The organism is Cellulomonas humilata (assembly GCF_013359775.1).
In the GTDB taxonomy this organism is placed as follows: Bacteria; Actinomycetota; Actinomycetes; order Actinomycetales; family Cellulomonadaceae; genus Cellulomonas; species Cellulomonas humilata.
In genome coordinates, this window is record NZ_JABMCI010000052.1 from 1 (window position 1) to 115,343 (window position 115,343).

General features: G+C 72.4%; 99 protein-coding genes, 1 tRNA gene and 1 pseudogene. 23 read left to right on the forward strand and 78 right to left on the reverse strand.

Features of this window, described 5'->3' with window-relative positions; translation table 11 throughout:
* Positions 1–546: 546 nt before the first annotated feature.
* Genes HP550_RS04355 through HP550_RS04365 form a run of 3 tightly spaced genes read right to left on the reverse strand, consistent with a single transcriptional unit; the run spans position 547 to position 4,201 of the window.
* Positions 547–1,488 (reverse strand): tetratricopeptide repeat protein, encoded by a 942-nt coding sequence (locus HP550_RS04355; protein ID WP_175346369.1) that lies wholly within the window; start codon positions 1,486–1,488, stop codon positions 547–549.
* Positions 1,489–1,523: 35 nt separating this feature from the next.
* Entirely contained in the window at positions 1,524–2,534 is a 1,011-nt protein-coding gene (locus tag HP550_RS04360) for a DUF8094 domain-containing protein (RefSeq protein WP_175346370.1), read from the reverse strand.
* Positions 2,531–4,201 carry a hypothetical protein gene (locus tag HP550_RS04365; protein WP_175346371.1) on the reverse strand — a complete coding sequence of 557 codons (1,671 nt, stop codon included), beginning with the start codon at positions 4,199–4,201 and terminating at the stop codon, positions 2,531–2,533. The genes HP550_RS04360 and HP550_RS04365 overlap by 4 nt, the downstream gene beginning before the upstream one ends.
* 219 nt (positions 4,202–4,420) lie before the next feature.
* On the opposite strand from HP550_RS04365, the gene HP550_RS04370 reads away from it, so the two are divergent.
* The 4 genes from HP550_RS04370 to HP550_RS04385 all read left to right on the forward strand — a co-directional run bounded on the left by HP550_RS04370 (position 4,421) and on the right by HP550_RS04385 (position 9,190).
* The gene (locus HP550_RS04370; RefSeq protein ID WP_175346372.1) at positions 4,421–6,721 is read left to right on the forward strand and encodes a coiled-coil domain-containing protein; all 2,301 of its coding nucleotides are present in this window, start codon (positions 4,421–4,423) and stop codon (positions 6,719–6,721) included.
* Positions 6,722–6,746: 25 nt separating this feature from the next.
* On the forward strand, positions 6,747–7,175 hold the full coding sequence (locus HP550_RS04375; protein WP_175346373.1) for a hypothetical protein: 429 nt from the start codon (positions 6,747–6,749) through the stop codon (positions 7,173–7,175).
* Between the two features lie 120 nt (positions 7,176–7,295).
* Positions 7,296–7,817: a gluconokinase gene (locus tag HP550_RS04380; protein WP_175346374.1), complete on the forward strand. Its 522-nt coding sequence runs from the start codon at positions 7,296–7,298 to the stop codon at positions 7,815–7,817.
* Positions 7,814–9,190, forward strand: a complete 1,377-nt coding sequence (locus HP550_RS04385) for a GntT/GntP/DsdX family permease (RefSeq protein ID WP_175346375.1) — start codon at positions 7,814–7,816, stop codon at positions 9,188–9,190. The genes HP550_RS04380 and HP550_RS04385 overlap by 4 nt, the downstream gene beginning before the upstream one ends.
* Here the strand turns inward: HP550_RS04385 and HP550_RS04390 are convergent.
* The 6 genes from HP550_RS04390 to yicI form a co-directional block, all read right to left on the reverse strand.
* Positions 9,187–9,960: an alpha/beta fold hydrolase gene (locus HP550_RS04390; RefSeq protein ID WP_175346376.1), complete on the reverse strand. Its 774-nt coding sequence runs from the start codon at positions 9,958–9,960 to the stop codon at positions 9,187–9,189. The two genes, HP550_RS04385 and HP550_RS04390, sit on opposite strands and share 4 nt — an antisense overlap.
* Positions 9,957–10,721, reverse strand: a complete 765-nt coding sequence (locus HP550_RS04395; protein WP_175346377.1) for an alpha/beta hydrolase — start codon at positions 10,719–10,721, stop codon at positions 9,957–9,959. The genes HP550_RS04390 and HP550_RS04395 overlap by 4 nt, the downstream gene beginning before the upstream one ends.
* Entirely contained in the window at positions 10,718–11,566 is an 849-nt protein-coding gene (locus HP550_RS04400; protein WP_175346378.1) for an HAD hydrolase family protein, read from the reverse strand. Before HP550_RS04400 ends, HP550_RS04395 begins: the two co-directional genes overlap by 4 nt.
* Positions 11,563–11,862 (reverse strand): hypothetical protein, encoded by a 300-nt coding sequence (locus HP550_RS04405; protein ID WP_175346379.1) that lies wholly within the window; start codon positions 11,860–11,862, stop codon positions 11,563–11,565. Before HP550_RS04405 ends, HP550_RS04400 begins: the two co-directional genes overlap by 4 nt.
* A gap of 189 nt (positions 11,863–12,051) precedes the next feature.
* Positions 12,052–13,494: a GH1 family beta-glucosidase gene (locus tag HP550_RS04410; protein WP_175346380.1), complete on the reverse strand. Its 1,443-nt coding sequence runs from the start codon at positions 13,492–13,494 to the stop codon at positions 12,052–12,054.
* 187 nt (positions 13,495–13,681) lie between these two features.
* Positions 13,682–15,958, reverse strand: a complete 2,277-nt coding sequence (gene yicI, locus HP550_RS04415; protein WP_175346381.1) for an alpha-xylosidase — start codon at positions 15,956–15,958, stop codon at positions 13,682–13,684.
* A gap of 203 nt (positions 15,959–16,161) precedes the next feature.
* Between yicI and HP550_RS04420 the strand changes: the two genes are divergently transcribed.
* Positions 16,162–17,139, forward strand: coding sequence for a LacI family DNA-binding transcriptional regulator (locus HP550_RS04420; RefSeq protein ID WP_210767670.1), 978 nt, complete (start codon positions 16,162–16,164; stop codon positions 17,137–17,139).
* A gap of 9 nt (positions 17,140–17,148) precedes the next feature.
* On the opposite strand, the pseudogene HP550_RS04425 reads toward HP550_RS04420, so the two are convergent.
* From HP550_RS04425 to HP550_RS04440, 4 genes and pseudogenes are all read right to left on the reverse strand, one after another.
* Positions 17,149–19,095 (reverse strand): annotated as a pseudogene (locus tag HP550_RS04425) (beta-galactosidase); the annotation flags it as partial.
* Position 19,096: 1 nt separating this feature from the next.
* Entirely contained in the window at positions 19,097–20,047 is a 951-nt protein-coding gene (locus HP550_RS04430) for a carbohydrate ABC transporter permease (RefSeq protein ID WP_175346382.1), read from the reverse strand.
* Positions 20,044–21,039: an ABC transporter permease gene (locus tag HP550_RS04435; protein WP_175346383.1), complete on the reverse strand. Its 996-nt coding sequence runs from the start codon at positions 21,037–21,039 to the stop codon at positions 20,044–20,046. Before HP550_RS04435 ends, HP550_RS04430 begins: the two co-directional genes overlap by 4 nt.
* The gene (locus HP550_RS04440; protein ID WP_175346384.1) at positions 21,039–22,697 is read right to left on the reverse strand and encodes a type 2 periplasmic-binding domain-containing protein; all 1,659 of its coding nucleotides are present in this window, start codon (positions 22,695–22,697) and stop codon (positions 21,039–21,041) included. The genes HP550_RS04435 and HP550_RS04440 overlap by 1 nt, the downstream gene beginning before the upstream one ends.
* 250 nt (positions 22,698–22,947) lie before the next feature.
* Between HP550_RS04440 and HP550_RS04445 the strand changes: the two genes are divergently transcribed.
* Positions 22,948–25,698, forward strand: a complete 2,751-nt coding sequence (locus HP550_RS04445; protein ID WP_175346385.1) for a glycoside hydrolase family 3 C-terminal domain-containing protein — start codon at positions 22,948–22,950, stop codon at positions 25,696–25,698.
* Here HP550_RS04445 and HP550_RS04450 read toward each other — a convergent pair.
* The 23 genes from HP550_RS04450 to HP550_RS04560 form a co-directional block, all read right to left on the reverse strand.
* A complete protein-coding gene (locus tag HP550_RS04450; protein ID WP_175346386.1) occupies positions 25,695–26,897 on the reverse strand; it encodes an N-acetylglucosamine-6-phosphate deacetylase in 1,203 nt (400 codons plus the stop codon). The two genes, HP550_RS04445 and HP550_RS04450, sit on opposite strands and share 4 nt — an antisense overlap.
* Positions 26,876–27,355: a hypothetical protein gene (locus tag HP550_RS04455; protein WP_175346387.1), complete on the reverse strand. Its 480-nt coding sequence runs from the start codon at positions 27,353–27,355 to the stop codon at positions 26,876–26,878. Before HP550_RS04455 ends, HP550_RS04450 begins: the two co-directional genes overlap by 22 nt.
* Positions 27,352–28,686: a YndJ family transporter gene (locus tag HP550_RS04460; RefSeq protein WP_175346388.1), complete on the reverse strand. Its 1,335-nt coding sequence runs from the start codon at positions 28,684–28,686 to the stop codon at positions 27,352–27,354. Before HP550_RS04460 ends, HP550_RS04455 begins: the two co-directional genes overlap by 4 nt.
* Positions 28,683–29,330, reverse strand: coding sequence for a TetR/AcrR family transcriptional regulator (locus tag HP550_RS04465; protein ID WP_175346389.1), 648 nt, complete (start codon positions 29,328–29,330; stop codon positions 28,683–28,685). Before HP550_RS04465 ends, HP550_RS04460 begins: the two co-directional genes overlap by 4 nt.
* 62 nt (positions 29,331–29,392) lie before the next feature.
* The gene (gene nucS / locus HP550_RS04470; RefSeq protein WP_175346390.1) at positions 29,393–30,088 is read right to left on the reverse strand and encodes an endonuclease NucS; all 696 of its coding nucleotides are present in this window, start codon (positions 30,086–30,088) and stop codon (positions 29,393–29,395) included.
* Between the two features lie 22 nt (positions 30,089–30,110).
* Positions 30,111–30,518: a DUF2550 family protein gene (locus tag HP550_RS04475; RefSeq protein WP_175346391.1), complete on the reverse strand. Its 408-nt coding sequence runs from the start codon at positions 30,516–30,518 to the stop codon at positions 30,111–30,113.
* Positions 30,519–30,531: 13 nt separating this feature from the next.
* The gene (locus HP550_RS04480; RefSeq protein ID WP_055918108.1) at positions 30,532–30,825 is read right to left on the reverse strand and encodes a F0F1 ATP synthase subunit epsilon; all 294 of its coding nucleotides are present in this window, start codon (positions 30,823–30,825) and stop codon (positions 30,532–30,534) included.
* An 81-nt stretch (positions 30,826–30,906) separates the two neighbouring features.
* Positions 30,907–32,394 carry a F0F1 ATP synthase subunit beta gene (atpD, locus tag HP550_RS04485; RefSeq protein ID WP_175346392.1) on the reverse strand — a complete coding sequence of 496 codons (1,488 nt, stop codon included), beginning with the start codon at positions 32,392–32,394 and terminating at the stop codon, positions 30,907–30,909.
* A 35-nt stretch (positions 32,395–32,429) separates the two neighbouring features.
* Positions 32,430–33,323, reverse strand: a complete 894-nt coding sequence (locus HP550_RS04490; protein ID WP_175346393.1) for a F0F1 ATP synthase subunit gamma — start codon at positions 33,321–33,323, stop codon at positions 32,430–32,432.
* Between the two features lies 1 nt (position 33,324).
* A complete protein-coding gene (gene atpA / locus HP550_RS04495) occupies positions 33,325–34,953 on the reverse strand; it encodes a F0F1 ATP synthase subunit alpha (RefSeq protein ID WP_175346394.1) in 1,629 nt (542 codons plus the stop codon).
* Positions 34,954–35,034: 81 nt separating this feature from the next.
* A complete protein-coding gene (locus HP550_RS04500; protein ID WP_175346395.1) occupies positions 35,035–35,847 on the reverse strand; it encodes a F0F1 ATP synthase subunit delta in 813 nt (270 codons plus the stop codon).
* Positions 35,847–36,437, reverse strand: a complete 591-nt coding sequence (locus HP550_RS04505; RefSeq protein ID WP_421732777.1) for a F0F1 ATP synthase subunit B — start codon at positions 36,435–36,437, stop codon at positions 35,847–35,849. The genes HP550_RS04500 and HP550_RS04505 overlap by 1 nt, the downstream gene beginning before the upstream one ends.
* Entirely contained in the window at positions 36,434–36,640 is a 207-nt protein-coding gene (gene atpE / locus HP550_RS04510; protein ID WP_055918092.1) for an ATP synthase F0 subunit C, read from the reverse strand. The genes HP550_RS04505 and atpE overlap by 4 nt, the downstream gene beginning before the upstream one ends.
* 88 nt (positions 36,641–36,728) lie before the next feature.
* The gene (gene atpB / locus HP550_RS04515; protein ID WP_343047980.1) at positions 36,729–37,493 is read right to left on the reverse strand and encodes a F0F1 ATP synthase subunit A; all 765 of its coding nucleotides are present in this window, start codon (positions 37,491–37,493) and stop codon (positions 36,729–36,731) included.
* A gap of 198 nt (positions 37,494–37,691) precedes the next feature.
* Positions 37,692–38,105 carry a Cg1360 family ATP-synthase-associated protein gene (locus tag HP550_RS04520; protein ID WP_175346396.1) on the reverse strand — a complete coding sequence of 138 codons (414 nt, stop codon included), beginning with the start codon at positions 38,103–38,105 and terminating at the stop codon, positions 37,692–37,694.
* Positions 38,102–39,229 carry an MraY family glycosyltransferase gene (locus HP550_RS04525; protein WP_175346397.1) on the reverse strand — a complete coding sequence of 376 codons (1,128 nt, stop codon included), beginning with the start codon at positions 39,227–39,229 and terminating at the stop codon, positions 38,102–38,104. Before HP550_RS04525 ends, HP550_RS04520 begins: the two co-directional genes overlap by 4 nt.
* Positions 39,226–39,876, reverse strand: a complete 651-nt coding sequence (locus tag HP550_RS04530; RefSeq protein ID WP_175346398.1) for an L-threonylcarbamoyladenylate synthase — start codon at positions 39,874–39,876, stop codon at positions 39,226–39,228. The genes HP550_RS04525 and HP550_RS04530 overlap by 4 nt, the downstream gene beginning before the upstream one ends.
* Positions 39,873–40,760, reverse strand: coding sequence for a peptide chain release factor N(5)-glutamine methyltransferase (prmC, locus tag HP550_RS04535; protein WP_175346399.1), 888 nt, complete (start codon positions 40,758–40,760; stop codon positions 39,873–39,875). Before prmC ends, HP550_RS04530 begins: the two co-directional genes overlap by 4 nt.
* Complete coding sequence (prfA, locus tag HP550_RS04540; RefSeq protein WP_175346400.1) at positions 40,757–41,845, reverse strand: peptide chain release factor 1; 1,089 nt, start codon at positions 41,843–41,845, stop codon at positions 40,757–40,759. The genes prmC and prfA overlap by 4 nt, the downstream gene beginning before the upstream one ends.
* Positions 41,846–41,982: 137 nt before the next feature.
* Positions 41,983–42,198, reverse strand: a complete 216-nt coding sequence (rpmE, locus tag HP550_RS04545; protein ID WP_056096298.1) for a 50S ribosomal protein L31 — start codon at positions 42,196–42,198, stop codon at positions 41,983–41,985.
* Between the two features lie 156 nt (positions 42,199–42,354).
* The gene (locus HP550_RS04550) at positions 42,355–43,209 is read right to left on the reverse strand and encodes a PPK2 family polyphosphate kinase (RefSeq protein ID WP_175346401.1); all 855 of its coding nucleotides are present in this window, start codon (positions 43,207–43,209) and stop codon (positions 42,355–42,357) included.
* Positions 43,210–43,308: 99 nt separating this feature from the next.
* Positions 43,309–43,956 carry a response regulator gene (locus HP550_RS04555; RefSeq protein ID WP_175346402.1) on the reverse strand — a complete coding sequence of 216 codons (648 nt, stop codon included), beginning with the start codon at positions 43,954–43,956 and terminating at the stop codon, positions 43,309–43,311.
* Positions 43,953–45,101, reverse strand: coding sequence for a sensor histidine kinase (locus HP550_RS04560; RefSeq protein ID WP_175346403.1), 1,149 nt, complete (start codon positions 45,099–45,101; stop codon positions 43,953–43,955). The genes HP550_RS04555 and HP550_RS04560 overlap by 4 nt, the downstream gene beginning before the upstream one ends.
* 162 nt (positions 45,102–45,263) lie before the next feature.
* On the opposite strand from HP550_RS04560, the gene HP550_RS04565 reads away from it, so the two are divergent.
* Complete coding sequence (locus HP550_RS04565; protein ID WP_175346404.1) at positions 45,264–45,758, forward strand: DUF6326 family protein; 495 nt, start codon at positions 45,264–45,266, stop codon at positions 45,756–45,758.
* 48 nt (positions 45,759–45,806) lie between these two features.
* Here the strand turns inward: HP550_RS04565 and rho are convergent, their stop codons facing one another.
* The 7 genes from rho to HP550_RS04600 form a co-directional block, all read right to left on the reverse strand.
* Positions 45,807–47,813, reverse strand: a complete 2,007-nt coding sequence (rho, locus tag HP550_RS04570) for a transcription termination factor Rho (protein ID WP_175346405.1) — start codon at positions 47,811–47,813, stop codon at positions 45,807–45,809.
* Positions 47,814–48,090: 277 nt separating this feature from the next.
* The gene (gene thrB, locus HP550_RS04575) at positions 48,091–49,041 is read right to left on the reverse strand and encodes a homoserine kinase (RefSeq protein WP_175346406.1); all 951 of its coding nucleotides are present in this window, start codon (positions 49,039–49,041) and stop codon (positions 48,091–48,093) included.
* A 9-nt stretch (positions 49,042–49,050) separates the two neighbouring features.
* The gene (thrC, locus tag HP550_RS04580) at positions 49,051–50,142 is read right to left on the reverse strand and encodes a threonine synthase (RefSeq protein ID WP_175346407.1); all 1,092 of its coding nucleotides are present in this window, start codon (positions 50,140–50,142) and stop codon (positions 49,051–49,053) included.
* Positions 50,142–51,464 carry a homoserine dehydrogenase gene (locus HP550_RS04585; RefSeq protein WP_343047981.1) on the reverse strand — a complete coding sequence of 441 codons (1,323 nt, stop codon included), beginning with the start codon at positions 51,462–51,464 and terminating at the stop codon, positions 50,142–50,144. The genes thrC and HP550_RS04585 overlap by 1 nt, the downstream gene beginning before the upstream one ends.
* Positions 51,465–51,555: 91 nt before the next feature.
* Positions 51,556–52,917, reverse strand: a complete 1,362-nt coding sequence (gene lysA / locus HP550_RS04590; RefSeq protein ID WP_175346408.1) for a diaminopimelate decarboxylase — start codon at positions 52,915–52,917, stop codon at positions 51,556–51,558.
* Positions 52,914–54,593 carry an arginine--tRNA ligase gene (argS, locus tag HP550_RS04595; protein WP_175346409.1) on the reverse strand — a complete coding sequence of 560 codons (1,680 nt, stop codon included), beginning with the start codon at positions 54,591–54,593 and terminating at the stop codon, positions 52,914–52,916. Before argS ends, lysA begins: the two co-directional genes overlap by 4 nt.
* Before the next feature lie 30 nt (positions 54,594–54,623).
* Complete coding sequence (locus HP550_RS04600) at positions 54,624–55,880, reverse strand: MFS transporter (RefSeq protein ID WP_175346410.1); 1,257 nt, start codon at positions 55,878–55,880, stop codon at positions 54,624–54,626.
* 114 nt (positions 55,881–55,994) lie between these two features.
* Here HP550_RS04600 and HP550_RS04605 point away from each other — a divergent pair, with 114 nt between their 5' ends.
* Positions 55,995–56,645 (forward strand): FadR/GntR family transcriptional regulator, encoded by a 651-nt coding sequence (locus HP550_RS04605; RefSeq protein ID WP_175346411.1) that lies wholly within the window; start codon positions 55,995–55,997, stop codon positions 56,643–56,645.
* A gap of 51 nt (positions 56,646–56,696) precedes the next feature.
* Positions 56,697–56,769 (forward strand) — tRNA-Arg (locus HP550_RS04610).
* A gap of 73 nt (positions 56,770–56,842) precedes the next feature.
* Here the strand turns inward: HP550_RS04610 and HP550_RS04615 are convergent.
* Positions 56,843–57,103, reverse strand: a complete 261-nt coding sequence (locus tag HP550_RS04615; RefSeq protein WP_343047985.1) for an excisionase family DNA-binding protein — start codon at positions 57,101–57,103, stop codon at positions 56,843–56,845.
* A gap of 8 nt (positions 57,104–57,111) precedes the next feature.
* Entirely contained in the window at positions 57,112–59,994 is a 2,883-nt protein-coding gene (gene mobF / locus HP550_RS04620; protein WP_175346476.1) for a MobF family relaxase, read from the reverse strand.
* Positions 59,995–60,293: 299 nt separating this feature from the next.
* Here mobF and HP550_RS04625 point away from each other — a divergent pair, with 299 nt between their 5' ends.
* Positions 60,294–60,713, forward strand: coding sequence for a barstar family protein (locus tag HP550_RS04625; RefSeq protein WP_175346413.1), 420 nt, complete (start codon positions 60,294–60,296; stop codon positions 60,711–60,713).
* Between the two features lie 120 nt (positions 60,714–60,833).
* Positions 60,834–61,514, forward strand: a complete 681-nt coding sequence (locus HP550_RS04630) for a leucine-rich repeat domain-containing protein (RefSeq protein ID WP_175346414.1) — start codon at positions 60,834–60,836, stop codon at positions 61,512–61,514.
* 33 nt (positions 61,515–61,547) lie between these two features.
* Here the strand turns inward: HP550_RS04630 and HP550_RS04635 are convergent, their stop codons facing one another.
* Entirely contained in the window at positions 61,548–61,769 is a 222-nt protein-coding gene (locus HP550_RS04635) for a hypothetical protein (protein ID WP_175346415.1), read from the reverse strand.
* 626 nt (positions 61,770–62,395) lie between these two features.
* On the opposite strand from HP550_RS04635, the gene HP550_RS04640 reads away from it, so the two are divergent.
* Positions 62,396–64,507 carry a DUF3238 domain-containing protein gene (locus HP550_RS04640; protein WP_175346416.1) on the forward strand — a complete coding sequence of 704 codons (2,112 nt, stop codon included), beginning with the start codon at positions 62,396–62,398 and terminating at the stop codon, positions 64,505–64,507.
* A gap of 65 nt (positions 64,508–64,572) precedes the next feature.
* Positions 64,573–65,049 carry a hypothetical protein gene (locus HP550_RS04645; RefSeq protein ID WP_175346417.1) on the forward strand — a complete coding sequence of 159 codons (477 nt, stop codon included), beginning with the start codon at positions 64,573–64,575 and terminating at the stop codon, positions 65,047–65,049.
* A 298-nt stretch (positions 65,050–65,347) separates the two neighbouring features.
* On the opposite strand, the gene HP550_RS04650 is transcribed toward HP550_RS04645, so the two are convergent.
* On the reverse strand, positions 65,348–66,469 hold the full coding sequence (locus tag HP550_RS04650; RefSeq protein ID WP_175346418.1) for a tyrosine-type recombinase/integrase: 1,122 nt from the start codon (positions 66,467–66,469) through the stop codon (positions 65,348–65,350).
* A gap of 228 nt (positions 66,470–66,697) precedes the next feature.
* Complete coding sequence (locus tag HP550_RS04655; RefSeq protein WP_175346419.1) at positions 66,698–67,684, reverse strand: aldo/keto reductase; 987 nt, start codon at positions 67,682–67,684, stop codon at positions 66,698–66,700.
* Between the two features lie 74 nt (positions 67,685–67,758).
* On the opposite strand from HP550_RS04655, the gene pdxR reads away from it, so the two are divergent.
* A complete protein-coding gene (pdxR, locus tag HP550_RS04660; RefSeq protein ID WP_175346420.1) occupies positions 67,759–69,183 on the forward strand; it encodes a MocR-like pyridoxine biosynthesis transcription factor PdxR in 1,425 nt (474 codons plus the stop codon).
* Here pdxR and HP550_RS04665 read toward each other — a convergent pair.
* The gene (locus tag HP550_RS04665; protein WP_175346421.1) at positions 69,161–69,574 is read right to left on the reverse strand and encodes a MerR family transcriptional regulator; all 414 of its coding nucleotides are present in this window, start codon (positions 69,572–69,574) and stop codon (positions 69,161–69,163) included. The two genes, pdxR and HP550_RS04665, sit on opposite strands and share 23 nt — an antisense overlap.
* 57 nt (positions 69,575–69,631) lie before the next feature.
* Here HP550_RS04665 and HP550_RS04670 point away from each other — a divergent pair, with 57 nt between their 5' ends.
* A complete protein-coding gene (locus HP550_RS04670; protein WP_175346422.1) occupies positions 69,632–70,891 on the forward strand; it encodes an MFS transporter in 1,260 nt (419 codons plus the stop codon).
* 67 nt (positions 70,892–70,958) lie between these two features.
* Here the strand turns inward: HP550_RS04670 and HP550_RS04675 are convergent, their stop codons facing one another.
* From HP550_RS04675 to HP550_RS04780, 22 genes are all read right to left on the reverse strand, one after another.
* The gene (locus HP550_RS04675) at positions 70,959–73,325 is read right to left on the reverse strand and encodes an arylsulfatase (RefSeq protein WP_175346423.1); all 2,367 of its coding nucleotides are present in this window, start codon (positions 73,323–73,325) and stop codon (positions 70,959–70,961) included.
* Positions 73,326–73,370: 45 nt separating this feature from the next.
* Complete coding sequence (locus tag HP550_RS04680) at positions 73,371–74,375, reverse strand: SUMF1/EgtB/PvdO family nonheme iron enzyme (protein ID WP_175346424.1); 1,005 nt, start codon at positions 74,373–74,375, stop codon at positions 73,371–73,373.
* Between the two features lie 49 nt (positions 74,376–74,424).
* Positions 74,425–75,111, reverse strand: a complete 687-nt coding sequence (locus HP550_RS04685) for a response regulator (RefSeq protein WP_175346425.1) — start codon at positions 75,109–75,111, stop codon at positions 74,425–74,427.
* Entirely contained in the window at positions 75,111–77,624 is a 2,514-nt protein-coding gene (locus HP550_RS04690) for a DUF4118 domain-containing protein (protein WP_175346426.1), read from the reverse strand. Before HP550_RS04690 ends, HP550_RS04685 begins: the two co-directional genes overlap by 1 nt.
* Positions 77,621–78,262 carry a potassium-transporting ATPase subunit KdpC gene (kdpC, locus tag HP550_RS04695; RefSeq protein WP_175346427.1) on the reverse strand — a complete coding sequence of 214 codons (642 nt, stop codon included), beginning with the start codon at positions 78,260–78,262 and terminating at the stop codon, positions 77,621–77,623. The genes HP550_RS04690 and kdpC overlap by 4 nt, the downstream gene beginning before the upstream one ends.
* Complete coding sequence (gene kdpB, locus HP550_RS04700) at positions 78,262–80,319, reverse strand: potassium-transporting ATPase subunit KdpB (RefSeq protein ID WP_175346428.1); 2,058 nt, start codon at positions 80,317–80,319, stop codon at positions 78,262–78,264. Before kdpB ends, kdpC begins: the two co-directional genes overlap by 1 nt.
* Complete coding sequence (gene kdpA, locus HP550_RS04705) at positions 80,316–81,980, reverse strand: potassium-transporting ATPase subunit KdpA (RefSeq protein WP_175346429.1); 1,665 nt, start codon at positions 81,978–81,980, stop codon at positions 80,316–80,318. The genes kdpB and kdpA overlap by 4 nt, the downstream gene beginning before the upstream one ends.
* Entirely contained in the window at positions 81,977–82,069 is a 93-nt protein-coding gene (locus HP550_RS22910; RefSeq protein ID WP_175346430.1) for a potassium-transporting ATPase subunit F, read from the reverse strand. Before HP550_RS22910 ends, kdpA begins: the two co-directional genes overlap by 4 nt.
* Before the next feature lie 302 nt (positions 82,070–82,371).
* Complete coding sequence (locus HP550_RS04715; protein WP_246280558.1) at positions 82,372–83,136, reverse strand: phosphate ABC transporter ATP-binding protein; 765 nt, start codon at positions 83,134–83,136, stop codon at positions 82,372–82,374.
* 131 nt (positions 83,137–83,267) lie between these two features.
* On the reverse strand, positions 83,268–84,803 hold the full coding sequence (locus tag HP550_RS04720) for a hypothetical protein (protein ID WP_175346432.1): 1,536 nt from the start codon (positions 84,801–84,803) through the stop codon (positions 83,268–83,270).
* Between the two features lie 56 nt (positions 84,804–84,859).
* Positions 84,860–86,227, reverse strand: coding sequence for an Ig-like domain repeat protein (locus HP550_RS04725; RefSeq protein ID WP_175346433.1), 1,368 nt, complete (start codon positions 86,225–86,227; stop codon positions 84,860–84,862).
* 127 nt (positions 86,228–86,354) lie between these two features.
* Positions 86,355–87,470, reverse strand: coding sequence for a COG1361 family protein (locus HP550_RS04730; RefSeq protein WP_175346434.1), 1,116 nt, complete (start codon positions 87,468–87,470; stop codon positions 86,355–86,357).
* Between the two features lie 51 nt (positions 87,471–87,521).
* Positions 87,522–89,150 (reverse strand): Ig-like domain-containing protein, encoded by a 1,629-nt coding sequence (locus tag HP550_RS04735; protein ID WP_175346435.1) that lies wholly within the window; start codon positions 89,148–89,150, stop codon positions 87,522–87,524.
* Between the two features lie 26 nt (positions 89,151–89,176).
* A complete protein-coding gene (locus HP550_RS04740) occupies positions 89,177–90,157 on the reverse strand; it encodes a substrate-binding domain-containing protein (RefSeq protein WP_175346436.1) in 981 nt (326 codons plus the stop codon).
* 142 nt (positions 90,158–90,299) lie between these two features.
* Positions 90,300–91,265, reverse strand: a complete 966-nt coding sequence (locus HP550_RS04745) for a sortase domain-containing protein (RefSeq protein ID WP_175346437.1) — start codon at positions 91,263–91,265, stop codon at positions 90,300–90,302.
* Positions 91,262–93,817, reverse strand: coding sequence for a hypothetical protein (locus tag HP550_RS04750; RefSeq protein ID WP_175346438.1), 2,556 nt, complete (start codon positions 93,815–93,817; stop codon positions 91,262–91,264). The genes HP550_RS04745 and HP550_RS04750 overlap by 4 nt, the downstream gene beginning before the upstream one ends.
* Positions 93,817–95,445 carry a phosphate ABC transporter substrate-binding protein PstS gene (locus HP550_RS04755; protein WP_210767666.1) on the reverse strand — a complete coding sequence of 543 codons (1,629 nt, stop codon included), beginning with the start codon at positions 95,443–95,445 and terminating at the stop codon, positions 93,817–93,819. The genes HP550_RS04750 and HP550_RS04755 overlap by 1 nt, the downstream gene beginning before the upstream one ends.
* A gap of 32 nt (positions 95,446–95,477) precedes the next feature.
* Positions 95,478–96,602, reverse strand: a complete 1,125-nt coding sequence (gene pstA, locus HP550_RS04760; protein WP_175346440.1) for a phosphate ABC transporter permease PstA — start codon at positions 96,600–96,602, stop codon at positions 95,478–95,480.
* Entirely contained in the window at positions 96,602–97,615 is a 1,014-nt protein-coding gene (gene pstC / locus HP550_RS04765; RefSeq protein WP_175346441.1) for a phosphate ABC transporter permease subunit PstC, read from the reverse strand. Before pstC ends, pstA begins: the two co-directional genes overlap by 1 nt.
* Positions 97,616–97,742: 127 nt before the next feature.
* Complete coding sequence (locus HP550_RS04770) at positions 97,743–99,308, reverse strand: protein kinase domain-containing protein (RefSeq protein WP_175346442.1); 1,566 nt, start codon at positions 99,306–99,308, stop codon at positions 97,743–97,745.
* On the reverse strand, positions 99,305–100,087 hold the full coding sequence (locus HP550_RS22915; protein WP_175346443.1) for a lytic murein transglycosylase: 783 nt from the start codon (positions 100,085–100,087) through the stop codon (positions 99,305–99,307). The genes HP550_RS04770 and HP550_RS22915 overlap by 4 nt, the downstream gene beginning before the upstream one ends.
* Positions 100,084–100,461, reverse strand: coding sequence for a hypothetical protein (locus HP550_RS04780; protein WP_175346444.1), 378 nt, complete (start codon positions 100,459–100,461; stop codon positions 100,084–100,086). Before HP550_RS04780 ends, HP550_RS22915 begins: the two co-directional genes overlap by 4 nt.
* 270 nt (positions 100,462–100,731) lie before the next feature.
* On the opposite strand from HP550_RS04780, the gene HP550_RS04785 reads away from it, so the two are divergent.
* Together HP550_RS04785 and HP550_RS04790 are read left to right on the forward strand one after the other, a co-directional pair.
* Positions 100,732–100,944 carry a three-helix bundle dimerization domain-containing protein gene (locus HP550_RS04785; RefSeq protein WP_175346445.1) on the forward strand — a complete coding sequence of 71 codons (213 nt, stop codon included), beginning with the start codon at positions 100,732–100,734 and terminating at the stop codon, positions 100,942–100,944.
* Positions 100,945–101,011: 67 nt separating this feature from the next.
* Entirely contained in the window at positions 101,012–101,416 is a 405-nt protein-coding gene (locus HP550_RS04790; RefSeq protein WP_175346446.1) for a hypothetical protein, read from the forward strand.
* A 28-nt stretch (positions 101,417–101,444) separates the two neighbouring features.
* On the opposite strand, the gene HP550_RS04795 is transcribed toward HP550_RS04790, so the two are convergent.
* From HP550_RS04795 to HP550_RS04805, 3 genes are read right to left on the reverse strand one after another with little or no spacing between them, the layout of a single operon-like run.
* Positions 101,445–101,837, reverse strand: a complete 393-nt coding sequence (locus HP550_RS04795) for an arsenate-mycothiol transferase ArsC (protein WP_175346447.1) — start codon at positions 101,835–101,837, stop codon at positions 101,445–101,447.
* Positions 101,834–103,225: an NAD(P)/FAD-dependent oxidoreductase gene (locus HP550_RS04800; protein WP_175346448.1), complete on the reverse strand. Its 1,392-nt coding sequence runs from the start codon at positions 103,223–103,225 to the stop codon at positions 101,834–101,836. Before HP550_RS04800 ends, HP550_RS04795 begins: the two co-directional genes overlap by 4 nt.
* Before the next feature lie 15 nt (positions 103,226–103,240).
* The gene (locus HP550_RS04805; protein WP_175346449.1) at positions 103,241–103,972 is read right to left on the reverse strand and encodes an aquaporin; all 732 of its coding nucleotides are present in this window, start codon (positions 103,970–103,972) and stop codon (positions 103,241–103,243) included.
* Between the two features lie 46 nt (positions 103,973–104,018).
* Here HP550_RS04805 and HP550_RS04810 point away from each other — a divergent pair, with 46 nt between their 5' ends.
* Positions 104,019–104,693 (forward strand): arsenate reductase/protein-tyrosine-phosphatase family protein, encoded by a 675-nt coding sequence (locus tag HP550_RS04810; RefSeq protein ID WP_175346450.1) that lies wholly within the window; start codon positions 104,019–104,021, stop codon positions 104,691–104,693.
* Positions 104,694–104,797: 104 nt separating this feature from the next.
* Here the strand turns inward: HP550_RS04810 and HP550_RS04815 are convergent, their stop codons facing one another.
* The 3 genes from HP550_RS04815 to HP550_RS04825 all read right to left on the reverse strand — a co-directional run bounded on the left by HP550_RS04815 (position 104,798) and on the right by HP550_RS04825 (position 107,230).
* A complete protein-coding gene (locus HP550_RS04815) occupies positions 104,798–105,331 on the reverse strand; it encodes a DUF3592 domain-containing protein (RefSeq protein ID WP_175346451.1) in 534 nt (177 codons plus the stop codon).
* Positions 105,332–105,428: 97 nt separating this feature from the next.
* Positions 105,429–106,310: an aldo/keto reductase gene (locus tag HP550_RS04820; RefSeq protein WP_175346452.1), complete on the reverse strand. Its 882-nt coding sequence runs from the start codon at positions 106,308–106,310 to the stop codon at positions 105,429–105,431.
* Positions 106,311–106,381: 71 nt separating this feature from the next.
* Positions 106,382–107,230: an SDR family oxidoreductase gene (locus tag HP550_RS04825; RefSeq protein WP_175346453.1), complete on the reverse strand. Its 849-nt coding sequence runs from the start codon at positions 107,228–107,230 to the stop codon at positions 106,382–106,384.
* 145 nt (positions 107,231–107,375) lie between these two features.
* Between HP550_RS04825 and HP550_RS04830 the strand changes: the two genes are divergently transcribed.
* From HP550_RS04830 to HP550_RS04840, 3 genes are read left to right on the forward strand one after another with little or no spacing between them, the layout of a single operon-like run.
* A complete protein-coding gene (locus HP550_RS04830; RefSeq protein ID WP_175346454.1) occupies positions 107,376–108,278 on the forward strand; it encodes an MmyB family transcriptional regulator in 903 nt (300 codons plus the stop codon).
* A 9-nt stretch (positions 108,279–108,287) separates the two neighbouring features.
* Positions 108,288–109,799: an outer membrane protein assembly factor BamB family protein gene (locus HP550_RS04835; RefSeq protein ID WP_175346455.1), complete on the forward strand. Its 1,512-nt coding sequence runs from the start codon at positions 108,288–108,290 to the stop codon at positions 109,797–109,799.
* A gap of 29 nt (positions 109,800–109,828) precedes the next feature.
* Positions 109,829–112,567, forward strand: coding sequence for a cation-translocating P-type ATPase (locus tag HP550_RS04840; RefSeq protein WP_175346456.1), 2,739 nt, complete (start codon positions 109,829–109,831; stop codon positions 112,565–112,567).
* Here the strand turns inward: HP550_RS04840 and HP550_RS04845 are convergent.
* On the reverse strand, positions 112,518–113,489 hold the full coding sequence (locus HP550_RS04845; RefSeq protein ID WP_175346457.1) for an aldo/keto reductase: 972 nt from the start codon (positions 113,487–113,489) through the stop codon (positions 112,518–112,520). The two genes, HP550_RS04840 and HP550_RS04845, sit on opposite strands and share 50 nt — an antisense overlap.
* A gap of 271 nt (positions 113,490–113,760) precedes the next feature.
* On the opposite strand from HP550_RS04845, the gene HP550_RS04850 reads away from it, so the two are divergent.
* Positions 113,761–113,958, forward strand: a complete 198-nt coding sequence (locus HP550_RS04850; RefSeq protein WP_175346477.1) for a helix-turn-helix domain-containing protein — start codon at positions 113,761–113,763, stop codon at positions 113,956–113,958.
* A gap of 421 nt (positions 113,959–114,379) precedes the next feature.
* Complete coding sequence (locus HP550_RS04855) at positions 114,380–115,336, forward strand: MetQ/NlpA family ABC transporter substrate-binding protein (protein WP_175346458.1); 957 nt, start codon at positions 114,380–114,382, stop codon at positions 115,334–115,336.
* Positions 115,337–115,343 lie beyond the last annotated feature (7 nt).

The window sequence follows — 115,343 nt, forward strand, 5'->3', positions numbered from 1 at the left end:
ACCGACACACGAAATGGTCCCGATAAGGACCGTTCAGATTCGGCTGAATTTTGGCACCGCCCCAACCACGGAGGTGGAAGAAAACGGCACCTATCTCAACCAAGACCCACCACCCTCGAACACCCCCACCCAAACGGGCACGAGCATCATCAGAAAGCGAGCCATATGGCATCGACTATTTGGCACACTGTTGAGTTCTCAAGGAACAGACGCGCATCCATCTCGGTTTCTCAACCTGTCCGGAGGCAACTGCTCTAACTTAGCGGAGCGGCCCTGCCCCGTCAAATCCCCTGGTCAGAGGAGATTCACTGGGGCGAGAACCGAGGTTCCGCGTCCGGACACTCGTGATGACCGACGATCTGGCCGCCGGTCGAAGAGTCCGAGGATGTCGCTCCGGGGGACCAGCCACTGCGGTTCGATCCGCGGTGTCCGTTCCTCCCTGCCGGGCGACGTCGAGAAGATTACGCAGGCGGAGCGCCAGAGAGCAAATCCGCGGCCGGTGACGCGGGTCACTCGGCTGCTGAGCCTGCGACCTGCGCAAACGCGCTAGTACAGCGCGCTGGTCATGGCCCGGCGGGCGGCGATCACCCGGGGGTCCTCGCCGCCGATGACCTCGAACAGGTCGACCAGGCGCACGCGCACGCGCTCGCGCTCCGGGCCGGCGGTGGTCCGCAGGACGTCGACGAGCCGCGCGAACGCGTCCTCGACCTTCCCGCCCAGGATGTCGAGGTCCGCCACGGCCAGCTGGGCGTCGATGTCCGACGGGTCGTCTGCCGCCGCGGCACGCGCTGCCTGGAGGTCGGCGTCGCGCGTCCGGTCGAGCAGTCCCACCTGGGCCAGGCCAGCACGCGCGAGGGAGTCGCGCGGGTTCTCCTTGAGCGCCTGCTCGTACGCGGCGGTGGCCGCGGCGAGGTCGTCGCGCTCGATCGCGTCGTAGGCCGCCTGGTGCAGGGGCGGGAGCTCGGGTTCCGGCTCCGGCTCGTCCTGGGCGGGGCCGCCCGTGCTCGGCGTCGCGCGGCCGGTGATCCCGTTGGCCTCGGCGGCGGCGAGCACCTGGTCGAGGACGGCGCGGACCTGGTCGCGCGGGTAGGCCCCCTGGAAGAGGGGAAGCGGCTGACCGGCGAGCACCGCGACGACGGTGGGCACGCTCTGCGCCTGGAAGGCCTGGGCGACCTGCGGGTTGGCCTCGGCGTCGATGCGCGCCAGCTGCCAGCGCCCGCCGTCCTCGTCGGCGAGGGAGGCGAGGTCCGCGGCGACCGTGGCGCTGGCCTCGCTCCGGGGCGACCAGAGGACGACGACCACCGGGTACCGGGTCGAGCTCTGCACCAGGTCCGGGAACGACTCCTGGTCGACGTCCACCACGTAGGTGCCCGCCGCCGGCAGACCGCCCGGGCTCCCGGGCGGGGGTGTGGCCGGGCGGTTGAGGGTGGACAGGTCCACCGCTCCGCGCACGTCGAGGGGAGGGCGGGGTCCGGTCGGCTGGGACATGCGGCGGTCTTCCTTCGGCTGCGTGCGGATCGGGTCTACTCGGCCGTCGCCGACGTCACGGCGTGCTCGGCGGCGAGCAGCTGCACGGGTACGCCGCTGTCTGCCGGGGGCACGTACATCACGAGCACGTCGGTGAACGTCCGGACGAAGTTGCTGGCGGCGCTCGTCTTGCCGGTGAGCGCTGCGTAGAAGGGGTCGGAGATGGGGATCGTCCCACCGGCCACGGTGAGCGTGACGGTGGAGACGGTGGTGAGCTGGCCGACGACGATCGCTCCGCCGTCCACCGTCTGGATGCTGACCACCGGCGTCGTCGGGTCGGGGGTGTAGGTCTCGACCGCGGAGCCGGCGGCAGATACACCGGCCGCCGTGGCCGCGCGGGCCGCCTCGATGCTCGAGCGGAAGGTGTCGGGCTGGAAGCTCGCGGCGAACGCCGAGGCGTCCCCGTTGGCCAGGACGTCGGCGTACTGCTGGAACGCCTCCGCCGGGGTCATCACGAGACCGGTGGCGTCCGAGGCCAGCACCGGGCTCCCGGTCTCCGGTGCCGCGGTGGCCGGCATCTGGATGCCCGCGCCCATGCGGCCCCAGCCCCAGAGCTTGTACTGCTCGCGGGGGGCCGCCTGCTGCATCACGAGGATCCGCGGGGCCTGGAGGTCGTCCGGCTGCTTGGTGACCACCAGCTGCGTCCGCGGCCAGACGTCGGTCTGCGGCACGATCAGTGCCTGCTCGTCCGTGGGCAGCGGCGTCGGCGGCTTGGCACCGGCGGTCGCTGCCGCGCGGACGTACTCGGCGGTCCGCACCGCCAGGGCGGGACCCGTGACGCGCGGCGCGAGCTGCGCGGGGTCCAGGGCCGTGTCCGACGCGGTGAGCACGGCGCCGAGGTCGGTCAGCACGTCCTGGGACTGGAGCACCGTGGTCACTGCGGGCGCGACGGCCGGTACCGGCTCGGGCTGGGCCTGCGGGAGCGGGGTGCTGCACGCGGCGAGTCCCAGCAGGAGGACGCCGCCGACGGCGGAGACGAGGCGGCGCGACCGCGCGGTGCGAGTCATCGGTCCTCCTCCTTCGTGTCGGTGGCGGGCTGGGCGCCCTCCGGGGTGGCCTCTGTGGGGGGCAGTCCCCACGCCCGGCGCCAGGCGTCGGCCCGCGAGCCCGCGGTGGCGGACTCGTCGGCACCGGGCGCCGGTGGTGTGGTGGTCCGCATCCACGTGGGCCGACCGGTGTGCACGGGCTCGGCGTCGGGCCCGGCCGGTGAACCGGGACGCAGACGGGCACCCGGCGGTGGCGGCACGGCTGACCACCCGGCGGGGTTGCTCGGACCGGACCCTGCGGTCGACGCGGGAGGCGCCGCAGCCGGCGGCGGCAGGGGGGACGTCGACGGCTGCGCCCAGGACGGGCGGCCGTGCGGGGCGGCCGCGCGCTCGCCGGGCGGACCGTTCGGGCTGGGCGGGGTCGCCGGCGACGAGGTGGTCGGCGCAGGCGGACCTGCCGGGCGGGAAGTCGCCGGAGCGGGCGGACCTGCCGGGCGGGAAGTCATCGGTGCCGACGGACCCTCCGGGCGGGACGTCGTCGGTGCCGGGGGTCCGGCCGTCCGGGCGGGCGTCGGCGCGGGCGCACCGGTCGGTCGGGACGTCGTCGGCGCCGGCTGTCCGCCGGACCGGAACGTCTCGGCCGTGCGAGGAGGTGGTGTGGGCGTCCAGCCCGCCACGGGGACCGCGCGCTCGGGCTCGGGGGCGGACGGCGCGACCGGGATCGGGCCGGTCGGCGTGCGGAGCGCCCGACGGCTCGAGCCGACCGGTGCCGAAGGCGCCGTCGACGGAGCCGAGGCCGGCCCGCTGGCCGACTCCGACACCGGTGCGGGCACGGCGGGGACGGACCCCGTGCGCGGTCGGGCCGCCCGGGCCTGCGTGGCTTCGCGCAGCTGCCGACGGGTGAGCACGGGGATCGCGTCGATGTCGGCCGAGCCGATCACCACGGCGGGCGTCGCGCCCGTGTGCACGGCGTGCCACTCCGGCTCGTCGTGTCCGGCGCGGTGCCGGCGCACGTCCCGCAGCAGCAGCCAGCCCGCGAGCAGCACGAGCAGCGTGCCGACGGCCACGCACGGCCACAGCCACGGGGTGGTGACCACCCGGGGCCACGCGAGGGACAGCGTCGGCGCGGACTCGCCGGTGCTGACCGCGAGCAGGCTCCAGCGGCCCTCCTGCGCGGGCCAGACGAGCTCCGCGGACCCGGTCCCGGTCTCCTGCGCGACCCACAGGTCGGAGCCCGTCGGGTCGGCGACCGTGACCGGAGCCGCCGCCTCGCCCTCGGTGGGCGCGGGGGTCGGCACGGCGGCGTCCGCGGGCGGGGCCGCGGCGGCGTCGGTCGGGGTGGGCGTGGGGGTGGGTTCGGGCGCGGCGACGTCGTCGACGGCCAGCGTGTGCCAGCCGGACAGGCCAGTCACCTGGGCGTGCGCGTCGGTCCCCACCCAGCCGGCCACGTCCGTGTCACGGCCGACCGCGAGCACGACCGCCCCGCCGTCCGGGACGCTGACCCGGACGGTCACGGGGTCGCCGCCGAGCTCCAGCACACCGGGGTCCGTGACGAGGGTGTGCGAGCCACCCGACGTGGTGGCCACGAGGACGTCGTCGGCCCGCCACACCGTCGCGGACGCGATGCCGAGACCGATGATGATCAGTCCGGCGACGCCGACGGCGGCGATGATCAGACGCTTGAGCACGCAGGATCCTCCAGGGAAGAGAAACCCCAGGATAGGCAGAGCGGCACGTCACGGCCGAACCGGGACCGAGTGGACGGATCGTCCCCGGTATGCGTACCAGGCCTGGTCCCGACCGCGGGACCGTGAACGCGCGTATCCTGACCGACGGGCTCCGGATGTCGACGAGCGCCTCGACCGAGGCTGCTCCGCGCGGAGCCACCGTGCCCAGGAGGACTGCTCGTGCCCGACGCCCGGACCCCCTTCCCCGTCGTGAACTTCCGCGGCTACGAACGCGAAGCCGTCGACGCCCGCATCACCGGGCTGGAGAAGGCCCTCGCCGACGCCCGCGCCCAGGTGGAGTCCCTGGACGGCCGCGCCATGCAGGTGGCGGGTGAGCTGTCCGAGGCGCACCGTCAGCTCCGCGAGGCGGAACGCCCCACGTACTCCGGGCTGGGCTCGCGCATCGAGCAGCTGCTGCGGTCCGCGGAGGAGCAGTCCTCGGACGTCGTCACGCAGGCCAACGCCCAGGCCGCCGACGCCCTGGCCCGCGCCAAGCTGTCGTCCGGCCAGCTGCGGGCACGCGCCGAGAACGAGGTCGCCGAGGTCGTCGCCACCGCCCGCCGTGAGGCCGACGAGGTCAAGACGACGGCCGCCGCGGAGGCCGAGAGCACGCTGCTGGCCGCGCAGCGCCGCGCCGAGGAGCTCGTCGGCTCCGCCGAGCGCGAGGCCGCCCGGATCCAGAGCGCGATCACGACGGAGGAGAGCGAGCGGCGCAGCTCCCTGGAGCGCGAGCTGGGCACGCTGCGCGCCAGCGTCGAGCACGAGGCCACGCAGCTGCGCATCGCCACCGAGCGCACCGCGAGCGAGCTCCGCGCCCGCTCCGAGGCCGAGACCACCGCACAGCGCGAGGAGGCCGACCGCTACGCGCAGGACCTGCGCCAGAGCGCCGACGCCGACACCACCGAGCTGCGCCAGCGGGTCGAGGGCGAGCTCGCCGCGGCACGGGTCGAGGTCGACCGGTACGTGGCCCAGCAGCGCAGCGACGTCGCCGCCGAGGTGGGCGCCGCACGCCAGCAGGCCGCCGACGAGGTGACCTCCCTGCGCGTGCAGACCCAGGAGTACGCGGACGGCCTGCGCGCCGCCGCCGAGCGCGACGCCGCCGCGCTCCAGCAGCGCGTCGCGGCCGAGGTGGCCGCGCTGCGGGTCGAGGCCGAGCAGTACGCGGCCTTCGTCCGCGCACAGGCCGAACGGGAGACCGGCGAGCTGCGCTCGAAGACGGCCGACGAGCTCGGTGCCCAGCGGGCCGACGCCGAGCAGACCGTCGTCGCCCTGCGCGGCGACGCCGAGCGGTACGCCACCGACCTGCGCACGCAGGCCGAGCGCGAGACCGGCGAGCTGCGCGAGCGGGCGACGCACGAGACCGCCCACCTGCGCGACGTCACGACACGCGAGGCCGCCGAGCTCCAGGAGGTCACGGCGCGCGAGACGGGCGAGCTGCGGTCAGCCGCGGACCGCGAGACCGCGGAGCTGCGCGAGCGCACGCGGCTCGAGGTCGAGCGGGCTCTGACCGAGGCGCGTCGCGCGGCCGCGGAGCTGACGACGTCCGCCAAGACGCACGCCGACGAGCTCGTCCGGTCCGCCGAGCAGCAGCTGGCGGACGCGGAGCTGTCCATCGCGTCGCGTCGTGAGGCTGCCGAGCGCGAGGACGCGGAGCGCCACGAGACCGCGCGCGCCGAGACCGAGCACCTGGTCCGCGACGCCGAGGCGCACGCCGCCGAGGCCGAGCAGCGGGTGGCGAAGGCGCTGGCGCAGGCCGACAAGGTGCGCACCGACGCCGAGCAGCACGCCAAGGAGCTCATCTCCAACGCGCGCAAGAACGCTGACCGGGTGGTCGCGGAGGCCCGCGAGCACGCCGAGAAGCAGATCTCCGACGCGATGATCGAGTCGGAGCGCGAGCGGACGTCGGCCACGCGGCAGGTCGAGGACCTCAACCGCCAGCGCGAGTCGATCACGTCCTACCTCGACGAGCTGCGCAACCTGCTCGGGCACAACCCCGACCGCGCCACGCTCGACCGGGCGACGCGCGCCGAGGCGGCGTTCGCGAAGGAGCAGAAGGCAGCGCCCGCGGCGAAGCAGTCGAACACGGCCGCGGACGACGCCCCGCCCGCGAAGCGGTCGAGCACGGGTGCCGACGACACCCCGCCCGCGAAGGCGTCGGCCACGGCATCCGACGACGCCCCCGCGGCGAGTGCGTCGCAGGCCGGCCCCGACGACGCCCCCGCGGCGCCGGCCGGAAAGCCGGCGCGCCCGGCGTCCCGCCCCACCAAGGCGCGCCCCGCACCCGTGTCCGCGGCCATCCCGGTCGTGCCGGAGGCCCCGGCGGAGACGTCGGACGACGCCCCGGCGGACGCAGCGACCGACGAGCCGGCCCCCGCCGAGGACTCGGCGCAGCAGGCGCCCGAGGTCAAGGACGCTCCCCCGGCTGCCGATGCCCACGACGAGCAGCCCGCCAAGGACGACGCAGCCGCGTCCGCCCACTGACGGGACGTCCCGCGGGGGGGTCGACGTGACCGACGAGAAGGCTGACGCGGCCGCGACCTGGCGCGAGGAGCGTCGCGCTGCCGCGGCCGCGCACGGCGAGCTGCTGGCCGACCGCCAGCGTGCCGAGTCGGCCCGGGCGCAGGAGCAGATCGACGCGTTCCTGCGGCGGGCCCTGGCGTCCGGTCCGGCACCGGTGGCGCTCTCGGCGCGCAGCTACGACGGTCGGGCGCGGTACCGGACCCCTCTGACGGGCTGGTACCTGCGCCGCGACGAGACCGTGGCCGTGGACACCGACGGGAAGTTCTACGTGCTGACCACCCCGTCGAGCCTGACGGCGCGGTTCCGGGGCGTCACCCCCGAGCCGTCCGCCCCGCCGCTCGTCATCGGGGCCGGCGGCAAGGACGGCGAGTCCCTGGACATGTCGGAGGCGCTCGCGCGGGTGCTGGGCCGCTGACCGTCGGTAGACCTCGTGTCCGCGCCGCACGCCGTCGAGCCGGCCCGACGCGCGCGCCCTGGCCACCCGTGCAAGGCTCCGACAGGCAGCGGAGCCGCGGCGGACAGGGGCGTTCGTAGGATGACCGAGATCGTGCACGTCGTCGTCATGGGAGTCGCCGGGTCGGGCAAGACCACCACCGCCCGCATCCTGGCCGAGCGGCTGGGGCTCCCCTACGCGGAGGCGGACGAGTTCCACCCGCCGGAGAACATCGCCAAGATGTCCGCCGGCCACCCCCTGACCGACGAGGACCGGTGGCCGTGGCTGCGCGCGATCCGGGACTGGCTGACCGCCCGGACGCACGCCGGCGAGAGTGCCGTCGTCACGTGCTCCGCGCTGAAGGTCGCGTACCGGGACCTGCTGCGCGAGGCCGAGGGTCGGGTGCGGTTCGTCCACCTCGTGGCGGCCGCCCCGTTGCTCGAGGACCGCATGGAGCACCGCGCCGGGCACTTCATGCCGCCGTCCCTGCTGGCCTCCCAGCTGGACACCCTGGAACCGCTGACGGACGCCGAGGACGGCGTGACGGTCTCCGTCGAGGCATCGCCCGACGTCGTGGCCGACCAGGCGATCGCCGCCCTGCATCTCACCGAGGAGTCCCGATGATCGCCCAGCAGCTCGTCACCGCGGCCGCGGAAGGGGTGGGCGAGACCCAGCTCATCATCGCCGCGATCATCGGCATCCTGGTGATCGTCGCGCTCATCGTCGGCCTCAAGATGCACCCGTTCCTGGCCCTGACGCTCGGCGCCGGCGTGCTCGCGGTCCTGGCCGGCATCGGCTACACGGACGCGTTCACCAGCTTCGTCGCCGGCGTCGGGACCACCGTCGCCGGCGTCGGGCTTCTCATCGCGCTCGGGGCCATCATCGGCAAGCTGCTGATCGACAGCGGCGGCGCCGACGAGATCGTGGACGCGATCCTGTCCAAGACGCCCGTGCAGCGACTGCCGTGGGCGATGGCGCTCATCGCGTTCGTCATCGGGATCCCGCTCTTCTTCGAGGTCGGCGTCGTTCTGCTGATCCCGGTCGTCATGCTCGCCGCCCGGCGGTCGAAGCTCTCGATGATCGTGCTCGGCATCCCCGCCCTGGCCGGCCTGTCCGCGCTGCACGGGCTGGTGCCGCCCCACCCCGGACCGCTCATCGCGATCGACGCGCTGGGCGCCGACCTGGGCACGACCCTCGGCCTCGGCCTCCTCGTCGCGATCCCCACCGTGATCATCTCCGGCCCGCTGCTGGCCAAGCCGCTGGCCCGGTGGGTCGTGCTGCCGCCCCCCGACGTGTTCCTGGGCGAGGCGCGCACGGACGAGGACGCTCGCCGGCCGAGGTTCGGTGTCGCGCTCATGGTCGTGCTGCTCCCCGTCGTGCTCATGCTGCTGCGGACGGTGGTCGAGGCGAGCGGGGCGGGCGAGAACCCGGTGGGTCAGGTGTTCGTGTTCCTGGGGACGCCCCTGGTCGCGCTGCTCATCACGACGTTGGTGGCCATGGTCGCCCTCGGGACGTCGCTCGGGAACACCCGGGCGCAGGTGAGCAAGCTGGTGGACTCGTCCTTCGCACCGATCGCGAGCATCCTGCTCATCGTCGCGGCGGGCGGTGGGTTCAAGCAGACGCTGGTGGACTCCGGCGTCGGCGACGTGATCGCCAGCGGGATCACCGACGCCGCGATCCCCCCGCTGTTCGCCGGGTGGATCGTCGCGGTGCTCATCCGGCTCGCGACGGGCTCGGCCACCGTGGCCACGATCACCGCGGCCGGCATCATGGCCCCGCTGGCGACGGACCTCTCGACCACGCACGTGGCCCTGCTGGTCCTCGCGATCGGTGCCGGGTCGGTGTTCCTCAGCCACGTGAACGACGCCGGGTTCTGGCTGGTCAAGGAGTACTTCAAGATGACCGTCGGCCAGACGTTCAAGACGTGGTCGCTCATGGAGACGGTGCTGTCGGTGACCGCGCTGATCTTCGTCCTGCTGCTCAGCCTCGTGATCTAGCCGGCCGCCTGGGCGAGCTCCGCGATCGCCGACGCGACGGCCGCGGGCTGCTCGACCGACGACAGATGCCCGGACTGCGGGACCACGACGAGCCGGGATCCCTCGGCCGTGGCCACCAGGTGCTCGGCGGCGGCGACCGGCGTCACGGTGTCCTCGTCGCCGACCACGACGACGACGTGGCCGGCGAACGCGCGCAGCACGTCGGACCGGTCCGGCCGGGCCGCCATCGCCCGCTGCGACCAGGCGATCCCCGCGGGCTCCTGCTGGTCGATCCAGGCGGCGACCCGCTCGGCCACCTCGGGCTGCGCGGCGCGGGTGGTCTCGCCCAGCAGCGACGTCGCCATCGGCCGGACCGGGTCGACCGACCCGGTCGACTCCGCCTCGTCCGCGATCCGCAGCCGGTTGGCGCGCGCGTCCGGGGCGTCGGCGGTGGACTTGGTGTCGACGAGCGCCAGCCCGGCGACGAGCCCCGGGTGCCGCTCGAGCAGCGCGAGCGCCACGTAGCCGCCCATGGACAGGCCGGCGATCACGGCGCTGTCCACGCCCGCGGCACCCAGCACCTCGGCCACCAGGTCCGCCGACGCCTCGAGCGACGGCTCGGGCAGGTCCGTGGCGTGGCCCGGCGTGCCGGGCAGGTCCACCGCGTGCACGGGGTGACCGGGCGGCAGCTGCGCGGCCACGTCGTCCCACATGCGGTGGTCGAGCGGGAAGCCGTGCAGCAGCACGATCGGGAGGCCGTCGCCCTCGGCGCGGTAGGTGTGCAGGCTCATGCGTCGTCCTCCGCCGTCGTGCTCGGGCCTGCCCAGTGGGTGGGCAGCGGGATCTCGTGGTCGGGCAGCACGTGCGCGACGATCTCGTCGAGCACGCGTCGGACGGCCGCCTCGCCGACCCACAGGTGCTTGGCGCCGTCCACGCCGATCACCTCGGCCTGCGGGACGCGCGCGAACCGGCGGCGCGCCTCGTCCGGGCGCAGGTAGTCGTCGAGCTCCGGGACCAGCACCACGAGCGGCTTGCCGAGCTCCGCCCACGCGTCGAGGTCCGCGTCCGTGGCGCGGTGCAGCGGCGGGGACAGCAGGATCGCGCCCTCGATCGACGGGTCGCGGCCGTGCATGAGGGCCAGCTCGGTGCCGAACGACCAGCCGACCAGCCACCGGTTCGGCAGGTCGTGGAACTCGGCGAACTCGATCGCGGCGTGCACGTCGAACCGCTCGCCGACCCCGCCGTCGAACGCTCCCCCGCTGCGCCCCCGTGGACTGACGGTTCCGCGCGTGTTGAACCGCAGCACCGCGAGGTCCGCCAGCGCGGGCAGCCGCCAGGCCGCCTTGCGCAGGACGTGCGAGTCCATGTATCCGCCGTGCGTCGGCAGCGGGTGCAGGGTCACCAGCGTCGCGGCCGGCGCCGCCTCGGCCGGGCGTGCCAGCTCCCCGACGAGCGTGAGCCCGTCGGCGGTGTGCAGCTCGACGTCCTGGCGCGCGGCGGGCAGGACCGTCAACGAGCGGATGAGGCCGGGGTCCTGCGTGTTCGTCGTCATCGCGACGAGCCTAGGGCGCCCTCGGCCAGCGCACCCGCGATCTCGAGCACGTCGGCCACCCCGTCGTCGGCGTTCGAAGCGCACCGCCGCGTCGCCGCATCGAGCACGGACGCGTGCGCGTTGGCCATCGCGAACGAGGTGCCGGCCCAGCCGAGCATGGACAGGTCGTTCGGGGCGTCGCCGACGGCCCAGACGTCCGCCGGGTCGATGCCGCGTGCGGCCGCCCAGTCGGCGAGCGTGGCCGCCTTGGTGATGCCCGGTCCGGAGATCTCCCCCAGTCCGACCGCCCCCGAGTCGGCGACGATCCCGAGCTCGCCGACGACGGCCGCCAGCTCGTCCGCGAACGTCGCGCCGACCGGTCGGGTGGAGCGCACCAGGAGCTTGAACGTGGACGGGCGCAGGACGTCCTCGATGCGGTCGGCCGTCGCGCTGCCCGGGGGTACCGGGTGGCTGGACAGGAACGGGGTCTCGTAGGCGAAGCCGTCGGCGCTCTCCGTGGCGAGGTGCACCGCCTCCGGGCCACCCCAGGCCCCACGGACGCGGTCGGCGATGCCGCCGACGAGCTCCGGGGACATCCCCCGCTCGACCAGCAGCCGCCCGGTGCCGACCTCGAGCACCGCGGCGCCGTTCGCGCAGATGGCGACCCCGTGACCGGCCACGTGCGACGCCAGCTCGCGCAGCCAGCGGGGCGGCCGGGCGGTGACGAACACGACCTCGACGCCGGCGTCGGCTGCCCGGACCAGCGCGGCGGCCGTGCGCGGGGAGACCGTGCCGTCGGGGCGCAGCAGGGTGCCGTCCAGGTCCGTGGCGACGAGGCGCGGCGCGCGGGTAGGTGTGCCGCTCATCGACGCGTCGGTCCGCGTCGGGCGCGCGCCTGCCAGCACGAGGTGTGCCAGTGCCGACGGTCGTCGAGAGCCTCGCCGAACAGCCCGTCGGACCGCCACGCGACCACGTGCGCGGTGCCCGCGCTCACCAGCTGGTCGCAGCCGGGGCACCGGTACTCACGGTCGGAGCCGCGGACGCGCTGGACCACCCACTCGCCGTCGGGCCCGGACTCCGCCTGCCGGCCGCCCGTGGCGCGATCGAGGTCGAGCTCGACGTGCTCCGCGCCGTACGGCCGCTTCGTCGCTCGTCGTCCCACGCCCTCATCCTCCCTCACACCCGCGTGACGTCCGCACTCGATCACGCTGGAACCCGCCGGAGTGCGGACGCTCGGGGGTAAGGCTCCGCAGCGTCCGCACTCGTGAGTGCTGGAGCCCATTGGAGTGCGGACGTTGCGGAGGATGGCGACGGCCGAGCTCCCCGGGGAGGGGAGCTCGGCCGGGGTGGGTCAGAGGGCTGCGGACTCCGCGGTCGGGATCGTGTTCGTGCGCAGGAGCTCGCGGTACCAGAGGCCCGAGTCCTTCACCGTGCGCTCGAGGGTGTCGTAGTCGACGCGGACCACGCCGAAGCGGCGGTCGTAGCCGTAGGACCACTCGAAGTTGTCCATCAGGGACCAGACGAAGTAGCCGCGCACGTCGGCGCCGCGCTCGATGGCCTCGCCGACGGCGTCGATGTGGTCGTGCAGGTACGCCACGCGGCCGGCGTCGTGCACGCGGCCGTCGGCGCTGACCTCGTCGTAGAACGCCGCGCCGTTCTCCGTGATCGCCATCGGGATGCCGGGGTAGCGGTCGTGGATCTCGAGCAGCAGGTCCACCAGGCCCTGCGGCTCGATGTTCCAGCCCATCGCCGTGTGCGGGCCGGGCTGCGGGAGGAACTCGACGTTGGTGGCGCCGACCCACGGGCTGTTCTCGGACGAGCGGTGGCCGTCCGGGCCGGGCGTGCCGTCACCGCCGGCGGGCGTGCCCTGCTGCACGCGACCGGTCGAGTAGTAGTTGATGCCCAGCAGCGCGAGCGGGACCTGGATGAGGTCGAGGTCACCCTCGAGCACGAAGGACCAGTCGGTGATGTGCTCGGTGTCGGCGAAGACCTCCTTGGGGTACTCGCCGTCGAGCATCGGGCCCAGGAACACCTCGTTGGCGATGGTGTCGATGCGGCGCTTGGCCTCGACGTCCTCCGGGGCGTCGGTCGCTGCGCGCGTCACGTGCAGGTTGAGCGTGACCGAGATCGGGGTGTCCTGGCCCAGCACGTCCTTGATGGCGCGGCCGGCGAGGCCGTGACCGAGGTTCAGGTGGTGCACGGCGGCCAGCGCCGTGGCGTCGTCGGTCACGCCGGGGGCGTGCACGCCGGAGGCGTAGCCGAGGAACGACGAGCACCACGGCTCGTTCAGGGTGGTCCACAGGTGGATGCGGTCGCCGAGCACCTCGGCCAGCTTGCGCGCGTACTTCTCGAACTGGAGGGCCGTCTGCCGGTTGGCCCAGCCGCCCTCGTCCTCGAGCGCCTGCGGCAGGTCCCAGTGGTAGAGCGTCGCGACGGGCTTGATGCCGGCGGCGATCAGGCGGTCCGCGAGGTCCACGTAGAAGTCGAGGCCGGCCTGGTTGAACTCGCCGGAGCCGGTGGGCTGGACGCGGGGCCACGCGATCGAGAACCGGTAGGCCGCCAGGCCCAGGTCCTGCATGATCGCGACGTCCTCGGGGACCCGGTGGTAGTGGTCCGCAGCGACGTCACCCGTGTCGCCGTCGAGCACCTTGCCGGGCGTGCGGGAGAAGGTGTCCCAGATGGACGGGCCGCGGCCGTCCTCGTCGAACGCGCCCTCGATCTGGTACGACGCGGTGGCCGAGCCCCAGAGGAAGTCGGTGGGGAACTGGCGTCCGGAGGGGCGCGAGGTCGTCATGTGCGGGTCCTTCGATCGAGCGGACGGGTCGGAGGTCTGGTGCCTGCTCCGCAGGCGGGCCGGGACGTCTGGTCCTGCGACTGCGCCGACCGGTCCATGGCCTCGTACGAGATTGTCGAATCGATACGATACACGCCGTGGGAACGCTCTCGCCACCCCCGTCCGGGGGGTGGCGAGAGCGGGCGCCTCAGAGGGTCAGCTCGACGATCGCGCCCTCCGCGGTCACCGCAGCACCGGCGAACCCGGTCTGCACGCTCCACGGCCCGACCGCACCTCGCGCCTCGACGCGGACGGCGTCGCCGTCGCGACGCACCACGAACCGCGTCGGCTCCCCGCCGTCGGGCGACGGCACGGTGGTCGTCGACCGGTGGCCGTCCGCCAGCTCCACCAGGTGCAGCGTCACGCCGTCGGCCCAGGTGTAGTCCGGCCGGTCGGAGCGTGCGCCCACGGGCAGCACCGAGTCCGGCCGCACGTACAGCGGGATCGACGAGTAGTCGTGCCGCTCGCGCACCCAGCGCGGACCGGCGACCTGCTCGCCCGACAGCAGCGAGGTCCAGGTGCCCTCGGGCACGTAGACGTCCACGGTCCCGTCCGCGGTGAACACCGGCGCCACCAGCAGGTTCTCGCCGAGCATGTACTGGGTGTCGACCGTCGCCGCGCCCGGGTCGTCCGGGAACTCCAGCACCATCGGCCGCATCATCGGCACCCCGGTGGCGTGCGCGTCCTGGCCGAGCCGGGCGAGGTACGGCATGAGAGAGAGCTTGAGCCGCGTGAACAGCCGCGTGACGTCCACCGCCTCCTCGTCGAACGCCCACGGCACCCGGTAGGAGTCCGAGCCGTGCAGGCGGCTGTGCGACGAGAGCAGCCCGAACGCCAGCCAGCGCTTGAACACCGCCGCGTCGGGGACCCCCTCGAAGCCGCCGATGTCGTGGCTCCAGAACCCGAAGCCCGACGACGCCAGCGACAGTCCGCCGCGCAGGGTCTCCGCCATGGACACGAAGGTCGACTCGCTGTCGCCACCCCAGTGCACCGGGAACTGCTGCCCGCCCGCGGTGGCCGACCGCGCGAACAGGACGGCTTCCCCCTCGCCGCGCTCGGCCTCGAGCACGTCGAACACCGCGCGGTTGTACAGGTGCGTGTAGTGGTTGTGCATACGCTCCGGGTCGGAGCCGTCGTGCCAGACCACGTCCGTGGGGATGCGCTCGCCGAAGTCGGTCTTGAAGGCGTCGACCCCCTGCACCAGCAGCCGGCGCAGGTAGCCCTGGTACCAGGCCACCGCGTCCGGGTTGGTGAAGTCGACGAGCCCCATGCCGGACTGCCACTGGTCCGTCTGCCAGACCGAGCCGTCCGCGCGCGTCACCAGGTAGCCCGCGGCGCGGCCCTCGTCGAACAGGGCGGACCGCTGCGCGATGTACGGGTTGATCCAGACGCAGACCTTGAGGCCCTTGGCGTGCAGGCGGGTGAGCAGGCCCTCCGGGTCCGGGAACGTCGCCGGGTCCCACGTGAAGTCGGTCCAGTGGTACGCCCGCATCCAGAAGCAGTCGAAGTGGAAGACGCTCAGCGGGAGCCCGCGCTCGGCCATGCCGTCGACGAAGGACATCACGGTCGCCTCGTCGTACTGCGTGGTGAACGAGGTGGACAGCCACAGGCCGTACGACCACGCCGGCACCTGCGCCGGGCGCCCCGTGAGCGCCGTGTAGCGCCGCAGGACGTCCTTGGGCGTCGGCCCGTGGATGACGTAGTACTCCAGCGACTCCCCCGGCACCGAGAACTGGGTGCGCGAGACCGCCTCGGACCCGACCTCGAACGACACCCGCCCGGGGTGGTCGACGAACACGCCGTAGCCCGCGTCGGACAGGTAGAACGGCACGTTCTTGTACGCCTGCTCGCTGGCCGTACCGCCGTCCTCGTTCCAGATGTCGACGGACTGGCCGTTCTTCACGAACGCGCCGAACCGCTCGCCCAGGCCGTAGACGTGCTCGCGGACGCCCAGGCTGAGCTGCTCGTGCACGTACGCGTCGCCGCGGGCGTCGGTGACGACGCCGACCGAGCGCGGGGTCGAGGACGTGAGGACCCGGCCGTCGGCCTCGAACTCGACGTTCCACGCGCCGCGGGTCGAGACCCGTGCCGTGAGGGCACCCGACCGGAAGGTCGCGACGCCGTCGGCGGAGTCGTCCGCCTCGACCACCTTGACGTCCGCCGCGGAGCGGGACAGTGCGAACGAGGGCCCGCGGTCGGCTCCCCCGCGGTGGTGCTCGATCCGCACGCCGATCACGTCGTCCATCGGGCTGTGGAACGAGACGGTGACCAGCGCCCGGTTGAGGGTGTCGCCGCGCGACGTCAGGGGCACCGTCGAGGCGTACACGGTGAGCGAGTCCTCGCCCACCACGACGTCCGCCACCTCGCGCGGTCGCAGGACCGTCACACCGGGGAGGTGCTGCCAGTAGCCGTCCGTGAACTTCATCGTGGCGCCTTCGCGTGGAGGGATCGGGTGTCGTCGGCATCGAAGCGTTTCGATGCCGAGATTACGTTAGGTGGCTGCGGGAACGGTGTCCAGAATGGGTCGGGACAGACCGCTGTTTCGACGGCGGTTCGACTCGCTAGGGTGGGCCCGGCAGGTGCCGACGAGGGGATGGCGTGGTGGCGACGATCGACGACGTGGCGCGGATGGCGGGGGTCTCCGTCTCCACCGTGTCCTACACGTTCTCCGGGAAGCGGCCCATCTCCGCCGAGACCCGCGCGCGGGTGGAGAGGGCCGTCCGCGAGCTCGACTACCGGCCGCACGCGGGAGCGCGCGCGCTCGCCTCCCAGCGCACTCAGGTGCTGGCGCTCATGGCGCCGCTGCGCGTCGACGTCAACGTCGGCGTGATCATGCAGTTCGTCACCGGCGTCGTCACGCGCGCCCAGTCCTACAAGCACGACGTCCTGCTGCTCACCCAGGACGACCACGAGGGCATCGAGCGGGTCGCGGCCGGCTCCATGGTCGACGCCGTGCTGATGATGGACGTCGAGGCCGAGGACCCCCGGCTGGCCATCCTGCGCCGACAGAAGCAGCCCGCGGTCCTGATCGGCCTGCCCCGCGACGCCACCGGGTTCTCCTGCGTCGACCTGGACTTCGAGGCCGTGGGCCGGGTGGCCGTCGACCACCTGGCCGGTCTCGGTCACCGGCAGATCGCGCTGATCGGCTCCCCGCGCGCGGTGCTCAGCCGGCGCACCACCTACGCGGCACGCCTGGTCCGCGGCTTCACGCAGGAGGCCACCCGGCTGGGCCTCGACGCCGTGTTCGAGACCTGCGAGTCGTCGCACGCCGGCGCCGTCGAGGCCGTCGACCAGGTGCTCGCCGCGCTGCCGGACGTGACCGCGGTCATCGTGCACAACGAGGTCGCGCTGCCCGCCGTGCTGGAGACCCTGCGGGCGCACGGCAAGGACGTCCCCGGAGACATCTCGGTCGTGGCCGTGTGCCCCGAGGACGTGGCCCTCGGCCAGACCCAGCCCCTGACCGCGGTCGACATCCCCGCGCACACCATCGGCGCCGTCGCGGTCGACATGGCGATCGGTCGGCTCACCGGGGAGCAGCCGGCCGAGACCCGCCTCCTCGCTCCCGTCCTGACCACCCGGACCAGCACCGCTCCCCCGCGCAGCTAGCACCGCGGCACCGCCGGCGGGGAGGTGCAGCTCTCCGACCACCGGTGCGCCGGTCAGCAGGTCCACGCCGTCCCCGGGCAGCACCGCCGCGGTGTCGCCGTGGTTGAGGACGAAGAGCAGCTCCCCGCGGCGGGCCACCTCGATGCCGTCGGGGACGGTCGCCAGGGGCGGCTCGACGCCCGCCGCGTCGAGGCAGTCGGCCACGATCGCGCGCAGGACGTCCGCGGTCGGCACGGTCGAGACGTACCAGGCGGTGCCGTTCCGCAGCACGGCCGGCCTCCCGGTCAGGCCCGACCCCGCGTAGGTGGCCAGCACCTCGGCGCCGTCGGCCGCCAGGTGCTCCGACCACACGGTCCCGGTGAACGTGCCGTAGCGCGCGGAACGCACCTCGACGCCCTCGGGAGGCAGCGGTCGGTGCTGCTCGCCCGAGACGCCGAGCACGTGCGCCCACGGCACGGGGAACCGGCCCGAGCGGACCCGCTGGTCCTCGTCGGAGATCCCACTGAACGGCCCGACGAGCAGGACGCCCCCGCGCTCCGCGACGCGGGCCAGGTTGGCCGCGTCGGCGTCGGACACCAGGTGCAGCAGCGGGACGACCACCAGGTCGTAGCGGTCCAGGTCGGCGCCGGGCGGGACGATGTCGGTGGCGATCCCCGCCCGCCAGAACGGCTCGTGATAGGCCGCGAGCTGGTCGGGCACGGTCAGCCGGGTGCTCGGCAACGAGTCGGACTCGGCCGCCCACAGCGAGGGCCAGTCGAAGACGAGCGCCACCCGGGCGTCGACCGTCGTGCCGACCACCGGGCGAAGGCGCGCGAGCAGCCGGCCCTGCTCGCGGACGTCCCGGTGCAGGTCCGTGTCCGCACCGGCGTGCGGGAGCATCGCCGAGTGGAAGCGCTCGGAGCCGGAGGTCGAGGCGCGCCACTGGAAGTAGCAGACCGCGTCGGCCCCGTGCGCCACCGCGCGCAGCGAGTCCCGGAGCATCCCGCCGGCGGGCTTCGGCAGGTTGTGCGGGCGCCAGCTCACCGCGCCCGCGGCCTGCTCGAGCAGTGCCCACGGCCGACCCCCGCCCACCCCGCGGGTGAGGTCGTGCGTGAGAGCGGCACGGGCCCGCGCCGACGGGTCGCCGGGATCGGTGTAGTGGTCGTCGGCGACGACGTCGAGGTCGTCGGCCCAGGAGAACTGGTCGACCAGCGGGAAGAAGCCCATCGCGTTCGTCGTCACGGGGGCGCCCGAGGACGAGCGGATCACCGAGGCCTGGAGGCGGTACACGTCCCGGAGCTGGTCGGACGTGAACCGCCGGAAGTCGAGCAGCTGCGCCGGGTTGTGCACGTACGGCACAGCCCGCGGCGGCACGACCTCCTGCCAGTCGTCGTACCGCTGGCTCCAGAACGCGGTCCCCCAGGCGCGGTTCAGCGCGTCGAGGTCACCGTGCCGGGCCTCCAGCCAGGTGCGGAACCGGTCCGCGCAGAGGTCGCAAAAGCACGCCTGCCCGAACTCGTTGCCCACGTGCCACAGGGCGACCGCCGGGTGCTCGGCGTACCGCGCGACCAAGGCGGTGACCACCGCCGCCACCCGCTCGCGGTACACCGCCGAGCCGGGACAGAAATGGTTGCGCGACCCGACGCTCATCCGCACGCCCGCCGCGTCGACCGCGGACGTGGTGGGGTCCAGCCGGGCCAGCCACGGCGGGGGTGACGCCGACGGGGTGGCCAGGTCGACGGCGATCCCGCCCGCGTGCAGCAGGTCGAGCACCTCGTCGAGCCAGTCCCACCGGAAGTCGCCCGGGCTCGGCTCGAGCGTCGCCCACGAGAACACGCCGACCGTCACCAGGTTCACGCCGGCCTCGCGCATGAGCGCCACGTCCTCGCGCCACACCTGCGGAGCCCACTGCTCCGGGTTGTAGTCGCCGCCGTAGAGGATCCCGCGCTCGCGCGTCAGCGCCTCGAAAGACGTCACGTCACCCCTTGATCGCGCCGAAGATCACGCCCTTGGTGAAGTGTCGCTGCACGAACGGGTACACGACGAGGATCGGCACGATCGCGAGGACCATCACCGCCATCTTGATCGGCAGGCCCGTGACCGCACCGGTCGCGACGTCCACCTGGCCCACGCCGCTGCCGGGGAGCGTGACGCCCTGGAGCACGTACGAGCGCAGGACCAGCTGGAGCGGCCACTTGGCGTTGTCGTTGATGTAGAGGATCGCGTTGAAGAACGCGTTCCAGTACCCGACGCCGTAGAACAGCGCCACCACCGCGACGACCGCCCGCGACATCGGCAGGACGATCCGGCCCAGGATGCGCCAGTCACCGGCCCCGTCGATGCGGGCCGCGTCGAGGATCGAGATGTCGATGCCCATGAAGAAGTTGCGCAGGATGAGCACGTTGAACGCCGAGACGGCCCCCGGCAGGATCAGCGCCCAGTAGCTGTCGATGAGCCCGAGCGAGCTCACCAGCAGGTACGTGGGGATGAGCCCCGCGCCGAAGAACATCGTGATGAGGAAGACGAACAGGATGGGGCGGTGGGCGAACGAGCCCGGCCGCGACAGCCCGTACGCGCCCATGACCGAGACGGTGGTGGACAGGATGGTGCCGACGATGGTGACGAACGTGCTCACCAGCGCGGCGCGCGTGACGATGCCGCCGTTGAGGATCTGCGTGTAGGCGTTGATCGTCAGCTCGCCCGGGACGGTGACCAGGCCACCGACGCGGATGGTCTCGGCCTGCGTCGACAGGCTGGTGAGGATGACGGTGTACAGCGGGAAGATGACCGCCAGGACGACGCACGCGAGCACGATGACCTTGAGGGTCTGGCCCCCGACCGAGGGCCGCCCCTCCCAGGCCGGGCGGTGCTTCGATCGGCGCTGACGCCGCAGCACCGGTACGGAGGTCTGTGTTGTCTGAGTACTCATGCGCGCTTGTACACCCCCGACTCGCCGAACACGTGCGCCAGCTTGTTCGCCCCCAGCACGAGGCCGAGGCTGACGACACCCTTGACCAGGCCCGCCGCTGCGGCGAAGCTCCAGTCCCCGTAGACGACACCCTGGTAGTAGACGTAGGTGTCGATGACCTCCGCGACGTCGGCGCCCACGGCCCCGCGCTGGAGGATCAGCTGCTCGAACCCGACGGTCAGCGCGTCGCCGAGCCGCAGGATGAGCAGCAGGATGATGACGGGCCGCAGCGCGGGCAACGAGATGTGCCACATGCGCCGCCACCGGTTGGCCCCGTCCACCGCAGCCGCCTCGTACTGCTCGGGCGGCACGGTGCTCAGGGCGGCCAGGAAGATGATGATCCCCCAGCCCGCGTCCTTCCACACCGACTGCATGGTGATCAGCACCAGGAACGTGTCGGGGTTGGTCATCATGTCGAACCCGGCGGCGAGGCCGTGGTCGCGCAGCGTCTGGTTGATCAGCCCGGCGCCGCCGAAGATCTGCTGGAACAAGGTCACCACGAGCACCCACGAGAAGAAGTGGGGCAGGTAGACGATCGACTGGATGGTCGTGCGCAGCCGCGGGGTGACGACGCTGTTGAGCAGGAGCGCCAGCAGGATCGGGATCGGGAAGAAGAACACCAGCTGGAACGCGGTGATGATCAGCGTGTTCTCGACCGCGGTCACGAACAGCGGGTTGGTGAACACGCGCTCGAAGTTGACCCAGCCGACGTACGGGCTGCGCAGGAACCCCGTGTACGGCGAGTAGCTCTGCCACGCGATGACGTTGCCCAGCATCGGGACGTACGCGAACACCGCGAGCAGCAGGATCGCCGGCGACACCATGAGCAGCAGCGACCGGTCGCGCTTGAGGCGCACCCGCCAGCCGATCTTGCGGGTGGGGACGGGCGCCGGCGGCGCCGCCTTCTTCGGAGAATCCGGAAGGCGGCGCCGGACCAGCTCGGGCAAGGACATCAGCTCTGGCTGTCCAGGATGTCCTGGTAGAACGCCCGCAGCTCCTCGCCACCGGAGCTCCGCCACGTCTCGATGGCCGCGTCGAGGTCGTCCATGCTCTTGCGGCCGCGGGAGATGTCCTTCTCCAGGTCGACGAACGGCTGCCCGATCGACGCGTACTGCTGCGGCTCGACGATCTGCTGGGCGTAGAACAGCGGGTCGGTCGCGTACTGCGCCGCGTTCGCCTTCCACTCCGAGGCCGCCTTGACGTAGCCCGGGTACTGCACGTGGGTCTCCGAGATGGGCGGGTCCACCAGGAAGATGTACGTCGGCTGGAGCTCGGTGGCCGCCAGCTCGGTGGGCACGGGCAGGCCGTCGTCGCCACGCGTGTAGTGCACGCCCTCGACGCCGTTGTTGATCGTGTCGTACTCGGTGGTGCCGTAGGGCGCCGCGAGCACGTTGGCCAGCGCGAGGAGCTCCGTGATCTTGGCCTCGTCGTCCGTCTTCTTCAGGAACGAGAAGATGTTCGCCGGGTTGCCCTTCCAGAGCACCGGGGTGCCGCCGTCGGCCGCGAACGGGTCGAACGGCTGCTGCCAGTAGGAGGGGTTGGCCGCCAGGTTGTCGCGCAGGGCCTCGTGCCAGCCGCCGACGCCGTCGTTCGCGATCAGCGACTTGCCGGACTGGAACCGTGACTTGGCCTCGCCGTTCTGGTCGGCGACCGCGTCGGGGTGGACGGCGCCGCTCTTGAACAGCGCGGCGTTCCACTCCAGGGCGGCCCGGTACTCGTCGGACTCCACGCGGTGCACGAGCTTGTCGCCGTCGAGCTTCCACTTCGGCGGGGCGGCGTGGATGATCGCCGCGGTGTTCCAGAGGTCCTCGGCGCCCCAGACGTTGCCGCCGGTGAGCTCCACGGCCAGGTCGATGAGGTCCTGGCCGTTCTTGACGTCGGGCGTGATGCCCAGGCTCTCGAGGACGTCCCGGCGGTAGAAGATCGCGTCCGTGATGACCTCGCCGGGGAACGGCAGGCCGTAGAGCTTGCCGTTGAACACGCAGAACTTCCACGCGTCCGAGGAGATGTTGGCCAGGTTCGGGTACGGCGTCACCTTGTCGCCCGCGAGGAACGGCGTGAGGTCCTGGAAGACGTTCTCGACGATCTCGGAACCGAAGCGGGGCGGCAGGTTCCAGGTGGGGACGCAGACCCAGTCCGGCACGTCCTTGGCCGACGCCAGCACCGTGGCCAGCTTGTCGCCGTAGACGTTGCCGTCGGTGATCTGGAACTCGATGTCCGACCCGAGCAGCCCGTTCACGGCCTCGTAGTACTTGTTGCCCTTGGTGGGCGGGATGGTGCCCCACAGCGGCGTCATCGCGGTGAGGGTCAGCCCGGTGCCCGGGGCGGTCTTCACGGACTGCACCAGCTCGGCGGGGATCGACTCGAAGCCGGGGACCGAGCCGTTGACGCTGGGGTAGTCCGGGTCGATGTAGGTGACCGGGATGTACTTGGGGATCACGTCGCCGGCGGCGGCGGCGTTCGCCGTGGACGACGGCGCCGGGGCGGTGGTGCAGGAGGTCAGCAACCCGGGGATCCCGACGACGGCCGCACCCGTCGCGATCAGGCCCAGGAACCGGCGGCGGTCGACCGCATGGTCGCCCAGCCGGCCGAAAGTAGGCGTGGCATTCATCTGCGTCCCTTCACTTCCTCGTGGAGATCGCGTCGAAGCGGTTCGACGGCGAGACTCTATGGCTATGTCCCGACAGTGGCAAGGCCCCTGGTCACGGACGCGGCACTTGCGGCAAACAGGCCCGTCAAGCACCATGAATGCCGCAGGATGCCCGCTCGGCGTCCGTCGAACCATCATCGAATCGGTTCGACATCTGCTTGCCTAAACGATTCGATCCGCAGACCCGCCCGCACTCGACGACGAGGATCCCGTGCCCGAGCCGACACCCCCCGCCCGGCCCTTCGCGGCGCGCGCCCAGCAGCTGCTCGACCAGCTCGCTCCCGCCGAGCGGCTGGCGCTCCTGCACCAGCACGCGGCCCCCGTGCCCGGCGTCGGTCTCGGCCCGTTCCGCACCGGGACGGAGGGCCTGCACGGGGTCGCCTGGCTCGGCACCGCGACGACGTTCCCGCAGCCTGTCGGCCTGGCGGCCACCTGGGACGCGGACCTGCTGGAGCGCATCGGAGCGGTCGTCGGCACCGAGGTCCGCGCCAAGCACGCGGCCGACCCGACCGTCTCGCTGAACGTCTGGGCGCCGGTGGTCAACCCGCTGCGGCACCCCCGCTGGGGACGCAACGAGGAGGGGTACTCCGAAGACCCGCACCTGACCGCGCACCTCGCCACCGCGTACTCCCGCGGGCTGCGCGGCGACCACCCGACGTACTGGCGCACCGTGCCGACCCTCAAGCACCTGGTGGCGTACGGGAACGAGACGGACCGCAGCGTCACCAGCGCGCAGCTGTCCCCGCGCGTGCTGCACGAGTACGAGCTGCCGGCCTTCCGCGGCCCCATCGAGGCCGGCGTCGTCGGCGCGGTGATGCCGTCGTACAACCTGGTCAACGGCCGCCCCAACCACGTCGCCCGCGAGCTCCTCGACGAGCTCCGCGGGTGGACGCCGGCCTCGCTTCTCGTCGTCTCCGACGCGGGCGCACCCACCAACCTCGTCACCGGCGAGCGCTACTACGACGATCACGTCGAGGCCGCCGCCGCCGCCGTCCGGGCCGGCGTGGACTCGTTCACCGACCACGACGCGGACCCCTCGCGCACCCTCGCGCACCTCACCGCCGCGCTCGAGCGCGGGCTGCTCCACCAGGCCGACGTCGACCGCGCCGCCCTGCGCCAGCTCGAGCTCCGGCTGGCCACGGGCGAGCTCGACCCCGACCTCGACCCGTGGGCGTCGACCACCGCGGACGACCTCGACCTGCCCGCGAGCCGCGTCCTCGCCCGGGAGGCCGCCACGCGTGCGGTCGTCGTCCTGGAGAACGACGGCGTGCTCCCGCTGCGACCGGGCGCCCGGGTGGCCGTGATCGGTCCGCACGCCGACCAGGTGCTCGTCGACTGGTACTCCGGCACCCCCCCGTACACGGTCTCGATCGCCGACGCCCTCGCGCCCGCCGCGGTGGTGACCGGCGCGGACACGGTCGCGCTGCGGTCCCGCACCACGGGTGCGTACGTCGACGCGGGCGCCGACGGCACCCTCACCGCCATCGCGCCGACGGCGGCCCACCACGACGTCACCGACTGGGGCGAGGGCGTCCTCACGCTCCGCGCCGCCGGCACCGGCCTGCTGTGGACGGGCGGCGGCTGGATCCTGCGCGCCGACGCCGCGAGCGTGCACGGCTGGGTGGCGCAGGAGAGCTTCCGTGCGCACCGGCACGACGACGGCTCGGTCTCGTTGCAGCACGCGGGTTCCGGCCGGTGGGTGGTCGTGCAGCACGACGGCGGCGTGCTCGTCGCCGACGCACCCTCGGCCGCGACCGCCGAGCGGTTCACGCTGCGCACGGTGCGGTCCGGGACGGCCGGCGCGGTCGCCGCCGCGCTCGACGCCGACGTCGTCGTGCTGGCCGTCGGCAACGACCCCCACCTGCTCGGGCGCGAGACCGAGGACCGTCCGCACCTGCGCCTGCCGGAGTCGCAGGCCGAGCTGGCGCGCGCGGTGATCGAGGCCAACCCGGCGACGGTCCTCGTCGTCGTCTCGTCCTACCCGTACGTGCTCGGCGCGCTCGGCGACGACGCCGCGGCGGTCGTGTGGACGGCCCACGGCGGTCAGGAGCTCGGTCACGGCGTGGCCGACGTGCTCACCGGCGTCGCGGAGCCGTACGGCCGGCTGGCGCAGGCGTGGCCCGAGGCCGAGGCCGATGCCGGCGACCTGCTCGACTACGACGTCATCGGCGGCGGCCTCACGCACTGGTACGCGTCGCGGCCGGCCCGGTGGGCGTTCGGGCACGGGCTCGGCTACTCGTCGGTGGCCTACGACGCGATCGACGCGGCCCCGGGCTCCGTCCGGGTGACCGTCCGGAACACCGGTGACCGGCCCGTCGACGAGCTCGTGCAGGTCTACGGCGCCGCGCCCGAGCACCGGCTGCGAGTGCCGCAGCGCCGGCTGGTCGCGCACCGCAGGGTCCGGTTGGAGCCCGGCCAGGCGACGGTCGTCGCGCTCGACGTGCCGGCCGACGCGTTCGCGGTGTGGGACGTCACGCGCGGGCGATTCGTCGTCGAACCCGGCCGGTACGAGCTGCACGCGGGTCCGTCGTCGGCCGACCTGCCGCTCGTGGCCGAGCTGGTCGTCGACGGTGAGCCCGTCCCGCCGCGCGCCCTGCTCGGCACCACGGTGCGGGCGATCGACCACGACGACCGCCAGGACATCACGTTCGCGGAGCGCACCCGGGAGCTCGGCGACGCGCTGGAGGTCACGCGCGCTCGGCGGTCCGGCTGGGTGGTGTTCCGGGACGCCGACCTGACGGGCGTGGGTCGTCTCGAGCTGAGCGTCGCGGTGGGCGGGTCCGTGCGCCTCGAGGTGCGCGACGGCCGGTCGTGGCGGACGGTCGGGTCGGCGACGGTTCCCGGCGGCGGGCGGTACGACTGGTCGACCGTCGCGGTTCCCGTCGAGCCGGTCGGCGTCGTCGACCTGCGCGTGGTCCTGGTCGGCCCGGTGCGGCTGGCCGAGGTGGTGGGCCGCACCTAGACCCAGGCGCCCCCGCGCATGACGCGGACAGGCGCGAGGTCATCGTCGGTCACGACGAGGTCGGCTCGACGGCCCGCGGCGAGCGCACCGAGGTCGCGGCGGCCCAGGACGTCGGCCGGCACCGTCGCCGCCGCGAGCACGGCGTCCTCCAGCGGGACCCCGGCGGCGACGACGTTCCGGACGATGTCGAGAAGATGCGCCACTCCCCCGGCGATCGCCGCCGTCTCGTCGGCGATCCGCGCCACCCCGTCGGCCACCCGGACGGCCATCGGCCCGAGCCGGTACTCCCCGTCAGGCATGCCCGCCGCAGCCATGGCGTCGGTGACCAGGGCGATCGAGCCCGCGCCCACCAGGTCGAACACCGATCGCACCGTGCCGTCGGCCAGGTGGGTGCCGTCGGCGATCAGCTCGACCACCAGCTCGCCGCGGGCGGCTGCCGCCAGGCACGCAGCGACCGGGCCCGGGTCGCGGTGGTGCAGCGGGCGCATGCCGTTGAAGAGGTGCGTGGCGGTCAGGCGGCGGTTGGAGCGTGCGGCGAGCAGGTCGAACGCGCGGTCGACGGCCTCGTCGACCTGCTCGGCGGAGGCGTCGGTGTGCCCGATCGACGGCACGGCGCCGGCGTCGACGAGAGCCTCCAGCACCGCGTCCGCGCCCGGCACCTCCGGCGCCACCGTCATCGTCACCAGGTGTCCCCGCGCGGCCTCCGCGATCCCTCGGACCAGCTCGGGGTCGCCGTCGAGCATGTCGTCGGGGTTCTGCGCACCGCACCGGTCGGCCGACAGGAACGGGCCCTCGAGGTGGATGCCGACGATCTCGCCGGCGTCCGCCAGGTCGGCGAGCAGCGCGGTCTGCGCCAGCAGGACCTGAGGGGTGGCCGTGACCAGCGACGCGACGAGGCTCGTGGTGCCGTGCCGCCGGTGCTCGTCGACCGCCCGCTGGGCGTCCGCGGCGTCGACCGCGTCGGGGAAGCTGGCGCCGCCGCCGCCGTGGCAGTGCACGTCCACCAGCCCGGGCAGGATCGTGGCGTCGCCCACCGCCGGCAGGACCCACCCGCGCGGCAGCCGCTCGGCCGGCCCGACCCAGACGATGGTCGCGCCGTCGACGACCACGACGCCGTCGTCGAGGACCCCCCGGGGCAGGACGAGCCGACCGCGCAGGACCAGGGGGGTCTCGATGCTCACGGGGTTATCTTTCCCCATGGGAGCGCCGCACCCTGCTCCTGCGTCCATGGCGTCTGCCGGGCGTGCACCCGACCGGTCCGCCACCGGGCGACACCCGCCCCGAGGGCGCCCTCGGCCGCGGCGATCAGCGTGTACCAGCCCTCGCCGCTCTGCAGGATGCCGAACATCGCGAACAAGGTGACCGACAGGACTGCCCCGCCGAGCGCGAAGGCCGCCACGTGCACCCACTCCCGGCGGCTCTTCTCGAGCAGTCGCGCGATCAGCACGCCCGCCGGGAAGCCGACCAGCCCGATCAGCACCGCGGCCACGACCAGGGCCACGACCAGGTAGTAGAGGGTCTGCGGCGCCTGACGTGCCCACGGCGAGTCTGCGTCGGTCAGGAGGAACACCGTGACCGCAGCCCCGTTCACCAGGGACAGGACGGCCAGGCAGCGCAGGCACAGCGCCGCGATCGCCTTCGGCCCACGGACGCTCACGCGGCGCTCCCGACCGCGCGCCCGTCCGCGGCGAGCACCCGGCGCGCGCCGCGGGCGAGCAGCCGCAGGTAGGCACGCTGGACGACGACGGTGAGCGGGCCGACCGCGCGCACCCACCAGAGGTCGGGGAACGAGTACGCGGTGACGACGAACCAGAGGTCGCCGGCCGCGTCGCGCTCGACCGTGAACGACTCCTCCCCGCGGAACACGTGCCCGGCCACCGTGCCGTAGCCGAACCCGATGCGGTCGGCCGTGCGCTCCACCCAGACCACCTCGCACGGCTCGTGCAGCCGGACCGGCCCGACGCCGACGCGGCTGGCCACCCGCACGCCCGGAGCGGCCTCGTCGGCGTCGTGCCGCAGCTCGATCCCCGCGGCCGCGTGGACCTGCCAGCGCAGCAGCGCGTCACCCACCACGGCCAGGTCGTCGGGTCGAGAGCCCGGACTCAGCAGGTGCCGGACGCGCAGGTGCCGGTACCCCGCCGGGAGCGGTGCGCCCTGCGTCGCGCCGACCTCGGTGTAGGTCAACCCGGTCGGCTCCGGGACCGGCCCCCGGAGCCGCAGACCGAGCACGGTGCACAGGACGAAGCCCAGCGCGTTGGCCACCCCGTGCGTCGCGGCCATCCACGACAGGCTCGGGTGCGCCAGCCCGGTCGCCTCGCCGACCGCCCACCAGAGCGCCAGCAGCATCGAGGCGCCGACCGTCAGTGCACCGACCCGCAGCAGCGCGCGGCCGGTGCCGGGCAGCCGGACGGCGGCGAGCGCCGCGCACCAGAGCCCGACGGTGAGCACCACCGCACCCACGAGCTCGGCCGCGTCCGACACGAAGTACCCGGCGAGCACCAGCAGGACGCCGACCGGTGCCGCCGTCGCCGCGGCCCGGGTCAGCGGGGTGACAGCGAGGTGCGCCAGCAGGCCGACCACCAGGCACGCACCGAACCCGGCGAAGAGCATGTGCGGCACGGTGAGCGCGAGGTAGTCGCCGGAGAACCCGAGCAGCCCCCAGCCGGCCCGCTCCGCGACGAGGGCCAGCGCGCCGACGAGCGGGGTCGCCAGCGCGACCGCGGTGGACAGGAGCCGCACCCGCAGCACGCAGGCGGCCAGGACCACGGATGCCGCGGCGAAGGGAACGGCGAGCGCGACGGCCACGGGACCCACCGGCAGCCAGACGCTCAGAGCCGCGAGCAGCCCCACCAGCGGCCAGATCAGCGACGCCGAGCGTGGGACCGCCCGGTCGCCCAGGAGACGCAGGCCGAGGGGCAGGACGACGACCGTGCCGAGCCCGACGACCACCCGGACGGCGTCCGCCGCGACCGGCGACAGCTCGCTCATGCCCGTACCGCCCGCACCAGCGCCAGCACGTCGTCGGCGGCACCGCGCAGCACGGGCAGCCGGGAGAGGCGCACCAACCGGCCGATCAGCGGCGCGATCCCCTCGATGAGCGTCCGCGTCCGCCGCTGGCCGGGTGAGCCGTCGTAGACCCAGAACAGGGTGACCCCCAGCTGGGCCAGCCACAGCAGCTCCGGGAGCTCGTCGCGCAGGACGCTGGGCACCGCGGGCGACGCACCCTCCACGAGCTCGCGGAAGATCGCCTGGCTCAGCTGGCGCGACTCGCTCGACTCCGGGGAGAACGGGCTCGCCGCCGAGCCGGGCCGGATGGCGACCGTGATGAACTCGCCACCGAACGCGTGGTACTCCGCGAAGGCATCGACGCCGGCCAGCAGCACCCCGCGCAGCCGGGTGGCCAGGTCACCGCCCTGCGCCAGCACCGTCCGCGCGGCCTGCGTCTGCTCGCGGTTGACGTCCAGGTACAGCTCCTGCACCAGGTGGTCCTTGGACGCGAAGTGGTAGTACGCGTTGCCGGTGGCCACCCCGGCCTCCTGCGCGATCGCTCGCATGGTGGTGGCCGCGTAGCCGCGCTCGCGGAACAGCCGCAGGGCCGTGGACCGCACGAGGGATCTGGTGTCGTCGCTCATGCGGCAAGTTGAACATGTTCAACTGAACATGTTCAAGATCGCGGTCGTGTGACGTTCTCGGTCTAGAAGAGGCGGGAGCCGCTGTCGTCGACGCCGCGCATGGCGTCGTAGTCGAGCACCAGGCAGCCGATGCCGCGGTCGGTGGCCAGCACGCGCGCCTGCGGCTTGATCTCCTGCGCGGCGAACACCCCCCGCACGGGGGCCAGGTGCGGGTCGCGGTTGAGGAGCTCGAGATACCGGGTCAGCTGCTCCACGCCGTCGATGTCGCCGCGGCGCTTGATCTCGACCGCGACCGTGCCGCCCGCCGGGTCCTTGGCCAGGATGTCGACCGGCCCGATCGCCGTCGGGTACTCGCGACGGACCAGGGTGTGGCCCGTGCCGAGCAGCAGGATCTGCGCCGCCAGGAGCTCCTGGAGGTGCGCCTCGACGCCGTCCTTGACCAGGCCGGGGTCCACCCCCAGCTCGTGCGCGGAGTCGTGCTGCACGGCGTACAGGTCGATCTCGAGGCGGTCGTCCGACTTCTGGTGCTGGACCGTCCACACCGCCGTGACCCCGGCGGCCCGGGCCTCGTCGGAGGGCTCCGACACCGCGAGCGTGCACGGTGGGCTCATCCAGTTCAGCGGCTTGTACGAGCCGCCGTCGGAGTGCAGCAGCACGCTGCCGTCGGCCTTCACGACCAGGAGGCGCGTGGCCAGGGGCAGGTGGGCGTTCAGGCGACCGCTGTACCGAGCGGAGCAGGACGCGACGACGAGGCGCATGAGCTCGTTTCCGGTGTCGGGGTCAGATGACCGAGCCCACGCGCGACGGCGTGGCCTCGATCCATGACGTGAGCCCGGCGTAGGCTCCGGCGCTCATCAGCAGGTGGACGGTGGGGCCACCGGGGCCCTGCCGGCAGGTCACGACGACCTGGCCGCCGCCCTGCTGGCTGCGCTCGACGACCGCGAGGCCGACCCGCTCCCAGCGTTCGCGGGGGCGCGCGGCGAGCGAGCGGTAGCGCCACCAGTACAGCCGGTCGGCGCCGTACTGCGCGACGCCCGAGGACCACGGCCCCTGCGCCGTGCGGCCGAGCGAGCAGGGGAACGACCCCACGCGCCGGTTGAGCGTGTGCACCCGGGAGAACCAGAGCGCGACGACGGCGAGCAGCAGGAGGACAGCGACACACGCGAGTGCGACGCCGTGTCCGCTCACCGTCCCGGCGCCCTCAGTGCGTGGCCGGCGAGGTCGCGGGGCGTGCGCCCTCCACGACGTTGTCGGCGACGATGGTCAGGTGGTTCGAGTCGAAGGAGAGGAACCCGCCCTCGACCTGCCAGCGCTTCGGCTCGCCGCCCCCCACGGGGAACACGCGGACCTCGCCGGGCTGCAGCACGGACAGGACCGGCTCGTGACCGGCCAGGATGCCGATCTCACCCTCCCCGGCCTTGGCCGAGACCATGCGGGCGGTGCCGGACCAGAGCTTTCCGGCGGTGGCGACGAGCTCGACCTCGATGTCTGCCACGGGACCTCCTTCGATGTGTGTGCGGGACTACGGGCCACGCAGGGGCACCCTGGCGGGCACCCCTGCGTGGGTCTGATCAGGTCAGACGCCGTAGTCCTTCTGGATGCGGGCCCAGTTGCGCTCGAGGTCCTCGAGGCCACCGATGTTGAAGAAGGCCTGCTCGGCGATGTGGTCGAACTCGCCGTCGGCGATCTTGCCGAAGGCCTCGACCGTCTCCGTGAGCGGGACCGTCGAGCCGACGACACCGGTGAACTTCTCGGCCATGTACGTGTTCTGCGAGAGGAACTGCTGGATGCGACGGGCACGTGCGACGACCGTCTTGTCCTCCTCCGACAGCTCGTCGACACCGAGGATCGCGATGATGTCCTGGAGCTCCTTGTTGCGCTGGAGGATCGACTTCACGCGCGTCGCGGCGTCGTAGTGCGCCTGGCCGACGTAGCGGGGGTCGAGGATCCGGCTGGTCGACGTCAGCGGGTCCACGGCCGGGTACAGACCGCGGGACGCGATCTCGCGCGACAGCGCCGTCGTCGCGTCGAGGTGCGCGAACGTCGTGGCGGGGGCCGGGTCGGTGTAGTCGTCGGCAGGCACGTAGATCGCCTGGAGCGACGTGATCGAGTGACCACGCGTCGAGGTGATGCGCTCCTGGAGCAGGCCCATCTCGTCGGCGAGGTTCGGCTGGTAGCCGACCGCGGACGGCATGCGGCCGAGCAGCGTCGACACCTCGGAACCGGCCTGCGTGAACCGGAAGATGTTGTCGATGAAGAGCAGCACGTCCTGCTTCTGCACGTCGCGGAAGTACTCCGCCATCGTCAGCGCCGACAGGGCCACGCGCAGGCGCGTGCCCGGCGGCTCGTCCATCTGGCCGAAGACGAGCGCCGTCTTGTCGAAGACGCCGGCCTCCTCCATCTCGACGATGAGGTCGTTGCCCTCACGGGTGCGCTCGCCGACCCCGGCGAACACCGACACACCGCCGTGGTTGAGCGCGACGCGCTGGATCATCTCCTGGATGAGGACCGTCTTGCCGACGCCCGCACCACCGAAGAGGCCGATCTTCCCGCCGAGCACGTACGGCGTCAGCAGGTCGATGACCTTGATGCCGGTCTCGAACATCTCGGTCTTGCTCTCGAGCTGGTCGAAGGCCGGGGGCCGACGGTGGATGGGCCAGCGCTCGGTGATCTCGAGCTTCTCGCCCTCCTTGAGGTTCAGCACCTCGCCGATGACGTTGAAGACGTGACCCTTGGTGATGTCGCCGACGGGCACGCTGATCGCCTCGCCGGTGTCCCGCACGAGCGCGCCGCGGACCAGGCCGTCGGTCGGCTTGAGCGCGATGGCGCGGATGAGCGAGTCTCCGAGGTGCTGGGCGACCTCGAGGGTCATCGTCGTGGCGCCCTCGGACTCGCCCTCGCCCTGCGCCGACAGGTCGATGTCGACCTTGAGCGCGTTGTAGATCTCGGGGATCTGGTCCGACGGGAACTCGATGTCGACGACGGGGCCGATGACCCGCGCGACCCGACCCACGCCAGGACCGGACGCGTGCTCGACGGCAGCTTCGGTAGTGGTAGCAGTCATGGTGTTTCTCCGGTTCGTCTGTGGGGACGTAGTCGTCAGGAGGCGAGTGCGTCGGCGCCCGACACGATCTCGCTGATCTCTTGGGTGATCTCGGCCTGGCGGGCCTGGTTGGCGAGCCGGGTGTACATGCGCACCAGGTCCTCCGCGTTCTCGGTGGCGGTGTGCATGGCCCGCTGACGGGCCGCGAGCTCGGACGCCGCCGCCTGCAGGAGGCAGGTGTAGATGCGGCTGCGCACGTACATCGGCAGCAGCGCGTCCAGCACGGCCTCCGGCGACGGCTCGAACTCGTACAGCGGCGGGATCTCGTTCTCGTCGCGCGCCTCGACGCCCTCGACGATCTCGAGCGGCAGCAGCCGGATGACCCGCGGAGTCTGCGACACCATGTTCCGGAAGTGCGTGAACACGACGTGCAGCTCCGCGACCCCACCCTGGTCCGCCGGGGCCTCGAACGCCGCGAGCAGCGTGTCGGCGATCTCGGCGGCGACCTCGACCGACGGCGCGTCCGAGTTGCCCGTCCACTGCCCCGCGAGCTCGCGTCCGCGGAACGAGTAGTAGGAGACGGCCCGGCGTCCGGTGGCGTACACGACCGGCGTCTTGCCCGCGTCGGTGAGCCGACCGATGAGGCGCTCGGCCTCCCGGATCGCGCTCGCCGAGTAGGCGCCGGCCATGCCGCGGTCGGACGTGACGACCAGGACCGCGACCCGGTCCGTGTCCGACCGCTCGGTGACGAGCGGGTGGGTCACGTTCGAGTGGGTGGCCACGGCCGACACCGCACGGGTCAGCGCGCGGGAGTACGGCGTCGCCGCCGTCACCCGGTCGCGCGCCTTGCCGATCCGCGACGCAGCGATGAGCTCCATCGCACGGAAGATCTTCTTCAGCGACTCTGTCGACCGGATCCGCTGCCGGTAGACGCGCTGCTGACCTGCCACGTCAGCCCTTCTTCTGCCGGACGATCTGCTCCTGCTCGATCTCGACCTCGGCGCCGTCGTCGGCAGAGCCGACCAGCGTCGTGCCGTCGCCCACCAGGAAGCCGTTGCGGAAGTCCTCGATCGCGTCCCCGAGAGCCTTCTCGGTGTCGTCGTCGAGCTTGCCCGACGACGCAATGGTCGACAGGACGTCCGTGTTGCGGCGCAGGTGGTCGAGCAGCTCGGCCTCGAACCGGCGCACGTCCGCGATCGGGACGTCGTCCAGCTTGCCCTTGGTGCCGGCCCAGATCGACGCGACCTGGTCCTCGACCGGGTACGGCGAGTACTGCGCCTGCTTGAGCAGCTCCATGAGGCGGGCGCCACGGGTCAGCTGGGCGCGCGAGGCGGCGTCGAGGTCGGACGCGAACATCGCGAACGCCTCGAGCGACCTGAACTGCGCGAGGTCCAGCTTCAGCGTGCCGGAGACCGACTTCATCGCCTTGACCTGCGCGGCACCACCCACGCGGGACACCGAGATGCCCACGTCGACGGCCGGGCGCTGGTCCGCGTTGAACAGGTCGGACTGGAGGAAGATCTGCCCGTCGGTGATGGAGATGACGTTGGTCGGGATGTACGCCGAGACGTCGTTGGCCTTGGTCTCGATGACCGGCAGGCCCGTCATCGAACCGCCGCCCAGCTCGTCCGACAGCTTGGCGCAACGCTCGAGCAGACGGGAGTGCAGGTAGAACACGTCACCGGGGTAGGCCTCGCGGCCCGGCGGGCGACGCAGCAGCAGCGACACGGCACGGTAGGCCTCGGCCTGCTTGGACAGGTCGTCGAAGACGATCAGGACGTGCTTGCCCTGGTACATCCAGTGCTGGCCGATGGCCGAGCCGGTGTACGGCGCCAGGTACTTGAAGCCGGCCGGGTCGGACGCGGGAGCGGCGACGATCGTCGTGTACTCGAGCGCGCCGGCCTCCTCCAGGGCACCGCGGACCGCGGCGATGGTGGAGCCCTTCTGGCCGATGGCGACGTAGATGCAGCGAACCTGCTGCTTCGGGTCGCCGGTCTCCCAGTTGGCCTTCTGGTTGATGATCGTGTCGATCGCGATCGCCGTCTTGCCCGTCTGGCGGTCACCGATGATCAGCTGGCGCTGGCCACGGCCGATCGGGATCATCGCGTCGATGGCCTTGAGGCCGGTCTGCAGCGGCTCGTGCACGCTCTTGCGGGCCATGACGCCGGGGGCCTGGAGCTCGAGGGCGCGGCGGCCCTCGGTCTTCAGCTCGCCCAGTCCGTCGATCGGCTGGCCCAGCGGGTCGACGACGCGACCGAGGTAGCCGTCACCGATCGGGACGGAGAGCACCTCGCCCGTGCGGCGGACCTCCTGGCCCTCCTCGATGCCGGTGAACTCGCCCAGCACCACGACGCCGATCTCACGGACGTCCAGGTTCAGCGCGAGGCCGAGCGTGCCGTCCTCGAACCGCAGGAGCTCGTTCGCCATCGCGCCCGGGAGGCCCTCGACCTGCGCGATGCCGTCGGCCGTCAGGGTCACGCGGCCGACCTCTTCGGAGACCACGCCGGACGGCTCGTAGGACTTCACGAAGCTGTCCAGCGCGGCCCGGATCTCGTCGGGCCGGATCGTCAGCTCAGCCATTGCTCTTCTCCTGTCGTGACCGCCGGTCGGGCGGTCGTACGTTCGTTCACGTCGTTCAATGGGCCGGCCTGGGGCCGATTCTCAGCTGGCAAGTCGTCGTCGTGCGTCGGCGAGCCTGGCGAGCACGGTCGAGTCGACCACGTCCGCGCCCACCTGGATGCGCAGTCCCCCGAGGATCTCGGGGTCCACCGTCACGTTGAGCTGGAGCTCCTGCCCGTAGGCCTGCTGGAGGATCCCGCCGAGGCGGTCCAGCTGCGCCTGCGAGAGCTCGCTGCCGGAGGTCACGGCCGCCACGAGGCGCTCGCGCCGTGCGGCGGCGAGATCGCCGACGAGGCCGAGCGTCGCGACGAAGCGCCGACCGCGGGGCGAGGATGCCGCACGCCGTGCCACCGCGAGGGTGGCGTCGGCGACCTTGCCGCGCAGCAGGTTCGCCGCGAGGTCCGCCCGCTTGTCGCCGGGGACCCGCGGGTCGAACAGCGCCTGCCGCACCTCGCGCTGCCCGACGAGCGACCGCGTGATGCGGAACAGCTCGTCCTCGACCCGCTCGAGCTCGTTGCCCGCCTGCGCGGACGCGAGCACGGCGTCGAAGCCCAGCTGCTCCACGGCCTCGATGAGGTCCTCGGCCGAGGACCAGCGCTGCTGCACGAGCCCGGACACCACCTCGACCACGCGAGGGTCGAGCCGGCCGAGCGCGCCCGAGACCAGCCCCGCCTTGGCGTCACCCCGGATCGCGGGGTCGGACAGCGTGCGTCGCAGCGAGCCCGAGGAGTCCATGGCGTCGACGACGGCGAACAGCTGCTCGCCGAGCGTGATCGCCTGCGCACCCGCCGCAGCCAGCACCGGCTCGAACCGGAGCTGGGTAGCGCCGAGCGACGCCAGGCTCGTGCCGCGCATCAGTTCTCCTTGCCGGCGCTCGTGGTTGCCGTCGCGTTCGCCTCGAGCTCCTCGAGGAACCGGTCGACCACCCGCGACTGCCGGGCGGAGTCCTCGAGGGACTCGCCGACGATCTTGGAGGCGAGCTCGGTGGCCAGTGCACCCACGTCGTTGCGCAGGGACACCGCGGCCTGCTGACGCTCGGCCTCGATCTGGCGCTGCGCCGTCTCGACCGTGCGCGCTGCCTCGGCCGCTGCCTTCGCCTTGAGCTCGGTGACGATGGCACCGCCCTCGGCGCGGGCCGCCTCCTTGATGCGGGCTGCCTCCGTGCGGGCGTCGGCGAGCTGCTGCTCGTACTCGGCACGCAGCTCGGCTGCCTCGGCCTGGGCGGCCTCGGCGTGCTGGAGCCCGCCCTCGATCTTCTCCGTGCGCTCGTCGAGGACGGCCTGGAACTTCGGCAGGGCGTACTTGATGAACACGACGGCGATGATCACCACGATCACCAACGACCAGACGATGTCGTAGGTGTGCGGGAGGAGGGGGTTGACCTCTTCCTCCTCAGCGGCCGCTGCCACGCTGTACGCGGCAGCGACGAGCGGCGCGGTGATCACAGGAAGAACGGGGTGGCGATGGCCAGGAGGGCGAGGATCTCGATGAACGCGAGACCCACGAACATGGTGGAGCGCAGCTGGCCGGCCATCTCGGGCTGACGCGCCATGCCCTCGATCGTCTTGCCGAACAGGATGCCGAGACCGATGCCGGGGCCGATGGCCGCGAGACCGTATCCGACGAGGGCGAGTCCGGTGATTTCCACGGGGTGGTTCCTTTCATCTGCGCGCCACGCGGCGCGTCCGGTCAGGGGCGACGGTCCGAGGATCAGCCCGCCACGATGGGTCTGTCGATCAGTGCTCTTCGGAGATCGACATCTGCAGGTAGACAGCGGTGAGGATCGAGAACACGTACGCCTGCAGGGCGGCCACGAAGACCTCGAGCAGGAAGAAGGCGAAGCCGGCCACGAACGTGACGGCACCGAACGCCTTCAGAGCGCCCGACGCCTCGAAGAACAGGAACGAGGTGGCCGCGAAGCACAGGGCGAGCAGCAGGTGGCCGGCCATCATGTTGGCCAGGAGCCGGATGACCAGCGTGGCGGGCCTCAGGAGGAACACCTGGAGGGCCTCGACCGGCGTCAGCAGGATGTAGATGGGCCACGGCACGCCGGGCGGGAACAGGCTGTGCTTGAGGTACCCACCGACGCCGAACTTCTTGACGCCCTGCCACAGGTACAGGAAGTAGACCCACAGGGCGAAGATGATCGGCAGGCCGATCACCGACGTCCCCGCAATGTTGAGGAACGGGATCACGCCCGTGATGTTGAAGAAGAAGACTGCGAAGAAGATCGTCGTGATGATCGGGACGTACTTCTTGCCGTCCTTCTCACCGAGGATCTCGTACGCGATCGAGTTGCGGCAGAAGTCCAGCCCCATCTCGAGGATGCTCTGGAACCGGCCGGGGACCAGCTTGGCGCGGCGGGCGCCGATGATGAAGATGAGCATGAGCGCGACGACCGCGATGAGCCGGACCAGGATGATCCGGTTGATCTCGAACGGTGTGCCCTCGAACCAGATGGCCGGCGGGAAGAAGTCGGCGAGCGAGGGGGGATGGAACACCGCGCCGCTGTCTTCTTCCGCGGCGAGCGGCAGGATCGTCGCAAGGCTGAACAGGGCGGTCTCCTGTGGTCGTGTGCGCCGAGTGCCGCATCAATGCGGGCACGAGCACGGCGCCGGGCCGTCATGGATGGCGAAAGCCTAACCTATGCAGGGCCTTGGTCCTGACCCGCGGCGGGCCTCCGGGAGGCTCCGCGGCCGCTACCCCTCGAAGTACCCCACGCGGCCACGCTGCACCGCGCGCGCGTCCAGGACGGCCGACCCGATGACGCCCGCGATGGACACCAGGAAGAGCACCTGCGGGTTGTAGAAGTCGTACTGCTTGAGGATCACCAGAACCACGATGACGACGATCAGCTTGCCCAGCCAGGCGCCCATGATCACCGCCATCATGGTCGTCGGGGCGGAGCGTGCGGTACGCAGGACCGAGATCACCGTGGTCCCCGAGAAGATCAGCGCGATGCCGACGCCGAGCAGCGCCCCCCAGACGCCTGCGGAGCCGTCGACGAGGTAGCCGACCACGACGCCGACGACGGTGAGGACCCCGAGCAGCACGAGCATGTCGCGCAGCGACTGGCGGAAGACGGCCTCCGCGGCCGTGGGCGGGGTGCTCATCGAACGGCCTCCAAGGGCGGTGGTGCGGCGGCCCGGCCGCGCAGCGGTCCGAGCGTCAGCAGGGTGGCGACCAGGACGGCGGCGCCGAAGGTGATCAGCACGGCGGTGGTCTCCCAGCGGACCAGTGCGGCGACCCCGAAGGCGAACACCGCCGTCCAGACGTACAGGATCGCGACCGCACGGCGGTGCGAGTGGCCGATCTGGAGCATCCGGTGGTGCAGGTGCATGCGGTCGGGGTGGAACGGCGACTTGCCGGCGCCCACCCGCCGGACGATCGCGAGGCCCATGTCCAGCAGCGGCAGCAGCAGCACCGCGAACGGCAGGAGCATCGGCAGGAACGCCGGGAACCGCTGGCGCACCAGCACCTGCTCCGGGTCGATCTGGCCGGTGATGATGATGGCCGCGGCGCTGAACACGAAGCCGAGCACCATGGCCCCCGAGTCGCCCATGAAGATGCGCGCCGGGTACACGTTGTGCGGCAGGAAGCCGATGCACGCGCCCACCAGCACCGCGAGCACCAGGGCCGCCAGGTTGGCGTTGGCGTAGGCGCCGGGGTTGGCGCCCGCGGTGAGCAGGTAGGCGTACAGGAAGAACGCGGTGCCGCCGATCGCCAGCACGCCCGCGGCGAGCCCGTCGAGCCCGTCGACGAAGTTCACCGCGTTCATGGCGATGACGACGGTGAGCACGGTGAAGAACGTGGCCATCCGGGTGGACCCGACGATCGGCATGCCTGCGGTGGGGAGCTGGTACAGCAGCACGCCCTGCCACGCGAGGAACCCGCCCGCCAGCACCTGGCCCATGAGCTTGGTGAGCCAGTCGAGGTCCCAGATGTCGTCGGCGATCCCGAGGGCGCACACGATCGCGGCCCCGCCCATGATGCCGACCAGGGGCCGGATGTTGTCGTACACCCCCGCGAGGAAGGGCAGCGAGCTGACCATGAGGATCGCCACGAGCATGCCCGCGAACATCGCCATGCCGCCCAGCCGGGGCGTCGGGATCGCGTGCACGTCCCGGTCCCGGACCGCGGTGATGGCGCCCCAGCGCAGCGCGCACCAGCGGGCCAGCGGGGTCATGAGATAGGCCACGGTGGCGGAGATGAGCAGGGCGAGCAGGTAGACCCTCACGCGGTGGGCCCCTCGACCGGCGTGACCTCGTTCAGCTGCTCCAGGCTCAGGGCGCCCGTGCGGACGAGCCGCAGGGTGTCCCCCGTGGCGTCGACGATGGTCGACGCCACCTGGCCGGGCGCGTCGCCCGCGTCGAGGTAGACGGCCACGGACTCGCCGAGCTGGTCGAACGCCGCCTGTGCGGTGACCGCGGCGGGCGAGCCTGTCGTGTTGGCGCTGGAGACCGCCAGCGGTCCCGTGCGGCGCAGCAGCGCCAGCGCGGTCTCGTGGTCGGGCACCCGGAGCGCGACCGTGCCCCTCGTCTCGCCCAGGTCCCAGGCCAGCGACGGCTGTGCGCGGACGATGAGCGTGAGGCCGCCGGGCCAGAACGCCTCGGCCAGCGCGCGGGCGCCGGCGGGCACGTCGGTGGCCAGGCCGTCGAGGGTGCGCACGTCGGGGATCAGCACGGGCGGCGGCATCTGCCGACCGCGGCCCTTGGCGTCCAGGAGCGCCTGGACGGCGGGCGGGGTGAACGCGTCGGCCGCGATCCCGTAGACCGTGTCGGTGGGCAGCACGACGAGGCCCCCACGGGACAGGACGTTGACCGCCTCGTCGAGCGCCGGTCCCCAGGTGGTGGGGTCGCTCGCGGGGGTGATCCGCTCGTTCACGGCGCCGAGTCTGTCACGTGCGGCTGAGCGGCTCGCCGGGCGACGAGCATCCGGGGCCGACCGGTCAGGTCGGGACGCGACTCCACGTCGACGAACGCGCCCGTGGCCGCGGCGGCCTCGCGCGCGGCAGCGTCCTGCACCTCGGCGTGCTCCATCACCAGCAGCCCGCCCGGGACGAGCAGGCGGGCGGCCGCGCGCAGGACCGCCCGGGGCACGTCCAGCCCGTCCAGGCCGCCGCCGTACAGGGCGAGGTCGGGGTCGTGGTCGCGCACCTCGGGGTCCACCGGCTCGGCGTCGGGCGGGATGTACGGCGGGTTGGCGACGAGCACGTCGACCGTGCCGTCGAGCTCGCTCAACAGGGTCGGGTCGGCGACGTCGCCGTGCTCGACGCGGACGTCCGCCCCGACCGCGACCGCGTTGCGCCGCGTCAGGTCCACGGCCTCGGGCGACAGGTCGACGGCCACCACGCGGGCGGCGCGGACCTCGGTCGCCACGGACAACGCGATCCCGCCGGCGCCGCAGCACAGGTCCACGACGAGTGGCTCCGGCAGTCGTGCCGCCTCGTCGATCGCCACCTGCGCCACCACCTCGGTCTCGGGCCGAGGGACGAACACGCCGGGCTCGACCAGGAGCGTCAGGTAGCGGAACCCCGTGCTGCCGACCAGGTGCTGCAGCGGCTCCCGGTTCCGCCGCCGCTCGACCAGCCCGGCGAACTGCTCCGCGAAGCCGTCCGGCACGGGCGGCGGGAGGACCAGCTCGAGCCGGTCCAGACCCAACACGTGGGCGGCCAGCGCGGTGGCGTCGTGCCGCGGCGACTGCACCCCGGCCTCGGCCAGGATCCGCGTGGCGCCCTCGACCAGGGCCCGCAGGTCGGGGACCGTCATGCGTCCCCCGCCGCCGCGAGCCGCGCGGCCTCGTCGGCGTCGATCGCGCTCTGCACGACCGGAGCCAGCTCACCGCCGAGCACGGCGTCGAGGTTGTACGCCTTGTAGCCGGTGCGGTGGTCCGCGATCCGGTTCTCGGGGTAGTTGTACGTACGGATGCGCTCCGAGCGGTCGACCGTGCGCACCTGCGACCGCCGCGCCACGCTCGCGGCCGCGGCGGCCTCCTCCTGCCGGGCAGCCAGGATCCGGGCGCGCAGCACGCGCATGCCGGCCTCGCGGTTCTGCAGCTGCGACTTCTCGTTCTGCATGGACACGACGATCCCCGTCGGCAGGTGCGTGATGCGGACGGCGGAGTCGGTGGTGTTGACCGACTGGCCGCCGGGGCCCGACGACCGGTACACGTCGATGCGCAGGTCGTTCGCGTCGATCGCCACCTCGGCCTCGTCCTCCGCCTCCGGGAACACCAGGACGCCGGCCGCCGACGTGTGGATGCGGCCCTGCGACTCCGTGACGGGCACCCGCTGCACGCGGTGCACACCGCCCTCGTACTTCAGGTGCGCCCAGACGCCGTCCTCCGGCGCGACCGTGCCGCGCGCCTTGATGGCGAGCTGCGCGTCCTTGTACCCGCCCAGGTCCGACTCGGTGGCGCCCAGCAGTTGCGTCGCCCAGCCCATCTTCTCGGCGTACCGGGTGTACATCCGCAGCAGGTCGGCGGCGAACAGCGCCGACTCCTCGCCGCCCTCCCCCGCCTTGACCTCGAGGATCACGTCGCGGGCGTCGTCGGGGTCGCGCGGGATGAGCACCTCGCGCAGCCGGGCGGAGGCGGCGTCTGCGGCCTGCTGGAGCGACGGCAGCTCGGCGGCGAAGCTCTCGTCCACCTCGGCCAGCTCGGCGGCGGCCTCGGCGTCGTCGGACGCGGCCCTCCAGGCGGTGTAGGCCTGCGCGACCCGCCCCAGCTCGGCGTACCGGCGGCCCAGCTTGCGGGCGTTCGCGGCGTCGGCGTGCACGGCGGGGTCGGCCAGCTGCGCCTCGATCTGCGCGTGCTCGGCGAGCAGCGGTTCGGCGGCGGCGAATGCCTCGCTCATGCGGGTGTCCCTCTGGGTGGCTGGGTCGGTCACGACAACGGGAGCCGTCGGCTCCGGCAACGACACAGCGCCGGTGCCCACGCGGACACCGCCATGGAGGGCGGTCGTCCGCGCCGGGCACCGGCGCTGCGGGGTTGCTAGTTGGCGGCCTTCTTGCCGTACCGCGCCTCGAACCGGGCCACGCGGCCGCCGGTGTCGAGGATCTTCTGCTTGCCCGTGTAGAACGGGTGGCAGGCGCTGCAGACGTCGGCGTGGATCTTGCCGCTGGTGACCGTCGAGCGCGTGACGAAGGTGCTGCCACAGGTGCAGGTGACCTCGGTCAGGACGTACTCGGGGTGGATGTCAGCCTTCACAGAACTATCTCCTTGGGTGGGTGTCTCCGGGTCCGGACGCGCGACTGGCGCCGGTGAACCGCAGACCAGCGAACCATTGTGCCAGAACAGCGACGCGGCCCGAAATCATCCCGCAGTCATCCCGAAGTCGTCCCGAAGTCGTCCCACAGGAGGCGCTCAGAGCGTCTGCGCGTCGAGCCGCGCCTTCTCCGCCTCGATGTCGAAGTCGGCGGCCGGCCACTCGAGCTGCAGGTCCTCCAGCGCACCCCGCAGCAACCGCCCGACCACCAGCTGCGCGTACCACTTGTTGTCCGCCGGCACCGCGTACCAGGGCGCGTGCTCCGTGCTGGTCCGGTCCAGGACCGCCTGGTACGCCTCCTGGTACAGCGGCCACTTGGCGCGCTCGTCGATGTCGCCGGGGTTGAACTTCCAGTACTTGTCCGGGCGCTCCAGCCGCTCGCGCAGCCGGGCCTTCTGCTCCTGCGGCGAGACGAGCAGGGCCACCTTGACGAGGGTGGTGCCGGCGTCGACGACCTCGCGCTCGAACGCGTTGATCTCGTCGTACCGCGGCTCCCAGACCTCCTGCGGCACCAGCTCGTTGACGCGGACCACCAGCACGTCCTCGTAGTGCGACCGGTCGAACACCCCGATGCGCCCGGGCGCCGGCAGCGCCTCACGGATCCGCTGCAGGTAGTGCTGCGAGCGCTCCTTCTCGGTGGGCACCCCGAACGACCGCAGCTGCACCCCCTGCGGGTCCACCATGCCGAGCACGTGCCGGACGATCCCCCCCTTGCCCGACGTGTCCATCCCCTGCAGGACCAGCAGGACCGAGCGCGTGCCGTCCGAGCGCCCGTCGGCGTACAGGCGCTCCTGCAGCTCGCTCAGGTGCTCCCCGTCCTTCTGGAGCCGCTTCTCGGCCGCCGTCTCGCCGTGCTCCCACCCGGGCGTCGCGGCCAGGTCGGCCTTCGCCAGGTCGAACCCGGCCCGGACCCGAAGGGCCTCCCGGGGTGGTGTGCTCCACGACTTCGCCATCGAACGTCTCCCGGGACTCGCACCAGTGCGGACGACTGCACGGTAGCGGGGCGGCGACGGCCCCGCCTCCGTGCGGACGGCGAGGAACGACGTCGAGCCCTAGACGCGGCGGGTCTCGTGAGCCCACATGGCGAGCTCCACGCGGTTGCGGGCGCCGAGCTTCCTCATGAGGCTGGCCAGGTGGGCCTTGACGGTGCTCGTGCTGATGAACAGCTCGGAGGCGATCTCGTCGTTGGTGCGGCCCTGCGCCACCGGGACGAGGACCTCCTCCTCACGGGCCGTGAGCGGCTCGAGGGGCTGCCGCGCCGGTACGGCCTGGGAGTGCGCGAACGCTGCGAGGAGGCGGACGGTCACGCTCGGTGCGATGAGCGCATCTCCGTCGGCCGCGGCGCGGATCGCCTGGGTCAGGAGCGCGGGTCCGGCGTCCTTGAGCAAGAACCCGCGGGCGCCGGCCTTGAGTGCCCCGTGGACGTACTCGTCGAGATCGAAGGTGGTGATCACCACGATCGGAAGGGGGTCGCCGACGTCGGGTCCGGCAAGGTGACGGGTGGCCTGGATGCCGTCCATCAGCGGCATCCGGATGTCGAACAGGCCGACGTCCGGGCGGAGCTGCAGCGCCAGGCGCACTGCCTCGCGGCCGTCTGCGGCCGCGCCGACCACCTCGATGTCGGGTTGGGCGTCGAGCAGCATCGTCAGACCGCTGCGGACGATGTGCTGGTCGTCGGCGATCAGTACCCGGATGCTCATCGTCCGGTCCGGGTCCGGGGCAGCGTCGCCTGGACCCGCCAGCCACGGTCGGCGGTCGGTCCCGCGTGGAACGTCCCGCCGAGCAGCGTGGTGCGTTCCTGCATACCCACGAGGCCGTATCCGCCCACGCCGCCGTCGGCCGTGCTGGGCGCACCGTCGTCGTCGACGGTCAGCCGTACGTCCTCGGCGTCACCGGCAACGACCACCGTGACCCGCGTCGCCTGGCGGGCGTGCCGGCGCGCGTTCGTGATCGACTCCTGGGCCAGGCGGTAGATCGCGGCCCCGACGGCCGGGCTGAGGTCCTCGAGCTCCCCGGAGAGCGTCACCTGGACGTGCGGACGCGCCTCGGTACCGCTGGTGAGCCGCTCGAGGTCGGCGACTCCGGGTTGCGGCGCGAGCTCCGCATCCTGCGAGGCGCGCAGGACGCCCACCATGGAACGCATCTCGAGGAGCGCCTGGGTGGCGGCGTTCTCGATGGTGACCAGGGCTTCGACGGCACGCTCGGGGTCCGAGGCTGCGACGGCACGTCCCGCCTGAGCCTGGATGGCGATGCCAGAGACGTGGTGGGCGACGGTGTCGTGGAGCTCGCGAGCGATCTGCTCGCGCTCGCGGGTCTTGGCTTCGTCGATGTCGCGGATGCGGGCTCTCGCGTGGAAGCGGATCGCAGCGCCGAGCGCCGCGGAGAACAGGAAGAAGGCGTAGGCGCCGACCGCGTCCGCCAGGCTGGTCGGGTCGGCCACGTTGGTGACGGCCAGCCAGACGAGGATGACTCCGAAGCCGATCACCGCCTCGCGACCGGCTCCCCACCGGAACAGGGAGTAGGCCAGGACCAGCGCTGCCGAGATGCTCGTCAGCAGCCCGCCCTCCGTGCCCGAGAGGATCCTGACGGCGTCGACCAGCGTCAACGTGCCGAAGCAGACCACGACCGCCCCGAGCGGGTGGGTGCGTCGCCAGAGCAGCGGCGCCACGACCGCGAGCACGGCGAGGAGCACCAGCGGGAGCGGCGCGAGGACGTCACGGAGCACCGCTTCGGCCACGGACCAGACCGTCAGCACGGCGACGAGCGCCCAGTCCCGGGAGCTCCGCGCGGGAGGGTTCGCCGGTCGAGGTTCGGCCCACAGCACGCGCAGGACGTTGGTGACCATCCGGCCAGCCTAGGGACGCGCCGTTGGCGGTGAATCAGCCGAAAGCACAAGAGGCCCACTGAGCGAACGGCCAGCTCAGGTCGGTCTCGGAGGCCGGTGTGCCCAGCACGGGGGTCCGCCAACGTGGAGGAGCCACACCTCACCGAGATGACGGAGCACCTGATGAGAACACTTCGAGACAACACCACCGCGCTGGACGACTCGCGACTGCCGGTGCGGGCCAAGCTCGTCGCGGCGTGGACGAGCTTCATGTTCCTGTACGTCTACGTGGACATCGTGGGCTTCTACGTGCCGGGCAAGATCGACGACATCCTGGTCGGCGTCGTCTTCGAGTTCGACATCACCCAGACGTTGTTGACCGCTCTCCTCGCGCTCATGGCCGTCCCGATCCTGATGGTGGTGCTGTCCGCCATGCTGCCGGCCCGCGCGAGCCGGATCACCAACCTCGTCGTGGCATCGGTCCAGGTCCCCTTCGCGATGTTCAACGCGGTGGGCGAGTCCTGGACGTACTACTACTGGGGCGCCGTCCTGCTGGAAGTGATCCTGCTCGCCGTCATCCTGCGGCTGGCCTGGACCTGGCCCCGCCGCGTCGCATCGCCTGCGACGACGGCAGCCAGCGCGTACGAGGAGCCTCGTCGGACGCAGCACACCGCGTGACACCCGTCCGCGTGCCGGGCCGTTTCTCGACCGGCCCGGCCGCGGCCTTCAGTCGTCGCGGTGGCCACCGGACGTGGGCGTCGTCTTCTGCACCTGGAGCAGGAACTCGACGTTCGACTTGGTCTCCTTGAGCTTGCCGATGAGCAGCTCGATGGCCTGAGTCTGGTCGAGCGCACCCATCACGCGGCGGAGCTTGTAGATGATCTTCAGCTCGTCGTGCGGCATGAGGATCTCCTCGCGGCGGGTGCCGGACGCGTTGACGTCGACCGCCGGGAAGATGCGCTTGTCCGCCAGGCCTCGGGAGAGCCGGAGCTCCATGTTCCCGGTGCCCTTGAACTCCTCGAAGATGACCTCGTCCATCTTGGAGCCGGTCTCCACCAGCGCCGAGGCGAGGATGGTCAGCGAGCCGCCGTGCTCGATGTTGCGGGCCGCGCCGAAGAACCGCTTGGGCGGGTACAGCGCGGAGGCGTCGACACCACCCGAGAGGATGCGCCCGGACGCCGGGGCGGCCAGGTTGTACGCGCGCGACAGACGCGTGAGCGAGTCGAGCAGCACGACGACGTCCTGGCCCAGCTCGACCAGCCGCTTGGCGCGCTCGATGGCGAGCTCGGCGACGATCGTGTGGTCGGAGGCGGGGCGGTCGAAGGTCGAGGCGATGACCTCACCCTTGACCGTCCGCTCCATGTCCGTGACCTCTTCGGGGCGCTCGTCGACGAGCACGACCATGAGGTGGACCTCGGGGTTGTTGGTCGTGATGGCGTTGGCGATCTGCTGCATGATGATCGTCTTGCCCGCCTTCGGGGGCGCGACGATGAGGCCGCGCTGGCCCTTGCCGATGGGCGCGACGATGTCGATCACCCGCGGCGACAGCTTGTTCTGGTCGCTCTCCAGGCGCAGGCGCTCCTGCGGGTAGAGCGGGGTCAGCTTGTTGAACTCGGGACGCACGCGGGCGCCGTCGGGCTCCAGGCCGTTGACCGAGTCGAGGCGGACCAGCGCGTTGAACTTGCTGGGCCGGTTGCCCTGCGCCTGCGGCTGCTCGCCCTCGCGCGGCTGGCGCACGGCACCCGTGACCGCGTCACCGCGGCGCAGGCCGTAGCGCTTGACCTGGTTGAGGGAGACGTACACGTCGTTGGCGCTGGGCAGGTAGCCGGTGGTGCGCACGAACGCGTAGCTGTCCATCAGGTCGAGGATGCCCGCGACGGGGAGCAGGACGTCGTCGTCGTTGACCTCGATGTCGTCGAGGCCGGCGAGCTCGCCCGGACCCGGACGCGTACGGGTGCCGCGGCCCTTGCGGTCTCGGTCGCGGTCCCGGTAGCGGTCGCGGGAGCGCCGACGGCGTCCGCCGCGCTCGTCCAGGCCGTCGTCGTCCTGCTGGCGCGGCTGGGTGCCCTGCTGCGGGTTGCCGCCCTGCTGACGGGGCTCCTGCTGACGCGGCTCCTGCTGGCGGGGCTCGCGCTGCTGACCGGCCTGCTGGCGGTCGCTCTGCGGCCGCTCACCCTGCTGCTGGCGGTCCTGCTGACCGTTGCTCGGCGCGTGGTCGACGTCGTCGCCCTGCGGCGCACCCGCGCCGCGGCCGGCCCGGCGCGAGCGCCGCTCACCAGTCACGACGCCGACGGCGTCGGCCGCACGGGCAGCGCGGTCGTCCCGCGCCTCGACGGGCGCGAGCTTGGCGTCCAGCGCGGCCTCGAGGCCGGCGAGCGCGTCCCCGCGCGGGGCCCTGCTCTCGCGGTCCTGCTGCGCCGGGGCGGAGTCGCCACCGAGGTCGAGCTGCGGCGCCTCCGCGCGGGGTGCACGTGCGCTGCGCGCCGGCGCCTCGGTCACGGCCGTGCTCTGCTCACGGCTGAGGTCACGACGCGGCTCGAGCGCCTGAGGGCGCGAGCCGCCACGAGCCTCCGAGATGGCCTGGACGAGGTCGCCCTTGCGCATCTTGGAGGTGCCCTTGACGCCCAGCTGGGACGCCATGGCCTGCAGCTCGGGCAGGCGGAGCGCCGAGATGCCGGCGCTGCGGGCGGACCCGCCGGAGCTGCTCACGGCGGGCTCGATGATGTCTGTCACGAAGGACCCTTCCCCTCGTCGGTGGCCGGGACCCGATGGTTCGGGGATCGGCCGACGTCCGGTCGAGGTGACCGAGACGGTGCTGGAGCCACACGCGCTGCGTACGACGACGTCTGCGCACGGTGGGCTGGATCGTTCCCGGGTCGTCTACTCATTCTGCGGCGGCCGGTCACGTGCGACGCGGGAAACCAGAGGGCGAGGTCCGGGGAACGCCTTGATGCTATCACTGTCGAACCCGCCGCCAGACCGGGTGAACCACCGGCGTGTACTTCACCCGTCAGGTCACCCGGTGGACGGTCGCGCCGGTGCGGTCCACCGGGAGCGGCAGGACCTGCCAGCCCCCCATGGCGCCGCCGAACGCGGCACGCACGGCATCGTCCGCGTCGGTCCCCACCACGCCGTCGGCGTCCGGCGCGCTCCCCGTGCGACGTGCGAGCACCAGCACGGTCGGACCTGCGCCGGAGACGACCGCGGCGACACCCCTGGCCCGCAGCACGTCGACGAGGGCCAGCGAGCCGGGCATGACGGCACGTCGGTACTCCTGGTGGAGCCGGTCCTGCGTCGCGGTGAGCAGGAGCTCCGGGCGCCGGGCGAGCGCCTCGACCAGCAGCGCCGCGCGACCGGCCTGGAACGCGGCGTCACCGTGCGGCACGGTCGCGGGCAGGACACCCCGGGCGGCCTTGGTGGACAGGTGGGTGGGCGGCACGATCGCGAGCACGGCGAGGTCGTCGTGCACCGCGAGGTCGATCGCGCGGAACCGGTCGTCGCGCCACGCGAGGGTCGCGCCGCCGAGCACCGCGGGAGCCGCGTTGTCGGGATGCCCCTCGATCTGGGCGGCGAGGTCGATCACCACGTCGTCGGAGAGCGCCTCCGGCTCGGCGATGAGCCCGCGGGCGGCGACGATCCCCGCGACGACGGCACCGGCCGACGAGCCGAGCCCGCGGCCGTGCGGGATGCGGTTGTGGCACACGAGGTCCAGCCCCGTCTGCGACGCCCCGACCAGGTCGAGCGCGGCGCGCAGCGAGCTGACGACCAGGTGCTGCTCGTCGTCGGGCACCTGCCCGGCGCCCTCCCCCGTGACCTGGACCTTGACGCCCGGCGAGCCGAGCGCACGCACCTCGAGCTCGTCGTACAGCCCGAGCGCGATGCCGAACGCGTCGAAGCCGGGGCCGAGGTTGGCGCTGGTGGCGGGGACGCGGACGCGGACGTGGTCCGCACCCAGGCGCATCCGGGGGCCTCAGTCCAGGCCGAGGGCGGTGGCGATGGACACCACGTCGGACGAGATGCGTACGGGGACGACGTCGCTGCCGTCCGGCGTGCGCAACGCCCACTGCGGGTCCTTGAGGCCGTGGCCGGTGACGGTGATGACGATGCGGGCGCCGGCGGGCACGCGCCCCTGGTCACTGAGCATCAGCAGACCCGCCACCCCGGACGCGGAGGCGGGCTCGACGAAGATCCCGACCTCCGCGGAGAGCACGCGGTGCGCGGCGAGGATCTGCTCGTCGGTGACGGCCTCGATGAGCCCGCCGGACACGTCCCGCGCCTCCTCGGCCTGGAGCCAGGACGCGGGATTGCCGATGCGGATGGCCGTGGCGATGGTCTCGGGGTGGTCGATCGGGTGGCCCTTGACGAGGGGCGCCGCACCGGCGGCCTGGAAGCCCCACATGACCGGGGTGTGCGTGGCGACCGCGGGGTGCGCGGCGCCGGCGTCGAGCCCCGCGTACTCGCGGTAGCCCTTCCAGTACGCGGTGATGTTGCCGGCGTTGCCGACGGGCAGCACGTGGATGTCGGGGGCGTCGCCGAGCGCGTCGACGATCTCGAACGCCCCCGTCTTCTGCCCCTCGATGCGGTCGGGGTTGACCGAGTTCACCAGCTCGACGGGGTACGCCTCGGCGAGCTTGCGGGCGGCGATCAGGCAGTCGTCGAAGTTGCCGTCGACCTGCAGCAGCGTGGCGCCGTGGGCGATCGCCTGGCTGAGCTTGCCCATCGCGATCTTGCCGTCCGGTACCAGCACCGCGCAGACCATGCCCGCGCGGGTGGCGTAGGCCGCCGCCGACGCCGACGTGTTGCCGGTCGACGCGCACACCACGGCCTTGGCCCCGCGGCCGGCGGCGGCGGACATCGCGGTCGTCATGCCGCGGTCCTTGAACGACCCGGTCGGGTTCATGCCCTCGACCTTGATGAACACCTCGGCACCCGTGCGCTGCGAGAGCGTCGGCGACGGGACGAGCGGCGTGCCGCCCTCCCCCAGCGTGATGATGCGCTCCTGGACGTGCGCGGGCAGACGGTCGGCGTACTCGGCGATCACGCCACGCCACTGGTGGGCCATCAGGCTCCCTCGACTCGCAGGACGGACACGACACGACGCACGACGTCGAGGCCGGCGATGGCGTCGACCGTGCTGCGCAGCGCGTGCTCGGGGGCCGCGTGCGTGGTGATCACCAGGCGCGCGAAGTCGGCGTCGGGCGTCTCCGAGACCGGCGACTGCCGGACGGCCTCGATCGACACGTCGTGCGACGCCAGGACGGTGGCCACCTGCGCCAGCACGCCCGGGCGGTCGGCCACCTCGAGGCGCACCTGGAAGCGGGTGCGGGCGGCGGTGGCGGGCAGCACGGGCAGCTCGGCGTAGCGGGACTCGATCGGCCCCTTGCCGCCGAGCACCCGGTGCCGGGCGACCGAGACCACGTCCCCGAGCACCGCCGACGCGGTGGGCTCGCCACCCGCGCCGCGGCCGTAGAACATCAGCTCGCCGGCGGCCTCCGCCTCGACGAACACCGCGTTGTACGCGCCGCGCACGCCGGCCAGCGGATGGCTGACGGGCACCAGCGCGGGATGCACCCGCACCTGCACTCCCTCGACACCGTCGGCGGTGCCGCGCTCGGCGATCGCCAGGAGCTTGAGCACGTAGCCCGTGCGCTCGGCCCACAGGACGTCGTCGGCGGTCAGGGACGTGATGCCCTCGCGGGACACGTCGTCGATCGAGACACGGGTGTGGAACGCGAGCGAGGCCAGGATGGCGGCCTTCGCGGCGGCGTCATAGCCCTCCACGTCGGCAGTCGGGTCGGCCTCCGCGTAGCCGAGCGCCTGGGCCTGCTTGACGGCCTGGTCCAGGTCGAGGCCCTCCGAGGCCATCTTGTCGAGCACGTAGTTGGTGGTGCCGTTGACGATGCCGAGCACGCGCGTCACGCGGTCCCCCGCGAGCGACTCGCGCACCGGGCGGACGATCGGGATGGCACCGGCGACGGCGGCCTCGTAGTACAGGTCCACGCCGGCCTCGTCGGCCGCTCCGTAGAGCGTGGGGCCATCCTGCGCCAGCAGGGCCTTGTTGGCGGTGACGACGGACGCGCCGCCGGCGATGGCCCGCAGCAGCAGGCTCCGGGCCGGCTCGATGCCGCCCATCACCTCGACCACCACGTCGGCGCGCTCGACCAGGGACTCCGCGTCGGCGGTCAGCAGGGCGCGGTCGACCACCGCGTCGCGCTCGGCGTCGACGTCGCGCACCGCGATCCCGACCAGCTCGAGGGGCGCGCCCGCGCGGGACGCCAGGTCCGACGCCTGCGTCGTGAGCAGCCGCACCACCTCCGTGCCGACGACACCGCACCCGAGGACGGCGACGCGCAGGGGCGGATGGGCGGGCACGGGCGAGGGCACGGGACGGCCTCCAGTGGGACGGGGCGAGAGCGCCCCCAGGATAGGGGTGCGTCCCGACGGGCAGGACGCGCGGTCCGAGCGGTGGTCGCGCTCAGCCGAGGTCGAGCGCCAGCAGGTCGTCCTCGGTCTCCCGGCGCACCAGCACACGGCTGGTCCCCTTCGCGACGCCGACCACCGGCGGGCGCGGGACGTGGTTGTAGTTGGACGCCATCGAGCGGCCGTACGCACCGGTCGCCGCGACGGCGAGCAGGTCGCCCGCGCGGATGTCGGCGGGCAGCTGCACCTCGTGCACGACGATGTCGCCGCTCTCGCAGTGCTTGCCGACCACCCGCGCCAGCACGGTCTGCATGCTCGCGCGCCGACCGACGACCTCCGCGTGGTACCGGGCGCCGTACAGGGCCGGCCGGAGGTTGTCGCTCATCCCGCCGTCGACGGAGACGTAGGTGCGGGTGCGCCCGTCGTCGAGCCGGACCGGCTTGACCGTGCCGACCGTGTACAGGGTGAGTCCCGCGGGGCCGACGATCGCGCGACCGGGCTCGATCGAGAACCGCGGCAGCGCGGTGCCCAGCTCGGCGTTGGACGCCTCCACCGAGCCCGCGATGTCCTTGGCGATCCGGTCCGGGTCGAGGGCGACCTCCCCGGGCAGGTACGCGATGCCGTAGCCGCCGCCGAGGTCGACCTCCTCGACCTGGACCCCGGTGCGCTCGGCCAGGCGGGCCCGCAGGGTGAGAACGGCACGCGCCGCCACCTCGAACCCCGACGGGTCCAGGATCTGCGAGCCGATGTGCGAGTGGATGCCGAGCAGACGCAGCTCCGGGCGCGCCAGGACCTTCAGGAGCCCCTGCATCGCCGGGCTGTCGCCGTCGGGCGACGCGATCGAGAGGCCGAACTTCTGGTCCTCGTGCGCGGTCGAGATGTACTCGTGGCCGCCGGCGTGCACCCCGGTGGTCACCCGCACCATCACGGGCGCCGGTGCTCCGCCGCGGGCCGCGACCGCGTCGGCCACCCGGTCGACCTCCACGAGCGAGTCGACGATGATCCGGCCGACGCCCGCGTCCAGCGCCCGAGCGATCTCCGCGTCCGACTTGTTGTTCCCGTGCAGCCCGAGGTGCGCGCCGGGGATCCCCGCACGCAGCGCGACGGCCAGCTCCCCGCCGGTCGCCGTGTCGACGCGCAGTCCCTCCTCGTGCACCCAGCGCGCGACCGCCACGGACAGGAACGCCTTGCCCGCGTAGTACACGTCGATCCCCGCGCCGATCTCCGCGAAGGCCGTCTCGAACGCGCGCCGGTAGCCGCGGGCACGGGCGCGCAGGTCGGCCTCGTCGAGCACGTAGGCCGGGGTGCCGTGCTGCGATGCGAGCGTGCGCACCCCGACCCCGCCGACCGTCACCGAGCCGTCGGCCGCCCGCGCGACCCCGGTGGACCAGGGCTCGCCGGGGATGAAGGTGGTCACATCCGCTCCGGGGCGGTGACCCCGAGCAGACCCAGCCCGTTGGCGAGCACCTGGCGGGTGGCGTCGTTGAGCCACAGGCGGGTGCGGTGCACGTCACCGACGACCTCGTCACCGAACGGGGCCACGCGGCGCTGGTCGTACCACTTGTGGTAGCTGCCCGCGAGCTCCTCGAGGTAGCGCGCGACGCGGTGCGGCTCGCGCAGCTCGGCGGCCTGGGCGACCACGCGGGGGAACTCGGCGATGCTGCCCAGCAGCACCGACTCGCTCTCGTGGTCGAGCAGCGCGGCGTCGAACCCGTCCTCCCGGCGTACCCCGGCCTCGGCGGCGTTGCGGCCGACGTTGACCGTGCGGGCGTGCGCGTACTGGACGTAGAACACGGGGTTCTCGTTGGTAGCCCGGGTCAGCAGGTCGAGGTCCAGGTCGATCATCGAGTCCGCCGACGAGCGCGCCAGCGCGTACCGGGCCGCATCCACGCCGACGGCGTCGACCAGGTCGTCGATGGTGACCACGGTGCCAGCGCGCTTGCTCATCCGCACGGGGGCGCCGTTCTGGACCAGGTTGACCAGCTGTCCGATGAGGATCTCCAGGTTGACGCCCGGGGTGTCCCCGAACGCCGCGCAGATCGCCATCATGCGGCCGATGTACCCGTGGTGGTCGGCGCCGAGCATGATGACGACCCGGTCGAAGCCGCGCTCCCGCTTGTCCAGGTAGTAGGCGATGTCTCCGGCGATGTACGCGGCCTCGCCGTTGGACCGGATGATCACGCGGTCGCGGTCGTCGCCGAACGTGGTGGTGCGCAGCCAGGTCGCGCCGTCGGCCTCGAACACGTGGCCCAGCTCGCGCAGGCGGGCGATCGCGTGGTCGACCGCGCCCGACTCGTGCAGCGAGTCCTCGTGGAAGTAGACGTCGAACTCGACTCCGAAGTCCTCGAGGGACTTGCGGATCTCGGCGAACATCAGCTCGACCCCGCGCGCCCGGAAGGCCTCATTGGCGTCGTCGAACGGCAGCGTCCGCGGGTCCGGCTCGCCGGCGGCGAGGGCGTCGGCCACCACCTGCTCGGCGATCTCCGTGATGTAGTCGCCGCCGTAGCCGTCCTCGGGCGCGTCCTGGCCGAGCGCTCGCGCCAGCAGCGAGCGGGAGAAGCGGTCGATCTGCGCGCCGTGGTCGTTGAAGTAGTACTCGCGCGTCACCACGGCGCCGGACGCCTGGAGCACCCTCGCCAGGCTGTCGCCGACGGCCGCCCAGCGCACGCCACCGATGTGCAGTGGGCCCGTGGGGTTGGCGGAGACGAACTCCAGGTTGAGCGCGACGCCCGCGAGCGCCTCGTTCTGCCCGTACTCGGCTCCCTGCTCGACCACGGAGTGCGCCAGCTCTCCGGCGGCGGCCGCGTCGAGCCGGATGTTGAGGAAGCCGGGGCCGGCCACCTCGACGGCAGAGACTCCCTCGGTGTCGGCGAGCCGGCGGGCCAGCTCCTCGGCGAACGCGCGCGGGTTGGTGCCGGCCTTCTTGGCCAGCTGCATCGCCACGTTGGTGGCCCAGTCGCCGTGCTCGCGCTGCCGCGGTCGCTCGAGGTGCACCGTCGCGGGGATCGCGGCGGGGTCGAGGGCGAACGTGCCGTCGTCGACGGCGTGCACGAGGGCGGCCCGGAGGGCCTCGGAGAGCTGGGCGGGAGTCACCGGAGAAGGGTACCGAGCCGGACCGAGCCCTTATGCAGCGGGCTCGGCGCCGAGCATCGTCGGCCGGCAGGCGAACCAGCCGGCGACCAGCAGCAGCCCGACCAGGCCGAGCAGGACGACGAACGCCTGGTCCCACGAGCCCGTGGCGTCGTGCAGGACCCCGATGCCCACGGGGCCGACGACCGCGAGCCCGTACCCGAGGCCCTGCACCATCCCGGACAGCGCGGTGGCGATCGCGGGGGTGCGGGAGCGCAGCCCGATGAGCGCGAGCATGATCGGGAACGCCCCCGGCCCGATGCCGAGCAGCACCATCCACAGCGCGGTCCCCTGCGCGGGCGCGAGCATCAGCCCCAGGAGCCCGACCACCCAGCACGCGACGAACCCGACGACCAGCGGGTAGGGGTTGCGCATCCGGGCGGTCAGGACGGGCGTGACGATCGACGCCGGCAGGCCGAGGATCGCGAACACGGCGAGCCAGCGGCCCCCGACGTCGTCGCCCAGGCCGGCGTCGGCCAGGATCTCCGGCAGCCACGCGAACAGCACGTAGGTGCAGGTGGTGTTGGCGAAGAACGTGAGCACCAGCGCCCAGGCCAGCCGCGAGCGCCACACGATCCGGCTCTCCTGCGCTCCGGCCCGGACCAGAGCCGCGGGTCGCTCGTGCCGGGGAGCCCGGCGCAGCAGGCCACGCAGGTGCGCGCGGGCCGACACCGACTGCGCGATCACCACCACCCACGGCACGACGGCCGCGAGCCCGAGCACCGCCCACATTCCGACCGACCAGCGCCAGCCCACGGCCTGGGCCACGGGCAGCGCGACCAGCGGGGGCACCGCCGCGCTCAGCGACATCGCCACCGAGTACGCCGCGGTCACCGCCCCGATCCGGTCGGGGAAGTACCGCTTGATCAGCGGCGGCAGGAGCACGTTGCCCATCCCCAGGCCACCGAGCGCGAGCACCGACCACACCAGGAACTCCGGCGCGCTCCCCGCGAGCGCGCGCGCCACCTCCCCACCGACGGAGAGCAGGAGCGCCAGGATCATCGTCGGCTCGAGCCCGAGCCGACGCGCCACCGGCGTGGCCAGCGAGCCGAACACCGCGAACGACGCGACCGGGATGGTGCCGAGCAGCCCGACCTGCGTAGCACTCAGAGCGAAGTCCTGGCGGACCACGTCGACGATCGGCGACACGGCCGCCACGGCGATGCGCAGGTTCAGCCCGACCAGGACGATGCCCGCCAGGACGACGAACCGACCGCGCCAGGGCGCGGGCGAGGGCGTCGACGGGTGCACGGGGAACTCTCCGGTAGGCGGAGGCGCGATCCGCAGATCATCCGCTGGAGGTATGGCGCCGGCCGAGCCCCCGGTGTTGACTGCACCGCATGCCTGGGAACGGAGCCTAACCGGATGGTGCGACGGACCGGACTCATCGACACCGCGGTGGACGAGCTCCGCGGACGGATCGAGTCGGAGCAGTGGCCGGTCGGGGCACGCATCCCGCCCGAGCCCGCCCTGGTGGACCTCCTCGGCGTCGGCCGCAACACCGTGCGCGAGGCGGTGCAGTCCCTGGTGCACGCCGGGCTCCTCGAGCGGCGCCAGGGCTCCGGCACCTTCGTCGTCTCCCGGTACGAGCTCGCGGCCAGCATGGGCCGGCAGATCGGCGACGCCCGGCAGCGCGACGTCGTCGAGGTCCGACGAGCCCTCGAGGTCGAGGCCGCCCGCCTCGCCGCCCGGCGGCGGACCCCCGCGGACGCTGACGGTTTGCGCCTGCGTCGCGACGAACGCGCGGCGGCCTACCACGCGGGCGATCTCGAGGCGATGGTCGCCACCGACCTCGACCTGCACCGCGCGATCGTGCGCGCCGCCGCCAACCCCGTGCTGGTGACCCTGTACGAGAACCTGCTGGACGCCATCGGCGAGAACATCCGGTTCAACTTCGTCACCGACACCCACGGGCACGACGCCCACGACGCCCTGGTCGAGGCCGTCGTGGCGGGCGACGACGGCAGGGCCGCCGACGAGACCACCCGGTACCTGTCCGCACTGCTGGGCGAGTGAGCCGCGGCTGGTAGTGTCGTGCTCCGCATGGACCCCCGGGTCCGGTGCCCGGCCCGCGTAGCTCAGTGGATAGAGCGTCTGCCTCCGGAGCAGAAGGTCGAAGGTTCGAGTCCTTTCGCGGGCACACATCAGTGCAGGTCAGAGCGTTAGACCCGGCCTCGTGCCAGATACGTGCCAGAAGAACTGGCACACAGGGGCTACCGAGTACGCGCCCGTGGGCCAGCAACGGGCCGCAGGATCGCCTCGAGGTCTCCGCGACGAACCCTCACGAGCCGGCGGCCAACCCGTACGGCCTGCAGCTCGCCGTCAGCGATGAGCTTGCGCACGAATCGGTCGGTGACCTGCAGTTCTGCCGCGATCTCGGCGACGGAGACGAACTCCGGTCGCTGATCTCCTCTTGTTGGTGCGGACATGGTTCCTCCTCCGTCGAGCGCCGGTCGGCGCGGTCGGTCAGGCATCTCGAGCGTCACCACCGGTCCAGCACCGGCCCTTGTGTGGTCGGGCTGGGCGGGGGCATCGAGGGACGCGGCGCCATCTGTGGGCGCAGCGCCGGGATGGCGGGTTGTCGGCTACTCGCAGGGACCGGCGGCTGCGGCGCCTCGGGGTGGTGTGTCGCCCAGGTCTCGGTGGCCGAGGTCTCGGCGTGGGTGGTGGCCAGGATCCGGTCGAGGACTTCGCGGGCGGTTGCGGTGTCGCCCGAGGGCAGGCAGTCGGCGTCGGGGCGGTCGGTGGCGACGTAGAGCCGGTTGAGGTGGCGGCCGCGGCTGAGGGCGACGTAGAGGTCTTCGCGGCCCATGCCGGCGGTGATGACCGTGTGGGTCTCGTCGACGGTCATCCCCTGGCTACGGGCCGTCGTGGTGGCGTACCCGAGCTCGACCGCCTCGGCCACGTACGTCGCCGGGAGCCGCACAGTCGCGCCAGCCGGCTCGTTGATGGGCTGGACGCGCAGGCCACCGTCCGGCAGAACTGCTGTGATCTGCCAGAGGTCGCCGTTGCGGACGAACCCGTCGCTGGTGCGTAGTCGCCGGTTGTTGCGGCGGGTGACGATTCGATCCCCGATGCCGCCGGTCAACCCGTCGCTCAGCGTGATGCCAGTGGTGCGGACCGTGCCGACGCGGATGCGTTCGGCGCGAGTGCGGGCGTTGAGCTCGCTGACCGTGCGCCGATCCGCAGCCGCCAGAAGAACGGTCCGCCCCAACGCCTCAGATTCGGCGGCTGCGGCCAGGGCGTCGTCGAGCATGTCGTCGTGCGCGCCGTCGCTGACTCGCTCGTGCTGGACGTAGGCGTCCAGCGCGGCGGTGTCACCGTGACGGAGGTCGAGAGTGGCGCGGGCCTCCCACGGGTGGCTGAACCGCCACAGGGTGCGCAGTTCGGCGGTGGGACCCCGGCGGGCGAGCATCCCGAAAGCCCCGCCGGCGTCGACCGCGCCGCGTTGCAGGTGGTCGCCGACCAGCAGCACCTTCGCGTCGACCGCGGCCGCCTGCTCGACGAGAGCGGCCAGGGTGCGGGTGTCGGCCATGGAAGCTTCGTCGACGATGACGAGAGCACCGCGACGGAATCGCCACTGGTCCTGGGTTGCTACGAGAGCGTTGCGCCGCTGGTTCGCGTCACTGTGGTCCCAGTAGGTCGCTTCGGTGTCGGTGAGGGCGACCATCGCCCGCTGGTAGGCGACGGCCCGTCGCGCGGCGCCGTCGCCGACGGACTCGTAGATCCACTTGGCGGCGGTCTCGCATCGCGCACCCAGCGCCTCGGACAGCGTCGCAGCCGCACTGGCGGATGGTGCCAGTCCGACGACGTCGCCGCGGATCTGCCGCCAGGCGTCGGCCAGCGCCGCCAGTGTTGTGGTCTTCCCCGAGCCGGCCGGCCCGACGAGCACGTCCAGGGATCGCGTCGACAGTAGCGCGGCTTTGGCAGCGTCGCGCTGGTCGTCGCTCAGCTCGGCGAGTTGTCGGTCCGCGATGCGCTCGGCGAGTGGGTGGATGCCGATCGGGATGTCGGTCTCGGCCGCGTCCAAGAGGGTGCGCTCGGCCTGGAGGAGCTCAAGCGAGGTGAACGACTCCTCCCCGACGCGGTGACGTGCCGACTCAGGGTCGTCGATGCGTAAGCACGCGGTTCCGGCCAGGGTCACGAGCTCGTTCGTCAATGCAAGCCGGTCCTCCGGAGACGCCAATCGCAACGTCATGGAGGAGCGCAACGCGGCGGCGCCGAGATTCCACGTCGACCACACCGAGCGGCGGGTGGAGACATCGTCGATGACCTGGGCGACGATGACCGCGCGAACCTCGGGTCCGACATCGGCAGCTCGCAACGGGCGGCCGTAGGTCCCGGTCAAGGCACGAGCCGCCAGGTCGACCGGCTCGACACCGGTGAGCGTGCGGGCACGGTTCGCCCAGTCCGCCAACAGCTCCCGCAGCGCCCGGACGAGCTTGGGCGGCCGGGTCTCGCGGGTCAGATGCTGCCGCGCCCGGGTCGTCTCGACACGCGACGGTGCGCGACCGCGCCGCTCGGCGAACTGCTGAACCCATCGGTGCTCCGCGCAGTCGATCTGCTCCGAGCGGGTCGAGAACTCCGTCAGCAGATCCTCACCGACACCGTCGAGCTCGTACGCCGGGTTGCGCCGCTCCCCCCGGTCCCGCGACGACCAGGTCGCACCCATCCGGCGGGCGACCTCGTCGGCGAGGAGGGCGTCGTACAACTGCGAGACGGTCACTGTGGCGGCATGCATCGTCCGACCATCCACGGACCGCCACGCGCCGTCGGGGCCCTGGACCTTGTTGGCGATGACGACGTGCGTGTGGAGATTCGGGTCGCCAGCGCGCGAGTCCCAGTGGTCGAACGCGGCCGCGATCATGCCGCGCGTTCGAACCTGCCGGCAGCCGGCCGCGCCAACCCGGGTCCGAATCACGGAGTGCTCCACGAAGCGCATCGCCGACGACAGCGCCGCCCGGTGCGCGTCGTAGAGCTTCCCCCGCGTCGACTCGTCCGCCAGACCCCACACGACTGACACCGACTTGGGCGCGGTGAAGGTCAGGTCGTAGCCCGCCACCGCGTGCCGACCGTCTCCAGGTCTGATCTGCCGATAGGGCTTGCCGAGGGGCGTGCGCCCGATCGGGTCGCAGCCATCACGAAACACGTGCGCCATGGCCGTCTCGGTCACGACGCTTCCGACCGGCAGGCCACTGGCACCCAGGGCGTCGAGGCCACGTCCCAGCCAGCGGCCAGCAGGGTTGCCGGTCTGCTCGTAGTACGCGGTGAGCGAGTCGGTGCCCGACAGGCCCGCGTCGCCGGCTGCAACGTTCCTGGTCAGGTACGTGTAGCCGTCGCCCACCGTCAACTTGTGCATCGACATCACCGCGCCACCACCCCCACCGGAGCGACTCGAGCGGCGAGTGCTCCTGCAAGCAGGTGCGCCAGAAGATGCGCAACACGCGTCCTTGCCGCTCGATGACTTCTGAACGGCCTGGGAATATGGCTGTTCACGCAGGCTCGACGTCATGCCGCCAGTGCTCACGCAACGCAGGCGTGAGCCCATGCCGTCAGGACTCGACCGCGACCGGCACGCCTCACGTTGGACCAGAAGGTGGAAGGCGCGCAGTTGCCGACCGGGATGGCGCTCCTCCATCGCGCACCCTCAACGATGATGGGCGGGTGACCGAAAACGCTGATGAGCGACCCGCGCTGGTGATCGACGGCAGCCGCTTCGACGACTTCGCGGGGTTCGCTCGAGAGTTCACGCGGTTGCTCGACAACTACTCGTGGGGCGGGAGCCTCGATGCCTTCAACGACATCCTGCGAGGCGGCTTCGGCACGCCGGAGGGTGACTGGACTCTGCGGTGGATCAACGCCGACCGCTCCCGAACCGCCCTGGGCTACGAGGCAACTGCGCTACGCCTCGAAGGGGTGCTGGCGACATGCCACATGACCAGCCGTGAACACGTTCGCGAACGCCTTGTGATGGCCAACCGACGAGAAGGACCGACGCTATTCGACGAGATCGTCGAGATCATTCGCGTGCACGGGCTCGGCGGCGCCGAGGCCGACGACGGCGTCTCATTGGATCTCCGCTAGCCGCCCCGGGATGGTCTTGACGGCTGGGTACCGGTCAGCGGCTAAGGCGCTAGCCGGGGAGCGCTGCAAAGCGCCGACGAGAGCGGCCGAGTTCTGTCACACGTAGACGTTGGGGCACAAGTGGATGACCGGGAGATCATCACCTCCGTCGACGAGTACACGGGTGAGACCCAGGTGCGGATCGCAGCGACCCAGCTCGGACCGGAGTTCTCCAGAACCCAGGCTCAACGGATCGTCGCTGGTTGGGTGGACTTCTTCTCGGCCGGGCCCTCGTCGATCGAAGACCTGCAGTTCGTCACCCGTACACCGAAGCGGCTCTTCGACGCTCTGGCCGGGCAGACGCAACTTCGCCGACTCACGCTGAAGTGGGGCGACTACGAGGATCTCCACGCACTCACGGGCATGGCGCACCTGCTCGAGCTGCACCTCCGGGGAGCATCGAGTGTCCGCTCGATCGACCCACTAGCAGAGTTGACCTCAGTCGAGACCTTGGAGATCGACTCCCTCCGCCACGCTCGTGTACTCGACGCAGTCGGGGCGATGGCGTCGGTACGGGACCTGGAGCTGGGCGGCGACTGGATGTCGATGCGGGTCGCCCACGTCGAGTCGATCGGATTTCTCGCCGCGATGCCGCAGCTGGAGCGCCTGCGGCTTCACACCATGGTTGTCGACGATCTTGACTACTCGCCGCTCCTGTCGATCCCGAAGCTGAAGTCGCTTCGAGTGATGAAGGCGAGAGGGATGAGCCCCACCTATGAGGCACTCGAGGCGTCGCCCGCTTGGGACGACCTCAACGCCTGACCCCCGGGCCGGCAGGTGACGCATTCTCGTCCTCTAGTCAGAGGTCGGGCTACGAAGGCGACCAATGGCCGACGCGACAGCCGCTTCCCAGTCGTGCCACTGAGCCGGGTCGAACGTTCCACCATCGGCTTGAAACTCGGTCCACGACAGAATCTGTTCGATGGTCTCGCGCCGCTCGGGAGGCTCGCGCTCGTTGAACTGGGCAAGGAAGCATCGCATCGCTTCAAACGCTTCGCGCGAGGTCAGGTCCGACACCCGCGCATCATCACATGGCGGCCGCCACCTAGTCGGAGGACTCCTGGTCGAGCGCGGAAGCGAAGTGATCGGCGACTCATCTTGCACTGCGTGGCACGGAGGACGGTGTCCTGGCGGCCAGCGACTCTCGGCCTGTCCGGCCCGCACCTCTGACGCCGACCTGCACGAAGGGCCGGGCGCCCTCCCCCTCTTGGTGGGGACCTCTGAGCGTCCTTTTCCTTCCGCCTGGGGTGCAGATGGGCGAAGACGTCGCCTTCACGCGCGCACTAGACCGAACGAGTGATATACACGCCTATTGCTCGGCTGGAGTCTTGAGTATAAATCACTCTTGTAACATCCCTCGTGACGCTCGAATGGTCGGGCAAGTGAAGGGTGGAAGCGTGAGCAATCGGACAAAGCGATGGCCCGCGATGATGCGGGCAGGCAGTAGCGCGGCGGGTGTCGCATTGCTTGTCAGCGCAGCTTCGGCGGCGACGGGAAGTGAGGCAACCAGTGCGGCTCCCCCGGGGCTGGTGCAAAGTGCGTCAATCTCGACGCCCGCGCTTGCGCGAGTGATTGGGGGACCGACGTTAAGCGCAGCCAGCGGCGCCACAGCCAGCGCGCTGCCCTCAGCTAGTACCGCGTCGGTGTTCCTGGCTGCATCGGCGGACGAGCTTGCCTACGCCGTGGCGGCCGCCAATGCCTCCCAGACCAACACGATCGCGATCGTGGCGAGCTCAGGCAGCGATGGAGGCGCTGTCTTGGCGCAGCTCGCGCCTTTTGCTCCGGACACGATCAGGCTCGTTGGCAGACCCGCTAGTTTCTCGCCTTCGTTGCTCCAGTCACTCGCGGGGGCATACACGGTCGACGACGACCTCGTCGCCTCGACCCCGACGGGTTGGACGCTCGCAGCTACCGAACCCTCGCGCCGCGAACGCGTAGTCGTCGGAAACACTACGATCGCGGGCTCTGTGGAGATCGCCACGACGCTGGCTGTCGCCACAGGCGCAGCCTTGCTCGTTCTCGATGGAACCGACGGTGGGACCGAGGTCTCTGCCATCCTCGACGACACCGCGAACACGCAGGTCACCATCGTGGGTGAGGGGGCGCTGACCGCAGCTGACGCGCTCGGCGAGTCAGCCGTGAACCGTGTGGTGAACATCCCCATCTCTGACCTGAACGGCGCCGAGCGCAACGTTGCCGCCCAGATCATCGGGGCGGGCGCTAGCGTCCGGAAGATTGTTGCCGCCCCGTCACGCAGCACTGCCTCGCTGGCATCAGCCGCGCGGATTGCCCGGGAGTTCGGCGCCGTCCCGATGAGCCAAGCCTCTGCCGTCACGTATGCCGGACTACTCGCACAACCGATCACTGACGTGAGCAGCACGGGTGTCGGCGCGACGGAGACTCTTGCGGCCGCCGTTGAAGACGCACAACGCGTGTTCCCTGCCTTGCCGGCATGGAGAGTGACCGACACCGCTACGGGCGCAGACGACTTCTCGATCAGTTACACCGCGGTTCCGGGCGCAGCTACCTACACCGCGTATGACGGCTACGGCGAGCCTGTGGCCTCTTCGAACACCACAACACTCGTCGTGCCTGGCGTTGCTAGCGCGGTGGCGATCGTCGCCGAATCAAGTTCGTTTGACTACCTCGGAACACTTCAGTACAAGGTGAACGAGTACCGCACAGAGGCCGACAGGCCGACTGCAGTCATCGCATCCACCTCGCAGGCGAGCAACAACTCCATAGTGTTCCTCGGCGCCGCGGGCCTCCCGCGACTTGTCACACGCACCGCCATCCCGATCACCGGCGAGATGCCCGATCCTGACAACACAACCACCGAAGTGGCGATCACATGTGCGCCTACGTTCACGGACGATGTCCTGGACCCGACTTTGCAACATCAATACAACCTCGTCACTCTCAGCCAGAGCCCGACGGCGTGCGGGCAGCCGGGGTCTGCAGGTGATGCAGTCGTGCGCGACGTCGGCGGCGTCACCTTCCCTGCCACGGAGTATCCGATGCTGGGTGCCGAGCGCGCTAACGGGATCGCGGCATCGACCCCAGATGTGGATCGTGCGGCGTCGCGCTCGCTCGTCCAGCAGGCCATCGCAGCCAGGGCGAACGACACGGCCATCGGAGACAGCGGTAGGGCCTTCGCGCCAGGCGACGATTGGGCACCCATCCGCTTCCGCTATCAGGCGTTTATTCCGGAGACCATCCTGTGGGCCCCCGGAAGCACGGGATCGCTCGGCCGACCCTGGCAGTACTTCGGGGGTGACGGTCGATCGCTCGACCCCAACGGGAGTTACAGATACCGGCAGGACGCGACTGTCTACTTCGGTTCAGCTCACAACATCTCCTACACCGAGTGGATGGGGACGTCGCACAAGTACGCCTGCCGCTGGCCGAACGGCACGGACTGTGTTCACCAACAGACGGCAACGGCGTCCACCTCCGAGCTCACGCTTCGCGCCCCGTCACACACCAACACGTCGGCCAAGTTCGCATTCACGAACGCTGCCAGCAATCCGCTCCATGCCGCGGCTCCAGCAATCAACGCGGACATCGGCTTCCACTTGAACCCTGGTGGGACCACTATCCGGGGTAGCCACGACTCGATGCCGCGACACGAGATCTGGTTCACGGTCGAGGGATGGAACGAGTGGTACCACGCCTACTCGAGCACGTTCTACACGGCCGCTTGCCTTCTGGACGTAGCGCCCGCGTGCACGACCCGGTTCAACGTCGGGATCTAGGTTCAGCTGGACGGTCCGGCGCAACGCCGGGCCGTCCAGCTCCGCTTCCAAACTAGAGTGGGACGATGGTCAGACTTCGCGATTGGCTCGTCGCCGGGGCCGTCGTGCCGGCTGCGATGGTCCTCCTACCCGGCATCGTCGTGATCTTCAGCATGGGAGTTGACGACGCGGTATCGACCATGGGTGTCATCTTGCTGTCGATGGTGCTCCTGGTGCCGCCCGGCGCGCTTCTCGGCGCAATTCTGGGCATGATCGTGTTAGTTCTCGCGCGGCGCCTGCCAGCGCCGGGTCATCCAGATCGGCGCCCAGCACTGGTCCGCGCAAGCGTCGGGACAGCACTCGTTTCAGTCTGCGCATGCGTGACATTGCTTCGCTTCACGGCTAGCGACGGGTTGGCTTGGTATGAGTTACTCGCCTATGGCGCGGCATTCGCAACCATTCCTACGGCGCTCGCAATCATCGCCTTTCGTCGCTGGCGACCGACGCCTGCACGCGCTGCTGGCGCGCCAAATCGCGAGGCACCAAGCGCTACCTCGCCATAGCGCGTCTTGGTGTGTACCGCGTAGGTCCACACCTCGTGCCGGCCGGACGAGAATCATCGGTCCACCAACGATCGACCTGTCAGTGCGGGTCACGCAGCCGACCAGCGCGACCCGTCGACAGGTTTACTGTTAGCAGGTTTGCGCTGTAGGGGCCAGATCGCCTGCTGCTGACTGCCCGACTGCTTGGCCGACCTGCATGCACGTACGTCAGCAGGTGCCGAGAAGTAGCCGCCCACAAGGGAAGGCATGTCGAGGAGGCTCGCGTCCGTCACACGAGACTCGCATCTGGGTGGGGGACTTAGGTTTCGGGCGCCATATCGTCGGACGAATCGGCGCTAGCCAAGCGGGACAATGCGTAAGCGATAACACGGTCGCGATCGGCCGCGGCGTGCTGGTAGCGCATTGCCATGGCTGGCGTCGTGTGCCCGAGCCTCGCCATCAGCTCTGCGACTGTGGCGCCGGAAGCTGCTGCGAGCACGGCACCCGTATGTCTGAGCGCATGGAACGACAGATCCGGACGCCCAGCAGCGAGTTTGGCTCTCGCAAATGGTCCGCGGAAGCGGTGCGGGGACAGCTGGAGGCTGACGCTCCGCGTATCCGGGAAGAGCAACGCGTCTGGCCGTACTCCGACGCGTTCACGGATGTGCTTCGCGAGAAGCGGCAGCAGATGGGGAGGGATGGCCACGTCGCGTGCACCGGCATCGGTCTTCGGGGTGTCCACCACAGGCACACCGGTCAGCCAGGTCACTCCCCTGCGGACACGGACCACCCCGGCATCGAGATCGAGGTCGGCGCGCCGCAGCTCCGTGACCTCCCCGAAGCGGAGCGCGCACCAGGCCCCGAGAAGGATCATCGGCTGGAACTGGGCGTCGACCGCCTTGGTGAGCGCCTCGAGCTCCGCCAGCGAGGCAGGTCGGATGTTCTTCGAACGCCGGCCGACTGATCCGGCACCCTCGACGCGGCACGGGCTCGACTCGATCAGCGTCTGACGCCAGGCGGTATTCAGCATGGTGCGGAACAGCGCGTAGACGTGAGCGCGTTCTGTGCGCCGATCGGGCAGGAGCGTCCCGTACCACTCGCTCACGGTCGCCGGCTTGATGTCGACCAACCGGACGTCACCCCACGTCGGCTCGAGTGCCTTGACGAACTGCCGGGTGTAGAGCGTTCGGGTCGACTCCTTGAGGTCGCGCTGCTCGAGCCAACGCCTGCCGAACTCGCCAAACGTCGTCACGACGGCGGTCGGGTTGACCTTGCCCTCGCCGATGAGGACGCGCTGCTTGGCGAGCCACGCCGTCGCTTGAGCCTTCGTTCCGAAGGTGTCCGGCGCGGTGATCGACTGCTCGGCTCCGGGCACCTGATAGCGGGCCTGGTAGCGGCCGCTGGGAAGCTTCCGGACCGACCCGAAGTCACGTCGAGACACCTTTTGAACCTTTCCGGCGTGCCAGATACGTGCCAGAAGTCGGCGAAATCTGGTTCAACGGGGTTCACGTTATCACCCGCAAAAGGTACGCAAAGGTGCAGGTCAGAGGCGCATTCGGTCCGCTCGGTTCATCTCCGTTCATAGGCCACTTCGAAGGTTCGAGTCCTTTCGCGGGCACCACACAGCAGCAGGACGGTCATCGGCGCGCAGACGGGCGCGCCGCGCTCGTCAGGCCTCGTCGAGCCGGGTGCGCAGCTCGTCGTCGAGCACGAGGTCGAGCGCGCCCAACGACTCGTCGAGCTGTGCGACAGAGTGGGCGCCGACGATCGGGATGACGGGCGTCGACCCACCGAGCAGCCACGCGAGCGCGACCTGGTTCGCCGTGGCGCCGACGTCGCGCGCGACCTCGTGCAGCACCTCGACCCGACGCCGGCTGCTCGGGTGGTCGGCGCCGCCGAACAGCGGCTTGTCGGCGCGCGTGAAGGCACCCTGGTGGAGCGGCGAGTACACGGTCACGGCGAGCGGCGGGCGGCCGTCGACCCCCGTGGACGCGGCGTAGTCGAGCAGGTCGCCCGATACCCAGTTGGACCGGAACGGCGTCGGGCTCGGGTAGACGTAGCCGCCCTGCTGCTGGACCAGGCCGTACGGCTCGACGCCCAGGCGGGCGGCGGTCTCGCGTGCCTCGACGACGCGCCACGTCGTGACGTTGGAGATGCCCGGCACGCCGACCACCCCGTCGGCCACGAGCTTGCCGAATGCTCCGACCGTCTCCTCCAGCGCGGTGTCGCGGTCGTCCACGTGCCCGTAGAGGACGTCGAGCCGGTCGACGCCCAGGTGGCGCAGGCTCGTGGCGGCCTCACGGTGGATGGTCTCGGCGCTCAGACCCTGGTAGTTCGTCGGAGGTGTGCCCGAGAGCGGCAGCGCCGGGTCCTTCTTGGCGGCGCCGCACTTCGTCGCGATGCGGACGCGGTCCCGCAGCCCCCGCGAGGCCAGCCAGGCGCCGATCACGTCCTCGCTCTCGTGCCCGTGGCCGCCCGCGTCCCAGGCGTTGTAGTTGTTCGCGGTGTCGAGGAACGTGCCGCCGGCATCCACGAAGCGGTCGAGGACGTCGAACGCCACCTCGCGCGGGGTGTGCGTGCCGAAGCGCATGGTGCCGAGGCACAGGACGCTGACGTCGGTGGAGGTGGGGCCGGAGCCGATGGTGCGCTGCTGCATGGTGATCTCCTCGTGCGTTCTGGTGACAGGTTCGACGCTAGGCCTGCAGCGGACCGGGACTATGGTCCATTCCTGTGGCAGGCGACCAGACCAATCGGTGGGTCGGCGACGCGCTCGTCACCATCGAGGGCGGCCAGCCGGTGCACGTCGCGCTCGAGCAGGCACTGCGCGCCGCGGTCCGCGAGGGACGACTCCGCCCGGGCGACCCGGTGCCGCCGAGCAGAGCACTGGCCCGCGACCTGGGCGTCTCGCGCTGGGTGGTGACGCAGGCGTACGGGAGCCTCGTGGCCGAGGGCGTGCTGGACGCCCGCACGGGCGCGGGCACCCGGGTCGCGTCCACGTCGTGGCCCACCCGCACGCCCACCCGAGCTCCTGATCGCGCGGTCCGTCCGCGGCCCGCGTTCGACCTCGGGCCGGGTGTGCCGGACCTGCGCCACCTGCCGCGCGCTGCCTGGGTCTCGGCGGTGCGCACGGCCGTGGCGTCCGCGACCGCCGGCGACCTCGTCGCGCCGGACCCTCGCGGCGTGCCCTCGCTGCGGCAGGCGCTGGCCGATCGGCTGGCCGTGACGCGTGCGGTGCTCGTCGATGCGGACGCCGTCGTCGTGACGCACGGCGCTGCGGACGGCATGACGCGCCTGGCGCGGTCGCTGCGTGCCGCGGGCCACGACTCCGTGCTCGTCGAGGACCCGAGCTGGCCGCGGCTGCGCGACGTCGCCGCGGCTGCCGGCCTGCATCCGGTGCCGGTACCGGTCGACGAGAGCGGCGTGGACTCCCGTGCGCTCGTGGAGGCGGCCGAACGCACCGGAGCTCGTACCGCGCTGGTGACGCCCTCGCACCAGTTCCCGGTCGGCGCCGCGCTCGTCCCGGCGCGGCGCGAGGCGCTCGTCCGATGGGCCCGCTCCGTCGACGGAGTGATCATCGAGGACGACTACGACGCCGAGTTCCGCTACGACCGCCGCCCCGTGGCGGCCCTGCGCGCGCTCGCGCCCGACCGCGTCGCACTGGTGGGCTCGTGGAGCAAGACGCTCGCCCCGGGGCTCGGCATCGGGTGGCTGGTCCCTCCTGACGACGTCCCCGCCGCGCGCGCGGGGCTCGACGTCGACGCGAGCGCTCCCCCGTCGCTGCACCAGCTCGCCTGCGCGGCACTGCTCACCGACGGGGGTTACGACCGGCACCTGCGTTCGGCCCGCGCTCGGTACCGGCGCCGACGGGCGGCTCTGCTCGCCGCGCTCGAGCGATGGCTGCCGGGCCTGCCCGTGACGGGGCTCGCCGCGGGACTGCACGTCGTGCTGGGGCTGCCGCCCGGAGTCGACGAGGACCGCGTGGCCCGGCTGGCTGCGCGACGCGACGTGCGCGTGGTTCCGGCAGGTCGCTATCGCGTCGGGACCTCGGCCCGCCCCCCGGCGCTCGTCGTCGGGTACGGCAACCTGGTCGACGCGCGGCTGGACGAGGCGGTGGCCCGCCTGGCCGCAGCCGTCAGTGAGGCGGCGCCGAACTGAGCGCGGGAGCGTGGGCGCCCTCCAGAACGGCGGTCGCGTGCTCGGTCCGCTGGAGGTACTCGCACAGGGTGCGGCGGCTCCTGGTCAGGCAGGCGATCCGCTCGTCGAGCCCAGTGAGCTCCTCGGCGAGCATCTGGGCAACCTGTCGGGTGCACGACGCGGCGAGCCCGTCGGCCCGGGTGTCCTCGAGGTCGAGCAGCACCCTGGCCAGCCGGGTCGGCACGCCGGCGCGGACCAGGCCGACGACCTGCTCGACGCGGGCGACGTCCCGATCGTCATAGGTGCGGTACGTGTTCGTGGTGCGGGCCGGCGAGATGAGGCCCTGCTCCTCGTAGTACCGCAGCAGTCGGGTGGAGACCCCGGTGCGGCGGGAGAGCTCACCGATCTTCACGACGGTCCTCCGGTCCGCTTGACCTTCACACTGATGTCAAAGTCTAGCGTCGCTCACATGGACCTCGAACCGACGTCGCCACCTCCGACCACCACCTCGACGACGCTGCCGTGGCCCAGCCTCGTCGTCCTCGGCGGTGCGACGTTCGTCATGGTCACCGGCGAGATGCTCCCCACGGCCGTCCTGCCGCAGATGAGCGCCGACCTCGGCGTCACGCAGGCCCGCACGGGCCTGCTCGTCTCGCTGTGGGCCCTGACCGTCGTCGTCGCGACGTTCCCCCTGGTCCGGCTCACCCGCCGGTGGGACAGACGCGCGGTCGTCGCTGGGGCGCTCGCGGTCTTCGCCGCCGCGTCCGCGCTCACCGCCGTCGCGCCCACCTACGAGGTGGCGGTCGCCAGCCGGCTGCTCGGTGCCGCCGTGTGCGGGCTGCTCTGGGCGACCGTCAACGCGCACGTCGCCGATCTCGTGCCCTCGCACTCCCTCGCCACAGGTGTCTCTGTGGTGCTCGGCGGGGCGACCCTCGGCACCGTCATCGGGGTCCCGCTCGCGAGCTTCGTCGCCCAGGGTTGGGACTGGCGCGTGGCGTTCGGGACGCTCGCCGTGCTCGGCGGCGTGGCGGCGGCGCTGGTGCGGGCGGTCGTGGCGCGCAAAGTCGTGCCCGGGTCCGCCGACGAGCGCGTCGCGGCCCCTGGCGGGCAGTTGCGACCGGTGCTCGTGGTCGCCGGTCTGGTGGGTCTCGTGCTCGTCGGGCACTTCGCGGCGTTCACCTTCGTCACGCGGCTCGCGGCCGACGCCGCCGCTGGGCTGCCCGGTGGCGTGAGCGGGGCGCTCCTGGTGTTCGGGGCGTCGTCGGCCGTCGGACTCGCCCTCGTCGGCCGGGTGCGGGACGGCTGGACCGCGACGGCGCTCGTCGCGGCGACGATCCTCGTGGCGGTGTCGCTGCTCGCCCTGACCGTCGTCGACGGCCACCCGGTGACCGGCCTCGTGGTGCTCGTGGCGTGGGGTCTCACGTCGGGCACGCTCCCGCCGCTGGCCCAGACGCTCATCATGCGGGTCGCCGGACCGGAGCACCGGGGCACGGCCGGCGGCGTCATCCCGGTGGTCTTCAACCTCGGGATCGCCGTGGGGGCCGCGGTCGGCAGTCTCGTCGTCGAGCGGTCCACGCCGGCCGCACTGCCGGTGCCCGCCGCGCTGGTCGTGGCGGTCGCGGCGGTCGGGCTGGTCGTCTCGACGCGGTCGCGTGCCAGCGAGCCGGCGGACGTCCGGGCCTCGCGGGCGGTCGTCGAGTCCGCGACCCCCGCGTCGTGCCCGGCGTGACGCCCGCCCCGCGCGGGGTGGTCGGCGGCGGACGACGCCGCGCAGCACGCTCGTAGCCCGGAGAGCGCTACTGCCGAGCCATCGCGATGCGCAGCCGTTCCTGGGGGTCGATGAAGTGGTCGTGGTCGTCGGTGCCGACATCCAGCTGGACCCAGCGGATCTTGCCCGTGAAGCGGCTGGTCCGGGCGTCGTAGCCCGAGCTCACGGAGGTGCCGGACTCGTACCCGATGTCGGTCGTCTCGTCGGCGGAGAAGACCATCGGCTGCGTCGCCCCCACCCGCCCCGAACCGACGGCCCTCCCGTCGTGGTAGAGCGTCACGTCGCCGCCCTTGGCCAGTCCGCCGCCGTCGTACGCGAACTCCATGCGCAGCTGGTGCGTGCCGGCGGGCACCGGTTCGTCAGCGGTGACGGTGAACTCCTGGATCCCCAGGACGTTGTACGTGTAGGTCAGGCGACCCCGGTCGACCCACACGCTCCAGCCGCCGAACCGCCCACCCTGCGCGATGAGCACCCCGTGCACGCCGGACTCGGGGAGGTCGACCTCGGCCGTGATCGAGTAGGAGCGGTTCTTCATGCTCACGACGCTGTTCTCCGAGAGCCGGCCCATGCCGGCGAAGAAGAGCTGGGACGTGCCGCGCAGGAGCGTCGGCCGCCCGGCCATCGACGGTTCCAGCCGCTCGGACGTGCGGTCGTCGATGGGCAGCACGTTGTACTTCGTCGCCTCGATCAGCCAGAGGCGCTGGAGCTTCGCGAGCAGATCGGGGCGGTCGGCGGCCAGGTCGTGGGCCTGGCTGAAGTCGACCGAGCCGTCGTAGAGCTCCCACACGTCGTCGTCGAACGCCGGAATCGTGCCGCCGACCATGATCCAGGGCGTGCGGTGCTTGGTGACCGCGCTCCACCCGCGGTGGTAGATCCCACGGTTGCCGAACATCTCGAAGTACTGCAGGTCGTGGCGCTCCGGGCTGTCGGGCTGGTCGAACGTGTACAGCATGCTCGTGCCCTCCATGGGCGACTGCTGCACGCCGTTGACCATCGCCGGCTCGGGCAGCCCGGCGGCCTCCAGGACCGTCGGGGCCACGTCGATGACGTGCGTGAACTGGGAGCGCAGCCCGCCCTTCTCGGCGATGCCGCCGGGCCAGTGCACGATCGTCCCGTTGCGGGTGCCGCCCCAGTGCGACGCGATCTGCTTGGTCCACTGCAGGGGCGAGCTCATCGCCCAGGCCCACCCCACCGCGTAGTGGTTGTACGAGGACGGCGACCCCAGCTCGTCGAGCTTTCCGGCCAGGAACTCGGGCGTCTCCAGGGCAGCCATGCCGTTGAAGTTCGCCATCTCGTTGAACGCGCCGTTGAGCGTCCCCTCCGCCGATGCGCCGTTGTCGCCGACGATGTAGTAGACGAGCGTGTCGTCGAGGATCCCGAGGTCGTCCAGGGTGTCGACGATCCGGCCGACGTGGTGGTCGACGTGCTCGAGGAACCCGGCGTAGACCTCCATCTGGCGGGCCAGCACGGGCTTGAGCTCGTCGGGCATGTCGTCCCAGGACGGGATCTCGTCGTGCCGGGCTGTGAGCTCCGCGTCCGGCGGGATCACCCCGAGCTCCTTCTGCCGGGCGAACGTCCGCTCACGCTGCGCGTCCCACCCGTCGTCGAAGGCACCCGCGTACTTGTCCGCCCACTCCTTGGGCACGTGGTGCGGGGCGTGCGTGGCACCCGGTGCGAAGTAGACGAAGAACGGCTTGTCGGGCATGAGGGCCTTCTGCTGCCGGATCCAGCCCACCGCCCGGTCGGCCAGGTCCTCGGTGAGGTGGTAGCCCTCCTCGGCCGTCGCGGGCGGATCGACCGGCGTCGTGCCCTCGTACAGCGCCGGGTCCCACTGGTTGTTCTCGCCACCGATGAAGCCGTAGAAGGTCTCGAACCCCCCGCCGCCCGAGGGCCAGGCGTCGAACGGCCCCATGGGCGACGACTGCCAGACGGGCACCTCGTGGCACTTGCCGAACTGCGCGGTCGAGTACCCGTTGAGCTTGAGGGTCATCGCGAGCGGCGCCTTCGTGTTCGGGCGCACGGAGCTGTTCCCGGGCGCCGAGGTCGCCGTCTCGGTGATGCTGCCCATGCCCACCGAGTGGTGGTTGCGGCCGGTGAGCAGCGCCTGCCGCGTCGGAGCACACAGGGCCGTCGTGTGGAAGCGGTTGAAGCGCAGGCCACCGCTCGCCAGGCGTTCCGCCGTCGGCGTGCTGCACGGGCCGCCGAACGCGCTCGACGCGCCGAAGCCCACGTCGTCGAGCAGGACGACGACGACGTTCGGAGCGCCCGGCGGAGGGAGGAGGGGCTCGATCGGCGGGAACGCCGTGTCCGGGTCCTTCGCGTCGTACGTCGTCAGCGTCGGCGCCGGTCGGTCCGGGATCGGCAGCATGGTGCGTGCGTGGCTGTCGGGGCGCATCGGGTCCTCCGTCCGGATCCGGGCAGACTGCCCGTCCCCTCGACGCTAGGGACGGGCCGGAGGTGCGACATCACCAACATCGCATGAAGCCGCGGCGGCGGCGCACCGGAACCCGATGTTGCCGGCCGAGGAGTCGGGCGTGCTCGAGCTGCGCGAGTCCACCCGGTAGCGGAAGCAGTACGACTCGTGGCAGAGGTACGACCCGCCTCGCATGACCCGCGCCGAGCCCTGGGCCGGACCCGTCGGGTCGACGTCGGCCGACGACGCGTAGGCGTCCGGGGCGAACCAGTCCTGGCACCACTCCCACACGTTGCCCGTGGTGTTGTGCAGGCCGAGGTCGTTGGGCGCGAACGCGTCCGCCGGTGCCGTGCCCAGGTAGCCGTCCTCGAGGGTGTTCCGCGTCGGGAACTCCCCCTGCCACACGTTCATCCGGTGCTCGCCACCGGGCTCCCGCTCGTGGCCCCACGGGTAGTGCGCACCGGCACGACCGCCCCGCGCCGCGCGCTCCCACTCGCCCTCGGTCGGCAGCCGGAGCCCTGCCCACGAGGCGAAGGCAGAGGCGTCCGACCAGCTCACGTGGACGACGGGATGGTCGGCCCGGTCGACGACGTCGGAGTGCGGCCCCTCGGGACGCCGCCAGTGCGCACCCTCGACCTGACGCCACCACGGCGTCCCGACCGCAGCACGGGTCGGCGGGAAGTCGTCGGGCAGCAGGCCTGCGAAGACGAACGACCACCCGAAGACCTCGGCCTCGGTGCGGTACCCCGTCGCCTCGACGAAGCCGGCGAACTGGGCGTTCGTCACCGCCGTCCGCATCATCCGGAACGGTCGGAGCGTGACGACGTGCGCCGGACCCTCGCCGTCGGACGGATAGCCGTCAGGCCCGTCGTGACCCATGACGAACTCGCCGCCGGGGACGTCGACCAGGTCGGCGACGACGGAAGCGCGGAGGGACGCCGCCGCGTCCCGCGCGAGCGTGGGAGCTCCGAGCGTCAGGGGTGCCGGGTCGTGGGCGGCCCCGGGAGCGCAGCACGCGTGATCGGTGGTCACGCCGCCATCCTCCTCGTCGCTCGAGGCCTCGAGGGCCCGGCCCGGCCGGTCACGGCTCGAAGATGTACCCCATGCCCGGCTGCGTGATGATGTGCCGCGGGTGGGCCGGGTCCTCCTCGAGCTTGCGGCGGAGCAGGGCCGAGTACACGCGCAGGTAGTGGGTCTCGTCGGAGTACCCCGGGCCCCAGACCTCCTGGAGCAGCTGGACCCGGCCGACGAGCCGGCCGCGGTTGCGGACCAGGACCTCGAGCATCGACCACTCCGTCGGGCTCAGCCGCACCTCGACCCCGTCCCGGAGGACGCGCCGGCGGGCCAGGTCGACGGTCAGCGCTCCCGCGGTGACGACCGCGTCCTCGGTGTCGGACGGGATCGACGACCGCCGGACCGCGGCACGCAGCCGGGCGAGAAGCTCGTTCATGGCGAAGGGCTTGGTCACGTAGTCGTCGGCCCCCGCGTCGAGGGCGTCGACCTTGTCCTCCCCGTGCTGCCGGGCGGACAGGACCACGATCGGCACATGGCTCCACCCGCGGATCGCGGTGATGACGTCGAGCCCGCTCATGTCCGGCAGGCCGAGGTCGAGCAGGACGACGTCGGGGGTGTGCGACGCCGCCGCCGAGATCGCCGACGCCCCGTCCGCCGCTGTCGTCACGTCCCAGCCGGTGGCGCGCAGCGTGATCGACAGAGCGTGTGCGAGGCCGGGCTCGTCGTCGACCACGAGGATCTTGTTGCCGGCCATCAGGCTGCCGTCTCCGCGAGCGGGACGGTCACCAGCATCGTGAGACCGCCGCCGGGGGTGTCCTCGACGCTGAGCTCGGCGCCGACGGCGGTCGCGAGCCCGTCCGCGACCGCCAGCCCGAGGCCGAGACCCGTGCCGCTGGTGTCGCCCAGCCGCTGGAACGCGGCGAACATGTGCTCCTTGACGTGGTCCGGGACGCCGGGTCCGTCGTCGACCACCCGGACGACGACGTCGTTGCCGACGACCGCCGATGCGACCAGGACGGGGCTCCCGGGCCTCGCGTGCCGCACGGCGTTGGACACCAGGTTGGCGATGACGCGCTCGAGGAGGCCCGGGTCGGTGTGCACGAGAGGCAGGTCGTCCGGCACCTCCAGCACCACCGCGCCCGGTGGGTAGCCCTCGATCGCGAAGGGCACGATCTCGTCGAGACTCGTCGCCCGCAGCACGGGTCGGACGCTACCGGTCTGCAGCCGGGACAGGTCGAGCAGGTTGTCGATGAGCCGCTCCAGGCGCGCGGTGGACTCCTCCAGCGTCCCGACGAGGGCCGCCCGGTCGGCGTCGTCGAGGTCGAGGTCCGTGGACGTCAGCCCGTCGACCGAGGCCCGGATGGTCGCCAGCGGGGTGCGGAGATCGTGCGAGACGGCGGCCAGCAGAGCGGTGCGGGTGGCGTCAGCCTCGCCGAGGACCCGCGCCTGCTCGGCCTGGGCACGCAGCCGCTCCTGCTCCAGCACGATCCCGACCTGCGACGCGAACGCCTCCAGCACGCGGCGGTCGCTCGCGGGGAGCACCCGACCCGTGAGCGCGAGCACCCGCTCGTCGTCGACCACGAGCACGACCTGGGCGGCTTCTGGGCTCAGCGCGGGGTCGGTGCCGTCCGTCGCCAGGACGTCCCACCCGCTCCCGCGCCTCGCCAGCAGCGAGACCGCCTCGAGCGTGAACGTCTCCCGCAGCCGGGCGACCAGCGCGGCGGCGGTGTCCTCGCCCGACAGGACCGACCGGGAGATGGCGGCCAGAGCCGAGGCCTCGGCTCGCGCCCGGAACGCCTCGGTCGTCCGCCGGGCGGCCAGGTCCACCACGGAGGCGACCCCCGCCGCCACCAGCAGGAACACCCCGAGCGCGAGCGCGTTCTCGGGTTCGGCGACGGTGAGCTGTCCGGTGGGGAGCGTGAAGAACCAGTTGAGCAGCAGGAAGCCGACGAGCGCGCTGACGATGGCGGGCCAGAGACCGCCGACGAGCGCGACCAGGACGGTGAGCGCGAGGAAGAGCATGAGGTCGGTGGGCAGGCTGACGAGGTCGCCCATCACCGAGAGCAGAAGGGTGAGCAGGATGGGCCCGAGCAGGGCGACCACCCAGCCGGCGGTCCGCCGAGGTCCGGACAACGCGGAGCCGCGGCCGGTCCGACGACGTCCGGCCCGGGCGCGCTCGTGGGTCACCAGGTGGACGTCGATCATGCCGGCGAGGCGGGCGATCTCGGTCCCGTTGCTCTCGCGGACCGCCTCCTGCCAGCGACTGCGGCGGGACACCCCGACGACGATCATCGTGGCGTTCACCCCGCGCGCGAAGTCCACGACGGCGCTCGGGACGTTTTCTCCCACGACCGTGTGGAACGTGCCCCCGAGCGACTCGACCAGCGCGCGCTGTTCCGCGATCCGCGCGGGCGGGGCACTCGGCAGCCCGTCCGTGGCAAGCACGTGCACGGCCTGGAGCTCCGACCCCGCGGCACGCTGGGCGATCCGCGCTCCACGCCGGAGCAGCGTGTCCCCCTCCGGCCCGCCGGTGACCGCGACGACCACGCGCTCGCGCGCGGGCCACGGCGACTCGATCCGGTGGTCGCGCCGGTAGGTGGTGAGCGCGTCGTCGACCCGGTCCGCCAGCCACAACAAGGCGAGCTCGCGCAGGGCGGTCAGGTTCCCGACCCGGAAGTACTGCGCCAGGGAGGCGTCGATCTGCTCGGACCGGTACACGTTGCCGTGCGCGAGCCGACGTCGGAGGGCCTCCGGCGCGAGGTCGACGAGCTGGATCTGGTCCGCGTCGCGCACCACGTGGTCCGGCACCGTCTCGCGCTGCTTGACGCCCGTGATCGCCTCGACGTCGTCGTTCAGCGACTCCAGGTGCTGCACGTTCACGGTCGTCACCACGTCGATGCCCGCCGCGAGGAGGTCGTGCACGTCCTGCCAGCGCTTGGCGTGCACGCTGCCGGGCACGTTGGTGTGCGCGAGCTCGTCGATCATCGCCACCTGCGGTGCCCGGGCGAGCACGGCGGGCACGTCCAGCTCCGTGAACTCGCTGCCGCGGTGCTCGATCGCCCGTCGCGGCAGGACCTCGAGCCCCTCGAGCAGCGCCGCCGTCGCGAGCCGGCCGTGGTCCTCGACGAGACCCACCACCACGTCCGTCCCACGGGACAGGCGGCGGTGGGCCTCGTCGAGCATCGCGTACGTCTTCCCGACGCCGGGGGCGGCGCCGAGGTAGACGGTGAGCCGACCGCGCCTGGGGAGCTCGTCGGCTGGGTTCATGAGTCCATTGTCTGCAGTGCGAGGTTCAGGCGGAGCACGTTCACCCGCGGCTCACCGAGGACGCCGAGGTCGCGACCGACAGTGACATCGTCGACGAGCGCCTGGACCTCGTCCTGCGACAGACCTCGCTCCCGTGCGACGCGGGCGACCTGGAGCCGCGCGTACTCCGGCGAGATGTCGGGGTCCAGGCCGGACGCCGACGCGGTCAGTGCGTCCACCGGCACGACGGCGGGTTCGACGCCCTCCGCGTCGGCCACGGCGGTACGTCGTTCCTCGACGGCAGCGAGGAGGTCGGCGTTGACGGGGCCCAGGTTGGACCCGGCGGACGCGAGGGTGTCGTACCCGTCGCCGGCAGCCGACGGGCGGGGGTGGAACCACTCCGGGCCGTCGACCGCCTGGCCGATCAGCAGCGAGCCCACGGCGTCGTCACGCGTCGTCACGCGCTCCCCCGTCGACGCGACGAGCGACCCGTTCGCCTGCCACGGGAACGCGACCTGCGCGATGCCCGTGACCGCGAGGGGGTAGACGAACCCGAGCAGGACCGTGAGCACGAGCAGCACGCGCAGCCCAGCCCAGGTCTGGCGCGCGAAGGCGACGGTGTCGGATCCGGACGGGTAGTGCTGGCGTGCGGTCGTCATCAGGACATCCCCAGGGCAGTGACGAGCAGGTCGATGAGCTTGATCCCGAGGAACGGGGCGATCACGCCGCCGAGCCCGTAGACCAGGAGGTTGCGGCGCAGGAGGGCGCTGGCCGACGACGGTGTGTACCGGACTCCGCGGAGGGCGAGCGGAAGGAGCGCCACGATGACCAGCGCGTTGAAGACGACGGCCGAGAGGATGGCCGACTGCGGGCTGGTCAGGTGCATGACGTTCAGGACGCCCAGCTGCGGGAACGCGACGACGAACATCGCCGGCAGGATCGCGAAGTACTTGGCGACGTCGTTCGCCACCGAGAACGTCGTCAGGGCCCCGCGCGTGATGAGCAGCTGCTTGCCGATCTCGACGATCTCCAGCAGCTTGGTCGGGTTCGAGTCGAGGTCGACCATGTTGCCGGCCTCCTTCGCGGCGGTCGTCCCGGTGTTCATCGCGACGCCGACGTCGGCCTGGGCGAGTGCCGGGGCGTCGTTGGTGCCGTCGCCGGCCATCGCGACGAGACGTCCGCCCTCCTGCTCGCGCCGGATGAGGGCGAGCTTGTCCTCAGGGGTCGCCTCGGCGAGCACGTCGTCCACACCCGCCTCGAGCCCGATCGCCCGGGCCGTCAGCGGGTTGTCGCCGGTGACCATGACGGTCCGGATGCCCATCGCGCGCAGCGCGTCGAACCGCTCGCGCATGCCCTCCTTCACGACGTCCTTCAGGTGGATGACCCCGAGGACGCGCGCCGGACCGGCGTCGAGCTGCTCGGCGACGACGAGCGGGGTGCCGCCCGACGCGGAGATCGCGTCGACCGTCGCCGCGACGTCGTCACCCGCGTGACCGCCCGTGGACCGGACCCAGCGGATGACCGCCGCTGCGGCCCCCTTGCGCACCGACCGTCCGGGCAGGTCGACGCCGCTCATCCGGGTCCGCGCGGCGAACGGCACGAGCTCCGCACCGGCCAGGTCGTGCCGCTCGCGCAGCCCGAACCGCTCCTTGACCAGCACCAGGACCGAACGACCCTCGGGGGTCTCGTCGGCCATCGAGGACAGCTGCGCAGCGTCCGCGAGGAGCGCAGGGTCCACCCCCGCAGCCGGGAGCAGGTCCGCCGCCTGGCGATTGCCGAGCGTGATGGTGCCGGTCTTGTCGAGCAGCAGCACGTCCACGTCGCCCGCGGCCTCGACCGCACGGCCGGACATCGCGAGCACGTTGCGGCGTACCAGTCGGTCCATGCCCGCGATGCCGATCGCGGACAGCAGGGCGCCGATGGTGGTCGGGATCAGACAGACCAGGAGTGCGACCAGCACGATGAGTGGCTGTCGGGCGCCCGAGTAGACGGCGAACGGCTGCAGGGTGACCACGGCGAGCAGGAAGATGATCGTGAGCGTGGTGAGCAGGACGTTGAGCGCGACCTCGTTCGGTGTCTTCTGCCGCTCCGAACCCTCGACCAGCGCGATCATGCGGTCGACGAAGGTGTGGCCGGCCGGTGCCGTGATCCGCACGACGATCCGGTCCGACAGGACGACCGTTCCCCCGGTGACCGCCGACCGATCCCCTCCGGACTCGCGGATGACCGGCGCGGACTCCCCCGTGATCGCGGACTCGTCGACGCTCGCGACACCCTCGATCACGTCACCGTCGCCGGGGATGGTCTCCCCCGCGACGACGACCACGACGTCACCGACCCGCAGCGACGACGAGGCCACCTCGACGGTGTCGGGGCCGACGACCTTGCGGGCCGTCGTCTCCCGCTGCGTCGCACGCAGGCTCGCGGCCTGCGCCTTCCCCCGGCCCTCCGCCACCGACTCCGCGAGCGTGGCGAACAGGACCGTGAGCCACAGCCAGACGGTGATCGACCAGGCGAACGCGCTCGGCTCGACCACCGCGAGCACCGTGGTGAACGCCGCGCCGACCTCCACGACGAACATGACCGGCGAGTCCCAGAGCCGTCGGGGATCCAGCCCCCGCAGGGCGCCGGGCAGGGCTGTGGCGAGCTGCCCCGGGGACAAGGTCGTCGGGGCCGCGGCGACGGTGCGCGGCTTCTCGAGAAGGGTGGTGCTCATGACAGGGACTCCACGACGGGACCGAGGGACAGGACGGGGACGAACGTGAGGCCGACGACCACGAGGGTCACGGTCACCAGGAGGCCGACGAACAGCGGCGTGTGGGTGGGCAGGGTGCCGGCGCCCTCGGGCACCTTCCGCTGACTGGCGAGCCGGCCGGCCAGCGCCAGCACGAGCGCGATCGGCACGAACCGGCCGACGAGCATCGCGAGGCCCAGCAGGGTGTTGTAGAACGGCGTGCCCGTGGTCAGCCCGCCGAACGCGGAGCCGTTGTTGTTCCCGGCGGACGCGAAGGCGTAGACGATCTCCGAGAGGCCGTGGGGGCCACCCTGAAGCTGACCGGCCAGGCCTGCGGGCACCGAGATGGCGATCGCGGAGCCGATGAGGACGACCGCGGGCATGGTCAGCACGTAGAGCGCGACGAGCGTGATCTCCTGCCGACCGATCTTCTTGCCCAGGTACTCCGGCGTCCGTCCGACCATGAGTCCGGCGAGGAACACCGCCACGATGATCAGCACGACCATCCCGTAGAGCCCGCTGCCTACGCCGCCCGGCGACACCTCGCCGAGCAGCATCCCCACGAGCGCGACCCCGCCGCCCGGTGCCGTGAGCGAGTCGTGCATGGAGTTGACTGCCCCGGTCGACGTCATGGTCGTGGAGGCGGCGAACAGCGCGGACGCGGCCTCGCCGAAGCGGACCTCCTTGCCCTCCATCGCGCCCCCGGCGGCGGCGGGGACCAGTCCGGGTCCGGCCAGCTCGGCCCAGGTGAGCAGGCCGACGGCGGCGACCCACAGGGTCGACATCGCGGCGAGGATCGCCCAGCCTTGCCGACGGTCCCCGACCATCCGGCCGAACGTGCGGGGCAGGCTGAACGGGATGAGCAGCAGCAGGACGACCTCGAGGGCGTTGGTCCACGGGGTCGGGTTCTCGAACGGGTGCGCGGAGTTGGCGTTGAAGAAGCCGCCGCCGTTGGTGCCGAGCTCCTTGATGGCCTCCTGCGAGGCGACCGGCCCTCCGAGCACCGACTGCGTGCCGCCGGCGAGCGTGCCGATCTCGGCGTGGGCGCTCAGGTTCTGGATCACGCCGCCCGCGACGAGCACGAGAGCCGCGACGAACGCGAGCGGCAGCAGCACCCGGACGGTCACCCGGACGAGGTCCGCCCAGAAGTTGCCGACGCGCGAGTCCGTCCCGTGCCGCGCGAACCCGCGGGCGAGCGCCGCGACGACGGCGATGCCGACCGCGGCGGACACGAAGTTCTGCACCGCGAGCCCGGCCATCTGGAACAGGTGCCCGGCGGCCGCCTCACCCGAGTACCACTGCCAGTTGGTGTTGGTGACGAACGAGACCGCGGTGTTCCACGCGCCGGCCGGGTCGAGCGGTGCCATCCCGATGTCGAGCGGCAGCCTGTCCTGCAGCCGGCCGAGGCCGAAGAGGACCAGGACGGAGGCCAGCGAGAAGCCGAGCACGGACAGCAGGTAGGTGCTCCAGCGCTGCTCGGCGTCCGGGTCGACCCGCATCACCCGGTACCCGACCCGCTCCACGGCGAGGTGCCTCGGCGAGGTCAGGACCCGGAACATGTGGTCACCGAGGGGCCGGTGCACGACGGCGAGGACCAGGACGACGATCCCGATCTGGCCGATCGCGGTCCACGTGGCGCTCATCGGACCTTGTCCGAGCGCAGCAGCTGGACCACCAGGTACACCAGGAGCGCGCCGGCCACGACCAGGCCGGTGATGTCGAGGCCGCTCATGATCGGTCCGCCCGGCGGGCGAGCAGCGCGACGGTGGCGAAGAAGGCCACGGTCAGCGCGAGGAAGGCCAGATCGGCCATGGGTCTCACAGCGCTTTCGACGACGGGCGGGGGCCGCGATCGAGGGCCACCCGGCGGTCCTCGAGGGGACCGCAACCGCAGGTCTACGCCGCCGCAGACGACCTCACGCCCGTCTTGACGGAACCTTGACGGCCACGCCCGCACTCTTGGCGCAACCTTGTCGGTCCTCCCTCCTGTGGCGCCGTCGTCGACAGGCCCGAGCCCCGGTCTGCCGGCCTGCACTCACCCGAACCGGCCACCCACGTACGCGGCGGTGCGCTCGTCCTGCGGCGACTGGAACATGGCCTGCGTGTCGCCGTGCTCGACGATGACTCCGGGAGTGCCCTGCGAGGCGAGGAAGAACGCGCACTGCTGCGACACGCGGGCGGCCTGCTGCATGTTGTGCGTGACGATCACGATCGTCACCTCCCGCGCGAGCTCCGTCATCGTCTCCTCGATGACGCGGGTCGACGTCGGGTCGAGCGCCGAGCACGGCTCGTCCATCAGCAGGACCCGCGGCCGGACGGCGAGGGATCGTGCGATGCAGAGCCGCTGCTGCTGGCCGCCCGACAGCCCACCACCCGGTGCCCCGAGACGGTCACGGACCTCGCGCCAGAGACCCGCCTTGGTCAGCGACTCCTCGACGAGCTGGTCCTTGTCCGAGCTCGACGCGCGCACGCCCGTGAGCTTGAGGCCGGCGAGGACGTTCTCCTTGATGCTCATCGCCGGGAACGGGTTCGGCTTCTGGAACACCATGCCGATGTCCCGACGCGCCTGGGTCAGCCGTCGCGACGGGTCGTAGATGTCCTGTCCGTCGAGCAGAACCTCACCGGCGAGGGCGGCCGAGGGCACCAGCTCGTGCATGCGGTTGAGGATCCGCAGGAAGGTGGACTTGCCGCAGCCCGACGGGCCGATGAGCGCGGTGACGATGCCCGCGGGCATGGTCAGGGACACCCGGTCGAGCACCTGGTGCTTGCCGAACCACGCCGAGATCGACTGGGCGCGCAGCTCCGCGAGGCGGCTCGGCGCCAGGGACGGGGGCAGCTCGTGCACCGGCGGCGCGGCGAGCAGTCCGATCGAGCTGGGACGTCCGGCCGGCACGGGCGAGAGGACGACCGTCGAGTCGGACTGGTGGTTGCTCACGAGACTCCTCCCGCGCCGTTGGCGCGTGCGATGGCGCGGGCGGCGAGCGCCAGCGCAGCGAGGGCCCCGGCAGCGCCGAGGCCGAGCAGGGTCCACTGCACCGGGGTCCAGCGACGCGCGCCGGCGGTCCACACGAGGTCCGGCGCCGGCCCAGGGTCGGCGCCGACGTCCGCGGCCGGGATCACCTCCGCGCCCCCGGCCGGACCGGGCGCGGCGAGGTCGGGAGCCGCGGACGGAGACACCGCCGCCCGACGGGGACCCGAGGACGGCTTCTGCGTCGTCCCCGGGGGCACGGTCGGCGTCGTCCCGGGGGGCACGGTCAGCGTGAGCGAGCCGTCGTCGGTCCCCGCCGCGACGGCCGGCGGGGCGATGGTGATCGCGGCCGCGGCCGTCAGTGCGAGGACGGCCAGCACGACCAGTCCTGCACCGAGGGCACGGGTGCCCTGCGCGGACGCGGTCTCGATCTCGCGGCGCGTCTCGGCGACCATCCGCTCCCAGTGCTCGGCACCCCCCCGGCGCCGGCGGCGTGTCCGGCGCACGAGGTACCAGACGGTCGCCGCGACGAGCACCACGAGGGCCAGCCCCGTCCACGAGACGCTCAGCACGGTGGTCCGCGCGGTGCTGGAGACGAGCGGGATCTCGGTGTCGGGCCCCGGCGCTGCGGCCATGTCGACGTCGACGACCGCGGTGGACACCCCGAGCGGCTCGACGCCCTCGAGGACCGAGACGACGGTAAAGGAGTCGCCCGGCAGGACCTCGCGGGTCTGCTCGGCGTCGAGCGACGCCAGCGTCCGGCCGAACGGTCCGGTCACCCGCACGCGCGGGACGCCGACCACCTTGACGTTGCCGGTGTTGACCACCTCGTAGGTGACAGTCATGGGCGCCGAGGCGAACGGCACGAGGGAGGCGTCGAACGTGCCGCTGACCTCCCGCACCTCGAGCGCGGGGGCCAGCTCTCCGGCCACCCGGAGGTTGAGCCGGACCGCCACGCGCGTGTCGATCAGCACTCCCGCGCTGGTGACCTGCGTCTGGACGGGTGAGACGACGATCCCGCCGGGGTGGTCGCCGGGCGAGGCCTCGGCGGGGACCGCGACCGTGAAGGCGAGGGACGCGGTCGCCAGCGGCGGGATCGTGACCGTCGGGCTCGCGACGGTCACCCACGCGCCCAGGTCGGTCGGCAGCTGGGCCGCCGGTGAGAGGTCGTAGCCGCCGGACGGCGTGTTGAACCCGTCGGCCCCGTACACCGCGAACTCACGCTCGACCGTCGAGGAGTTCGTGATGAGCACGTGCTCCTCGACGGTCTCGCCCGCCGCCGCCGCGAGCTCGAACCGGGTCCGTCCGTCAGCGGCGCCGGCCGAGTCCGCGGGCGTGACCGCCCACGCCGCCGCGGTGTCGTCTGCGAGGGCGGCCGGGGCGGCGCCGAGCGTGAGGAACGCCGTCAGCGCGAGGACGGCGGCGGCGAGCAGGGGGCGGTGGGCCGCCATGGGTTCTCCGATCGGGGTGGTGAGGAGTGCACTGGTCGGACGTGCCACGGCCGGGGCTCCTCGACGCGTCGCGCGTCGAGGAGCCCCGGTCCGTGGCGCCTCGGTCAGCCGCCGACGAGCGTGACGGTGACCGTCGACGTGTACGAGCCCGCCGAGGTCGCGCCCGGGATGGCCAGCGCCAGGCCCGCGGCGAGGGTCGAGACCCCGCGACCGGGGGTCTGCGCCCGGCCCAGGAGCGAGCTGGTGGACAGGCCGGCGCTGGAGGCGTCGTCCAGGAACGAGGCGACGGGCGGACCGGCCTGCGCGACGAGCGGGCTGCCGGCGTCCGGCGTCATGCTCGGCGTACCGGGCGTCCAGCCCAGGTACTTGGCGCCGACCGTGGCGGAGGTGCCGGTGAAGTCGGACGCCTGCGCGTTGACCTCCCAGCCGGTCAGGAGCGCGTCCCGACGGGTGTCCGTGACGGTCACGGTCGGGAAGACGCCTGCCGCGGTGACCCGCGAGTTGTCCACCGAGCGCGAGCCGGTCAGGGCGACGGGCGTGTCGAACGGGACGCTGAAGATGAGCGACCCGTCGACCACCGGCGCCTCGGGCACCGTGAGCACCAGCTGCCCCGTCGCCGAGTCGATCCCGAGCGAGAGCGAGAGGCTCCCGCTCGAGGCGAGGTACGCGGCGGTGTCGGTCGGGGCGAAGTCCGCGGTGTACGCGTGGGTCCCGGCGCTGGGCGCCGACACCGTGTAGGCGGCCGAGCCGGCGGCGACCGGCGTGGTGCCGAGGACCGTCGTGCCCTCCTTGAACGTGACCTGACCGGCCGCGCCGGCCGGGGCGACCGCGGCCGTGAGGACCAGGTCGGCGCCCGAGGCAGCGGCGGTGAGCGTGGTCGTCGTCGCGACGGCCTGGGTGCCCCCGCCGGACGGGTAGGTGTGCGACGGCACGGACCAGGTGAGGTTGGCCGTCGTGGTGCCCGTCAGGGTCAGGCCGGTCTCGAAGTACGCGATGGAGTTCCCGTCGACGTCGCGGCACGCGACCAGGAACGGCAGCGTGGCGGTGTTCCCCGGCTGCGAGGCCAGGTAGGTCAGCGCCTGCGGCTTGCCCATGAAGTCGCCGCGACCCGTGTACGGCCGTCCGGACGAGTCGACCAGCACCGAGACCGGGCCGAACGGCACCTGCTCCCAGTCGATGACCGGCACACCGGCCTGCGGGATCCGGATCAGCGGCTGGATGACACCGGAGCCCGCCGGGCAGGTGGCGTCCACGGCCAGCGACTGCCACGGACGCGTGGCCGTCGTGCCGCTCGTGAGGACGTCGGCCGCGGTGTTCGCCTCGAACCCGCCGGCGTTCGCGAGGAAGTAGATGTTGCCGGGGATCAGCGGACCTTCGTCGTTGGCGGCTGCGGGGCCCGCCACGGCGACGAGCGCCGCGCCCGTCGCGCACGTCCCGGCCACCAGCGCGGCCACAACTCTCCTGAGCTTCATCGAGCAGTCCTTTCGAGGACGATCTGGCGTGGGTTCACGTCACGTGCTGTCGCACCGCGACGAGGATGGAGTCCGGAGGTGAACGCCGGGCCCCCGCAGGGCGTCCGCGGGACGGCGTGCGGGGCAGTCATCGCACCGCCTGCAGCCGGGGCGCCTCGACCGCCGGTCCAGTCGTCGGGGCCGACCTGCGGCGGACCCTCCGGACGACCAGCCCGAGGGCGACGAGCACCAGCAGCGCGAGGAGCGGCCACGGGACGGCCCAGACCCGCACGGCACCCGAGACGGTCCCCACGCCCGGGTCGTCGCCCGCCGCCGGGGCCACCGCGGTCGCGTCGACCGTGACGGTCTCGAGCACGAGCGGCCAGACGCCTGGCACGGTCGTCGACCCGCGCACCTCACCGCCGGGCAGCAGCTCGTCGACCCGGTCGCCGTCCACGCGTTCGCGGAGCAGACCGAACGCACCGCCGACCGCGACCTCGGGCTCGACGGCCATCCGGACGTTGCCGGTGTTCCGGAGCGTGTAGTCCACGGTGACCTCGCCCGCACCGACCAGGGACGCCGCGTGCCAGGTGGCGGAGACGTCCGTGACCTGGAGACCCGGGTCCAGCGGACCGTCCACACGGATGTAGACGCGCGCGGCGACCCGCTGCTCGAGCTCGATGCTCGGTGCGTTCTCGGCTCCCTGTCCCACGCTCTCCAGCGACGCGACCAGCGCACCCAGGTGGTCTCCGGGCTCGGCGTTCGCCGGGATCGAGACGGTGAACGGGACGACGGTGTAGCCGAACCCGGCGTCCGCGGTCTGGGCAGCCACGTCGACGGTGGACGCCCCGGGGACCGCGATCCAGGCGCCCGCGTCGGTGCTGGCGTCGTCGCGTGCGCGGACCGCCAGACCCCCGCCGTCGGCCATCACGACGTCTCCGCCGTAGACCTGCAGCTGGACCGCGGTGTCGTCCTGGTTGAGCAGCGCGGCGTGCTCGTAGACCACGGCCCCCGGGGGTGCGGTCACGCTGAGGAACGGCCGGTCGTCCGGACGCTCCGGACCGGCGGGGCTGATGCCGAACGAGACGAGGTCGGCGGCGGCGGGCGGCAGCGGGTCGGGTGCGGCCGCAGCGGGGCTCGCGCAGAGCGCGGCGGCGCCGAGCACCGCGACCACCGCGAGGAGGGGACGGAGGCGGTCGAGCATCAGGTCGGGCCTTCCAGAGGTGTGAGGGACGGGGAACGCCTGCGGGGAGGTGAGGCGCATGGCGCCCCACCTCCCCTGGTCACCGCCCGGCGACGGCCGGGTGGACCGCCGTCAGACGGCGGTGAAGGTGACCGTCGCGGTGTAGAGACCGGGTGCCACCGACGTCGGCACCTGGTCCACGCCGAAGACACCCTCGATGTGCGCGGTGCCGAGGGGCTGGCCGGCGCCGTAGGTCGCGAAGACCTTCGGGACGTCCAGGCCGTCGCTGGCCGGCGCGTGGTTGGTGAGGGTGACGTTTCCGGCCTGGAGCGCGTTGCCCGCCACCTGGTCGGCCACGAGGCCGGTCAGTCCGGCGTGCAGGCCCGAGAACGAGCCCGCCGCCGAGGTGAACGGCCCGGAGACGACCGACGCCGTGAAGCCGAGGTTGCCGGCCCGGGTGTCGGTGATGACGATGTCCTCGAAGGCGGCCGACGCGGAGTACGTCGAGTCCGCGGGGTCGAGCACGGCGGTGCCGAGCGCGAGCGGGTTCGACGGCGTGTACGGCGTGGTGATCGAGATGGCACCGACGGGGATGTCGACGGTGACCGTCTGCTCGTCCACCGCGCCGGACAGCTCGTACGTCGCGGCGACGGGCGCCGAGACCGAGCCGCTGTACGGGGCGGTCCCCACGAAGTCGGCGGTCAGCGAGTGCGCGCCGGCGCCGAGCACGTTGGTGGTGAAGTCGGCGACGACGCCACCGACGACCGGGAGCGAGCCGAGCACCGTGGTGCCGTCCTTGAAGCTGACGGTGCCGTTGGCCGCGCCGGACGAGGCCACGACCGTGGTGCTGAAGGTGACGGCCGAGTAGGCCGCGCCGGAGACCGGGGTGACGCCCAGCGTGGTGACCGTGGTGCGCGCAGCCACAGCGGTGACCACGACCGAGACGGACGCGGACGTGGAGGTTGCGTGCGAGCCGCCGAGGTACCGGGCGGTCACCGCGTTGGTGCCGACGGGCAGCCCCGCGGTCGACAGCGTCGCGACGCCGCCGGTGACGGTCGCCGTGCCGAGAGACGTGGTGCCGGCGAAGAACTCGACGTCACCGGTCGCAGCGGCGGGGTCGACGGTCGCCGTGAGGTCCACGGACGTGCCGGCCTCGACGGTCGTCGCGGACACCCCGAGCACCGTGGTGCTGGGCTCGGAGGGGAACGCGGCGGCCGGGATCGACCAGGTGAGGTTCGCGGTCGAGGTGCCGGTCATGGTCAGACCGGTCTCGAAGTACGCGATCGAGTTGCCGTCCACGTCGCGGCACGCCACCAGGAACGGCAGCACCGCGGTGTTGCCGGGCTGCGACGCCAGGTAGGTCAGCGCCTGCGGCTTGCCCATGAAGTCGCCGCGACCCGTGTACGGGCGGCCGTCGGAGTCGACCAGAGTGGAGACAGGCCCGAAGGGCACCTGCTCCCAGTCGATGACCGGCACGCCGGCCTGCGGGATGCGGATCAGGGGCTGGATGACGCCGGTGCCCGCGGGGCACGTCGCGTCGACGGTGAGGGACTGCCACGGCCGCACCGCGGTGGTGCCGCTCGTGATCTGGTCGGCGGGGGTGTTCCCGTCGAAGCCCCCGGTGTTCGCGAAGAAGAAGATGCTGCCGGGGATCAGCGGGCCCTCGTCGTTGGCCGAGGCGGGACCTGCGACGGCCACGAGCACCGCGCCTGTCGCGACGGTCGCGGCCAGCGCGCCGGCCACCAGTCGGTTGAGTCTCATCGATCTGCTCCTGAGCTGTCGGTGGATCAGTTGACGGTGAAGTTGGTGACCGCGGCCTGGGTCGGGACGCCGCAGGCGCCACCGTCCGCGGCCACGGAGAGCTGCTGGAAGCCGGCCGCCTCGATGAGCGGCTGCGCCGAACCGCTGCAGATGAAGCCGTCAGCGGCGAACAGCGACGTGAAGTACGGCTTGGTCAGGTCGGCGGTGCGCACGACGTTGTAGAGCGCGCGCTGGAACGTCCAGCCGCCGGTGAGCTTGATGCCGGTCGCGGTGAGGAACCGACCCGTCGAGAACGGGGAGACCGCGTTCGGGTTGGCCGCGATCGGCGCCGCGTCGTGCTCCTGGACCTCGACCACCGAGCCCGCGAGGGTCACGGGCGTGCCACCGTTCGCGGCCTGGAGCTGGGCGAGGAAGACCGTCCGGGTGCCCGACCCCGTCTGCGGGATCTGCGGGACGATGACGCCGTTCGCGCCACCCAGCTGGCTCCAGTTGGTGAAGGTGCCGTTGTAGATGCTCACCATCTGGGCCGCGCTGATGCTGGCGGGCGCGTTCGACGTGGACGCGACGGCGAGCTTGAGCCCGTCGACCGCGAAGGGCACCTGCCAGAGCCCGGCTGCGACCTCCGCCGAGCTGAGCGAGGACGACGACCGCGCGAAGTTCACGTTCGTGTTGTTGCCCGCGCCGTACAGCAGCGCCTTGCCCGCACCGGAGCCGTTCGGCCGCGTGATGGCCGTGGTCCCCGCCTTGAGCACGACGGTGGAGCTGCCGGTCGCGTCGAACGACACCAGACGCGCGCTGGCGCTCGCGTTGTAGCCCGGGGAGAACACCCCGGCGCGACGGCCGTCGGCGATGTAGTTGAGCGCGAACTCCGTCGTGTCGGAGCCGACGCCGACGATGTCCTTGACCTGCGGGGTGGGGTCCGCGTAGGCCGGCGTGGCGGCGATGGACGCGGCGACGACGCCGGTCAGGACGGAGGCAAGAATGATCGAGACCCTCGATCGCTTCATGGGAGGGAGCCCTTCGTGACTGTGGTCGGTGGGCCGGTGTCCCGGCCCACCACAGACGCTCCCCACCGAGGAAGAACCCCCGCCCGTCATCAGGTGAACGAGGGACAGCGCAGGCTCGACCGCAGGACGTCCCGGGCCGGGGTCAGAGCAGGTTGGGCAGCAGCTGGGCGGCCGCGTCGGTCGAGGCCCAGGCCAGCGCCACGACGATCCCCGCGGCGACTGGCCAGACGGCGCGGCCGGGGAGGCGACGCAGCGCGACCGCCGTGGCCGCGACCGCGAGGAGCAGGCCCTGGAGGCAGAGGGCGAGCTGCGGCAGCACGCTGCGATCGGCTGCCAGTGCCTTCTCGGCGTCCGGCACTCCCGCGGGGCGCCCACCGGGGCCCGTCGCGGCCTCGCCGACGAGCATCGCGTCGACGTACACGGTCCGGACGGGCGTGATCGACGCGAGCGGACCGTCGCCCTCGGACGTGACGAGGGTGATCCGGGCGGCGCCCGCGTCGAGCGCGGCGGGGAGCGGGTCGCCCGCGCGGCGGACCCCGTCCACGCGGTAGACGAACTCGCCCTGACCGGTGGTGACCTGCAGGCCGTCGCCCGCCCTGAGCAGTGCCACCGACCGGAACGGCGCGCCGTACGCGGCGGAGCGGCCGTAGACGAGGGACACGCCGGCCTGGCCGGGAAGGGCGGTGTCGCGGCGGTGCCCCGGCCCGGCCGTGAGGTCTCCGGATGCTGTCCCCTCGACGACGACCTGCCGCACGCCGAGCGTCGGGATCACGAGGAGTGCCACGGGGTCGCCCGGCGTGATGCTCCCCCCCGTCGGCGCCGTCTCCGCAGCGAGCTGCTGACGGAGCTCGGCGTGCAGCACCTGCTGCGCACGCGTCTGAGACAGGCCGCCGAGGACGAAGAGCTGGAGCAGGGCCCACCCCGCGAGCGCCGCGACCAGGAGCATCGCCGTGTAGGCCACCGAGGCGGCCTCGGGCATCGTGGGGCGGGGAAGCCGGGGCGGCACCGGGCGGGGCGGGCGCCGGGGGGCACGCACGCGGCGCTCGGGCGGAGGCAGGACGCGGCCAGGCTCGGGCGGCGCGAACGGGTTCGCCTCGACGACGCTCACGAGGCGCGCCGCCTGGTGGCCAGGCTGCGCAGCAGCGGTGCCCCGAGCACGCCCGCGAGTGCCAGGCCGAGGGTCGCCTTGACCGCCGTGCCGCCGGCCCCCGACTCCTGCGCCACCGTGGTCCCCGAGGGGCCTGCCGCCTCGACGTCCGCCGACGCCGGTGCAGGCAACCCGTCGACGGTCTGCGGTGTCCCGCCGACCGGCACGCCACCTGAGCGGGGCGCCGGTGGCCGGACCGCCAGGGAGCCGGTCGCCGCGCCGAGCGGAACGGTGGCCGGCGTGGTGGGTGGAGCGACGGCAGGACCCTTCTGCGCCTCGATGGTGCTCGCGGCCTGCTGCGCGGCGGCGTAGAGCGCGGCGGTCGGCCCGGTCGACGCGATCGGCACGAAGCCGTCCGGCAGCTGCCCGTTGCCGGGTCCGCTGATCTGGCCTTCGGTGGTCGCGGTGCGGATGAACTGCGCGACGTGCCCGGCGTCGGCCGCGTCCAGGCCGGAGACGCGGGCCGCGGTGCTGACCACCATCGTCCCCGGGTAGCCGGTCGGGTCGAGCGAGGTCCGGTCGAACGTGAAGGGCTTGCCCGGGGCCGTCTGGGTCGCCTGCGCAACTGCGGTCGACATCGTCGCCACGCTCGGTGCGACGAAGGTCGCCCCGGGGCCCGTCCCGGCGGTCCTCAGCTCGGCGGTGCGCAGGCCGTACCGCTCCGCGTCGCCGAGCGAGACGAGCCCGAGCATGAACCGCACCCCGTAGTTCTGCCGAGCGATGCGGCCGAACTTCCACGGGTCGGTGGTCGTCGAGCGGGTGCACTGCGTCTGCACGTTGGGCCACGCGTCGAGGACCGCCTCGGAGATCTTGCGCAGGCTGTTCACCGGTGCGGCGACGAGCCCCAGGTACGGCGACCGGATGAGCTGCTCGCACTCGCGGGTGCTCTCGCGCACGTACGTGTCCAGCATCGGCCAGTCCTCGCGCGGCACGTCGATGTCCTGGTAGCTCGGGTTGACCCGCATCCCCCACGGGTCCGGCTCCCCGCCGAGGAACGCCATCGCCTCGGGGTCCGCCGCGAGGTAGCCGGTCACCGCGGTCATCACGTCCGAGGCCTCGGACAGCGACAGGATCGTCGCCTTCGCCTCCGCCGCCACCGTGGACAGCCCCGGGTTGAGCTCGAGGAACTCGGGGTCGGTGTTGAGCGCCAGCGGGTTGTTCTCGAGGCCCTCATGCGCGCGGACGTCGTTGGTGGCCGGGTACGACTGGGTGAGCAGCTTGGCGAGCAGGCGTGGAGTCATCCGCAGCTGCGTCAGCTCCCCGGCGTTGTCGGGCAGGTCGGCGACGAAGGCGACCCCGAAACCGGTCACCGCCGTCGGCGCGTAGGCCAGGTCGACCGTCGAGCTGCGCGCCGCGTCGGACACGAACGCGGCGACCGCGTCCCCGGTGCCCAGGAGCCGTAGCGCGGAGGACTCCGGCATCCGGTTGTGCTGGAACTTGAACCGGTCGGCACGCAGGCAGTACGCGGGCGCCCACTGCAGCGACGCCTGGTTCAGCAGCTCCGATCCGTACATCCCCACGGGCGCCCGCGAGTCGAGGACGTCGCAGGCGTCCGGCGGGAGCGCGAAGTCGAGGGGCACGCTGAACCGGTTGCGCCAGTTCGACTCCGACCACCAGAACCGCGGCGACACGGCGTCGTCGACCCCGACGTCGGACAGGTTGGACGAGCCGGGTGCGAAGTCCCCCGTCTGGAGGCAGGCGGGATCGGCATCCAGGCAGCTCAGGCCCATGATCGGGATGACGACGAGTGTGCACGGGACCTCCGAGGAGCAGCCGAGCGACTCGTTCTCCGTCGAGGTGCGCATCTCGAACTGCACGTCGCCGGTGCCGTCCAGGTTGGTGAACGCGGCGATGTCGGCGGGCGGGAGCGCCGCGTCGATCGCGGACTCGGGGGCGATCGTGGTGTTGCTGCACGACGGGTAGACCGTGCCGCTCGCGGCCTCGAAGGGCAGCAGGTGCTGCGCGAAGACCGAACCCGGCAGCAGCCCGCACTCGGCGGGCCAGCCGGGAAGCGTCTCCTGGTCCGCGCGGTCCTCGTCGGACGCGTAGCGGTCGTGCCGCCAGACCCCCGCCGAGACGACGCCGGCGGCGTAGCGCTGCAGGTACGTGGAGGTCCAGCACGTCTCCGGGCGCACCTGCTCGGCCTCGGGCGCGCTCGCGTCGTCGACGCCGCGGCACTGCAGGATGACCACCGGGTACTCCTGGTTCATGCCGTTGAACCCGTACGGGTCGGCGGACCGACCGGCGCTCGGGCGGGCACCTGACCAGCTCACGTGGATCCGCTCGCGGCCGCGCAGGCTCTGCGTGCGGTCCACCTGCACGGTCACCTCGCGCGAGTCGACCGTCGTCGTGGTCCCGTCGGTGGCGACGTGCTCGCGCGTGAGGGTCTTGGTCTGCCGGTAGTCGACCGGGTCGGCCGCTCCGGCAGGCGCGGCGGTGACGACACCGGTGAGCAGGACGGTGCCGACGGCCACGACGAGCGCGGCCAGCCGACGCGGCGAGAACGCGGTCATCACAGGGCCGCCGCTCGGCGGGCACGCACGGCGAGGAGGCCGGGCACGAGGACGATCGCGAGCAGCTCGGCGGCCGCGAGCGCACCGAACGCCACGCTGCCACCCGCGGGGCGGGCTATCTGCGTGGACACGGAGCCGCTGGCGACGTCGGACCCGCCCGACCCACCGCCCCCGACGGGAAGTCCGGTCTCCGGGTCGATCGTCACGGCATCGTCGACCCCCGCCACCACCTCGCCCCCGGCACCTGCGGCGTCCGCGCCCCCGGCCGCACCGCCGCCCCCGCCGGCGGCCGCGCCACCACCGGACGCAGCGCCTCCCGCGGTCCCGGCGCCCCCGGCGGTCTGGCCGGCGCCGAGGCACGGCCCGGCACCCTGCTTGTCGCACTCGGCCGGCGCCGGGGCGATCTCCGCCAGCTTGTTGCGCGCCAGGTCACCCGCGACGAACGTCGGGTTGTTGCACTTGGTGGCGTCGCGGTTGCTGACGTCGACCGCCGGGTCCGCCGCGCCCAGCTTGGCCACCTGCTCGAAGCCCGCCTGGACGAGGTTCAGCGGCAGCGGTGAGTACCCGTAGGCGCCGGCTTTCCCCTGGCCCTCGCAGAGCGAGTAGAACATGAAGTCCACCAGGCTCTGCCGCTTGTTGGTGGTCATCCGGGGGTCGCTCGAGCCGGTCGGCAGCAGCATGTAGCTGTACGACGACAGCGGGTAGGACCGCGGGTCGGGGTTGGCGTAGACGTCGTCGAGGATCTGCGTGAGGTAGTTCTGCGACGCGGGGTCGGAGTTGATCCGCGCCTTGGTCAGGGCCACCGCGACGGCGTACTGCGTGGGCTCCACGTAGACGCCGGCGGCGTTGAGCACCTTCACCACCGGGTACCCCTTGTTGATGGGGTAGGAGTACTCGACGTACGCGATCGTGCCGTTCCCGGCGTCCGACGCGACCGTGTTCATCACCTGGTCCGAGCTCGAGGCGCCGATCATCCGGCTGCCGCTGGGCTTCGGGTAGTAGGACGTCAGCCCCGACCGCCCGAAGTACGCCCGCCAGATCGACGGCTGCGCGGTGTCCAGCCACGTGGTGAACTGCGCGGTCGTCCCGGAGCCGTCCGAGCGGACCACCGGGATGATCGGCTGGTCCGGGAACGTCCGGCCGTTGTTGTCGGCCTTGATCGCGGGGTCGGCCCAGCTGGTGATCTGGCTGGTGAAGATCTTGGCGATCGTCTCGCCGGACAGCCGGATGTCACGCACCAGCTGCCCGCCGGACTCCAGGTGGTACGTGAACGCCGTGCCGCCCGCGACGATCGGCAGGTAGGCGAACTGGCGACCGTTGGCGTTGTCCGCGTTCCCGTACTCGTCGGTCTGCTGGTACGGGATCTCGGAGATGCCGAAGTCCGTGGTGCCGGACGCGAAGTCCTTGCGGCCCTTGGACGACCCTCCGCCGGTGTAGACGACCTTGATGCCGTTGGCGTCCACGTCGGCGATCCACTGGTCGACGATCACCTGGCTCCACGTCGAGCCGGTGCCCTCGATCTGCCCGTAGGCGGCGAACGCGGGCGTCTGACCGGTCAGCAGCACGAGCAGCACCGCCCCGAGGGCCGCGAGGGCGCGCCGCGCTCGGCGACGGCTCGGATCAGGCACGTGTCCTCCAGGGCTGGGGCGCGGGAGCCGGGTCATCGCCGGCCCGTCCGCGGTCGGGCGATCCGTCGCGCCAGCACGAAGAGCGCCAGCACGAGGAGCAGCAGGATCGACGCGGCGGCGAAGCCGCGCTGGACGTAGAGCGGCTCACCGCTGCGGATGGCCGAGAAGATGAACAGCGGCAGCGAGTTCATGGCGCCGACCGTCGGGTTGAGGACGACGAACGACGCGGCCCCCGAGGTGAGCAGCACCGGGGAGGTCTCCCCCACGCCGCGCGCGACGCCGAGGATGAGGGCCGTGGCCAGCCCCGCCCGGGCAGTCGGGAGCACCACGTGCCACACGGTCCGCCAGCGCGACGACCCCAGCGCCAGGCTGGCCTCGCGCAGCCCACCCGGCACCACGCGCAGCACCACGTCGGCGGCGCGCGCGATGATCGGCAGCATCATCACGGACAGGGCCGCCGCGGCGGCGACGCCCGAGCGCGGGACGCCGAGCGTGAGGATCAGCACGGCGTAGATGAACAGCCCCGCGACGATCGACGGCAGGGCCGTCATCGCCTCGACGACCGTCCGGACGACGCGGGAGAAGCGACCGCCGACCTCGGTCATGAAGACGGCGGTTCCGATGCCCAGCGGCACGGTCACGACGACCGCGATCGAGATCTGGATGAGCGACCCGAGGATCGCGTGCAGGACTCCACCGTTGGTCAGCGGGTCGCGCGGGCCCACGCCCGCCATGTCGTCGAGGAACATGTTCGAGTGCGTCAGGGCACCGGCTCCGCGGACGAACGTGAACGCCACGGTGCTGACCAGGGCGATCGCGACGACCGCTGCCCCACCGCTGATCACCGCGGCCGCGAGCCGGTCGGTGACCATCGGCCCGTCGGACGTCGCGGCCGTGGCGACGGTGACCACCGCGAGGAAGACCGCGAAGGCCGTGAGCACGAACGCCAGAGGGTTGCCCCAGGGCAGCAGCCGGAAGCAGACCACCCAGCTCAGCGCGACGCCGGCGAGCACGGACCCGACGAGGATCGCGCGGTCCTCCGCCTTCGTCCCGCCGGTGCGGCGGCGTCGTGGGGGCGCGGTGGGTGCCTGGTCGTCGGCGGGGCGCACCCAGGTGCGGGGAGCCGCATGCGGCGTCCGTGCCTCGAGCACCGTCATCAGATGTCCGTCCCGACGCCCGAGCGGCTGCGCGCGACGACCATCGCCGCGACGGTGTTCACCACGAGCGTGCCGAGGAAGAGGACCAGTCCCGCGGTGAGCAGCGCGGAGAGCTGCGCGTCGTCGGCCTCCCCGAAGCGCAGCGCGATGAGCGCCGAGACGGTGTTGGTGCCGATCTCCAGCGGCTGGAACTTCAGGTCGAAGGCCGGGGAGATGATCAGCGCGACCGCGATGGTCTCCCCGAGGGCCCGGCCGAGGCCGAGCATCGTGCCGCCGATGATGCCGCCGCGGCCGAACGGGAGCACCACGGAGCGGATCACGCCCCACCGGGTCGATCCCAGCGCGAGGGCGGCCTCGCGCTCGCCGAGCGGAGCCTGCGAGAACACCTCGCGCATCACCGCGGAGGCCATCGGGAGCACCATCATCGCCACGGCCAGCCCGGCGACGAACGCGGACGCGGTGTACCGGGTCTGCTCCCAGAGCGCCGCGTCCGGGTCGGTGTCCACCTGGAAGAAGGGGAGGAAGCCGAGGTAGGAGTGCAGCCAGCGGGCGATCCCCTTGGCATAGGGCTGCAGCAGCAGGAACCCCCAGAGCCCGTAGATGATGCTGGGCACCGCGGCCATGAGGTCGACCACCGAGACGAGGGCGCCGCGGATCCGCGCCGGCGCGTACTCGCTGATGTACAGCGCGGTGGCCAGGCCGAGCGGGAAGGCGAACACGAGCGCGACGAGCGCGACCGTCACCGTGCCGACGAGCACGGCGGCGATGCCGACGCGGTCCGCCTCGGGCTGCCAGTCCGTCTCGGTGAAGAACGACCAGCCGTAGTGCCGCAGCGTGGGGAAGGCCTGGACGGCCAGGAACACCCCGATGCCGCCGGTGATGAGCAGCACCGTCGCACCGACGCCCCGGGCCGCGACCACGAAGGCGCGGTCGGAGCCGCTCAGGCGGCTGGAGAGTCGCCGGGGCAGCGCCGAGCCGACCTGCGGGTCGTCCACCCGCACCTGCGTGCTCATCGCTGCCGCCACGCTCCTCGCTGCTCGTCCCCTGCTGCCTCCGCAGATCGAAACCTGGACCGATGACCGAGTGACGCCGCGCCGGTGAACAGGGGACGAACGCGCGCAGCCCGGCAGACGCGTCGGCTCACGGCTCGGTCGAGGGCGAGGGGGTCGGCAGGGTCGCAGGGGTCGGCGTCGGCGTCGGCGAGGCTGACGGTGCGACGCCGACGAGCACGACGACCGTCCCGCCCGCGGGCACCCGCGCCCCGGCCTCCGGCTCGCTCCCCTGCACGACCCCCGCCGTCGACGCGGGCACCGCGCGCTCCACGACCGCGAACCCGGCAGCCACCAGGGTGGAGCGAGCGTCCGCGAGCTCCCGCCCGCTCACGTCCGGCACGCCGACCAGCCCGGTGGACACGATGAGCGCCACCGGATCACTCGGACGTGCCGGAGCACCGCCGGCCGGGGCGCTGCTGAGCACGGTCTCGGCGGGCGCAGCCGCGTCTGCCTGCACCAGCTCGCCGAGCGTGAGCCCGGCCGCCACCAGCGCGGCCCGTGCGTCGCCCAGCGTGAGACCGACGAGTGCCGGCACCGCCACCTCGGTCGGCACGGGCGGCGGAGTCGTCGGCTCTACCCGTGCGGTGGGGGTTCCCCGGGTCGGCGTTGCTCGGGTGACGGGTGGAGTCGTCGCGACCGCCTGCGACGGCGGCTCGGCCGTCGAGGGCTGAGCCAGGGCGAGCCAGAGGACGAACGCCGTGCCGAGGATCGCGATGCCCACCGTCACCCAGGCTCCCCCGCTGGTCGGTCGCCCGCCGAGCACGGGCCCGACCGGGCGGACCGGCAGGAGCTCCCTGGTGGTCCGGACGTACCCGGCGCCCCGGGGCGGGTCCGGCTGCGCCGCACGCGTGCCGGCGAGCAGCAGAGCGACCCGGACCTCCGCGCGCAGGTCTGCCGCACCGCCGTGTCGACGGTCCGGATCCTTGGCCAGCGCGCGCCGCACGATCCGGTCGATGTCGCTCGGCAGGCCCGGGCGGACCGCGCTGGGCAGCGGCGCGACCTCGGACACCTGGGCGGCGAGCACCGTCTGCGGATCGCCGTGGTCGAAGGGCGGCCGGCCGGTGACCAGGTGGAACAGGAGAGCGCCCGCCGAGTAGACGTCCGAGCGGGCGTCGCCCCGCGCGCCGGTCGCCACCTCCGGCGCGGCGTAGTGCGGGCTCACCGTCACCCGAGGGTCGGCCGGGTCCGGCTCGGGCGTCGCGCCGACGTCGAGCAGCACCGCGCTGGGCCCGCCCAGACTGGTCACCATCACGTTCGACGGCGACAGGTCGAGGTGGAGCACTCCCCGTTCGTGCGCGTGCTCCAGGCCCGCGAGCAGGCCGTCCAGCACGGTCAGCGCGTCGCGGGGCTGCATCGGTCCGCGTGCGAGGAGGTCGGTGAGCGTCCGTCCCACCACTAGGTCCAGCACCAGGTACGCCCGGCCACGGGTGTCCGTGCCGGCGTCGAGCACGTGCACGACGTTCGGGTGGTCGAGGCGCGCACCCCCACGCAGCTGCGCCCACGGATCGGCTCCGGTCGGCACGGGGACGCGCACGACCTTGACGGCCACGTCCCGACCGAGGCGGACGTCGACGGCGGCGAAGACATCGGCCGATCCGCCGGAGCCGAGGAGGCCGCCGAGCGCGTACCTCCCGCCGAGCAGCTGCCCGGTCATCGTCCGGCTGCGGTGGCGAAGCCGTTCGCCGTCGCGAGGACGAGCGCCACGTAGGCGTCGTCGTGGTTGTAGGACAGCACGGCCGCCTGCCATCCCTCGGGTGTCGCGAGGTCCCGCCCGGACGCGCAGAGGTACCGCGCGGCTGCGAGCGCGGCGTCGTCGATGTCGTTCGGGTCCTGCGCACCGTCGCCGTCGCCGTCGGAGGCCCAGCGGCTCCACGTCGACGGCAGGAACTGCATCGGGCCGACCGCGTGCGACCACACGGCATCGCCGTGCCAGGCGGTGTCCTCGGCCCGCGCCGGGATCGCCGCGGTCCCGCCGGACCCGTCGAGCGCTGGTCCGACGATCGGGACGCTCGGTCGGCCGTCGGGCAGCAGGTGCGCACCGCCGTGGGTGCCGTTGCCCGACTCGACGGTCCCGATCGCGGCGAGCGTGGTCCACCCGAGGTGGCACCCGGGACCGAGACGCGCCACGGCGAGGGTGGAGTCGGCGTACGCCTGGAGCGCCACGGTCTCGACGCCGGTCGCCGCCGAGACTGTCGACACCCAGGCGCCGGACGCGCGATCGACCGGCGCCACGACCTCGTGCGACGTCAGCTCGACCGTGCCCAGGGGAGCTCCGGGACTCTCAGCCTGCGCGGTGCCGACCGGAACCGGGAGCACGGCCGCTCCGCTCGCCACAGCAGCCTCCTGCACGGCCGCGAGGCCCGTCAGCACGACCACCGCGGTCGCCCCGACCCCCGCAGCAGCCCAGCCCAGCCGGGTTCGCGCCGAGGTCACAGCGCCGGGCGTCGCGCGACCCGGGGAGACGAGACCCGGCGGTAGGTGACGACGGCGGGGTCGATCTGCGCCACCGGCGCGAGCAGGACGAAGTCTCGGCACGCGTGCGCGCACCGCACGCGCCGGTCCTTGTCACCGATCCCCTGCACCACCGGGGCGTCGTCAGCGGTGAGGAACCACTGCCAGCGGTACGTCTCGGTGAGCCGGAGGAGCGGCACGAGCGACCCGATCGACGCGCGCACGGCCTCGACGGACTCGCGTGCGGCAGCGCTGGTCGGCAGCGCCACGGTGCTGCGGGCGAACCCGCGTCCGTTCGGGCTCACCAGCCGCCACCACACGGCGTCGTCGTCGGAGAACCGGTAGAGCTGGAACACGGGCGGCACCGTCCGCATCCCGTCCTTTCATCGTGGCGCCTGTCTCGGCGCACCCGGTGCAGTCCAGCCGATCGGCTGCATCTGTGAGCAACCTGTGCGGGACCGCAGGACGAACACCAGGCGACCGACGGTCGACGATCAGACACCACGGACGTATCGCACAGCCGTCACCCGGACGAACGTCCAGGTCGCAGGCCCCACCCGTTCCGGCGTGATGACGCGCTGTGCTCCCGGTTGACGCCGGGTGCCCGGCCAGCGACCCTGTCGGACATGCCCCTCCAGGACGAAGGCCGCGCGATCGACGAGGTCGTCGAACGCCTCGCCGCCCGGTTCCCCGACATTCCCGCAGCCACCGTGCGCGAGGTCGTCGAGGCCCAGCTGGCGCAGTTCGACGGGTCGAGCGTCCGCGACTTCGTGCCGGTCCTCGTCGAGCACGAGGCGCTCGAGCTCCTTCGGGGCGGCGAGAGGGAGACTCAGGCGTGAGAACGGTCCTCTCCGGCACGTCGTTCGTCCTCGACATCGATGCTCCGCGTGGTCGCATGATGGACGCATGGGAGTGCCGAAGCAGACTGCCGCGAGCATCGAGATCCCGGCCGATCCACGTCTCGCCTGGAGGGCGTTGACGACGGTCGCCCGCGCGACGGATCAGGCGCCCGCCGTATGGCACCTCGAGCACGCCGACGTCACCCTCGACTCCACCTCCCCGGGAGAGGCCGCGCGCGGGACCGGGAGCTGGCACGGCATCGACTACCGAGTCTCCGCACACCTCGTGCCCCGCGGTGCACGAGCAACCCTGGTGGTGCTGACCGCCGACCCGGAGTCCGAGCCGCTCGGCATCCGGGGCACCACACGGGTCTGGGCCTCACACCGCCAGGCCCGCCGCGACCTGGAGGCTTTGGCCGCGGCGCTGGGGATCCAGGTCGCCGAGTGGACCTCGACGCCGGGTTCGGCCTGACGACACCTCACGACCGCGCGACCGCCCGCTACCGGGTACGGCTCGTCACGGCGAGGAGGTCGGCCACCAGGCTGTCGATGTGGTCGCGGAGGGGACGGATGCCCTCGACGTCCCACGAGGCCGGGTCGGGCAGCGGCCAGACGTCGACACGGTCGTGGGCCGGCAGGTCGAGTCCCGGCTTGAGTGCCACGATCACGTCGGCCCGGGCGGCGAGCTCGTCGGTCAGGAGCTGGGGGACCTGGTCGCTGCGGTCGATGCCGATCTCGGCCAGGGAGGCGAGGACCGTCTGGCTGACGGCGGCGTCGGGCTCGGTGCCGGCCGAGACGATGGTGACGTCGGAGCCTGCCCGGGCTGCGGCCAGCCCGGCGGCGAGCTGGGACCGGCCGGCGTTGTGCACGCAGACGAACAGGATGGTGGTCATGCAGGTGCTCCCGTGGTGAGGGTGGATCGGTGGTGGCGGACCCAGTCCTGGGTGGCCAGCTGGACGGCGTCCCACGGTGAGCCGAGGGGCGGGGTGTAGGACAGGTCGAGCTCGCTGACGGCCTCGACGGTCATCTCGTGGAAGAGCGCGGTGGCCAGGGTGTCGACGCGCTTGGCGGTCTGGGTGGTCAGTCCCCCGACCAGCTGGGCGCCGAGGAGCCGCCCGGTGCTGGTGTCGCCGGTGATGCGGATGGAGATCGGCTGGGCGCCCGGGTAGTACCGCTTGTGGTCGTCGGGGCTCGAGTGCGTCGTGGCGGCCGGGTAGGCCGCGGTGGCGTCGAGGTCGCGCAGCCCCGTGCGGGCAGCCACGAGGTCGAACACCTTGACCACCTGAGTGCCGACGCTGCCGGCGTAGCGGGCGTTCCCGCCGAGGGCGTTCTCGCCGGCGACGCGGCCCTGCTTGTGGGCGGTGGTGCCGAGCGGGAGGTAGCTGCGGCCGAGCAGGCGGTGGTGGGTGATCACGCAGTCGCCCGCCGCCCACACGTGGTCGAGGCTCGTGCGCATGTCCGAGCCGACGTCGACGGCCCCCGCCGGTCCGGTGGTAGCGCCGGCGGCGACGAGCAGCTCGGTGTCGGGCCGCACCCCCGTCACGACCAGGACCAGGTCGACGTCCCACGCGATCGGGTCGCCATCGGTGGCCTGCGCGTCGACGCGGAGCCCGCCGTCGCGCCGGGCGATCCGGGTGACGGAGGTGCCCGTGTGCACGTCGACGCCGTGGCGCAGCAGCTCGGCACGCACGAGGGCGCCGAGCTCCGGATCCACGGTCGGCAGGACCTCGGGGAGTCGCTCGACCTGCGTCACGTGGATCCCGCGCGCGGTGAGCCCCTCGGCCATCTCCAGGCCGACGTAGCCGGCGCCGACGATCAGTGCGCGACGGGGTGCGGCACGATCCAGCGTCGCCATGAGGTCGAACGTGTCCCCCATCGTGTGCAGCAGGTGGACGCCGTCCCGCGGACCGAGCTCGTCGAGCCCGTCGATCGGCGGCCGCACCGGTACCGCTCCGGTGCCGACGACCAGGGCGTCGTACCCGATCCACGCCTCGCCGTCTCGGTCGCGGACGCGCAGGCGCCGGCCGGGGACGTCGATCGTGGTGGCGAGCGTCTCCAGGCGCAGTCGCATACCGGTGGCCTCGAGGTCCTCGCGGGTCCGGTGCGCAAGGTTGCGCCAGTGCGTGACCTCGCCGGAGACGTAGTACGGGATCCCGCAGATCGAGTAGTTGGGGTAGGCGTCCGCGACGACGACGGTGACCTCGGTCGACTCGTCGAGCTCGCGGGCGCGCAGGGCGGCGCTGATGCCGGCGTCACTGCCACCGACCACGACCAGGTGCATGGCGTGCCTTCCTCGTCAGTGCACGACGGCGGGCAGGACCTGCTCCGCCGAGAGATCCCGTGGCGAGCCCGCGGGAGAGAACACGACCACCGCGACCACGCCGAGGACGGCGCCGACCACCTGGGCGAGCAGGAACGGCGGCACGGAGCCCGGTGCGATGCCCGCGAAGGTGTCGGAGAACATCCGTCCGACGGTGACCGCGGGGTTGGCGAACGAGGTCGAGGAGGTGAACCAGTACGCGGCCCCGATCCAGGCCGCGACGGCGGCCGGCACGAGAGCGGCTCGACTGCTGCGCACCAGGGCGAAGATCACCAGGACGAGCCCGGCCGTCGCGACGACCTCGCCGACCAGGAGCCCGCCGCCGGTCCGCTGCGTCGTAGCCATTGCCGGTGCGACCTCGAACATCAGGCCGGCGAGCAGCGCCCCCGCGACGCCGCCCGTGCACTGCGCGAGCACATAGCCGGCGACCTCGCCCCAGGGCCGCTGCTCCGCACTCCCCCGCGACAGCACCCACTCGGCGCCCGTCACGACCGGGTTGAAGTGCGCCCCGGAGACCGGGCCGAGCACCACGATCAGCACCGCCAGCCCGAGCACGGTCGCGGTCGAGTTCGCCAGCAGCTGGATGCCGACGTCAGCGCTCAGCGCGCTGGCCATGATCCCCGAGCCGACGACGACGGCCACCAGCAGGGCGGTGCCGAGGAACTCCGCCGCGAGGCGTCGGGACAGTGGCAGGGGTTCTGTGGTCACGGCGGCATCTTGACCTGGGGAGGATCACTCAGTCAATATTGACTCAATGAACACTGAGTGGCATGCAGAGATCGAGCGGCGCGCAGCACTGCACGCCGTCCTGGCCGATCCCGGTCGGCTGGCCGTCGTCGAGCTGCTCTCGCTGGGCGATCACTCCCCCTCCGAGCTGTCCGCCGAGCTCGGCATGGCCTCCAACCTCGTCGCCCACCACGTCGGCGTGCTCGTCGAGCACGGCCTGGTCTCGCGGCGACGCTCCGAGGGCGACCGGCGTCGCACCTACCTGCACCTCACCCCCGACGCGGCGATCGTCCCCTCGGGGTGGACCATGCCCCGCCCGCGGCGCGTGCTGTTCGTCTGCACCGCGAACTCCGCGCGGTCGCACCTGGCCGTCGCCCTGTGGCACCGCACCAGCAGGATCACGGCGGCCTCGGCCGGCACGCACCCCGCCGCAGCCGTGGCACCAGGGGCACTGGCCGCGGCCGCCCGGCACGACCTTCCCCTGCGCGACGCCAAGCCCCGCCTGTTCAGCGACGTGCGACGCGAGGGCGACCTGGTCGTGACCGTGTGCGACCACGCGCACGAGGAGATGGGCGACGTCGCGGACCTGCACTGGTCCGTCCCCGACCCGGTCCGGGCTGCCGACGACGCGGCGTTCGACGCCGCCCTCGAGGAGATCGCCCGCAGGGTCGACGACCTCGCCCCCCGTCTCGCCCACACCTGACCGTCAGGGCGACGACCGAGGACCGCGCACGAGCACCCCGACCTGAGCGTCGACCGCCGGCACACCCCGGCGACCGGGTCCTGACGTCGTCGTCCGGTGCCGCGTCACCGGTTCAGCGCCCAGCGCGGGAGGCGGCCTCGCAGGCCCAGCACGCCGCCGACGACGAGCGCGCCGGTGAGGCCGGCGAACAGGACGACGTACACGCGGTTGGTGTCGTCTCCGAGCTCACGGACGAAGGCCTCCGGGTCGGCCGGGTCGTACTGGACGGTGAGGACGTCACCGACCTCGGGCATCCCGCGGTACTCGTCGGTCCGGGCCCGTACGTCCCGACCGTCCTGCGTCCGGAACTCGACCGCGACCTCGCTCCGTCGGTACAGCGGGATCACGTCGACGACGGTCGCCTGTGCCGTCGGGCTCGCGGGACCGATGTGTGACCCGTCGTCGGCGGCACCGACGGCGAGGACGGCAAAGAGCACGGCGAGCACGAAGCACGTGACACCCGCTCCCCGCTGCGACCTCCACGCCCTGCGCGATCGGCTCACGGCCGGCGTCGGACCCCCGACCACGGGTGCCGCCGGGGCGTCGATCGCCACACGGAAGCGGCGCGGCGCCCGGCGGTTGCGGCGTCCCTCGCTCATCGACTCTCGTCCACGTCAGCGAGTGTGCCGCACGAGCAGGCGCCGCTCAGTCGGTTCCCCGCCGGATCATCGACGACCTCAGGTGGGCACTCGCCGGTCAGGCCTCAGGGATGGGCCGGCCGTAGTTCTCCAGGGTGATGCTGTCGGGCTCCGGGCCGCCGCGGACGCCGGTGTCGAGGGCGTCGATCGCGGCGACCTCCTCGGCGGTCAGCCAGAGGTCGAGCACGTCGATGTTCTCCGCGATGCGGGCCTTCTTCGTGGACTTCGGGATCGCGGAGCGGCCCTCCTGGACATGCCAGCCGATCATGACCTGGGCCGGCGTCTTCCCGTGCCGCTCGCCGATCTCGATCAGGGTCGGGTCGTCGAAGCTGCGCCTCGCGGACTCCCGGTAGGACGTGATCCCCCCGATCGGCGACCACGCCTGGGTGAGGATGCCGTGCTCGACGTGCAGCGCCTGGAGCGCCTTCTGCTGGAAGTACGGGTGCAGCTCGATCTGGTTCACCGCGGGGACCACGGTGGTCTCCGCCAGCAGGCGCGAGAGGTGCTCGGGCATGAAGTTGCTGACGCCGATCGCGCGGACCCGACCGTCGGCGAGCAGCCGTTCCAGCGCCCGGTAGGCGTCGAGGGTCAGGTCGAAGCGGCTGGGCAGCGGCTGGTGCAGGAGCAGCAGGTCGATCTGGTCGACGCCGAGCTTCGCGGCGCTCTTGGCGAACCCGTGCAGCGCCGCGTCGTACCCGTAGTCGCTGATCCACAGCTTGGTCTCGACGACGACGTCCGCCCGCGCCAGGCCCGAGGCCCGGAGGGCGTCGCCGACCTCCCGCTCGTTGCCGTAGGCGGCCGCGGTATCGACGTGGCGATAGCCCAGGCTCAGGGCGTCCTGGACGGCGGCCGCTGTCTCGTCCGGCGGGGTCTGGAACACGCCCAGACCGACCGCGGGGAGCTGGACTCCGTTGTTGAGGGTGATCGTGGTGTCTGTCATGTCGTCCACGTTAGGCACGAGCGGCCCACGGGTGAGAGTCACTGTCAGTGCCTCCCAGGCCGGGAACAGGCTCAGCTCTCGTCGAGGGACATGGCGGAGGACAGCTCGCGGTGGGCGTCGACCTGCTCGAGGAGCAGGTGCGCCTTCTGCTCGACGCCGGCAAGGGCGTCGGCCCCGGCGACGAACCGCAGCGGAGGGGTGTCGAGGGCGGCGAGCGTGACGAGGGCCGCGCCCAGCTTGGCGGGGTCGCCGCCCTGCTGACCGTTCATGCCCTTCCACGCCGCGATGGTCTGCGTGGTGCGCTCGGCGTAGTCGTCGATGGACAGCTCGGGCCAGATGGACGACGCGCCCTCGACCAGGAGCTCGGTCCGGAAGAAGCCGGGCTCGACGATCGTCGTGCTGATCCCGTAGGGCTCGACGTCGTACCTCAGCGACTCCATCCAGCCTTCGAGAGCGAACTTCGAGGCCGCGTAGGCGGCGCAGAACTCCTGCCCGATGATCCCGGCGGCCGAGGTGATGGTGACGACGTGACCGCTGCGCTGCCGCCGCATGATCGGGAGGACCGCGCGGGTCACGTTCAGCGGGCCGAAGAAGTTGGTCTCCATCTGCGCCCGGAGCTGCTCAGGGCTGATCTCCTCGAAGTACCCGGCGTAGAAGTTGCCGGCGTTGTTGACCAGCACGTCGATCCGACCGAACCGGTCGACCGCCGCCGCTGCGGCCGCCTCCGCCGCGACGGGGTCGGTGACGTCCAGCGCGACGGTCAGCAGGTTCCGGTGCGCGCCGATCGCGTCCTGGACGCGCTCCGGGTCGCGACCGGTGGCCACCACCTCGTGCCCCGCGCTCAATGCTGCCTGGGCGATCTGCACGCCCATCCCACGGCCCGCGCCGGTCACCATCCACACCTGCTGCTGCTCGGTCATGCTCGTGCCTCGATCCGTCTCGGGTGTGCCATGTGGTGCGGCACGAGCCCATGCAACCCGCGACGGGAGGGCCGAAGAAGTCACTGCTGGAGGGTGTACCGACAGCCCACCCCAGGACCGGCGGGCCGACCGTACGGTGGGTTGCGTGGACAACCGCGACGAGGTCAAGGACTTCCTGACCACCCGTCGGGCCCGACTCAGCCCCGCGGACGCCGGCCTGACGGCGTTCGCCCGCAACCGGCGGGTGCCCGGGCTCAAGCGCAGCGAGGTCGCCGACCTGGCGGGGGTCAGCGTCGAGTACTACGCCCAGCTCGAGCGCGGCAATCTCGCCGGGGTCTCCGACAGCGTCCTGGACTCCCTGGCCCGCGCCCTGCAGCTCGACGAAGCCGAACGCACCCACCTCGCCGACCTCGCCCGCGCCGCTGGTCCGGCGACCCGGTCCCGCCGCAGGCCGGCGCCCGGTCAGGTCCGCCCTGGGGTGCAGCGCCTGCTCGACCTCATCGGCGACACCGTGCCGGTCATCGTCAACAACGGCCGCCTCGACCTGGTCGCTGCCAACACCCTCGGCCGCGCCCTGTTCTCACCGGTGTACGCCACACTCCACCCGGCCGGCAGCCCTGCCAACCACGCCCGGTTCACCTTCCTGGACGACCGCGCCCGCGACTTCTGGATCGACTGGGACCGCGCCGCCGACGACGCGGTCTCCCAGCTGCGCACCGAGGCCGGCCGCGACCCCTACGACCGGGCGCTGAGCGACCTGGTCGGCGAGCTCAGCACGCAGAGCGTGGCGTTCCGGAGCCGGTGGGCCGCGCACGACGTCCGCCTGCACCGCACCGGACGCAAGCACGTCCGGCATCCCGTCGTCGGCGAGCTGCACCTGGACTTCGAGGTGCTGGACCTCCCGGCCGACCCCGGGCTCACACTGATCACGTTCAGCACCCCGGCGGGCTCGGCCGACGAGGACAGCCTCCGCATGCTCGCGAGCTGGGGAGCCCCTCGGAGACCTCAGCCCACCGACCCGGCGCAGGACGCAGTGCCCCCTCGGTAGGGTCCGGGAATGGCGCGACGTGGCGAGCTCCAGGACGTGGAGCTCCTCGACGAGGGTGACCTGGTCGCGTATGACCACGCCGATCCCGGTGCCGCTCCGATGCGGCGGGGGTTGCGGACCGCGCTGATCGCCGCCGCGCTGGTGGTCGTCGTCACCCTGGTCGGCGTGCAGTGGGTCGTCTCCGCCCGCGAGCGCGCCGCGATCGCCGCGCTGGCCACCGTGCCCGGGGTGCTCGCCCCGGTCGACGAGCACCTCGACGTCGAGCGCCGCGTGCCCGCGGACGATGCCGCGGGGCTGTTCGGCTTCGGCGGCTGGTCTCTCGAACGTGCCGCGGACGGGTCGCAGTCGTTCACGTGGGCGCCCACCGCCGACGAGGGCTCCGGCTGGACCACCCAGCTGACAGGGCCTTCCCCCGTGCTCGCCCAGTACGACGCCGACGACGTCGTCGCCGGCAGCTACTGCACGCCCGACAACGCGCCAGGCACGGCCCCCAGCACGGCGGGCACCGTCGTCTGCCTCGTCTCGGACGGCGGCTACGTCCTCGACCCCGTCAACGACAGCCTCGTGCGTGTGCCGGCGACGACCACGCAGGTGAGGGTCCTGTCCGCGGCAGACGGCACGATCACCGCGACCTGGCCGGTGCACGTCGGCGACGCCGAGACCGTGTTCGCGGTGCTGGACGACGCCGTCGCCATCGCGTCCACCGCGACGACCGGCACGACCTTGACGCTCCACGACCTCCTCACCGGCGACGCACGCTGGTCGCGCTCGAGCCCGACGCGCGACGGGAGCACCGCCGACACCTTCTCGGGTCTCGCCCTGTCACAGGTGGGCACCGTGCTCGCCTACGCCCCGCCCGATCAGCCGCTGACGCTGATCGACGCCGACGGCACGGTGGTCCGCGAGCTGCCGGGCACGATCGGTGACCGTTTCGGGTTCGTCACGGACCAGCGCGGCCGCGTGTCGCTGCCGTCCGTGGTCGACGGCCGGCAGCGCACGACCCTGCTCGCCGAGGACGCCGAGCCCGCGCACGACGTCACCGTCGACGGCGCCCTGGTCGACGCGGTCGTCGACGACGGCTCCGTCCCCGACCTGCTCCTGACCTACGACCGCGAGCTGCACGCGTGGGACCGGAGCACGGGCGAGCGACGCTGGTCGAACGAGACCGTCATCAGCGCATCCGGCGTCGTGATCATGCGCGGTAGCGTCTTCGTGCTGGCCGCCGGGTTCGTCGCCGCGTTCGACGGGGTCAGCGGCAGGACGCTGTGGGCCACGACGGCCGAGGACGAGGTGACGCCGAGCACGATCTCCACCGACGGCAGCCACCTGCTCGCCACCCTGGAGCCGACGTCGACGGATGGTCAGCCGGTCCTGGTCGCGTACGACCCGGCCGGCGGGGCGGAGGTGTTCCGGGTGCCGTACCCCGCCGGGGTCGGCGACGTCTCGCCCATCAACGGCCGTCTCGTCGGGATCGACACGACGACCGACGGCAACGACTTCGTCTACGTCCTGCTCCGATGACGCCCGCGCAGCCGGGGACCACGGGAAGAATGAACCCCGTGACGATCGCCGCACCCGACGCGCCCTGGTCGATCCCCGCCGCCGACGTGCTGGGCGCGGTCGACGGCTCACCCGACGGGTTGACGGGCGACGAGGCAGCGGCCCGGCTGGCGCGCGACGGCCGCAACGAGCTGCCCGAGCCGCCCAGGCAGTCCACATGGCGGCGCCTGCTCAGCCAGTACGCCGACGTGCTGATCTACATCCTGATCGCGGCGGCGGTCCTGAAGGCGCTCACCAGGGACTGGGTGGACTTCGCGGTCATCGTCGTGGTGATCGTCGCGACCGGCCTGATCGGGTTCATCCAGGAGGGGCGCGCCGCGTCGGCGCTGGCGGGGCTGCGCACCATGCAGTCGCTGCGCGCGCAGGTGCTCCGCGACGGCGACTGGGGCGTGGTCGACTCCGTGACCCTCGTGGTCGGCGACGTCGTGCGGGTGCGCGGCGGTGACCGGGTGCCGGCCGACGTGCGGCTGCTCACCGCGACCCAGCTCCAGGTGGACGAGTCCGCCCTGACCGGTGAGTCGCTGGCCGCGGAGAAGTCCGCCGACGCCACCGAGGCCGGTGCGGGCATCGGCGACCGGACGTCGATGCTGTTCTCCGGCACGATCGTGACCGCCGGCACCGGCGAGGGCGTGGTCGTGACGACGGGGACCCACACCGAGATCGGCCGGATCTCCCAGCTGGTGACCGAGCAGGGCACGACGGACACGCCGCTGGCCCGGCAGCTCGCCCACCTGGGCACGCAGCTCTCCGTCCTGATCGGGGTGCTCGCGGTCGTCATGCTGCTGGTCGGGCGGTTCGTGCACGGCCTGGGGGTGGAGGACCTGGTCTCCGCCGCGATCGGGTTCGCCGTCGCCGCGGTGCCCGAGGGTCTGCCGGCCCTGGTGACGATCACGCTGGCGCTCGGCGTGCAGCAGATGGCCCGGCAGCGTGCGATCACGCGGAAGATGGAGGCCGTCGAGACGCTGGGGTCGACGACGACCATCTGCTCGGACAAGACCGGCACGCTCACGCAGAACGAGATGACCGCCCGCACCGTGGTCACGACTGCGAGCGCGTACGACGTGGAGGGCACCGGCTACGACCCCGCCGGTCGGGTCGTCACCGCCGACGGCAGGACGGCGGACCTGGACGCGCACCCGGACCTCGCCGCGCTCGTGCTCGCGGTCACCCTGTGCAACGACGCCCGCGTCGAGCAGACCGAGGGTGGCTGGCGCGTGGTCGGTCAGCCGACCGAGGGGGCCCTCGACGTGCTGGCGGCGAAGGCGGGCGTGAGCACCGGCGGCACCGTGCGGGTGGACGCGGTGCCGTTCGACTCGGCGCACAAGTTCGCGGCGACCCTCGACGACGTACGCGCCCGACGGGTGGTGCACGCGGTCGGCGCCCCCGACCGCCTGCTCGACCGGTCGGGCACGGAGCTCAGGCCCGACGGGGGCGTCGGGCCGCTGGACCGGGCAGCGTGGGACGAGCGGATCGACGCGCTGTCCGCCCTCGGCCTGCGCGTGCTCGCCGCCGCGGTCCGCCCGGCCGACGGGGTCGACGACATCGCGCTGGCCGACCTCGACGCCGGCTTCACGTTCCTGGGAGTCGTCGGCATCGTCGACCCGCCGCGCCCGGAGGCCACGGCCGCGATCGCGCAGGCCCATGCGGCGGGCATCCGCGTGAAGATGATCACCGGCGACCACCGCGGCACCGCGACCGCGATCGCCCGCGAGCTGGGCATCGCCCCCGCTCACGGCACGGTCCTCGCCCTGACCGGCGCGGACCTGCAGGCCATGGACGACGACGAGCTTCGCGAGGTCGTGCGCGACGTCGACGTGTACGCCCGCGCGTCGCCCGAGCACAAGCTCCGGATCGTCAAGGCCCTCCAGTTCCACGGCGAGGTCGTGGCCATGACCGGCGACGGGGTCAACGACGCCCCGTCGATCACCCGGGCGGACGTCGGCCTCGCCATGGGCATCAAGGGCACGGAGGCCACCAAGGAGGCCGCGGACATCGTCCTGGCCGACGACAACTTCGCGACCATCGAACGCGCCGTCGAGGAGGGCCGGCGGATCTACGACAACATCCGCAAGGCCGTCGTCTTCCTGCTGCCCACCAACGGCGCGCAGTCGCTGGTGATCCTGGTCGCCGTCCTGGCCGGGCTGGCCCTGCCGCTGTCCCCGGTGCAGATCCTCTGGATCAACCTCGTCACCGCGCTCACGCTCTCGCTGACCCTGGCGGGCGAGCCGGCGGAGCCCGGCATCATGACGCGACCGCCGCGCTCGCCGACCGAGCAGGTGCTCTCCTCGCGAGCGATCGCGGTGGTCCTGGTCGCCTCGGTGGTCATCGGCTCCGCGGCGCTGGTCGTCTTCCTCCTCGAGCGCGACCGCACCGGTGACTACGCCGTCGCGCAGACGTCCGCGGTCATGATGCTCGCCCTCGGCCAGCTCGCCTTCCTGCTGAACTGCCGGCTGCTCAACGGGTCCGCCTTCACCCGACGCGTGCTCACCGGCAACCGCAGCCTGTGGGTCTCCGCCGGCGCCCTGCTCGTCCTCCAGCTCGTGTTCACCTACGCGCCGTTCATGAACGCCTGGTTCGACTCCACCCCCATCGGCCTGCACAGCTGGGTGCTGACGGCCGGGATCGCCGCGATGGTCTTCCTGGTGATGGAGGGCGCGAAGGCGGCCCTGCGTGCGCGCGCTACGCGCCCGGGGCGCGGTAGAAGTTCCGCTCCCACCGGTGGCGCGTGATGACGTCGCGCTGGGTGTCGGTCAGCCGGCGGCCGTCGCTCGTGGCGGCGTTGCGCTCGACGTTGCGTACGGTCCGCATCCCGGCGATCACGGTGGACACGGCGGGCTGGTCCAGGACGTAGCGCAGGGCGAGGTCGGGCAGCTCGTCGGTGCTGACGCCCAGGTCGGCGACGAGCGCCTCGACGTGCTGCTCGACCTGCGCCGCGCGGTCGCCGCCGAAGTACCTGGTCCGGAAGTCGCCCTCCGGGAACGTGGAGTCCGCCGTGATGCGCCCGGTCAGCCCGCCCTCGTCCAGCGCGACCCGCACGATCACCCCGACGCCGTGCTCGGCGCACGCGGGCAGCAGGTGCTCCTCGGGCTGCTGGTGCCACGCGTTGACGATCACCTGCACGGTGTCCACCGTGCCGCTGCGCACCAGCTCCAGCGCGTTCTCCGGCTGGTAGTCGTTGATCGAGACGCCGAAGAACCGGATCTTGCCCTCCTGGCGCAGGTCCGTGATCGTCTCGAGCCAGTCGCCTCTGCCCACCCACTCGTCACTCCACACGTGGAACTGGAGGAGGTCGAACGCCTCCAGCCCGGACGCGGCGAGACTGGTCTCGAGGCTGGCGCGGATGTGGTGGCCGGGGAACGTCTCGTCCGGGTGCAGCCCGTCGGGCGCCGGCCAGACGCCGTTCTTCGGCGGGACCTTCGTCGCGACGAGCACGTCCGGGTGGTTGCGCAGCACACCGCCGACGATCCGCTCGCTCTCGCCGTAGCCCCGCGCCGTGTCGATGAGGTTGACCCCCAGCTCGATGGCCCGGTGCAGCGCGGCCACCGACTCGTCCTCGCGGGCCCCGATCCACGCCGAGGCGCCGATGCCCCACGCGCCGTAGCCGATCTCCGAGACGGTCAGGCCGGTGTTCCCCAGCTGGCGGTACTCCATGCGCGCTCCTCGTCAGGTCCGTCCGTCCCCTCGTCGGCGACGCCCGTCCACCCTCTCTCGACGCCGACGGCCGCGCGAGCCGTTTCCCGGGCCTCCCGACCTGCGGATCCGTCGGATCGTCAGGATTTTCTCACCCGGCGGGGGTCCCATGCCGATAGGACCTGTGGGGGCACAGACTCACCGACGCCAGACGGACCGCTCCCCCAGCGGATCCCGTCGCCGCCGCAGGAGGAAGACCGTGACGAGTCAGTACTGCGTCCCGACGCCGACCATGGGCGTCAGCGCCCTCACCAAGCGCGAGCGGGTGGTCCTGGCGCACCTGCGCGAGGACATCACCCTCCAGGACATCGCCGACCGGTTGTGGGTCACCCGCAACACCGTGAAGTCCCAGCTGCGCAGCGCGTACCGCAAGATGGGCGTGTCCACCCGCGTCGACGCCGTGGCCTGGGCCCGCGCCCACGGCATCTGAGCTCCCCGCCGTCCCGCGACGGCCGTCGCGCCGATCCGTGTGACCTGAATCTCACCCGCGCTGGTACACGTTTGACAGTCGCGGAGTGCGTCCGTTTCACTGCCTCCCGGGCGTCCTGACGCCCCCACCCCGGCCGTTCGAGGCACGGGGGGTCGTCGGCTTCCCCGCCGGCGCACGACGAGAGGTCGATCGATGGACACGCGCGTGACCCGCACCCGGACTGCCGAGCCCACTGGGCCGGCCGTCATGTGTGCGGCGCGCCGGTGTGCCTGTCCGACCTGTTGTCAGCACTGACCCGCTGACAGCCCCGCGTGCCCACCGGGCACCCCTGTAGCTCCCCCGCCCGCGCGATCACCCGCGCTTCGCGTCCCCGCACACAGCCACCGGCCGTCGCCGTGACGGTCCGTCCCGAGGAGAACCCATGTCCGAGTCCGTCCCCGTCCTCCCGCCGAAGAGCGGAGGAGGTCGTCGCAACGGCCTCATCGCCGGCATCGTCGTCGTCGCCCTCGTGGTGGTCGGTGCGATCGCGTACTTCGCCACCCGCGGCTCGTCCGACGAACCGACCGCGGACGGCTCGACCGCGCCGACGGTGGTCAAGCTGGGCACCACCGACGTGGCGCAGCCGCACTGGGAGATCCTCAAGGACCTCGCCGCCGAGGAGAACATCGACCTCGAGATCGTCGGTTTCTCCGAGTACACGCAGCCCAACCCGGCGGTGACGGACGGCGACATCGACCTCAACGCGTTCCAGCACATCCTGTATCTGGCCGACCACAACAACAACACGGGCGACGACCTGCAGCCCATCGGGTCGACGCTGATCGTGCCGCTGCCCCTGTACTCCGAGAAGCACACCACGGTCGACGAGTTCACCAAGGGCGAGCAGGTGGCGATCCCCAACGACGCCACCAACCAGGCGCGCGCACTGTTCGTCCTCGAGGGCGCCGGCCTGATCGCCTTCACGGGTGACCCCAGGTCGCCGACGCCCGACGACATCGACACCGCTGCGTCCACCGTCGTCGTGCGCCCCGTCGAGGCGTCGCAGACCGCGGGCCTGATCGGTGACCCCGACATCGCCGGCGTGATCGTGAACAACAACTTCGCCTCGGACGCCGGGTTCGACCTCGACGGCTACGTGTACGCGGACGACCCGAGCTCGGCCGGCGCCCAGCCGTACATCAACGTCATCGCGGCCCGCCCCGAGGACGCCGACAACCCGGTGTACCAGCGGATCGTCGAGCTCTACCACGACCCGTCGGTGACCGAGTCGGTCGTCGAGTCGTCGGGCGGCACGGCTGTCATCGTGGAGGGCTACGACGCAGCGAAGCTGCAGCAGGTCCTCAAGGACACCCAGGCGAACCTCAAGGCCGCCGGCTGACCCACCG

Excerpts from the sequence above, each read along its gene's own strand:
- prfA (WP_175346400.1), bottom strand. The coding sequence starts at position 41,845 with ATGAGCGAGGCATTCGCCGCCGCCGAACCGCTGCTCGCCGAGCACGCG.
- HP550_RS04395 (WP_175346377.1), bottom strand. The coding sequence starts at position 10,721 with ATGACGACGAACACGCAGGACCCCGGCCTCATCCGCTCGTTGACGGTC.
- HP550_RS04435 (WP_175346383.1), bottom strand. The coding sequence starts at position 21,039 with ATGTCCTTGCCCGAGCTGGTCCGGCGCCGCCTTCCGGATTCTCCGAAG.
- atpD (WP_175346392.1), bottom strand. The coding sequence starts at position 32,394 with ATGACTGCTACCACTACCGAAGCTGCCGTCGAGCACGCGTCCGGTCCT.
- HP550_RS04605 (WP_175346411.1), top strand. The coding sequence starts at position 55,995 with ATGGTGCGACGGACCGGACTCATCGACACCGCGGTGGACGAGCTCCGC.
- HP550_RS04420 (WP_210767670.1), top strand. The coding sequence starts at position 16,162 with ATGGCGGGGGTCTCCGTCTCCACCGTGTCCTACACGTTCTCCGGGAAG.
- HP550_RS04385 (WP_175346375.1), top strand. The coding sequence starts at position 7,814 with ATGATCGCCCAGCAGCTCGTCACCGCGGCCGCGGAAGGGGTGGGCGAG.
- HP550_RS04410 (WP_175346380.1), bottom strand. The coding sequence starts at position 13,494 with ATGACGACCTCGCGCCCCTCCGGACGCCAGTTCCCCACCGACTTCCTC.
- HP550_RS04565 (WP_175346404.1), top strand. The coding sequence starts at position 45,264 with ATGAGAACACTTCGAGACAACACCACCGCGCTGGACGACTCGCGACTG.
- HP550_RS04735 (WP_175346435.1), bottom strand. The coding sequence starts at position 89,150 with ATGAGACTCAACCGACTGGTGGCCGGCGCGCTGGCCGCGACCGTCGCG.
- HP550_RS22910 (WP_175346430.1), bottom strand. The coding sequence starts at position 82,069 with ATGAGCGGCCTCGACATCACCGGCCTGGTCGTGGCCGGCGCGCTCCTG.
- kdpA (WP_175346429.1), bottom strand. The coding sequence starts at position 81,980 with ATGAGCGCCACGTGGACCGCGATCGGCCAGATCGGGATCGTCGTCCTG.
- pstC (WP_175346441.1), bottom strand. The coding sequence starts at position 97,615 with ATGAGCACGCAGGTGCGGGTGGACGACCCGCAGGTCGGCTCGGCGCTG.
- mobF (WP_175346476.1), bottom strand. The coding sequence starts at position 59,994 with ATGTCGATGCACAAGTTGACGGTGGGCGACGGCTACACGTACCTGACC.
- HP550_RS04670 (WP_175346422.1), top strand. The coding sequence starts at position 69,632 with ATGGACCTCGAACCGACGTCGCCACCTCCGACCACCACCTCGACGACG.
- HP550_RS04645 (WP_175346417.1), top strand. The coding sequence starts at position 64,573 with ATGGTCAGACTTCGCGATTGGCTCGTCGCCGGGGCCGTCGTGCCGGCT.
- HP550_RS04430 (WP_175346382.1), bottom strand. The coding sequence starts at position 20,047 with ATGAGTACTCAGACAACACAGACCTCCGTACCGGTGCTGCGGCGTCAG.
- HP550_RS04465 (WP_175346389.1), bottom strand. The coding sequence starts at position 29,330 with ATGAGCGACGACACCAGATCCCTCGTGCGGTCCACGGCCCTGCGGCTG.
- nucS (WP_175346390.1), bottom strand. The coding sequence starts at position 30,088 with ATGCGCCTCGTCGTCGCGTCCTGCTCCGCTCGGTACAGCGGTCGCCTG.
- HP550_RS04840 (WP_175346456.1), top strand. The coding sequence starts at position 109,829 with ATGAACCCCGTGACGATCGCCGCACCCGACGCGCCCTGGTCGATCCCC.
- HP550_RS04500 (WP_175346395.1), bottom strand. The coding sequence starts at position 35,847 with ATGCGCGGCACGAGCCTGGCGTCGCTCGGCGCTACCCAGCTCCGGTTC.
- HP550_RS04795 (WP_175346447.1), bottom strand. The coding sequence starts at position 101,837 with ATGACCACCATCCTGTTCGTCTGCGTGCACAACGCCGGCCGGTCCCAG.
- HP550_RS04360 (WP_175346370.1), bottom strand. The coding sequence starts at position 2,534 with ATGACTCGCACCGCGCGGTCGCGCCGCCTCGTCTCCGCCGTCGGCGGC.
- HP550_RS04825 (WP_175346453.1), bottom strand. The coding sequence starts at position 107,230 with ATGACCGAGCAGCAGCAGGTGTGGATGGTGACCGGCGCGGGCCGTGGG.
- HP550_RS04790 (WP_175346446.1), top strand. The coding sequence starts at position 101,012 with ATGGGAGTGCCGAAGCAGACTGCCGCGAGCATCGAGATCCCGGCCGAT.
- HP550_RS04820 (WP_175346452.1), bottom strand. The coding sequence starts at position 106,310 with ATGACAGACACCACGATCACCCTCAACAACGGAGTCCAGCTCCCCGCG.
- HP550_RS04615 (WP_343047985.1), bottom strand. The coding sequence starts at position 57,103 with ATGCCTGACCGACCGCGCCGACCGGCGCTCGACGGAGGAGGAACCATG.
- HP550_RS04550 (WP_175346401.1), bottom strand. The coding sequence starts at position 43,209 with ATGGCGAAGTCGTGGAGCACACCACCCCGGGAGGCCCTTCGGGTCCGG.
- HP550_RS04440 (WP_175346384.1), bottom strand. The coding sequence starts at position 22,697 with ATGAATGCCACGCCTACTTTCGGCCGGCTGGGCGACCATGCGGTCGAC.
- HP550_RS04390 (WP_175346376.1), bottom strand. The coding sequence starts at position 9,960 with ATGAGCCTGCACACCTACCGCGCCGAGGGCGACGGCCTCCCGATCGTG.
- HP550_RS04845 (WP_175346457.1), bottom strand. The coding sequence starts at position 113,489 with ATGGAGTACCGCCAGCTGGGGAACACCGGCCTGACCGTCTCGGAGATC.
- HP550_RS04380 (WP_175346374.1), top strand. The coding sequence starts at position 7,296 with ATGACCGAGATCGTGCACGTCGTCGTCATGGGAGTCGCCGGGTCGGGC.
- HP550_RS04855 (WP_175346458.1), top strand. The coding sequence starts at position 114,380 with ATGTCCGAGTCCGTCCCCGTCCTCCCGCCGAAGAGCGGAGGAGGTCGT.
- HP550_RS04460 (WP_175346388.1), bottom strand. The coding sequence starts at position 28,686 with ATGAGCGAGCTGTCGCCGGTCGCGGCGGACGCCGTCCGGGTGGTCGTC.
- HP550_RS04815 (WP_175346451.1), bottom strand. The coding sequence starts at position 105,331 with ATGAGCGAGGGACGCCGCAACCGCCGGGCGCCGCGCCGCTTCCGTGTG.
- thrC (WP_175346407.1), bottom strand. The coding sequence starts at position 50,142 with ATGGCCCACCAGTGGCGTGGCGTGATCGCCGAGTACGCCGACCGTCTG.
- HP550_RS04690 (WP_175346426.1), bottom strand. The coding sequence starts at position 77,624 with ATGAACCCAGCCGACGAGCTCCCCAGGCGCGGTCGGCTCACCGTCTAC.
- HP550_RS04520 (WP_175346396.1), bottom strand. The coding sequence starts at position 38,105 with ATGAGCACCCCGCCCACGGCCGCGGAGGCCGTCTTCCGCCAGTCGCTG.
- HP550_RS04740 (WP_175346436.1), bottom strand. The coding sequence starts at position 90,157 with ATGAAGCGATCGAGGGTCTCGATCATTCTTGCCTCCGTCCTGACCGGC.
- HP550_RS04555 (WP_175346402.1), bottom strand. The coding sequence starts at position 43,956 with ATGAGCATCCGGGTACTGATCGCCGACGACCAGCACATCGTCCGCAGC.
- prmC (WP_175346399.1), bottom strand. The coding sequence starts at position 40,760 with ATGACGGTCCCCGACCTGCGGGCCCTGGTCGAGGGCGCCACGCGGATC.
- HP550_RS04835 (WP_175346455.1), top strand. The coding sequence starts at position 108,288 with ATGGCGCGACGTGGCGAGCTCCAGGACGTGGAGCTCCTCGACGAGGGT.
- HP550_RS04750 (WP_175346438.1), bottom strand. The coding sequence starts at position 93,817 with ATGACCGCGTTCTCGCCGCGTCGGCTGGCCGCGCTCGTCGTGGCCGTC.
- HP550_RS04810 (WP_175346450.1), top strand. The coding sequence starts at position 104,019 with ATGAACACTGAGTGGCATGCAGAGATCGAGCGGCGCGCAGCACTGCAC.
- HP550_RS04675 (WP_175346423.1), bottom strand. The coding sequence starts at position 73,325 with ATGCGCCCCGACAGCCACGCACGCACCATGCTGCCGATCCCGGACCGA.
- HP550_RS04355 (WP_175346369.1), bottom strand. The coding sequence starts at position 1,488 with ATGTCCCAGCCGACCGGACCCCGCCCTCCCCTCGACGTGCGCGGAGCG.
- HP550_RS04400 (WP_175346378.1), bottom strand. The coding sequence starts at position 11,566 with ATGAGCGGCACACCTACCCGCGCGCCGCGCCTCGTCGCCACGGACCTG.
- yicI (WP_175346381.1), bottom strand. The coding sequence starts at position 15,958 with ATGAAGTTCACGGACGGCTACTGGCAGCACCTCCCCGGTGTGACGGTC.
- HP550_RS04785 (WP_175346445.1), top strand. The coding sequence starts at position 100,732 with ATGCCCCTCCAGGACGAAGGCCGCGCGATCGACGAGGTCGTCGAACGC.
- atpA (WP_175346394.1), bottom strand. The coding sequence starts at position 34,953 with ATGGCTGAGCTGACGATCCGGCCCGACGAGATCCGGGCCGCGCTGGAC.
- HP550_RS04730 (WP_175346434.1), bottom strand. The coding sequence starts at position 87,470 with ATGCGCCTCACCTCCCCGCAGGCGTTCCCCGTCCCTCACACCTCTGGA.
- HP550_RS04770 (WP_175346442.1), bottom strand. The coding sequence starts at position 99,308 with ATGACCGGGCAGCTGCTCGGCGGGAGGTACGCGCTCGGCGGCCTCCTC.
- HP550_RS04800 (WP_175346448.1), bottom strand. The coding sequence starts at position 103,225 with ATGCACCTGGTCGTGGTCGGTGGCAGTGACGCCGGCATCAGCGCCGCC.
- HP550_RS04685 (WP_175346425.1), bottom strand. The coding sequence starts at position 75,111 with ATGGCCGGCAACAAGATCCTCGTGGTCGACGACGAGCCCGGCCTCGCA.
- kdpB (WP_175346428.1), bottom strand. The coding sequence starts at position 80,319 with ATGAGCACCACCCTTCTCGAGAAGCCGCGCACCGTCGCCGCGGCCCCG.
- pstA (WP_175346440.1), bottom strand. The coding sequence starts at position 96,602 with ATGACGGTGCTCGAGGCACGGACGCCGCATGCGGCTCCCCGCACCTGG.
- thrB (WP_175346406.1), bottom strand. The coding sequence starts at position 49,041 with ATGCGCCTGGGTGCGGACCACGTCCGCGTCCGCGTCCCCGCCACCAGC.
- HP550_RS04850 (WP_175346477.1), top strand. The coding sequence starts at position 113,761 with ATGGGCGTCAGCGCCCTCACCAAGCGCGAGCGGGTGGTCCTGGCGCAC.
- HP550_RS04450 (WP_175346386.1), bottom strand. The coding sequence starts at position 26,897 with ATGGGGAAAGATAACCCCGTGAGCATCGAGACCCCCCTGGTCCTGCGC.
- kdpC (WP_175346427.1), bottom strand. The coding sequence starts at position 78,262 with ATGACGACCGCACGCCAGCACTACCCGTCCGGATCCGACACCGTCGCC.
- HP550_RS04560 (WP_175346403.1), bottom strand. The coding sequence starts at position 45,101 with ATGGTCACCAACGTCCTGCGCGTGCTGTGGGCCGAACCTCGACCGGCG.
- HP550_RS04725 (WP_175346433.1), bottom strand. The coding sequence starts at position 86,227 with ATGAAGCTCAGGAGAGTTGTGGCCGCGCTGGTGGCCGGGACGTGCGCG.
- HP550_RS04655 (WP_175346419.1), bottom strand. The coding sequence starts at position 67,684 with ATGCAGCAGCGCACCATCGGCTCCGGCCCCACCTCCACCGACGTCAGC.